Annotated in this window: 115 protein-coding genes (2 of these 115 only partly in view); 46 read left to right on the forward strand and 69 right to left on the reverse strand. The window is 67.7% G+C overall.

Annotated features, from left to right (window positions below; translation table 11 throughout):
* On the reverse strand, positions 1 to 632 hold the beginning of the coding sequence (locus tag ABIC63_RS03670; protein ID WP_354318708.1) for a DUF3100 domain-containing protein. The gene continues 712 nt to the left of window position 1, outside the view; the window shows 632 of its 1,344 coding nt (coding positions 1–632); its start codon is at positions 630 to 632; its stop codon lies beyond the left edge, outside the window.
* Here ABIC63_RS03670 and ABIC63_RS03675 point away from each other — a divergent pair.
* The 4 genes from ABIC63_RS03675 (at position 631) to ABIC63_RS03690 (ending at position 3,085) form a co-directional block, all read left to right on the forward strand.
* The gene (locus ABIC63_RS03675; RefSeq protein WP_354318709.1) at positions 631 to 804 is read left to right on the forward strand and encodes a hypothetical protein; all 174 of its coding nucleotides are present in this window, start codon (positions 631 to 633) and stop codon (positions 802 to 804) included. The genes ABIC63_RS03670 and ABIC63_RS03675 overlap by 2 nt on opposite strands.
* A gap of 5 nt (positions 805 to 809) precedes the next feature.
* Positions 810 to 1,745 (forward strand): LysR family transcriptional regulator, encoded by a 936-nt coding sequence (locus ABIC63_RS03680; protein ID WP_354318842.1) that lies wholly within the window; start codon positions 810 to 812, stop codon positions 1,743 to 1,745.
* Positions 1,746 to 1,844: 99 nt separating this feature from the next.
* Positions 1,845 to 2,606 carry an aldolase gene (locus tag ABIC63_RS03685; RefSeq protein WP_354318710.1) on the forward strand — a complete coding sequence of 254 codons (762 nt, stop codon included), beginning with the start codon at positions 1,845 to 1,847 and terminating at the stop codon, positions 2,604 to 2,606.
* Between the two features lie 149 nt (positions 2,607 to 2,755).
* Entirely contained in the window at positions 2,756 to 3,085 is a 330-nt protein-coding gene (locus ABIC63_RS03690; RefSeq protein ID WP_234192362.1) for a hypothetical protein, read from the forward strand.
* Positions 3,086 to 3,089: 4 nt separating this feature from the next.
* Here the strand turns inward: ABIC63_RS03690 and ABIC63_RS03695 are convergent, their stop codons facing one another.
* The 3 genes from ABIC63_RS03695 to ABIC63_RS03705 form a co-directional block, all read right to left on the reverse strand.
* Positions 3,090 to 4,523, reverse strand: coding sequence for an MATE family efflux transporter (locus tag ABIC63_RS03695; RefSeq protein ID WP_354318711.1), 1,434 nt, complete (start codon positions 4,521 to 4,523; stop codon positions 3,090 to 3,092).
* Positions 4,524 to 4,605: 82 nt separating this feature from the next.
* On the reverse strand, positions 4,606 to 5,853 hold the full coding sequence (locus ABIC63_RS03700) for an MFS transporter (protein WP_354318712.1): 1,248 nt from the start codon (positions 5,851 to 5,853) through the stop codon (positions 4,606 to 4,608).
* A complete protein-coding gene (locus ABIC63_RS03705) occupies positions 5,846 to 6,316 on the reverse strand; it encodes a MarR family winged helix-turn-helix transcriptional regulator (RefSeq protein ID WP_354318713.1) in 471 nt (156 codons plus the stop codon). The genes ABIC63_RS03700 and ABIC63_RS03705 overlap by 8 nt, the downstream gene beginning before the upstream one ends.
* 50 nt (positions 6,317 to 6,366) lie before the next feature.
* Here ABIC63_RS03705 and ABIC63_RS03710 point away from each other — a divergent pair, with 50 nt between their 5' ends.
* From ABIC63_RS03710 to ABIC63_RS03740, 7 genes are all read left to right on the forward strand, one after another.
* The gene (locus tag ABIC63_RS03710) at positions 6,367 to 6,912 is read left to right on the forward strand and encodes a PaaI family thioesterase (RefSeq protein WP_354318714.1); all 546 of its coding nucleotides are present in this window, start codon (positions 6,367 to 6,369) and stop codon (positions 6,910 to 6,912) included.
* Positions 6,913 to 7,074: 162 nt separating this feature from the next.
* On the forward strand, positions 7,075 to 8,127 hold the full coding sequence (locus ABIC63_RS03715; protein ID WP_294369725.1) for a Fe(3+) ABC transporter substrate-binding protein: 1,053 nt from the start codon (positions 7,075 to 7,077) through the stop codon (positions 8,125 to 8,127).
* A gap of 22 nt (positions 8,128 to 8,149) precedes the next feature.
* The gene (locus ABIC63_RS03720; RefSeq protein ID WP_354318843.1) at positions 8,150 to 9,823 is read left to right on the forward strand and encodes an ABC transporter permease; all 1,674 of its coding nucleotides are present in this window, start codon (positions 8,150 to 8,152) and stop codon (positions 9,821 to 9,823) included.
* Positions 9,820 to 10,515: an ABC transporter ATP-binding protein gene (locus tag ABIC63_RS03725; protein WP_354318715.1), complete on the forward strand. Its 696-nt coding sequence runs from the start codon at positions 9,820 to 9,822 to the stop codon at positions 10,513 to 10,515. The genes ABIC63_RS03720 and ABIC63_RS03725 overlap by 4 nt, the downstream gene beginning before the upstream one ends.
* A 94-nt stretch (positions 10,516 to 10,609) precedes the next feature.
* A complete protein-coding gene (gloA, locus tag ABIC63_RS03730) occupies positions 10,610 to 11,056 on the forward strand; it encodes a lactoylglutathione lyase (protein ID WP_354318716.1) in 447 nt (148 codons plus the stop codon).
* A gap of 358 nt (positions 11,057 to 11,414) precedes the next feature.
* A complete protein-coding gene (locus tag ABIC63_RS03735) occupies positions 11,415 to 12,515 on the forward strand; it encodes a hypothetical protein (protein WP_354318717.1) in 1,101 nt (366 codons plus the stop codon).
* Complete coding sequence (locus ABIC63_RS03740) at positions 12,515 to 13,111, forward strand: RES family NAD+ phosphorylase (RefSeq protein ID WP_354318718.1); 597 nt, start codon at positions 12,515 to 12,517, stop codon at positions 13,109 to 13,111. Before ABIC63_RS03735 ends, ABIC63_RS03740 begins: the two co-directional genes overlap by 1 nt.
* Before the next feature lie 208 nt (positions 13,112 to 13,319).
* Here the strand turns inward: ABIC63_RS03740 and ABIC63_RS03745 are convergent, their stop codons facing one another.
* Positions 13,320 to 15,122, reverse strand: a complete 1,803-nt coding sequence (locus ABIC63_RS03745) for a hypothetical protein (protein ID WP_354318719.1) — start codon at positions 15,120 to 15,122, stop codon at positions 13,320 to 13,322.
* 1,430 nt (positions 15,123 to 16,552) lie between these two features.
* Positions 16,553 to 16,948, reverse strand: a complete 396-nt coding sequence (locus ABIC63_RS03750) for a lysozyme (RefSeq protein WP_502935843.1) — start codon at positions 16,946 to 16,948, stop codon at positions 16,553 to 16,555.
* A gap of 204 nt (positions 16,949 to 17,152) precedes the next feature.
* On the opposite strand from ABIC63_RS03750, the gene ABIC63_RS03755 reads away from it, so the two are divergent.
* Complete coding sequence (locus ABIC63_RS03755) at positions 17,153 to 17,731, forward strand: papain-like cysteine protease family protein (RefSeq protein WP_354318721.1); 579 nt, start codon at positions 17,153 to 17,155, stop codon at positions 17,729 to 17,731.
* 1 nt (position 17,732) lies between these two features.
* On the opposite strand, the gene ABIC63_RS03760 is transcribed toward ABIC63_RS03755, so the two are convergent.
* Positions 17,733 to 17,933, reverse strand: a complete 201-nt coding sequence (locus tag ABIC63_RS03760) for a hypothetical protein (RefSeq protein WP_354318722.1) — start codon at positions 17,931 to 17,933, stop codon at positions 17,733 to 17,735.
* 212 nt (positions 17,934 to 18,145) lie between these two features.
* Here ABIC63_RS03760 and ABIC63_RS03765 point away from each other — a divergent pair, with 212 nt between their 5' ends.
* On the forward strand, positions 18,146 to 18,811 hold the full coding sequence (locus tag ABIC63_RS03765) for a hypothetical protein (protein WP_354318723.1): 666 nt from the start codon (positions 18,146 to 18,148) through the stop codon (positions 18,809 to 18,811).
* The gene (locus tag ABIC63_RS03770) at positions 18,792 to 19,010 is read left to right on the forward strand and encodes a helix-turn-helix domain-containing protein (protein ID WP_354318724.1); all 219 of its coding nucleotides are present in this window, start codon (positions 18,792 to 18,794) and stop codon (positions 19,008 to 19,010) included. Before ABIC63_RS03765 ends, ABIC63_RS03770 begins: the two co-directional genes overlap by 20 nt.
* Here the strand turns inward: ABIC63_RS03770 and ABIC63_RS03775 are convergent.
* The 22 genes from ABIC63_RS03775 to ABIC63_RS03880 all read right to left on the reverse strand — a co-directional run bounded on the left by ABIC63_RS03775 (position 18,997) and on the right by ABIC63_RS03880 (position 39,306).
* The gene (locus ABIC63_RS03775) at positions 18,997 to 19,266 is read right to left on the reverse strand and encodes a hypothetical protein (RefSeq protein ID WP_354318725.1); all 270 of its coding nucleotides are present in this window, start codon (positions 19,264 to 19,266) and stop codon (positions 18,997 to 18,999) included. The genes ABIC63_RS03770 and ABIC63_RS03775 overlap by 14 nt on opposite strands.
* Positions 19,263 to 19,619: a hypothetical protein gene (locus tag ABIC63_RS03780; protein WP_354318726.1), complete on the reverse strand. Its 357-nt coding sequence runs from the start codon at positions 19,617 to 19,619 to the stop codon at positions 19,263 to 19,265. Before ABIC63_RS03780 ends, ABIC63_RS03775 begins: the two co-directional genes overlap by 4 nt.
* A complete protein-coding gene (locus tag ABIC63_RS03785) occupies positions 19,616 to 20,224 on the reverse strand; it encodes a lysozyme (RefSeq protein WP_354318727.1) in 609 nt (202 codons plus the stop codon). The genes ABIC63_RS03780 and ABIC63_RS03785 overlap by 4 nt, the downstream gene beginning before the upstream one ends.
* A gap of 1 nt (position 20,225) precedes the next feature.
* Positions 20,226 to 20,507 carry a hypothetical protein gene (locus tag ABIC63_RS03790; RefSeq protein WP_354318728.1) on the reverse strand — a complete coding sequence of 94 codons (282 nt, stop codon included), beginning with the start codon at positions 20,505 to 20,507 and terminating at the stop codon, positions 20,226 to 20,228.
* On the reverse strand, positions 20,504 to 20,866 hold the full coding sequence (locus ABIC63_RS03795) for a hypothetical protein (RefSeq protein WP_354318729.1): 363 nt from the start codon (positions 20,864 to 20,866) through the stop codon (positions 20,504 to 20,506). The genes ABIC63_RS03790 and ABIC63_RS03795 overlap by 4 nt, the downstream gene beginning before the upstream one ends.
* 58 nt (positions 20,867 to 20,924) lie before the next feature.
* On the reverse strand, positions 20,925 to 21,839 hold the full coding sequence (locus tag ABIC63_RS03800; protein ID WP_354318731.1) for a hypothetical protein: 915 nt from the start codon (positions 21,837 to 21,839) through the stop codon (positions 20,925 to 20,927).
* Positions 21,836 to 24,148, reverse strand: a complete 2,313-nt coding sequence (locus ABIC63_RS03805) for a hypothetical protein (protein ID WP_354318733.1) — start codon at positions 24,146 to 24,148, stop codon at positions 21,836 to 21,838. Before ABIC63_RS03805 ends, ABIC63_RS03800 begins: the two co-directional genes overlap by 4 nt.
* Entirely contained in the window at positions 24,148 to 24,462 is a 315-nt protein-coding gene (locus ABIC63_RS03810) for a hypothetical protein (RefSeq protein ID WP_354318734.1), read from the reverse strand. The genes ABIC63_RS03805 and ABIC63_RS03810 overlap by 1 nt, the downstream gene beginning before the upstream one ends.
* A 5-nt stretch (positions 24,463 to 24,467) precedes the next feature.
* Positions 24,468 to 25,061, reverse strand: coding sequence for a hypothetical protein (locus tag ABIC63_RS03815; RefSeq protein ID WP_354318735.1), 594 nt, complete (start codon positions 25,059 to 25,061; stop codon positions 24,468 to 24,470).
* Positions 25,061 to 28,726, reverse strand: coding sequence for a phage tail tip fiber protein (locus tag ABIC63_RS03820; protein ID WP_354318736.1), 3,666 nt, complete (start codon positions 28,724 to 28,726; stop codon positions 25,061 to 25,063). Before ABIC63_RS03820 ends, ABIC63_RS03815 begins: the two co-directional genes overlap by 1 nt.
* On the reverse strand, positions 28,714 to 29,148 hold the full coding sequence (locus ABIC63_RS03825; RefSeq protein WP_354318737.1) for a DUF6950 family protein: 435 nt from the start codon (positions 29,146 to 29,148) through the stop codon (positions 28,714 to 28,716). Before ABIC63_RS03825 ends, ABIC63_RS03820 begins: the two co-directional genes overlap by 13 nt.
* The gene (locus tag ABIC63_RS03830; protein ID WP_354318738.1) at positions 29,148 to 29,765 is read right to left on the reverse strand and encodes a hypothetical protein; all 618 of its coding nucleotides are present in this window, start codon (positions 29,763 to 29,765) and stop codon (positions 29,148 to 29,150) included. The genes ABIC63_RS03825 and ABIC63_RS03830 overlap by 1 nt, the downstream gene beginning before the upstream one ends.
* Complete coding sequence (locus ABIC63_RS03835) at positions 29,762 to 30,394, reverse strand: hypothetical protein (protein ID WP_354318739.1); 633 nt, start codon at positions 30,392 to 30,394, stop codon at positions 29,762 to 29,764. The genes ABIC63_RS03830 and ABIC63_RS03835 overlap by 4 nt, the downstream gene beginning before the upstream one ends.
* Entirely contained in the window at positions 30,391 to 32,913 is a 2,523-nt protein-coding gene (locus ABIC63_RS03840) for a phage tail length tape measure family protein (RefSeq protein WP_354318740.1), read from the reverse strand. The genes ABIC63_RS03835 and ABIC63_RS03840 overlap by 4 nt, the downstream gene beginning before the upstream one ends.
* 159 nt (positions 32,914 to 33,072) lie before the next feature.
* On the reverse strand, positions 33,073 to 33,480 hold the full coding sequence (locus ABIC63_RS03845; RefSeq protein WP_354318741.1) for a hypothetical protein: 408 nt from the start codon (positions 33,478 to 33,480) through the stop codon (positions 33,073 to 33,075).
* Positions 33,481 to 33,484: 4 nt separating this feature from the next.
* Positions 33,485 to 34,138, reverse strand: a complete 654-nt coding sequence (locus ABIC63_RS03850; RefSeq protein WP_354318742.1) for a phage tail tube protein — start codon at positions 34,136 to 34,138, stop codon at positions 33,485 to 33,487.
* Between the two features lie 11 nt (positions 34,139 to 34,149).
* Complete coding sequence (locus tag ABIC63_RS03855; protein WP_354318743.1) at positions 34,150 to 34,593, reverse strand: hypothetical protein; 444 nt, start codon at positions 34,591 to 34,593, stop codon at positions 34,150 to 34,152.
* Between the two features lies 1 nt (position 34,594).
* Positions 34,595 to 34,903: a head-tail joining protein gene (locus ABIC63_RS03860; protein ID WP_354318744.1), complete on the reverse strand. Its 309-nt coding sequence runs from the start codon at positions 34,901 to 34,903 to the stop codon at positions 34,595 to 34,597.
* Positions 34,904 to 34,917: 14 nt separating this feature from the next.
* Positions 34,918 to 35,955, reverse strand: a complete 1,038-nt coding sequence (locus tag ABIC63_RS03865; RefSeq protein ID WP_354318745.1) for a major capsid protein — start codon at positions 35,953 to 35,955, stop codon at positions 34,918 to 34,920.
* Positions 35,956 to 35,995: 40 nt separating this feature from the next.
* Positions 35,996 to 36,361 carry a head decoration protein gene (locus tag ABIC63_RS03870; RefSeq protein WP_354318746.1) on the reverse strand — a complete coding sequence of 122 codons (366 nt, stop codon included), beginning with the start codon at positions 36,359 to 36,361 and terminating at the stop codon, positions 35,996 to 35,998.
* Between the two features lie 39 nt (positions 36,362 to 36,400).
* Positions 36,401 to 37,795: a S49 family peptidase gene (locus ABIC63_RS03875; protein ID WP_354318747.1), complete on the reverse strand. Its 1,395-nt coding sequence runs from the start codon at positions 37,793 to 37,795 to the stop codon at positions 36,401 to 36,403.
* Positions 37,792 to 39,306, reverse strand: a complete 1,515-nt coding sequence (locus tag ABIC63_RS03880) for a phage portal protein (protein ID WP_354318748.1) — start codon at positions 39,304 to 39,306, stop codon at positions 37,792 to 37,794. The genes ABIC63_RS03875 and ABIC63_RS03880 overlap by 4 nt, the downstream gene beginning before the upstream one ends.
* 540 nt (positions 39,307 to 39,846) lie before the next feature.
* Here ABIC63_RS03880 and ABIC63_RS03885 point away from each other — a divergent pair.
* Entirely contained in the window at positions 39,847 to 41,706 is a 1,860-nt protein-coding gene (locus ABIC63_RS03885) for an AAA family ATPase (protein ID WP_354318749.1), read from the forward strand.
* A gap of 28 nt (positions 41,707 to 41,734) precedes the next feature.
* Here ABIC63_RS03885 and ABIC63_RS03890 read toward each other — a convergent pair whose 3' ends face one another.
* The 6 genes from ABIC63_RS03890 to ABIC63_RS03915 form a co-directional block, all read right to left on the reverse strand.
* On the reverse strand, positions 41,735 to 42,043 hold the full coding sequence (locus ABIC63_RS03890) for a Mor transcription activator family protein (protein WP_354318750.1): 309 nt from the start codon (positions 42,041 to 42,043) through the stop codon (positions 41,735 to 41,737).
* On the reverse strand, positions 42,040 to 44,094 hold the full coding sequence (locus ABIC63_RS03895; RefSeq protein WP_354318751.1) for a phage terminase large subunit family protein: 2,055 nt from the start codon (positions 44,092 to 44,094) through the stop codon (positions 42,040 to 42,042). Before ABIC63_RS03895 ends, ABIC63_RS03890 begins: the two co-directional genes overlap by 4 nt.
* Positions 44,091 to 44,651, reverse strand: a complete 561-nt coding sequence (locus tag ABIC63_RS03900; protein WP_354318752.1) for a hypothetical protein — start codon at positions 44,649 to 44,651, stop codon at positions 44,091 to 44,093. Before ABIC63_RS03900 ends, ABIC63_RS03895 begins: the two co-directional genes overlap by 4 nt.
* Positions 44,652 to 44,844: 193 nt before the next feature.
* The gene (locus ABIC63_RS03905; RefSeq protein ID WP_354318753.1) at positions 44,845 to 45,681 is read right to left on the reverse strand and encodes a hypothetical protein; all 837 of its coding nucleotides are present in this window, start codon (positions 45,679 to 45,681) and stop codon (positions 44,845 to 44,847) included.
* Positions 45,671 to 46,576 carry a helix-turn-helix domain-containing protein gene (locus ABIC63_RS03910; protein ID WP_354318754.1) on the reverse strand — a complete coding sequence of 302 codons (906 nt, stop codon included), beginning with the start codon at positions 46,574 to 46,576 and terminating at the stop codon, positions 45,671 to 45,673. The genes ABIC63_RS03905 and ABIC63_RS03910 overlap by 11 nt, the downstream gene beginning before the upstream one ends.
* A gap of 70 nt (positions 46,577 to 46,646) precedes the next feature.
* Complete coding sequence (locus ABIC63_RS03915; protein WP_143476189.1) at positions 46,647 to 47,111, reverse strand: phage regulatory CII family protein; 465 nt, start codon at positions 47,109 to 47,111, stop codon at positions 46,647 to 46,649.
* 92 nt (positions 47,112 to 47,203) lie between these two features.
* On the opposite strand from ABIC63_RS03915, the gene ABIC63_RS03920 reads away from it, so the two are divergent.
* Positions 47,204 to 47,530 carry a hypothetical protein gene (locus ABIC63_RS03920; RefSeq protein ID WP_354318755.1) on the forward strand — a complete coding sequence of 109 codons (327 nt, stop codon included), beginning with the start codon at positions 47,204 to 47,206 and terminating at the stop codon, positions 47,528 to 47,530.
* Here ABIC63_RS03920 and ABIC63_RS03925 read toward each other — a convergent pair.
* Positions 47,524 to 48,435, reverse strand: a complete 912-nt coding sequence (locus ABIC63_RS03925) for a hypothetical protein (protein ID WP_354318756.1) — start codon at positions 48,433 to 48,435, stop codon at positions 47,524 to 47,526. The two genes, ABIC63_RS03920 and ABIC63_RS03925, sit on opposite strands and share 7 nt — an antisense overlap.
* 43 nt (positions 48,436 to 48,478) lie before the next feature.
* Entirely contained in the window at positions 48,479 to 48,799 is a 321-nt protein-coding gene (locus tag ABIC63_RS03930) for a transcriptional regulator (RefSeq protein WP_354318757.1), read from the reverse strand.
* Between the two features lie 118 nt (positions 48,800 to 48,917).
* Here ABIC63_RS03930 and ABIC63_RS03935 point away from each other — a divergent pair, with 118 nt between their 5' ends.
* The gene (locus ABIC63_RS03935) at positions 48,918 to 49,271 is read left to right on the forward strand and encodes a hypothetical protein (protein ID WP_354318758.1); all 354 of its coding nucleotides are present in this window, start codon (positions 48,918 to 48,920) and stop codon (positions 49,269 to 49,271) included.
* 73 nt (positions 49,272 to 49,344) lie between these two features.
* On the opposite strand, the gene ABIC63_RS03940 is transcribed toward ABIC63_RS03935, so the two are convergent.
* Complete coding sequence (locus tag ABIC63_RS03940; protein WP_354318759.1) at positions 49,345 to 50,121, reverse strand: hypothetical protein; 777 nt, start codon at positions 50,119 to 50,121, stop codon at positions 49,345 to 49,347.
* Between the two features lie 248 nt (positions 50,122 to 50,369).
* Here ABIC63_RS03940 and ABIC63_RS03945 point away from each other — a divergent pair, with 248 nt between their 5' ends.
* From ABIC63_RS03945 to ABIC63_RS03990, 10 genes are read left to right on the forward strand one after another with little or no spacing between them, the layout of a single operon-like run.
* A complete protein-coding gene (locus tag ABIC63_RS03945; RefSeq protein ID WP_354318760.1) occupies positions 50,370 to 50,900 on the forward strand; it encodes a hypothetical protein in 531 nt (176 codons plus the stop codon).
* Positions 50,897 to 51,352 (forward strand): hypothetical protein, encoded by a 456-nt coding sequence (locus tag ABIC63_RS03950; protein ID WP_354318761.1) that lies wholly within the window; start codon positions 50,897 to 50,899, stop codon positions 51,350 to 51,352. The genes ABIC63_RS03945 and ABIC63_RS03950 overlap by 4 nt, the downstream gene beginning before the upstream one ends.
* On the forward strand, positions 51,349 to 51,558 hold the full coding sequence (locus ABIC63_RS03955; protein ID WP_354318762.1) for a hypothetical protein: 210 nt from the start codon (positions 51,349 to 51,351) through the stop codon (positions 51,556 to 51,558). The genes ABIC63_RS03950 and ABIC63_RS03955 overlap by 4 nt, the downstream gene beginning before the upstream one ends.
* A 14-nt stretch (positions 51,559 to 51,572) precedes the next feature.
* Complete coding sequence (locus ABIC63_RS03960; protein WP_354318763.1) at positions 51,573 to 51,767, forward strand: hypothetical protein; 195 nt, start codon at positions 51,573 to 51,575, stop codon at positions 51,765 to 51,767.
* 6 nt (positions 51,768 to 51,773) lie between these two features.
* On the forward strand, positions 51,774 to 52,382 hold the full coding sequence (locus ABIC63_RS03965) for a hypothetical protein (protein ID WP_354318764.1): 609 nt from the start codon (positions 51,774 to 51,776) through the stop codon (positions 52,380 to 52,382).
* Positions 52,383 to 52,387: 5 nt separating this feature from the next.
* A complete protein-coding gene (locus ABIC63_RS03970) occupies positions 52,388 to 53,041 on the forward strand; it encodes an HD domain-containing protein (protein ID WP_354318765.1) in 654 nt (217 codons plus the stop codon).
* A complete protein-coding gene (locus ABIC63_RS03975; RefSeq protein ID WP_354318766.1) occupies positions 53,035 to 55,002 on the forward strand; it encodes a DNA cytosine methyltransferase in 1,968 nt (655 codons plus the stop codon). Before ABIC63_RS03970 ends, ABIC63_RS03975 begins: the two co-directional genes overlap by 7 nt.
* Before the next feature lie 56 nt (positions 55,003 to 55,058).
* Entirely contained in the window at positions 55,059 to 55,343 is a 285-nt protein-coding gene (locus ABIC63_RS03980; RefSeq protein ID WP_354318768.1) for a hypothetical protein, read from the forward strand.
* The gene (locus ABIC63_RS03985; RefSeq protein WP_354318770.1) at positions 55,340 to 56,209 is read left to right on the forward strand and encodes a hypothetical protein; all 870 of its coding nucleotides are present in this window, start codon (positions 55,340 to 55,342) and stop codon (positions 56,207 to 56,209) included. The genes ABIC63_RS03980 and ABIC63_RS03985 overlap by 4 nt, the downstream gene beginning before the upstream one ends.
* Positions 56,209 to 56,526 carry a helix-turn-helix domain-containing protein gene (locus ABIC63_RS03990; protein ID WP_354318771.1) on the forward strand — a complete coding sequence of 106 codons (318 nt, stop codon included), beginning with the start codon at positions 56,209 to 56,211 and terminating at the stop codon, positions 56,524 to 56,526. Before ABIC63_RS03985 ends, ABIC63_RS03990 begins: the two co-directional genes overlap by 1 nt.
* Here the strand turns inward: ABIC63_RS03990 and ABIC63_RS03995 are convergent.
* The 5 genes from ABIC63_RS03995 to ABIC63_RS04015 all read right to left on the reverse strand — a co-directional run bounded on the left by ABIC63_RS03995 (position 56,444) and on the right by ABIC63_RS04015 (position 61,714).
* On the reverse strand, positions 56,444 to 56,968 hold the full coding sequence (locus tag ABIC63_RS03995; RefSeq protein WP_354318772.1) for a tyrosine-type recombinase/integrase: 525 nt from the start codon (positions 56,966 to 56,968) through the stop codon (positions 56,444 to 56,446). The genes ABIC63_RS03990 and ABIC63_RS03995 overlap by 83 nt on opposite strands.
* Positions 56,969 to 57,400: 432 nt before the next feature.
* Positions 57,401 to 58,060: a Fic family protein gene (locus ABIC63_RS04000; protein ID WP_354318773.1), complete on the reverse strand. Its 660-nt coding sequence runs from the start codon at positions 58,058 to 58,060 to the stop codon at positions 57,401 to 57,403.
* A gap of 370 nt (positions 58,061 to 58,430) precedes the next feature.
* Complete coding sequence (locus ABIC63_RS04005) at positions 58,431 to 59,192, reverse strand: TIGR04255 family protein (protein WP_354318774.1); 762 nt, start codon at positions 59,190 to 59,192, stop codon at positions 58,431 to 58,433.
* Positions 59,193 to 59,269: 77 nt separating this feature from the next.
* A complete protein-coding gene (locus ABIC63_RS04010) occupies positions 59,270 to 60,520 on the reverse strand; it encodes a tyrosine-type recombinase/integrase (RefSeq protein WP_354318775.1) in 1,251 nt (416 codons plus the stop codon).
* Positions 60,521 to 60,760: 240 nt separating this feature from the next.
* Complete coding sequence (locus ABIC63_RS04015) at positions 60,761 to 61,714, reverse strand: LysR family transcriptional regulator (RefSeq protein ID WP_354318776.1); 954 nt, start codon at positions 61,712 to 61,714, stop codon at positions 60,761 to 60,763.
* A gap of 127 nt (positions 61,715 to 61,841) precedes the next feature.
* On the opposite strand from ABIC63_RS04015, the gene ABIC63_RS04020 reads away from it, so the two are divergent.
* From ABIC63_RS04020 to ABIC63_RS04035, 4 genes are read left to right on the forward strand one after another with little or no spacing between them, the layout of a single operon-like run.
* Positions 61,842 to 62,780 (forward strand): dihydrodipicolinate synthase family protein, encoded by a 939-nt coding sequence (locus ABIC63_RS04020; RefSeq protein WP_294369729.1) that lies wholly within the window; start codon positions 61,842 to 61,844, stop codon positions 62,778 to 62,780.
* Positions 62,781 to 62,828: 48 nt separating this feature from the next.
* Positions 62,829 to 63,794 (forward strand): Bug family tripartite tricarboxylate transporter substrate binding protein, encoded by a 966-nt coding sequence (locus tag ABIC63_RS04025; RefSeq protein ID WP_354318845.1) that lies wholly within the window; start codon positions 62,829 to 62,831, stop codon positions 63,792 to 63,794.
* Complete coding sequence (locus ABIC63_RS04030; protein ID WP_294369730.1) at positions 63,784 to 64,506, forward strand: SDR family NAD(P)-dependent oxidoreductase; 723 nt, start codon at positions 63,784 to 63,786, stop codon at positions 64,504 to 64,506. Before ABIC63_RS04025 ends, ABIC63_RS04030 begins: the two co-directional genes overlap by 11 nt.
* Before the next feature lie 45 nt (positions 64,507 to 64,551).
* Positions 64,552 to 65,718: a mandelate racemase/muconate lactonizing enzyme family protein gene (locus ABIC63_RS04035; protein ID WP_354318777.1), complete on the forward strand. Its 1,167-nt coding sequence runs from the start codon at positions 64,552 to 64,554 to the stop codon at positions 65,716 to 65,718.
* 23 nt (positions 65,719 to 65,741) lie between these two features.
* Here ABIC63_RS04035 and ABIC63_RS04040 read toward each other — a convergent pair whose 3' ends face one another.
* From ABIC63_RS04040 to ABIC63_RS04075, 8 genes are all read right to left on the reverse strand, one after another.
* Positions 65,742 to 66,857 carry an NADH:flavin oxidoreductase/NADH oxidase gene (locus ABIC63_RS04040; RefSeq protein ID WP_354318778.1) on the reverse strand — a complete coding sequence of 372 codons (1,116 nt, stop codon included), beginning with the start codon at positions 66,855 to 66,857 and terminating at the stop codon, positions 65,742 to 65,744.
* Positions 66,858 to 66,957: 100 nt separating this feature from the next.
* Positions 66,958 to 67,695, reverse strand: a complete 738-nt coding sequence (locus ABIC63_RS04045; RefSeq protein ID WP_354318779.1) for a haloacid dehalogenase type II — start codon at positions 67,693 to 67,695, stop codon at positions 66,958 to 66,960.
* 40 nt (positions 67,696 to 67,735) lie between these two features.
* A complete protein-coding gene (eda, locus tag ABIC63_RS04050; RefSeq protein WP_354318780.1) occupies positions 67,736 to 68,371 on the reverse strand; it encodes a bifunctional 4-hydroxy-2-oxoglutarate aldolase/2-dehydro-3-deoxy-phosphogluconate aldolase in 636 nt (211 codons plus the stop codon).
* Between the two features lie 59 nt (positions 68,372 to 68,430).
* On the reverse strand, positions 68,431 to 70,266 hold the full coding sequence (gene edd, locus ABIC63_RS04055; RefSeq protein WP_354318781.1) for a phosphogluconate dehydratase: 1,836 nt from the start codon (positions 70,264 to 70,266) through the stop codon (positions 68,431 to 68,433).
* Positions 70,267 to 70,378: 112 nt separating this feature from the next.
* Positions 70,379 to 71,389: a TRAP transporter substrate-binding protein gene (locus ABIC63_RS04060; protein WP_354318783.1), complete on the reverse strand. Its 1,011-nt coding sequence runs from the start codon at positions 71,387 to 71,389 to the stop codon at positions 70,379 to 70,381.
* A gap of 61 nt (positions 71,390 to 71,450) precedes the next feature.
* On the reverse strand, positions 71,451 to 72,731 hold the full coding sequence (locus ABIC63_RS04065) for a TRAP transporter large permease (RefSeq protein ID WP_354318785.1): 1,281 nt from the start codon (positions 72,729 to 72,731) through the stop codon (positions 71,451 to 71,453).
* A 28-nt stretch (positions 72,732 to 72,759) separates the two neighbouring features.
* Positions 72,760 to 73,287, reverse strand: coding sequence for a TRAP transporter small permease (locus tag ABIC63_RS04070; protein WP_354318786.1), 528 nt, complete (start codon positions 73,285 to 73,287; stop codon positions 72,760 to 72,762).
* On the reverse strand, positions 73,284 to 73,847 hold the full coding sequence (locus ABIC63_RS04075) for a gluconokinase (RefSeq protein ID WP_354318787.1): 564 nt from the start codon (positions 73,845 to 73,847) through the stop codon (positions 73,284 to 73,286). The genes ABIC63_RS04070 and ABIC63_RS04075 overlap by 4 nt, the downstream gene beginning before the upstream one ends.
* A gap of 192 nt (positions 73,848 to 74,039) precedes the next feature.
* On the opposite strand from ABIC63_RS04075, the gene gntR reads away from it, so the two are divergent.
* Together gntR and ABIC63_RS04085 are read left to right on the forward strand one after the other, a co-directional pair.
* On the forward strand, positions 74,040 to 75,065 hold the full coding sequence (gntR, locus tag ABIC63_RS04080) for an HTH-type transcriptional regulator GntR (RefSeq protein ID WP_354318788.1): 1,026 nt from the start codon (positions 74,040 to 74,042) through the stop codon (positions 75,063 to 75,065).
* A 128-nt stretch (positions 75,066 to 75,193) separates the two neighbouring features.
* Positions 75,194 to 75,601: a hypothetical protein gene (locus tag ABIC63_RS04085; RefSeq protein WP_354318789.1), complete on the forward strand. Its 408-nt coding sequence runs from the start codon at positions 75,194 to 75,196 to the stop codon at positions 75,599 to 75,601.
* An 82-nt stretch (positions 75,602 to 75,683) separates the two neighbouring features.
* Here ABIC63_RS04085 and ABIC63_RS04090 read toward each other — a convergent pair whose 3' ends face one another.
* Entirely contained in the window at positions 75,684 to 76,238 is a 555-nt protein-coding gene (locus ABIC63_RS04090; RefSeq protein WP_354318790.1) for an OmpA family protein, read from the reverse strand.
* A gap of 139 nt (positions 76,239 to 76,377) precedes the next feature.
* On the opposite strand from ABIC63_RS04090, the gene ABIC63_RS04095 reads away from it, so the two are divergent.
* Together ABIC63_RS04095 and ABIC63_RS04100 are read left to right on the forward strand one after the other, a co-directional pair.
* Positions 76,378 to 77,049: a gamma-glutamylcyclotransferase gene (locus ABIC63_RS04095; RefSeq protein WP_294369754.1), complete on the forward strand. Its 672-nt coding sequence runs from the start codon at positions 76,378 to 76,380 to the stop codon at positions 77,047 to 77,049.
* Complete coding sequence (locus tag ABIC63_RS04100) at positions 77,046 to 77,603, forward strand: superoxide dismutase family protein (RefSeq protein WP_294369756.1); 558 nt, start codon at positions 77,046 to 77,048, stop codon at positions 77,601 to 77,603. The genes ABIC63_RS04095 and ABIC63_RS04100 overlap by 4 nt, the downstream gene beginning before the upstream one ends.
* 7 nt (positions 77,604 to 77,610) lie before the next feature.
* Here the strand turns inward: ABIC63_RS04100 and ABIC63_RS04105 are convergent, their stop codons facing one another.
* Positions 77,611 to 78,903, reverse strand: coding sequence for an amino acid deaminase (locus ABIC63_RS04105; protein ID WP_354318791.1), 1,293 nt, complete (start codon positions 78,901 to 78,903; stop codon positions 77,611 to 77,613).
* Between the two features lie 218 nt (positions 78,904 to 79,121).
* Here ABIC63_RS04105 and ABIC63_RS04110 point away from each other — a divergent pair, with 218 nt between their 5' ends.
* Complete coding sequence (locus ABIC63_RS04110) at positions 79,122 to 80,015, forward strand: 2-dehydro-3-deoxygalactonokinase (protein ID WP_354318792.1); 894 nt, start codon at positions 79,122 to 79,124, stop codon at positions 80,013 to 80,015.
* A 165-nt stretch (positions 80,016 to 80,180) separates the two neighbouring features.
* Positions 80,181 to 80,825, forward strand: coding sequence for a 2-dehydro-3-deoxy-6-phosphogalactonate aldolase (locus ABIC63_RS04115; RefSeq protein WP_354318793.1), 645 nt, complete (start codon positions 80,181 to 80,183; stop codon positions 80,823 to 80,825).
* Here ABIC63_RS04115 and ABIC63_RS04120 read toward each other — a convergent pair whose 3' ends face one another.
* On the reverse strand, positions 80,826 to 81,389 hold the full coding sequence (locus ABIC63_RS04120; protein ID WP_354318794.1) for a nucleotidyltransferase family protein: 564 nt from the start codon (positions 81,387 to 81,389) through the stop codon (positions 80,826 to 80,828).
* Positions 81,386 to 82,297, reverse strand: coding sequence for a bestrophin family protein (locus ABIC63_RS04125; protein ID WP_294369767.1), 912 nt, complete (start codon positions 82,295 to 82,297; stop codon positions 81,386 to 81,388). Before ABIC63_RS04125 ends, ABIC63_RS04120 begins: the two co-directional genes overlap by 4 nt.
* A gap of 60 nt (positions 82,298 to 82,357) precedes the next feature.
* On the opposite strand from ABIC63_RS04125, the gene pdxH reads away from it, so the two are divergent.
* Positions 82,358 to 83,005, forward strand: a complete 648-nt coding sequence (gene pdxH / locus ABIC63_RS04130) for a pyridoxamine 5'-phosphate oxidase (RefSeq protein WP_354318795.1) — start codon at positions 82,358 to 82,360, stop codon at positions 83,003 to 83,005.
* Here pdxH and ABIC63_RS04135 read toward each other — a convergent pair.
* Positions 82,983 to 83,876 carry a DMT family transporter gene (locus ABIC63_RS04135; RefSeq protein ID WP_354318796.1) on the reverse strand — a complete coding sequence of 298 codons (894 nt, stop codon included), beginning with the start codon at positions 83,874 to 83,876 and terminating at the stop codon, positions 82,983 to 82,985. The two genes, pdxH and ABIC63_RS04135, sit on opposite strands and share 23 nt — an antisense overlap.
* Before the next feature lie 167 nt (positions 83,877 to 84,043).
* Between ABIC63_RS04135 and gcvA the strand changes: the two genes are divergently transcribed.
* Positions 84,044 to 84,973, forward strand: a complete 930-nt coding sequence (gene gcvA, locus ABIC63_RS04140; protein WP_354318797.1) for a transcriptional regulator GcvA — start codon at positions 84,044 to 84,046, stop codon at positions 84,971 to 84,973.
* 1 nt (position 84,974) lies between these two features.
* Here gcvA and ABIC63_RS04145 read toward each other — a convergent pair whose 3' ends face one another.
* Positions 84,975 to 86,327 (reverse strand): sensor histidine kinase, encoded by a 1,353-nt coding sequence (locus tag ABIC63_RS04145; RefSeq protein ID WP_354318798.1) that lies wholly within the window; start codon positions 86,325 to 86,327, stop codon positions 84,975 to 84,977.
* Entirely contained in the window at positions 86,324 to 86,986 is a 663-nt protein-coding gene (locus tag ABIC63_RS04150; protein WP_354318799.1) for a response regulator, read from the reverse strand. Before ABIC63_RS04150 ends, ABIC63_RS04145 begins: the two co-directional genes overlap by 4 nt.
* A gap of 91 nt (positions 86,987 to 87,077) precedes the next feature.
* On the opposite strand from ABIC63_RS04150, the gene ABIC63_RS04155 reads away from it, so the two are divergent.
* Positions 87,078 to 89,126, forward strand: coding sequence for a S9 family peptidase (locus ABIC63_RS04155; RefSeq protein ID WP_354318800.1), 2,049 nt, complete (start codon positions 87,078 to 87,080; stop codon positions 89,124 to 89,126).
* 25 nt (positions 89,127 to 89,151) lie between these two features.
* Positions 89,152 to 89,712 carry a hypothetical protein gene (locus tag ABIC63_RS04160; protein WP_354318801.1) on the forward strand — a complete coding sequence of 187 codons (561 nt, stop codon included), beginning with the start codon at positions 89,152 to 89,154 and terminating at the stop codon, positions 89,710 to 89,712.
* Between the two features lie 49 nt (positions 89,713 to 89,761).
* Here ABIC63_RS04160 and ABIC63_RS04165 read toward each other — a convergent pair whose 3' ends face one another.
* The 9 genes from ABIC63_RS04165 to msrA form a co-directional block, all read right to left on the reverse strand.
* The gene (locus ABIC63_RS04165) at positions 89,762 to 90,271 is read right to left on the reverse strand and encodes a DUF4019 domain-containing protein (protein ID WP_354318802.1); all 510 of its coding nucleotides are present in this window, start codon (positions 90,269 to 90,271) and stop codon (positions 89,762 to 89,764) included.
* Positions 90,272 to 90,288: 17 nt separating this feature from the next.
* Positions 90,289 to 92,847, reverse strand: a complete 2,559-nt coding sequence (locus ABIC63_RS04170; protein ID WP_354318803.1) for a YadA family autotransporter adhesin — start codon at positions 92,845 to 92,847, stop codon at positions 90,289 to 90,291.
* A 565-nt stretch (positions 92,848 to 93,412) separates the two neighbouring features.
* Positions 93,413 to 94,648 carry an OmpA family protein gene (locus ABIC63_RS04175; protein ID WP_476345029.1) on the reverse strand — a complete coding sequence of 412 codons (1,236 nt, stop codon included), beginning with the start codon at positions 94,646 to 94,648 and terminating at the stop codon, positions 93,413 to 93,415.
* Positions 94,645 to 94,995 (reverse strand): hypothetical protein, encoded by a 351-nt coding sequence (locus tag ABIC63_RS04180; protein WP_354318804.1) that lies wholly within the window; start codon positions 94,993 to 94,995, stop codon positions 94,645 to 94,647. The genes ABIC63_RS04175 and ABIC63_RS04180 overlap by 4 nt, the downstream gene beginning before the upstream one ends.
* 204 nt (positions 94,996 to 95,199) lie before the next feature.
* On the reverse strand, positions 95,200 to 97,296 hold the full coding sequence (locus ABIC63_RS04185) for a TonB-dependent receptor (RefSeq protein ID WP_354318805.1): 2,097 nt from the start codon (positions 97,294 to 97,296) through the stop codon (positions 95,200 to 95,202).
* 82 nt (positions 97,297 to 97,378) lie between these two features.
* Positions 97,379 to 97,792, reverse strand: a complete 414-nt coding sequence (locus tag ABIC63_RS04190) for a hypothetical protein (protein WP_354318806.1) — start codon at positions 97,790 to 97,792, stop codon at positions 97,379 to 97,381.
* 215 nt (positions 97,793 to 98,007) lie between these two features.
* The gene (locus ABIC63_RS04195; RefSeq protein ID WP_354318807.1) at positions 98,008 to 100,182 is read right to left on the reverse strand and encodes a TonB-dependent receptor; all 2,175 of its coding nucleotides are present in this window, start codon (positions 100,180 to 100,182) and stop codon (positions 98,008 to 98,010) included.
* A 79-nt stretch (positions 100,183 to 100,261) separates the two neighbouring features.
* Entirely contained in the window at positions 100,262 to 100,687 is a 426-nt protein-coding gene (locus tag ABIC63_RS04200; protein WP_354318808.1) for a hypothetical protein, read from the reverse strand.
* Between the two features lie 41 nt (positions 100,688 to 100,728).
* Complete coding sequence (msrA, locus tag ABIC63_RS04205; protein ID WP_294369795.1) at positions 100,729 to 101,289, reverse strand: peptide-methionine (S)-S-oxide reductase MsrA; 561 nt, start codon at positions 101,287 to 101,289, stop codon at positions 100,729 to 100,731.
* A 154-nt stretch (positions 101,290 to 101,443) separates the two neighbouring features.
* Here msrA and ABIC63_RS04210 point away from each other — a divergent pair, with 154 nt between their 5' ends.
* The 5 genes from ABIC63_RS04210 to alr all read left to right on the forward strand — a co-directional run bounded on the left by ABIC63_RS04210 (position 101,444) and on the right by alr (position 105,927).
* The gene (locus ABIC63_RS04210; RefSeq protein WP_354318809.1) at positions 101,444 to 102,103 is read left to right on the forward strand and encodes a TetR/AcrR family transcriptional regulator; all 660 of its coding nucleotides are present in this window, start codon (positions 101,444 to 101,446) and stop codon (positions 102,101 to 102,103) included.
* A 41-nt stretch (positions 102,104 to 102,144) separates the two neighbouring features.
* Positions 102,145 to 102,816, forward strand: a complete 672-nt coding sequence (locus ABIC63_RS04215; protein WP_354318810.1) for a protein-L-isoaspartate O-methyltransferase family protein — start codon at positions 102,145 to 102,147, stop codon at positions 102,814 to 102,816.
* Between the two features lie 111 nt (positions 102,817 to 102,927).
* Positions 102,928 to 103,269: a rhodanese-like domain-containing protein gene (locus ABIC63_RS04220; protein WP_354318811.1), complete on the forward strand. Its 342-nt coding sequence runs from the start codon at positions 102,928 to 102,930 to the stop codon at positions 103,267 to 103,269.
* A 13-nt stretch (positions 103,270 to 103,282) separates the two neighbouring features.
* Entirely contained in the window at positions 103,283 to 104,644 is a 1,362-nt protein-coding gene (locus tag ABIC63_RS04225) for a TolC family outer membrane protein (protein WP_354318812.1), read from the forward strand.
* Positions 104,645 to 104,784: 140 nt separating this feature from the next.
* Positions 104,785 to 105,927, forward strand: a complete 1,143-nt coding sequence (gene alr, locus ABIC63_RS04230; protein WP_354318813.1) for an alanine racemase — start codon at positions 104,785 to 104,787, stop codon at positions 105,925 to 105,927.
* 118 nt (positions 105,928 to 106,045) lie between these two features.
* Here the strand turns inward: alr and ABIC63_RS04235 are convergent, their stop codons facing one another.
* Entirely contained in the window at positions 106,046 to 107,692 is a 1,647-nt protein-coding gene (locus ABIC63_RS04235) for a 3-deoxy-D-manno-octulosonic acid transferase (protein ID WP_354318814.1), read from the reverse strand.
* Between the two features lie 2 nt (positions 107,693 to 107,694).
* Positions 107,695 to 108,841: the 3' portion of a phosphomannomutase/phosphoglucomutase gene (locus tag ABIC63_RS04240; RefSeq protein WP_354318815.1), read on the reverse strand. It continues 236 nt past the right edge of the window; only the last 1,147 of its 1,383 coding nucleotides appear in the window; its start codon lies beyond the right edge, outside the window; its stop codon occupies positions 107,695 to 107,697.

Here is a 108,841-nt window from a genome sequence, read left to right on the forward strand (position 1 = left end):
CCCATGGCCAGCGAGCGCGGATCGAAGATGTGCAGGCTGGCGATGAACCCCGCCAGCACCGCGATGAACACCGCGCCGAGCACGGTGCCGGTGACGTATTCGGCCAGCACACCGCGGCCCTCGGGCGAGGCCATGCCGTATTTCTCCCCGATGATGACCAGGTTGCCTTCGCGGCCCACCGAGAAGGTGGCGCCCACGGCTTCACGCTTGATGCCCAGCAGCAGCGCCAACGGCAATCCCAGCACGAGGGTGCCGAAGGCATGACCGAACTCCTGGAAGAGCAAGGCCCAGCCAGCCTGCCGCACCATCGGCAGCGCGGCACCCACGGTCAGGCCCAGCTTGACGACGAAGAGCAGCAGGCCCGCGTTGAGCAGTCCGCTCGCCAGCCCCTGCAGGCCGCGGTCCACACGCATCAGCCGGGGCAGTCGGGCCTGCGCGATGCCGAGTGCCGCGGCGATGAGCAGCGCCCACAGCATGGGCAGCAACACCACCTTGCCCGGTCCCAGCTTGAACTGTGCCGCACCGATCCACTCGGCCGCGGCCACGACGGCCAGGATGACGACCACCAGGCGCAGCTTGTCGCTCGCGGTGGATATGAAGACAGCGGCCGGCATGGCCGTGGAAGGTGGCATGGCTGGATTCATCGGCTTCGACGCCCTCGCCGGGGTCGGATATGGGTTGAAGAAAACACCGCTCCTCCAGCGGCGGCCGCCAGTCTCCGCACTTGCCGACGTTGCATCAATGACCGACGAATGGGATATTCGTTGCATGGAATGCAACACTTGGAAGGCGGTCGCCCGATGAATGCGATGGACGACCGCCTCGACGCCCGTCGCATGCGCTACTTCATGCAGGTGCTCGACAGCGGTTCGGTCCGCGGTGCGGCCGAGGTGCTGGGCATGGACCCGTCGGCCGTGAGCCGGGCCATCGGCGTGCTGGAGGAAGAGTGCGGCGCACGGTTGCTGGAACGCCGGGGCCGGGGGGTCGTGCCCACCGATGCGGGCGAGCTGCTGGCCACCTACGTGCGGCGCCAGCACACCCAGAAGCAGCAACTGCTGGCCCAGCTCGACGACATCCAGAAGGTGGAGCGGGGCCACATCGACATCGTGGCCGGCGAAGGCTTCGTCGACTGGCTCATGCGCCACAGCCTGCAGCGCTTCATGGCGGCGCATCCGGGCATCACGGTGGACCTGTCGGTGGGCAGCACCGACGCCGTCGTGCGAGAGATCGTGGAGGAGCGGGCCCACATCGGCATGCTCTTCCAGCCGCCGCGCGACGAGCGGCTGCGCTCGCACCATTCGCACCCGGAGCCGATCCTCACGCTGGTGCTGCAGACGCATCCGCTCGCGCAACTCGGCCGGCCGCTGCGGCTGGCGGACCTGCTGCCCTACCGCGGCGCCACGCTGCATCGCGACTTCGGCGTGCGTCAGCACATCGAGGCCACCGAGATCAGCGAAGGCGTGCGGCTGCCCACGCAGCTGAGCACCACCTCCTTCCATGCGCTGGGCCAGTTCGTGATGGCGGGCCTGGGTTACGCGCTGTCGGCTCGCCTGCCCATGCCCGCGGCGCCGGATGGCGGCCGCATGGTGGCCCTGCCGATGCGCAACGCCCTGCTGTCGCAGGGGCGGGTGCATGTGGTGTCGCGCCACGGGCGTGTGTTGCCGCCGGCGGCGGCCCTTCTGCTGCGGATGATCCTGGAGGATTTCCCGCCCGCGTCAGCGCGTGCCGCGCCAGCGGTTGGTTGAAGGCAGTGGCGCACCCCGCGGTTGCAACCGTCTGCGCGCCACAATGCCCGCGGGCCGCCCGGCCTGCCTTCCTGCCCCCTCCTGCACCAAGCTTTTCAGATGACCCTCGACGCCCACACCGACTTCCACAGCCCCGCCGTGCGCCAGCTGCGCGAGGACCTCGCCCTGGCCCTGCGCGCCGCGGCGCACCACGGCCTGGGCGAAGGCGTCTGCAACCACTTCAGCGTGATGCTGCCCGGCGAGCCGGCGCGCTACCTCATCAACCCGCGCGGCCTGCACTGGAGCGAGGTCGGCCCGGACGACATCGTGATGATCGACGTGCACGGCCAGGTGCTGGCCGGCCGGCATCGCGTCGAGCCCACGGCGTTGTTCATCCATGGCGCCATCCATCGGCTGACCGGCCACGCCGTGGTCATGCATGTGCACGCGCCCTACGCCACCGCCCTCACGCTCACGGCCGACCGCGCGCTGGACCCCACGCTGAGCCAGAACGCGATGCGCTACATGGACCGCATCGCCATCGACCCGCACTACAACGGTCTGGCGCTGGACGATGCCGAAGGCGAGCGCATCGCGCGCACCATGGCCGCCGACCAGGGCAAGGACGTCGCCTTCCTGGCCAACCACGGCGTCATCGTGGCGGGCGCCACGGTGGCCCATGCCTACGACGACCTCTATTACCTGGAGCGCGCCTGCCTGCACCAGGTGCTGGCGCAGAGCACCGGCCGGCCCCTGGCGCCGGTGGCACCCGGGATCGCTGCGCGCGTCGCGGCCCAGGTGCAGGGCGAAAGGGAGCAGTCCGACCTGTTCTTCGAGGCGCTGCGGCGCATGCTGCCGGCGCCCGCGACCGTCACACCCTGACACGGCTGTCGCATTCGGCAGGCCTTCGTTTCACGAGGGCAGCCAAATGCTCACAACTTCTTTCCACGCTTCTCGGGCCGCTTACATGGCATTGACAAGCGGCGGCGACCATTGCTTCACCAACAACCGACAGGAAGCAAGGAGTCGTGATGAACAAGTTGACCATGGCCTTCTCGGCAGGTGCGCTGGCGCTGGCCGGACTCGCCGTCCCGGCCCTCGCGCAAGCCAGCGGCCCGAGCATCCAGGCGCAGGTGTACCTGGGAGGCCCGCCGCCGGCCCCCGCCTACGTGCCGGTGCCCGCACCGGTGTACTACCCGCCGCCGCCGCGCCATTACTACGGCCCGCCGCCGCGGTATTACGGTCCGCCGCCGCACCACTACCACCGCCCCCCGCACCACCGTCGCGGCTGGGGTGATGCCGACCGGGACGGCGTGCCCAACCGCTACGACCGCCGGCCGCACAACCCCTATCGTTACTGACCGGTCAACGGTCTGACCGAAGCGCCATCCCACCCAGGGTGGCGTTTTCACGTCCGGGCCAGCGTGGCCAGCCTACCCGGCCGAACCAGGCGCCGCCAGCGATGCTCCAGGCGATAACCAGGCCGTAGACGACCAGGGCGGCCGCCTGCGCCGCGAACACCTGGGCCAGCGTGCCACCCAATGCGACCACGACCAGCCCGCCAACGCCCGCCACCAGCAGGCGCAGCAGGTTGCCCAGCACGGGCCACATCAACCGGCCCGCGCCCTGCGAGGCGAAATACAGCACCAGCCCGACCCCGAAGAAGCCGTAGAAGGGCCCCACGGCGCGCAGGTACGAGGTGCCCGCCTCCAGCATCGCCGCGTCTTGGCCGAACAGCCGCAGCCAGGCCAGCGGCCAGAGCGCAGCCGCCACGCCGATCACCGTCGTCATGCCGAAGGCCAGGGCGGCGCCGATGGCCGCCGCGCGCAGTGCACGCTCCGGGCGACCGGCGCCCATGCTCGTGCCCACCATCGCGACCAGCGGCGCGCCCAGGCCGAAGACCAGCGGCACCAGCAGGTACTCCAGTCGCGCACCGGTGCCATAGCCGGCGATGGCGCCCGCGCCCCAGTGGCCCGCCAGTCCGGTGGCGATGCCGATGCTGAGGTTGGTCGCTGCGGTCGATACCGCGCCCAGCAGGCCCACGCGCAGCACGCCGCGCATCAGGGGCCAGCTCCATTGCGCCTGCGACCATGCCGGTTGCAGCAGGCTGCGCCTCGAACGCAGGTACAGCGCCAGCGCCACCGTGCCGCCCAGGTAGTACAGCAGCAGCGCGATGGCCCCGCCCGCGATGCCCAGCGCCGGAATCGGGCCCCAGCCGGAAATGAGCATGGGCGACAGCGGCACGGCCACCACCACGCCCACGATGGTCACCAGCGCCGGCAGCGCCATGTTGCCGGTGCCGCGCACCACCGCCGCCAGCGAGTTGAACAGCCACACCAGCACGGCGCCGCCGAAGACCCAGTGCGAATAGGTCAGCGCCGCGGCCAGCACCGGGCCCTCCCCGCCCATGCGGGCATAGAGCCAGCCGCCCGCGAGCCACATGACCCCCATGCAGGCCAAGCCGAAGCCCAGCGCGATGGCCACCGCCTGCCACACCAGCCGATGCGCGTCGTCGCGCCGGCCCGCGCCCAGGGCGCGTGCAATGGCCGAAGCGATGCCGCCGCCCATCGCGCCGGCCGAGCTCATCTGCATCAGCATCACCAGCGGAAAGACCAGCGCCATGCCAGCCAGCGCATCGGTGCCGAGACGGCCGACGAAGTAGGTCTCCACCAGGCCGATGGCCGCCTGCGCGAACATCACGGCGATGTTGGGCACGGCCAGGCGCAGCAGCGTGGGCGTGATGGGCGCCTCCAGCAGCATGCGGGTGCGCGGGTCGAGCCGGGGAGTCGATGAGGTCATGGCGAGGTCCTGGATGCGGCAAGCGGCGGCGGCGCATTGCTGCGGCCGCCGTGACGCGGTGGGGTGCGAAGAAGACGGAGGCTCAGGCCGGCGCCATGGCGCGCGCGGGTGGCGACTCGCGGATCGGCAGGTTGACCAGCGCGGCGCCGGCCGCCAGCGCGATGTCGATCCACCACATGAGGTCGTAGCTGCCGGTGCGCTCGAACACCCAGCCGCCCATCCACGCACCCAGGAAGCCGCCGATCTGATGCGACAGCATCACGAGGCCGAAGAGCATGGCCATGTTGGCCGGCCCGAACATCTTGGCGACCAGTCCCGCTGTCGGCGGCACGGTGGAGAGAAAGCTCACGCCCATCACTGCCGCAAAGACCAGCATCACGGCCACGGTCTTGGGCGCCAGCAGGAAGACCAGCACCGCCACCGCCCGCGTCGCATACACCAGCGACAGCAGCGACTTCATGCGCCAGCGCCCCACGGCCCAGCCCATGGCCAGGCTGCCGACGATGTTGAACAGGCCGATCACCGCCAGCGACCAGCCGCCCACCGCCGGCGGCAGGCCGCAGGCCGCCACCACGCTGGGCAGATGCGTGGCCAGGAAGGCCACATGGAAGCCGCAGACCAGAAAGCCCGCGGCCAGGTAGCGGTAGCTGGGGGTGGCCAGCGCCTGGCCGATGGCCTCGCGCACCGTCAGGGCGCGAGGCCCACCGGCCGCCGCCTGCTGCGCCACCAGCGCGCGCGAATTGCCCCGAAGCACCCAGGCCGCCGGCAGGGCCAGCAGCACCAGCACGCCCAGCCACTGCATCGACGCGGCCCACCCCACCGCCGCCGTCAAACCGATGGCCACCGGCGCCAGCGCGAACTGGCCGAAGGAGCCGCCCGCATTCACCACGCCGGTCGCCAACCCGCGACGGGCCGGGGGCACCAGCCGCATGGTCGCGCCCATCATGACCGAGGGACCCGCCATGCCCGCCCCGCCCGCCGCCAGCACACCCACGGCCAGGATCAGCCCCAGCGTGCTCGTCATGTACGGCGTGATGAAGGTGCCGATGGCCACCAGCACCACGCCGAGCAAGACGGTGCGCGCGGTGCCGACGCGGTCGGCCAGGGCGCCGGCGAAGGGCTGCGTCAGGCCCCACCACAGCTGGCCGAAGGCGAAGGCCAGGCTGATGCTGCCCAGCCCCAGATGCGTGGCGGTGTTGAGCGAGGGCAGGTACAGGCCCATGGTCTGGCGCACGCCCATCGTCAGCGCGAAAGTGCCGGCGGCGGCCAGCAGCACCAGCCACAGGGCGGGCAGGCGCACCGCGCCGGCGGCCGGGGTGGAATCACTCATGCTCTTCTCCTTCGTCGGCATCGCCGTCCTCGTTGGCGCGCAGCAGGTCGATGGCCTCGTCGAGCAGCGCATGCAGGGCCAGCACCCGGTCCAGGCCCAGCAGATCGTTCAATCGTTCCTGCGCGGCGCGCCAGCGGCGCTGCGCCTCGGTCCGCTTCTCGCGGCCGGCGTCGGTGATGTGCAGCAGCCGGCTGCGCGCATCGGGCCCCTCGGCCTGCTCGATCCAGCCGGCGGCCAGCAGCGGCTGCAGGTTGCGCGTCAGCGTCGAGGCGGTGAGGCCCATGGCACGCGCCAGGTCGACCGGCCGCAGCGGCCCCAGCTTGAGCACATGCGACAGCAGCGAGTACTGCGTGGTCTTGAGGCCGACCTGCGCCAGCTCGGCGTCGTACAGGCGCGAAACGCGCCGCCCTAGCTGGCGCAGCTTGAAGTTGGTGCAGCCCTGCGGCTTGACGATGGTGCTCACGGCCTATGATTGTAGCTGCAACTATTGCATATGCAATCAAAGGAGATGCGATGAGCGACAGCACGAACGAACTGCAGCGCTGGCTGGACGACGAGGCCACGGTCCGCGCGCGGATGGATGCCGGTGCCGGCCCCGGCGTGGCAAGGCCCGAACAGGTGATGGGCCGCAGCGGGCTGGAGGTGATGCAGGCGATGCTGGCCGGCGAGCTGCCCTATGCCGAGATCGCCCGCACGCTGGACTTCGTGCTGATCGAGGCCGTGGCCGGCCGTGCCGTCTTCCAGGGCCAGCCGCAGGCGCGCCACCTGAACCCGCTGGGCACGGTGCATGGCGGCTGGTTCGCCACCCTGCTCGACTCCGCCCTGGGCTGCGCCGTGCACACCAGCCTGCCGGCCGGCCGCAGCTACACGACCGCGGAGCTGGGCATCAACATGGTCCGCGCGATCACGCCGCAGGTGCCGCGCGTGCGAGCCATCGGCCAGGTCATCCACTGCGGCCGGCAATTGGCCACGGCCGAGGCACGGCTGGTGGGCCCCGACGGCACGCTCTACGCGCATGCCACGACCACTTGCCTCGTGTTCGACCTGCGTCCGCGCTGAGCTCAGCGCCGGAGCAACCCGACGTTCCATCCAGGTTTGATGAAGACGCCGCAGGCCGGCGTTGATAATGCTTCTCAGCCCGCAAGCACAACAACGACGAGAAGCGCGGCGCCCGTCGGCTGACCGGTCGACCTGTTCAAAAAACCTGGAGTGGGAATCCCAATGAAAGCATCGATCGCGCCCCGTGGCGCCTGGGCGCGCCGCGCCTTGCTCGCCGGCCTCGTCGGCACCGCAGCCGTCGCTGCGCAGGCCCAGGGCGAAGTCACCGTCTACACCACCCGCGAGCCCGGGCTGATCCAGCCGCTGCTGGCCGCCTTCACGCAGCAGACGCAGATCCAGGTCAAGACCGTTTTCGTCAAGGACGGCCTGGTCGAGCGGGTCAAGGCCGAGGGCCAGCGCTCGCCGGCCGACGTGCTGATGACGGTGGACGTGGGCAACCTGCTCGACTTGGTCGAGGCCGGCACCACGCAGCCCGTGCAGTCGGCCGCGCTGAATGCCGCCATACCGGCCAATCTGCGCGGCAGCGACGGCCAGTGGTATGCCCTGTCGATGCGCGCCCGCGTGCTGTATGCGGACAAGGGCCTGAAGCTGCCCACCTTCCGCTACGAGGATCTGGCCGACGCCAAGTGGAAGGGCAAGGTCTGCATCCGCGCCGGCCAGCATCCCTACAACACGGCCCTGGTGGCGGCCATGATCGCCCACCACGGCGAGGCGAAGACCGAGCAGTGGCTCAGTGGCGTCAAGGCCAATCTGGCGCGCAAGCCCACCGGAGGCGATCGCGACGTGGCCCGCGACATCCTGGGCGGCATCTGCGACGTGGGCCTGGCCAACTCCTACTACGTGGGCCAGATGAAGGGCTCCAAGGAAGGCAGCGACGCCCGCAAGTGGGGTGACGGCATCCAGGTCGTGCGGCCGGTGTTCGGCGGCACGCAGCCGGGCGGCACGCACGTCAACATCAGTGGCGCCGCCGTGGCCAAGCATGCGCCGCAGAAGGCCAATGCGGTCAAGCTGCTGGAGTTCCTGGTCTCGGAGCCGGCGCAGGCCATGTACGCCCAGGCCAACTACGAGTACCCGGTCCGCAAGGGCGTGGCGCTCGACCCGATCATCGGCCAGACCATCGGCGAGCTGAAGGTCGACCCGCTGCCGCTGACCGAGATCGCCAAGCACCGCAAGCAGGCCAGCCTGCTGGTGGACAAGGTTGGCTTCGACAAGTAAGCCGCTGCACTTCGTGCCGTTCATGCGCCGCCCCGCGGGCCTGCGTCCCGTCGGGCGGCTTTGGCATGCGGCCACGGTCGCCATCGCGCTGGGCGTGCTGGCGCCGGTGCTCAGCCTCGTCTGGCTGGCCCTGGGCGCCGACCTGACGCACTGGACGCACCTGGCCGCCCATGTGCTGCCCGAGGCCGCGCTCAACACCGCCCTGCTGCTGGCGGGCGTGGGTGCACTCACGCTGATCGTGGGTACCGGCTGCGCCTGGCTGGTGGCCACCACGGATTTCCCGGGCCATCGCTGGCTGCAGTGGGCGCTGCTGCTGCCGCTGGCCATGCCGACCTACATCGTGGCCTTCGCCTACCTCGACCTGCTGCATCCGCTCGGGCCGGTGCAGGGCGCCATCCGCTGGGCTCTTGGCTACGACAGCCCGCGGCAGTTCCGCCTGCCCGACCTGCGCTCCATGGGCGGCGCCATCTTCGTGCTGGGCATGGTGCTGTACCCCTACGTCTACATGACGGCGCGGGCCATGTTCGTGACCCAGCCCGCGCACCTGATGGAGGCCGCGCGACTGCTGGGCGAAGGCCGCTGGGGCGCCTTCCGGCGCGTGGCGCTGCCGCTGGCCCGCCCGGCCCTGGCGGTGGGCCTGAGCCTGGCGCTGCTGGAGACGCTCAACGACATCGGCGCCTCGGAATTCCTGGGCGTCAACACGCTCACTGTGGCGGTCTACACCACCTGGATCACCCGCTCCGACCTGGCCGGCGCCGCACAGATCGCCTGCGCCATGCTGGCGATGGTGGTCGCGCTGGTGCTGCTGGAGCGCCACGGCCGCCGGCACCAGCGCTTCGGCTCCGCGCAGCGCATGCGCGCGGTGACGCCGCGGCGCCTGCAGGGGCCGGCCGCCCTGGGCGCCACGCTGGCCGCGCTGCTGCCGGTGCTGATCGGCTTCGCGGCACCGGCCGCCTACCTGGTGTGGGAAACCATCAAGCGCCTGCGGCTGGGCGGCGGCGTCTCGCCGGCGCTCATCGGCAGCCTGGGCAACACGCTGGCGGTCGCGCTGGGCGTGACGGTGCTGGCCGTGGCCGCCGGCCTGGTGGTGGCCTGGGCCACGCGCCAGCCGCCCGGCGCCATGACGCCGCGCCGCTGGCCGGCCCGCGCCGCCAGCCTGGGCTATGCGTTGCCCGGCACCGTGCTGGCCATCGGCCTGCTCACGCCGGCACTGGCGGCCGATGCCGGCATCGCCACCCTGTTCGGCCTGCCCGGCCTGCCGTTGATGGGTCTGGGCGTGGTGCTGGTGGTGGCCTGCACGATCCGCTTCCTGGCCATGCCGGTGGGCGGCATCGAGGCTGGGCTGTCGCGCATTCCCGCCGCGCTCGAACAGGCCTCGCGCCTGCTGGGCGAAAGCCCGCTGGGCACGTTGCGCCGCGTGCACCTGCCACTGCTGCGCCCTGCCCTGTCGGCCGGCGCGTTGCTGGTCTTCGTGGACGCCATGAAGGAACTGCCCGCCACGCTGCTGCTGCGCCCCGCCGACTTCGACACCCTGGCCACCTGGCTCTATGCCGAGGCCGCCCGCGGCACCTACGAGGAAGGCGCCATCGCCGCCTTGCTGATCGTGCTGGCCGGCCTGCTGCCCGTGGCACTGCTGGCCCGCACGCCCGTCAGCGGCACGGCGGTGCAGGCCGACGACATCACGCCCCATCCATGACGACCGCTGCCGCCCTGCACATCGACCACCTCCACCTCGGCTACGACACGCCGCGGGGCCTGCACACCGTGGTGGACGGCTTCTCTCTGACGCTCGAGGGTGGCCACATCGGCTGCCTGCTCGGTCCCTCGGGCTGCGGCAAGACCACCGTGCTGCGCGCCGTGGCCGGCTTCGAGCCGGTGCGCGGTGGGCACATCCGGCTGGGCGACCAGCTGCTGTCGGCACCCGGCGTGCATCTGGCGCCGGAGCGGCGACAGGTGGGCATGGTGTTCCAGGAATACGCGCTCTTTCCGCACCTCACGGCCGCACAGAACGTGGCCTTCGGCCTGCGCCGGCAACCGCGGCCCGCGCAGGAGGCGCGCGTGCGCGAGCTGCTGGGTGTGGTGGGACTGGCTGAGGCTGCCAGCCGCTATCCGCATGAACTGTCCGGCGGCCAGCAGCAGCGCATCGCCCTGGCCCGCGCGCTGGCGCCTGCGCCCGCGCTGCTGCTGATGGACGAACCCTTCTCCAACCTCGACGGCGCCACCCGCCAGCACCTGACGGTGCAGGTGCGCGACATCCTGCGCGCCGCGGGGCAGACCGCCATCCTCGTCACGCACCACGAGGCCGAGGCCCACACCATGGCCGACCGCATCGGCGTGATGCACAACGGCCGGTTGGCGCAGTGGCGGGAGATGGCGCGGCCCGTCTGAGCGCCGGCGGTGACGGCGGGCTTTTGCAGCGAGCCGCGACGGGGAACCGGTCACACCGGAGAATCCGGGCTTTCGTTCTCTCACCCACGACACCATGCGACTGCTGCACACCATGCTGCGCGTTGGCAACCTCCAGCGCTCCATCGACTTCTACACCCAGGTGCTCGGCATGAACCTGCTGCGCACCAGCGACAACCCCGAATACAAGTACAGCCTGGCCTTCCTGGGCTTCGGCAACGGCAACCCCGAGCAGGCCGAGATCGAGCTGACCTACAACTGGGGCACCGACAGCTACGAGATGGGCACCGCCTACGGCCACATCGCCCTGGGCGTGCCGGACGCCTACGCGGCCTGCGACAAGATCAAGCTGGCCGGCGGCAACGTGACGCGCGAACCGGGGCCGGTGAAGGGCGGCACGACGGTCATCGCGTTCGTGACGGACCCGGATGGGTACAAGATCGAATTAATCCAAAGAAAATCAGATACTTACGCACGCGACCACCACTCTGGCACCAAAGGCGATCCACTCCGTACAGTCTGAGCAAGCCCACTCTGTCATAGCTGATGAGTCCGGGCGCCCGCCTCTTTCTGATCGGAGGTTCAATGCCAGTATCTGCACACCTTGGCGACGCAACGTCCGGCACCCCGGCCGGCATGTTGCGCCACCCGGAGGGCGCGTCCTGGGCCAACTTAAGCGCATGCATCGGCGATGCCCATGCGCCCGCACTAGGTGCGGTAGAGCCAGCCTGACTGCAGTGCGGGGGCCTGCCCAAGGATAAAGATGCGGCTTGCTAGCGGTCTCCCTCCAAGGATTCCGACGCAGCTCACCCCGCAGCACGAGGTTGCATGACCAGTCCCTCACTCGTTGACCCAAATGACAGACGCGCTAGTATCCAGTCATGACCAAAGATGTCTCCCAGCCGGGTTTGCCGCACGAGCACAAACGCACGTTGGGCGCTAAAGACAACGAGGAACACCAGGATAATCAGACGCACCACGACCTAGTCGAAAAGGCTCGCCTTAACTTTAGGCTTTTGACTCAACTGTATGCGAAGATTCGTTTGCTAAGGGGGAGTCTAAAAAGTGGCCCCGTTCTTCTCAATGCTGAGAGCATGAAGAAATTCAGTATCGATCTTAGCCATAATAAATTCCCACAGTGGCAAGATCTAAGTACGCACTCAGATTTATACGATGCCTTTGTCGAGGTAAGAAATGACTTACTCGTGCAGGCTATCCACCACGGGAGCGAAATTGGCGCAGCGCAGAGCCTTTTGAAGGGGCAGGCGCACCTCAGTTTAAACCATCCAGCTTACGCTTTCAACCCTGCGAGTATCTGGTACGGGGAAAACCATAAAGAAGAATATCAGCACAAGGATTTTTATGGTCCTCTGAAAGCCCTCGGAAGTCATATCGCAGATCAAGCCTCGTACAAGCATCAGTACCTACTCAGGCAACACGAAATCGGCTATGAGGATTTCGCGTTTCCCGATATCGCGGACGAATTCAGCAATGCTTTAGAAGCAAAACTGCGCCATCTCACATCTGGCGCCTTCGCTCCTCGCGAGGCAGTCGATATTAGACCAAACGTTTCTCCTCATTCAGGTCGCGAGTATCTGAGGGCCGTCGAAGCTGGTAATCGCGTGCGTGCAGCGCAGTTGCAATTGCCGACAATGTTTTCGCTGGCCGAAGTCTCACAACGCATGAATAAGGAAGTTAATGAAATTTGGGCGGAAATATGGAAAGGCGAAGTTCTTGCGCTTTCCAACGAGCTTGGAGAACTCAAAATCCCCCTATGGCAATTTGAGTCTGGCTTAAGAGATCCCGTCCGAAGGGTGCTGAAAGCCATCCGCGGCGCAGACCCTTGGTCAGCCTATTTTTTCTTTGTGAACTCACATCCCTACTTCGGTAAAGCCCCTCTTGCGGCACTTGCAGATGGTGCGATTGACGCAGTGCTACTATTGGCAGCGGAGCACGTTGAGGACTTAGCCGCTAATCGCTAGTGGGGAAAATAACAAACAAGACGGATCTGAAATTTGCAGACCGTTCCGAGGGAATACAACTGCGCATCTGTGGGTCTGCTTATTCCCACTTGGAGCCCGGCTTTCGCGCCGCGGGTAGCGGTCGCTTTGATGATCCACAACGGCGATACGAGACTTTGTATGTTGCGCCCACTTTTTCCGCATGCTACGAGGAAGCGTTGGTCCGCGACGGCTATGACGACGCCGTAAACCGCTATCATGTTTTTAGGGCACGACATGAAGCGGCAAGTTTGAGCGTATTGTTGGTTGACTTTTCACAGCTCCGTATTGTTGATTTCACAGGCCAGAACCTGCGAGACATGGGCCTCAACTTGGGAGATGTAATGGCCGAATATCCCTTGACTCAGGAACTGTCGAGCTCTTTATACAACCACCCAGCACAGCCTCACGGAATCAAATATCCGTCTCGGATGAGCACAGATGCCATTTGTTTTGTACTTTTTGATCGGGCAAAGAATCATGTTCGATGTATGCCCGGCCTGGCTCCTGCTCCTCTGACCAGCCTAGGGGAAGCGTTCGATTCTTTCTGTCACGGTCGGTCAATTGCCCTAATTTGATAATTTGCAAGCGCAAATTATATTGCAGGCATCTCTGCCCCCATAGGCATCACCCAAGGTCCCATTTAGCCCACACGCTGGCCGAGACCCTGGAGCAGGTGGGCATCCTCACCGGTATTGAGATGTCGCCGGCGACCACCGCTGGGTACACGGCGGACCCCAAATGGAAAAGGCTCGCGCTTCGATCGCCGAGTATGTCATGGATGCGCTACGCCCCTGTCCAAACTTCGTTCTGAAAATCTCGGAGCGTGTCTAGGTCTTCGCAAAGAAACGCACAGTTGTGAACATCAAATCTATCTATAGATACAAGCGTGCTCATAAATTTCTCATGCCTTAGCTTCACCAGTTCAAATACGTCATCGAGACTCTCTGCCCTATATTCCCCGCACGACAATCGCATTACATCGAAAATTATCTGATCGAAATAGTCGTGTGCATTTTCGACCAGCGCACGAATATAGCTTGGTCTTTTGCCGGAATGAACAAGCATGTTCCGAGTTCTATAAATTCGCCGAATCTGCCATTCCACTTTTTTAAGGTGCGCGCTTAGCGTGGCTTGAACTTTTGCGGGCGACGCAAGTATTTCGCTAAGCTGAAATGCGCGGTATCGCAACAGGTGAAAGTCTTTGAGTTCGGTGTACAGTTCTGCGCGCAAAGGCTCGTTATCTCGTATTGCCAGGAGAGCTAGTACCCTATAAACCGTATTGCTGCCTTCCACGCCAGGAACCCGATTTAATAGCCGCTTTACATACCATTTTCTCCAGATGATCAGATCATGAGTGAATCTCTGAAGTAATCGTTGGATGTATGCCTGCATCAAGAATGGCGTCGTTTGATTTAGCACATTTCCGATTTTTGATGTGCTTACAGTGGACGGAATTAGGGTTTCCAACGATGTCCATAATGTAACAAGCTGATTGTCCAGCACATCATTCGACACGCATATTCCGTGTAGATCTGCCACGCGATCAAATCTGACTTTGCTCGCCCCCCTAATCGCAAAATTTCGTATTAGCCGGTTTAATTCTTTGGACGCTTTGTCCGTCCCGAAATCATAGGGCTTTTCCATCGCGCCGTTGTTTAAAGCGGCGGCTACGGGTTGGGGTAAACAGCATTGCTTTACCAATGCCGTACTCCGCCAAGTAATCTTGTTTTGGTGATGAAAGAGCGTATAGAGATCGCTTAACCTATCGAGAGAACCCGCAGCCTTTTCTTGCGCAGAAAACACGTCCAACGCCCTAACAGAGGAAACCGCAACGTAACATTCGTCTCTTCCGCGGGCAAACTCTGGCGTCTCCGCTTGCAGCCTAGCAATATCATCGGGAAGTTCATCTAATACTGTCACACCAAATGCGCGAGATGATTCCCTAACCGTTAGGATTAGATCACTTGCAACGAAATATACATCACAGTCATGTGAATAAGGATAGATAGACTGCAAAAATTCATCAATCTGATCCGCGCTTTTTATAGGAACCCCAAATTGAGAAAAAAAATAAGAGTTTATCTGTGCCTGCAGATGCTTTTTGCTCATACCCATATTTATTAGGGTAGTAACAATAGTGCGGGCCGTTGCATCGATATCCTTTTTCCTAACAGCTCTAACGCATTCGGAAAGTTTGTCGAAGCACTTTGTAAGATAGCGAAATGGCTCCAGTGTTTTGCTTAGAGCGCTCAGTCGCCTCTTTAAATCTGTGAGCTTAACCTCATCGGCTGTATTGACGTAGCGTTCTATAGGTAGATCAAGCAATGATTTAGCTATTGGATCATTTTGAACGCTCCATATTAGCTCCTCCAGTACATGCTTCAAGTTTGCCGCGTCAATCAGCTCATTTTCAACATTCTCCACCACTGCTAGAGCCTCTTGGCACAGATAGGGAGCGTTAAGCGAGAGCGGCTTGTGGGTGTCGAGCGTAAAATCCCACACAAGCTCGTCTAATCTTTGAGCGCAAAAAATAAGCCCGTCAAGGGTGGGATCAATCGTCCAACGCGAAAGATTTTTAAATTTCATATCCGTCTCTTTTCAATTAATTGCCCCCTGTATGGCACTGTATCTCTGCAGCCGATTCTTCATCTTTTCACTTCGCTGATCAACCGGAGGCCGCTGGCGCAAGCATAGCTGGTTTGGTACACAGTGTGAAACGAACGACTCCTCCAACCATCGCCCAGCGGTGCCCGAGCAGTTCATGCACTCGGTCATGCGACTGATGTCTATGCACGCACGTGGGTCAAACGACAGTGCAACCTCCTTTACGTCCGCAGCTTACATGAGGGGGCTACACCTTTGGCTTGGAAAATTCCTATACAGGCTTCCTACGACGTTGATTGCCACTGCAGTTGCTGTTCTCACGGTCTACCATTACGATTACGTAACCTGTGAAGAACTTATACGATGTATGCTGAGTCTTTCAGCAGCACTGTAAAGCTGTCTCCCAAAGCGTCCTTTGCGTAAGGGCTGCGCTGCTGTCGATCTAGTCATACCCTGACTGAGAAATTGTTAAGTAACGGAAGGTCAAAAATAATTAGGCAGATTCTTATATAAAACGGACGAATTGCTCAGCAGCGCTACACGTTATATCGCTCATGTGCATGCCATTGCTTCTCTTGGCATTGGCGTATTTTGGTTTCAGTATATGTCGAGTGCTTTAATCTAATACTGGCACCGACAACAACTATTTATGTCTGCGCTCGCTAAGACACCGATTCCACGTCAAACGATGCGCGTAGATAATCTCGGCGTAAAATAGTATCGCGCGAGTGAGGGACGCGGGGTTTGAGCATGGCGCTGCTCCGGTCTCTTAAACTCGGTTGAGCAATTCCGTCACAATGAACCGCTCTTCGACAAGGAGCGACACATTTTTCCTTTTAGCTGCAGTGGCCGCTCGCTAACGCGCGCAATGCTAGGCTCCAAGCTAAATTAGAGCATCTGGAAGATTGCTGGGTTTTGCTCCGTGGCTAGTGGCAGTTATCTAGATCGATGAGCGTCGATTGGCTCGGTGCACCCCTCAAGGGCAGCGATCAGTTCGCGTTCAAACCCTTTCTTAGAAGTAACTCGTCATGAGCGCTTGCAACCCAACGGTCAACATCAACGGCTTGGCGAAGGGCGTCGGTAGGCATAGATGGTCGCTCGGGAACGCGCACGCGGCACTCCACCGGGACGGGCAGTTTGACTCGGCCGAAGAGCTCCGCCGCAGAGGCCAACACTAAGACCGCCAGCGCACCCAGCGACGCGCCTCTGATCATGGCGCGACCCTACCCTTCACCCAAGCTTCAACGCGCGCCTGAGCGCTGGCGCAGGCGTGGCCTCGCACGGCCGGCGGTATCGAAAGGATGATCTGCGCCAACGCCTCCCTGCCGCGCCGAAGCTCGGCCGCACTGGCCTGCGCGGTCCTGGCCCGCCTCTCCCGTGCGTCGGCGAGGTCCCGCAGGTCCTGCGCTGCGTCACTGCAGGCCGACGCATCGGCTCGCGCCGAGTCGCGTTCTCCCGCCGTACGTGTAATCGCGCCCCGCCCGCGCAGCCAGGCCGCGCGAGGCCCGCATTCGCCGGCCGCGATCGCCGCGCCCACATCCCCGCCGGAGAAACACCAGACGCGTGGCGTGGCGACGCCGCTGCAGGCCCTTGAGGACCTGGCCGCCCGCCCTCACCCAGTTCGGCAGCTCGTCTGCGGCGCCGGCAAAGTCGCCAGCGTTGAGCTTGCGCAGGAGTGTGCTGGCCCGGCCGTCTGCCAGCCACAGGATGCCGTCGCGCCCTTTGCCGCCCGGGCCGGTGTTGTAGACCCTGGACACGGTCGCATCCCGCTGGCACTGCGAGAGCGGCACCGTCACGGCCTCGCGCATCCCACCACTACGAGCAACGAGATCCAGTAACCTTCAACCCCAGGATTCCTGCAGAATCATTGGCATAGCGGATGGGGGCAGGTCAAGCTCGAAGACTTTCATCTTTGGGTGTCGAGGCCACGAAGCAGCGGCGTATCGGATTGCCTGGGTTGCAAGATACCGCAGTGGCGATCATGATCGATTCGCCATCGAGGGAGGCACCCAATGAAGCGACGAGACATACTGTTGTCGGTTCCACTAGTTTCGCTGGCAGGCACGTTGCCGGTGCTGGCTGAGCCTGTGGGCGTGCCTTCCATGTTCATGACCAAGGCGATACAGAAGACTCCCGTCTGGTGCTGGGCGGCAGTGCTGGAAATGCTGCTCAAGCACCACGGCGTGCCATGGGAGCAAGAAGACATCGTTGCGGCGATCAAAGGGCAACTCGTCGTGGAAACCGCGTCTTCAGGAGAGATTTCCGCCTTTCTCAACGGGCTCAAGCTCAACGCCAACGGCACGATCTGGAGGGCGAAATGCTTGGCGGGGTCGGGGGCGCCGAAAGTTCAGTACGTCAATTACGAACTGAAGAACAACCGGCCATTCATTCTCCAGATCCAGCTCAGCCCGCAGATGCGGCACGTCGTTCTCGTGACGTCGGTCAACATGATCGATGAGGGGAACGGCACGACCAGGCTAGCCCATGTTTCCTACGTGGACCCCTTGGATGGCCAAGTCCACGTCTTCACCGGAAAGCAGTTTTATGACCGCGCCCTCAGCTACTGGTTCGTAAAGATCAACGAGGCATAGCCTACCCCAACAAGACCAGCTGCGGCGTCGGTTGGACCACCTCTTTCACTGCAGTGGCCATTTGGCGCTTCAGGTCCTGAATGCGGCTGGCTATCTCTCGCTTGATGGTGAGGAGCTCAGCTGCCAGCTCCATAGCCAACGTTCCCACCTCCACACCAGCCTGAATGTTGCTGTATTGAACGGCGTCTGCGGCTTTCGACAAGGCCAACCTTGTAGGTATGCGCGAGCTGGGCGACGTGGGGGAAGCGTACTTCTCGGTTCAGCTCGACACATGGCGAGCGGCAGCGGCACGAGTGCCCGCACCGAGCATGGTTGATCGGGTTCGAGGGCCTTCGTTGAACTAGGCGATTTTAGCCTATACAATTGAGCCCATGCCAGCCGATTCCCGGCGCGGCGAACCCCACCGGAGCCTCCATGCACCCGACGCAACTGATCCTCACCGCTGACGAAGTCCGCACTCTCGCAACCCAGCCGGAGCGCCTCGTCGGCCTCGGTGTCTACTTCCAAGGCTTCTACGGCAGCGCCTCTGATGCCGGCGCCATCAGCAGCGCCGAGGCCGTCGCCGGCGACGTCTCGTTTGTCGTACACCTCGAAGACGGCCGCGTGATCCGGGACAACCGCCTGTCCCGCGCCTTCGGCGGCCTGCGCGCGACGTTTCTCATCAATGGCAAGATGCACGGCCGCCCCTACCTCGACGAGCTGGTCGCCATCGCGACCACTCGCGACATTCTGGCCAGCGCAGCGAAGACGGCCGAGGTCGCCACCTACGCCGCACGCATGCAGGCCGCTGCGGACCAGTTCGTCGGGGTGCGCTTCGGCGTCTTCGCCGTCACGAAGGGCAAGCTCAAGGCCCGCGTCCGTTACAGCCTGGACAATCGCGCAGACGGCCGCGCGTGCGTCACGATCTATGACCGCGACTACGGCGACGATCTGCGCGCCATCATCCCCACCGGCTACGAGAACGACACCGATTCGATGGTCGACTACTTCGACCGCGGGCGCGTGGTGCTGTTCGAAGGCCATCCCCTCTACGAAGCCGCGCGCGAGCGCGCAATCTCCAATGCTGCCCGACGCAAATAAGCACAACCCGGACCCCGCCTACATTCGCACCCTGATCGAGCAGGCGGGGTTCTCGCAGCGGGGAGCGGCCCGCCAAATCGGAGTGAGCGAGCGCATGATGCGCTCCTACTGTGCGCCGCTCGACGTGTCCACCCACTCGGCCGCGCCGTACACCGTGCAGTTCGCGCTCGAATGCCTCGCTGCCGTCAAGGCCCCGTGATCGGCGCGATGCACTCTCTGAGCACCGCGCGCATCTCGTCCTCATATCCCTCACGCAAGAGCAGTTCGGCCTGAGCCGCGCCGATCCAGCGATCCACATCCACGCCCAGGCGCAGCAATTCCGTGGGCATGGCAGGCCGCTCCGGCTCATTCGCGCGGCATTCGACCGGCACGGGCACATTGATCCGCACCGGTGGGCCGACAACACATCCCGCCAGCAGGGCCGTAGACAGGCCCAGGAATGCCGTTCGCTTCATGGCTCGGCCCTCCCACGCATCCAGCTGTCGACGCGCGCCTGTGCGCTCGCGCAGACGTCGCCCGGCACCGCGGGAGGCGTCGACAGGATGAGCTGCGCCATGGCCTCTTGCTGCCGGCGCCGCTCCGCCGCGGTGGCCTGCGCCGCCTTCGCGCGCCGGCCGCGCTCGTCGGCCAGCTCACGAAGGTCGGCGACCCCGTCGCTGCAGGCCGACGCATCGGCCCGCGCAGAGTCACGCTCTCCCATCGTGCGCGTTGCAGCGTCCCGCGCGTGCAGCCAGGCCGCGCCGAGGGCTCCATTCGCCGCCACGCTTACCGCCAAGGCCAAGCCCAGCGCCTGGGGCCCCGTCATCATGGAAAGGCCCTCTCGCCGGCCGCAATCGCGTCCTGCACGGCCCAGCCGAGGAACACCAGGCGCGTCGCATGGCGGCGCCGCTGCAGGCCCTTGAGCACCTGGCCACCAGCCCTCACCCACTTCGGCAGCTCATCGGCCGCGCCCGCGTAGTCGCCGGCATTGAGCTTGCGGAGGAACGTGCTGGGCCGGCCGTCTGCCAGCCACAGGATGCCATCGCGCCCACGGCCGCCGGGCCCGGTGTTGTAGACAGTAGAGACGATGGCATCCCATTGGCACTGCGAGAGCTGCACCCTGACAGCCTCGCGCACAGGCGGCTCGAAGTCACGCACCAAGCGGCGCGCATAGCGGCCGTCTGCCTCCGCCTGCGTAATCACCAAGCCCGGCCGCACGTTGAGGGTGTCGCCCCACCCAATCGTCCACGGTGCGCCGCTCAGCCGCGCGAACGGCGTTGGCACCGCCGACATGTTGTACGGATCGAAGCGAGCGCGGCGCAGCGCGGCAAAGAGCGGCGAGGCGGAATCGGGGTACGCCAGCAGCCGGCAAGCCTCATAGTGGTGATTCAGGGCGTGACATGCGTCGCCCGAGCGCATTTCAGACAGCACCATCTCACCCCTCCTTCACGCGCGTTCGCACGATGAGCACGGCAAAGCCGCCGATGACAAAGACGTCCTGCAGGTCGGGCGCGCGCAGCGGCAGGAGCAGGGTTGCGACTGCTCCGGCGCCGCCGATGGTGAGCAAGCCCCAAGCGAGCATCTTGAGCAGCTCGACGGCGCGGGCCCGTGCGCTGCGCGGCCACTGCCGCCACCCTCGGCAGCGCTCCAGCTTGTTGAGGCCCTCGGCAACAACGATGAGGCCGCATACGGCATAGACCCAGAGCATGAGCTTCATGGTTGCGCCTCCACACGATCAGCAACCCGCTTGATGGCCCGCTTGAGCACCTCGCGCGCGCCGCCACCAATGGCAAAGGCGATGCCAAGCATGACGGGCTCGGGGGCGTTGGTGGCCCACAGCACCGCGGGTGCCATGTAACCCGCCGCAAGGCTGCTGGCAAAGGCAACACCCATCCGCCGCAGTGACGTGCGCACCAGGTGCACGATGGTGTCGCCCGTGGTGGGCACCGTGTCCAGGATTGCAATCGCGACCACGGCCCCGGCGAAGCCGGCCACCAGGAAGTCCGGCCGCAGTCCGAGCGGGACCCCGAAAGCGGTGAGTACCGGCACCGTCGCCGTCGCAGCAGCGAACGTCATCGCTGCCGTAGTTGTAGGTTCTGCCATCAGAGGTCTCAGTGCGCAGCAGCTGCGCTGATCAGGTGGGAGCCGGCACCCAGGCGAGTGATGCCGGGTCGGTGTAGGTATCGCCGTTGAACTTCCCGCCACTACCGAAGGCGGCCTGCCACAGCGCGTAGTCGATGGCATCGACGTCGGCATACGCCCGGCCGCTGGCGGTGAGGTCCTCCACATAGGCGCGATACAAGATGCGACTGGGCGCCTTGTCGAAGTTCAAGCCGCCCCACGGTCCCCCTGTTCCGACGAATGCGAGCGGGTTCACATCCGTGGCGGTCGCCAGTCCTGTGCCCACCTGGCCGTTGACGCCCACATTGGCGATCCGGTTCGAGCCCACCGGCGCAACCGTTTCTGTCGTCGCCGGCACGGCCCGCGATCCAAGGTGCGAGGCAGCGCCGGCCGAGGGCCGGGGAATGCCAGATTCGGTGTGGAAGAGATAGTTGCTCGTGGCACCGGTCTGGCCGGTCGCCCAAGCCACCGCCTGGCTACTTCCCTGCAAGCCCGGCCGCGTCGTCTTCCACCACACGCTGAAGAAGAACTTTCGCGTCGCCCGATTGGCGAAGATGTGGTTCCGAATGGCGGCGGGCAACAGGATCTGCCAGTTCAGATTGCCCGAGGCCGCTTGCGTGCCAGACTGCGTGATGATGCCGTGTACGCCCCCCTTCCCCGTCCTTTCGACCACGAACTTGTTCGCGAGGGCCACGGAGGACACGAAGCCGTGCGTGTCGATTTCGGGCACGGCCAGCAAAGCCGCGGCTTTGTTCGACAGGGCATTGGGGATCGTCGCGCCATTGCCTAGCGCTGTGAACGCGCCTTGGGCGAGGGTCGGATCGAACAGGAAAAGCGACCCATCGGACTCGATCTTGTCGCGCTCGATGATCTTGGGCGCGGTTGTGTCGGTGAGAGTCAGGCCGTCGAGACGGATGATCTTGCTCATTGCATGTACCCCAGTTCGAGGATTCGTTGGAAAACTTGTTGGGCAACCACGGCGTAGCCCGCGGCGTTCAGATGCACGCCGTCGACGCGCAGCGAGCTGGGCACGGTGCCCGCCGCCATATCGGCGGTGTCCTGGCTCGTGGGCGCAAGGCCGGCGTCGGCCAAGCCGTAGGCGACGAGGTAAGGCCGGATGGCGATGTGACGGCGGCCGAAGGTGGCCGCCCATTCGGCGTCATCGGGATCGGCCGCGGACGTGCCGCCGGGCTTGCTGATCCAGATCGTGCGGATCTTGAGCGCGCTCAGATGCCGCTCGATGGCGAGCGCGTCCTGAATTGCGCGGGCGTTGCTGGGCCCGTTCTGGCCGATCCAGCCGCACACGATGTCGCCGCGCCTGGCCTCGGAGAAGTCGGTCCGATAAGGGGCCGGCCGATTGCAGGTCACCACGGCACCTGCGGTGTTGCGCGTAAAGACGTAGTAGTTCGCCGGATCCCAGATGATGTTTGGACCATTCGGCTGCACCAGCTGCATCAGTCCGGGCACTCCGGCGAGCGACCCCACGAAGCTGCTCCCCGGCGTGCCGGTCCCCTGCAACAGAGGCACCGGGGTTTGACCGTTGATCTTCTGGAGATCGACCCGCACCGGCTCGGCCGCTGCAGGAATGGCGCCGCCCTGAGGCAGCAGCAGGAAGGGATTGGCGCCGGTGCGCGCCGCGATGGTCACTGAGGACTCCCCTCCGACCCCACCGTTGCGCACCGCGACGTTGAAGCCCGCGGTCGTCAGTAGCGCTTGAAGAACGCCCGGGTAATTGGTCCCGCCTCCACCAGCGCCCGCTGTCAGCGAGTCCCCCCAACAGATGATGTTGGGCCCACTCACAATGGGGCGCTCGACATTGGACCAGGTGGGGCGATAGGCCCTGGCCGGCGCGTTGAGTTCAACGCCTCCAATGCCCACCGCGATGAGCTGCAGCGCACGCGCCGTGGGCCTGCCCGCCATGTCGCATTCGAGCCAGGTCCGGCGGTTCGCACCGTCGACCAGTGCAATGCCGATGTCGTTGAGCGCTTCGTCGGCGCCGAGGGCCGACAGCTTGTCGGCGAGATCCAGCGCCGTCATTCGGGCGCGCGTAAGTCCCGCGCCAATGAGATCCAGGGCGCGGGCTGTGGGCCCGCCCCGCATGTCCGCCTCCAGCCAGAGTCGCCGCTTGGCGCTGTCGACCATTGCAAAGCCGATGTCGTTGAGCGCCGGGTCGATCTCTTCGGGCTTCGTGAAGCCTTCCAGGCCAAGGCCAGGGACCCGGCTCGGCGTCAGGCCCGCACCGATGAGGTCGAGGACACGACCGGTCGGCTTGCCGTCCATGCCGGCCTCGATCCATAGGCGGCGGCCATCCGCATCCGTCACCGCGAAGGCCAGGCCTGTCAGCGCTGGATCGTTGTCGCGCAGCGTCTTCGACAGATCGGCGACGTTGACTTTGCCGGCAAGACCGGTGCCGTCGATCCGCTTCCACGCGCCGGCCGTGGTGGCGAAGGCGGTATATCGGCCCGCGTTCGGGACGACGGCCGACGTGGACGGATCGACGTGCGTGCCGAGGTCACTGTCGAGCACTTCGGCACCCTGGCCGACCGCCGTAGGCGTCAAGGCGGCGAGACCTTCCTCGCCGGCCCAGGTTGCCCGGGTACGGGACGACGATTGGGCACTTGCCGCAGCGGTCGTGGCAAGCTGGGCCTTGGCTGCCGCGACCTCAACAAGGCTTTGCGTCTGGCCCTTGAGTTCCTCCGCCGCTGCCGCCGACAGCGCGGCCTGCTCCTGTGCATCAAGGGCGGCCTGCTTGAGCGCGATCAGCTCGGGCGTGGTGACCATCTCTCCCGCATAGGCCCACGCAGTGCCGTTCCACACGTACAGCTTCGAGCCGGCAACGATGTAGCCATCGCCAGCCGTGTTCCCCTCAGTCGGCAAGTCGGAAACGTCGTCTTCGGCGCCCTTGAGCACCAGCCCCCGCCCCTGCAGGTCTCCAGCCTGCCAGGCCTGCCAGAGATCGCCGAACTCGCCGAGGATCTGCTGCATGGCCTGCAGGGCCTCGGGCACGTAGCCCTGCGTCGGCACAAGTGCATAGCTCAGGCCCGCGCCGCCGGCGCCGGTGTAGGCCGTCGCGAGCTGCAGCTCGCCGTCACTGACGATGCGCTTGACCTCCAGCACCGCGCCGGGCACGGACAGGATGTCGCCCGGCAGCGCATTGCGCACCCACGCCGTGCCGGCGCCCAGGACCACGTCCGAGCCCGCGACGAGCGTGATGGTGCCCGTGCGATACCAGCCCATCAGGCCACCTCACGCACCGGCGTGGCGCCGGTCAGGATGTTGGCGTCCGAGGCCGAGGCGATGACTTGCTCATAGACCCATTGGTCGACGGCGCCGCTGGGCACGCCCGGGAGCTTGACCTGAATGAGCGTGACGTGCTTTTTGCCCGCGTCCTTCGAGGCGCGGGACTGATACGAGTAGAGGGTCGCGGCCGTGGATTGGAGCGGGTACACGATCTGGCAGATGGCCAGCACGTGGAAGCTCGGCTGCGCGTCCGTGCGCGGGTCGACGACCTCCTTTTCGAGGCCGATGATGGGTGCGGTGTTGTCGTCCATGGTCATCACGTGGTGGGAGATTCGGGGGGCCACACGACGGCGAGCACGGCCGCGGGCGTGGTGGCTGCGTGGATGGCGTCGCGCAACGCTTGACGGGTGCCGACGAGGTACTGACTGGCGGCACGGAAGGCCAAGACCGCTTCCAGCGTCTTGGCGCGCATGTCCTCGGGCGCAATGCCGCGCGCGGTGGCGATGCCGTCGAGGTACGGCGTGGGCGCGGACGCGTCGGCCTGCCAGGCGAGAGCCTCGCGCTCCTGCGTGGGCCAGGTCTGCCGCTCGAAGTCGGGATAGCCCGCGGTGAGCGCAGAGGCCCGTCGGCGCGCCTCAGCATTGACGGCCGCCAGTTGCTCCGCCCGGATGTCGTCCAGCGTCCGCGGATCAACCCAGCTGTGCGACGGCCAGTCGAAGACACATGCAGGCGATGGCGGCTCGCCCATGTCGACCCACACGTCGGCGGCGATGTCGCGCCAGTGGCGATCACTGGGCGGCAGGACCCCGACGACCTGGCAGCCTTCCGGGGGCGCCGGTACTTCGAGCCCTTCGCCATGCATCAGCACGCGGCCCAGGCCATCAACGATGGAGAACGCGACAAGGGCCATCAGGCGCCCCGCTTCCCGATGAAGACGGCCAGGCGCGTCGTCTCGCCGCCCACCGCCCAGATCGTGTGCGAGCCAGCGGTGCACGTCACGACGCTGGTCATGACGCTGCCAGGGAAGCGGTACTGCGTCGCCCCAGACATGCCCATGTCCACCCATTGCGAGTCCGAGTAGACCGTCGTGGGCGAGACGCCCGTCAGCGTCCGGGTCTCGGCGCCGGGCCCGGATGAGCTCCATGTCGACTGCTGCCCGAACTCGGCCACGCAGAACGCTTCCCACACCTGCCCGCCTGGCACAGTGAAGCTCACCGCCGCGGAGCCCGTGCCCGTCGAGAACGCCGGTGCCACGATGGCGCCGCCGGCTACTTTGAGGGTGTCGATGTCCGCATTGCGGATCATGGCCATGTCGATGAACGTGCGGCCGTCCTGCACCTTGAACGGCGCTTCTGCGGAGTTCGAGCCGAGATCGTTGATGACCCGGAACAGGTTCGCGAGGATGACCACCTCCGACTGCACATCGATGCCGCCATTCGTGCTGGAGACGCTGCTCTTGAGGCCAGCGATCACGCGCCGGCCGAGCGGCGTGGAGATCTCCGTCTTGAGCATCAGCTGCGCGGCGACGTTGCCGTCCAGGCTGGCGAGCGCGAGCTGCTGCTCGCTCACCGTGGCCGATAGGCCACCCAGCGGCCCCGTGGACGCGTTGAGATAGGAGTCGTACGAGGCGAACGCCGAATTGAGCGTGGCCTCCAACTCCACATCCGACACGTAGGTCGACTCAATGTCATCGACGCGGGCACGCATGGTGAGGATGTCGCTCGCGAGGGCAGCGTCGGCCGTGGCCCGCACGGTCGACTCTTCGAGAATGTCCGCCTGCGCATCAGCCAGGCCGGCCGACAGCAGCGTGATCTCCTGCGCCATGGCCTCATCAGCCGAGACGAGGACCTCGATCTGGTGCGCATACAGCGCATAGTTGTGGTCGACCTTGGCCTCAAGGATCGTGGTCAGGCGCCGCAGCGACCGGCCCATTTCGCTCACGCTGACCTCGGCGCGGAGGATGCCCTTCATGTCGGCCGCGGCGGACTGGTCGCGGAACTGCTGCAAGCGGGCATCCACGCGGCCCAGGTATTCAGCGATGTCGGGCACGTCATCGAAGTCGGGCAGCGTCATGGCCTCCGTCGTGCCCCAGCCGCCGGCATTGCCCGCCAGGTCGACGGCGCGCACCCAGTAGCGGTGCAGGCCTGCCTCTTCCTCGACGCGCGTGAAGACACGCGATGTCGTCCGGCCGATCTCCACGGCGCCCAGCAGGGTGTCGCCCTTGCGGATCTGGTATTCGCGCAGCGGCTGCGTGGTGCGGCAGTCGCTCCAGCTGATCGACACCGACCGGCCCTGCGTGGAGTCGCTCACGTCGGGGGTCAGCGGCAGGAGCACATTGATCGATGCGCTGGACGGCTGCGAGCCCTGGCCGCTGCGGCTGTAGTGCACCGCCCACACCGTCTGCAGGCCCGAGGGGAACCATCCGATGTTCGCGCCGGTGGCATGGCCGTCGAAGCGCACATCGCCGCCGGCGGCCTCGGCCGTGTCGCCGCGGCCGATGCGGGTGCGGTCCCATTCGATCAGGTCCACGCCCGCTGGCGGGCTCCAGCGCGCATAGATCCCGTCACCCTCGACCGACAGCGTGAGGTCGCCCACCTCGGCCGGCGGCTCGGCGCCGTTCAACAGATGACCGGCATAGGCCCAGGCCGAGGCATTGAACGCCGTCTGAAAGCGCAGCCGCACCGTGTACTCGTTGCCCACGTCCAGGCCGAGCAGGAACGTCTCCACCGCATCGCCCGGCAGGTCGACCGTCTTCCAGGGCGCGACGTCCGGCGGATCGGGCTGGTTCGGGTCCGTGGCACCCTCGCGCCACTGCGCGCGGGTCAGGCCGCCATTCAGGACGAAGCTGGTCGTCGCGCGGTTCCAGCTGACGCGCGCCCGTGCGATGACGCTGCCGCCCTGCACTGCGAGCTGATCCGGGCCGCTCTCGACCTGCAGGTTCTGCGGTGCCGGCGGGACCTCATAGGGATTCGGCAGGTTGCTGTTCGGCGCCGCATCGGCCAGGACCTCGTCCGCCGTGTCGTAGTAGGCCGGGACATCCTCCAGCAGTTCCAGCGTGAGCGGGGCCTCGCGCGTGTAACTCCAGTCCGTCACGATGAACGGCTTGTTCTCGATGCCGTAGAAGGCGCTCGAATACAGCACGCGGTCGCCAGGCTGCAGGTGCCAAGCGAGCATCTTGGGGCGGATCTTGAGCACCAGCCCACCGCGACTGCGCTCGACCAGCACGCGGGCCAGCTGATGGCAGCGCACGTGCGAGCCCGTGAACGCCAGCGCCATGTCCGTCGATTTCTCGTGCGGGTCCAGGCCCAGGAACACCGCGTTCTGGTAGGCCGTGAAGTCCTCGCTGACGCCGTTGCGCTCGGCGTTGACGTAGGTCCCGCGCGCGGTGTTGTAGACCCGCTCCCCGGGGTTGCACGTCTGCACGACGCTGGTCGGGGCGAGCATGTCGGTGTCGCCCAGCACCAGCACCGGCGTACTCCAGGCGCCCGCCTGCATGCGCCAGACACCGGCCGTCTGCAGCGTGAAGCCGGCCATGCTGTCTTCGAGTTGCTGCCGCGTGGAATCCCGGTCCTGATCGCTGCGGAACATCCCATCGCACACATAGCGCGCACGGGACCATCCGTAGTTCTCGCCGTCGTCGTCGGCCTCTGAGCCGTAGACCTCATGGTCACAGGCGTTCGCCGCCGCGATCCAGGCGCCCGCCTCGATCTGGTCGGCGCTCGCGCCGTAACCCTCGCGCGACATGAGGAAATCCGCCAGGCACAGGGCCGGGTTGCGCGTGTAGCCGCGCGTGGCGGTGCGCGGGTCATAGATGGTGTTCTTGCCACGCACCTTGGCCGTGATCGACGGCGGCCCACCCTGGAAGCGCTCCATCACCTTGTTCACGGTGACCACCGCATAGGTGTAGCCCGAGAGGCGGTGCTCGGCCGTCCACATGCCCGGCGCGCCACCGATCGCTGCGTTGCACTGGTCGATCAGCCATTGATCCGCGACGTCCACGCCGCCGGGCGACAGGTGAATCCCCACGTGCACCATGGGCCCGTTGTCGAAGTCGAGATAGCCGCTGGGCTTGCGGCTCAGAGCCTCGTTCGTGGTCCAGCCATCCGGGCCGGCCTGGACGGGATCGTCCTCAATGTAGATCTCGTCGATGCCCTCGCAGGGGTGAGCTGCAAAGATGACGACCAAGTGCGTGAGCTGCGCACCCGCGCCCGTGGTGACCATTGCCGCGATGCTTCCGCCGATCCGGCCGGGCGAGCCGTAGACCACCGCATTGGGGGAGTCGCTCTGCAGCAGGGTGATACGGCGGTCGGCGAGGTTCGCGATGTCCTGCGCGAGCTTGCGCGCGGCGTCCTGGCGGGCCCGGCGCTTCGCCGCATTCGTGCTGTGGACCGAGCTGGCGACACTGAGCACGGTGAGGCCGGCCGTGATGACGGTTCCCCACGTCATCGTTCCCACCGCGGCCGTTCCGAGCCAGGTGTAGACGGCGCTGATGACGCCGGAGACCACCTCCGCGCGGGCAGGTGCCGCCGCCAGCGCCAGGCACAGGAAGACTAGGCCGCGGATCAGATGCGCCATGCCGCCTCCGCTGCCGTGATCGGCAGGAATTCCAGCCGGTCCGTCCCGGGCGCGACCACGTGGGCGCCTGTGCAGACGCCGAAGCTGTAGCCCGACACCCGGCCGACGCGCCCGCCGCTGCGGGCGAGGACGACGTCGCCCCGTCGCGCGGACAGCCCGGCCACCGAGGGCCCGAGAAGAAATTCGCCGGCAGCGATGAAGCAGTCTCGCGCGGGTGCGCCGGCTCCGGCCTGGCGCACGAAGCGCAGCGCTCGGAGCAGGCTTGCGCCCTGGAGCGGGCCGCCGTCGCCGCGCAGCGACCCGAGGGCATCCTCGCCCGTCACTTCGCGCACCCAGTCTGCCGCCACATGGGCGCAGTCATGCCGGAAATAGGCGAACGGCACGGCGCGCCGCGCGTCGATGAAGGCATCGAGGTCCGCCATCACCGGTACCCCAACATCCCGCGGATGTTCATATAGGCCAGATAGGCGACCGAGGCCCACACCGAGGGGTTGCCCACCAGGCCCTGCAGGTACTCGAAGCCGCGTTCGCCGGGAAACCGCGCCGTGTGCTGGACATGGTTCATGCGCAGGGCCGAGGGGTTGCTGCGCACGTCGTAGCTGACCGTGCGACAAGTCACACCAATGACGCCCTCTCGCTCCTTGCGCTCGACATGCATCTGATCCATCACGCCCGCGAAGCGCAGGACCGGCGCGCCGCTGATCTGCATGGTGTACGGGTCCACCATGGCGATCCAGATGCGAACGGGCCGGTCGCGGTACTCGTGGGGATCGCTCAGCGCGAAGGCCCGCATGTCCAGCGGCACGGGCGACAGCGACAGGGTGAGCTTCTCGGCGGCCCCGTCGTCGCCCTCGTGCATCTCGCCGATCTGGCCGAGCGAACCGACACCGGACCATGTGCTGCCCATGACCTCCACGTCCAGCGGCCAGTTGGTGAGCCTCAGCGTGCCCGTGGTCGCCCGCAGCTCCACGAGGGCCAGCTCGCCATAGACGCCGGCACCGGCCAGGGCAGCAAAACTTGCGTCAATGCCGACCGTCATTCCCAGCTCTCCATGAGGTCCAGGCTGTAGCCGCCCTGGAAGTCGCCGGGCGTGTCCTTCCAGCGTGTCTCGTTGCTGGTGCGCCGCATCAGGCAGGTGGGGCGATCCCACACCACCACGGCGCCGGCAGGCAAGGACACGCGCAGGGCCGGCTCGAACTGCAGCGTCACGGCCCCGCCCTGGACGACGGCATCGGCCTGCACGTGCAGCAGCTGGCGGGCCGCGCCGGTCGACTCCTGATGGACTCCGATCCAGTCGCCCAGCAGCACGGTGCGGCCGTTCTGGCCTGCAGCCGTCAGCGCGACCGAGGTCGCGCCGGCCGGCGTTGCGGCCGCCACGGTCCACACGCCCCGCGCGGTGCCGCGTGGCTCCGGGCTGCGCACGTCCCAGACGGCGATGCGGCCGACGCGCCCCCGCATGGCATGCAGCAGGGCACGCCACCGGGCCATGACCTCGGGGTCTTCCTCGCGCTCGTTGCTGACGATGGCGCAGGTGCGCCGCTGGGGCCCGAGCACGGCAACCTGCGTGCTGCCGGTATCTGCGTTGGTGTTGCCCAGGTCGAAGGACATCAGGCCCCACTCCATGCTGACGATGTTGATGTCGCTCGGCAGTTCGACAATGACGCTCATGCGGGAATCGCTCCCGTACGCTTGAGCTGCTCCGCGAACTGGCGCAGGGCCTCGCCCACGATCTGCTGCGTGGTCTGCACGATGGACGCGCGGTCCGAGCGCGAATCGATGTGGTTCGTGAGGACCGGCGCGAAGACCATCCCGCCTGCTCCCGCTGCATCGGGGTCCGCTGCGCGGTTGTAGCGGGCGGGGGTGATCTTTTCGCCCTTGTGGACCACCGCGAGCATGTCCTGCGGCACGTAGTTCGTGCCCGTGTCCATGCGCGGGGCGTTCAGAAGCGCGCTCACGTCGAAGCCCTTCGAGGCACCGAGGCCGGCCACGGCGCCATCGAGCGTGGCCTGCGTGGCCGCGCTGTAGCCGGCGCTGCCGCTGACCAGGCCCAGCACGCCGCCGATGGCCTTGAGCGCCGTCCCGAAGGTGCCCGAGCCCGAACCACCCTCCACAAGGTCGCCGAACATGGCCCGGGACAGCTTCGCCGCGGCGGCCTCGGCCGCCATGCGCAGCAGCAGCTGGAGCCACGCCTTGCCGATGTTGTCGAACTGGCCGGTGACCGCGTCATAGAGGCCGGCGCCGATCTGGTCCTGGATGTTGCCGGCGGCGCGCTTGGCGAAATCGTCGGCCTCGCTGCCGAGGCTCTTGAGGGCTTTTTCGCCCTCCTGATAGGCACCCCAGGCGCCCGCGACGGCGCGCGTGTACGTCTCCTGATCCAGGGCGCCCGAGGCCAGCAGGTCATTGAGCCTCTCGACCTCAGCGCTGTAGGTCTCCAGGGGCGTGCGGACCTGCTCCATGATCCGGCGGCCCTCGTCGAGCTGCTTCTGCCAGGCGGCTTCGCGCTCGGTGCGCTCCTTCTCTTCGCGCTTCGTGCGGTCCTTGCGTTCCTCGGCCGCATCAAGCTCGGCCGCGGCGCGGAGCATCTGCTGCTTGGCGCCCTCGGTGACGGTGCCGCCGTCGTTGCGGATGCGCTGGATCTCGGCGAGCGTCTGCTCGACTTGGCTCAGCTGCTGGGCTTTCTCAACCTGCTTCGTGAGCGTTTCGAGATAGCGCTTCGCGGCGGCCTCGGGGTCCTTCGTCTTCTCGGTCTTGCCGGCCTTGGCCCCGCCGCCCGTGCCGGGCCCCTTGATGGCCGGCGCCTCGGCCATCGACGCGATGGGGGCAACCTCGTCCGCGAAGCCCTTGAGGGCACCGGACGCCTTCGCGGCGCGGGCCTGCGCCTCGGCGATGCGCGGGCGCAGCTTGTCGAGGTTGCGCTGGTTCTGCGCAACGTTCTCGCCGCGGGAAATCGCCGTCTGGTAGCGCTCGGCCATTTCCACCAGGCGCGACACGTGCGCGGCGGCGCCGTCCGCCTCGGCCTTCATCTTGCCGAAGTCGTCGGTACCCAGGACCAGGGCAATGCGGCTCTTGGCGTTCGCGAAGGTGATGAGGTTGGCCGCGCCGCGAATCGCCGCCGTCGAAGCCGCGGTGAGCCAGCCCGTGAGGGTCTGAAATGCCGCCTTCGTCTCGTCCGATTCGAGGGTCTTATTGAGGCCCTCGACGGTGTCCTTGAGCTGCTTCATGGACCCGGTGTCGCCGGTCATGAGGCTGTCGATGTTGTTGCGCAGCGCGGCAATCGCCCCGCCGAAGGTGTCGCGCGCGGCCTTGGCGGCGCCGCCGTAGCTCGATTCCAGCGCCTGCAGGATGATCCCCTGCGCCTCGGCCGTCTTGCCCGTGGCCTCCAGCTGCTTGACCAGCTCTTTCTGGTCGTCGGTGAAGCGGAAGCCCTGCTTCGACAGAGCGGTTAGGCCCTGGCTCGGGACATCGAGCGCCTTGCCGATGGTCTCGGCGGACTGGTTGAGGTCCATCCCGAGCCGGGCCGACATGTCGATGACGGCCTGCATCGCGCGGGGCACCTGCTCGCCGACCACGCCCGTGTAACTCAGGAGGCGCGTCTGCGCCTTGTTGATGTCGCCGTCACTGAAAACGCTGTTTTTCTGCAGCTCGGACGCCATGTCGTTGAGCTGATCGAGCGACCAGCCGGCGGCCTCGCCGGTGGAGCGCAGGACGGCGGCCAGCTGGGCCTGCTCCTGCTCGGCATCACGGGTTTCGTTCAGGAACTTCGTCATGACGGTGGAGACGGACAGGCCCGCCAGCGCGCCCGCGAACACGGCCTGCAGCGAGCCGATGCCGGAAATGACACTGTCGACGTCGCGATTGAGGGACTCGAATACGCCCTTGGTCGCGTTCTTGGCCGTCAGCAGGATCGAGATTTCAGCGGTCATCGCGCCGCCCTTCCCTTGCCCGCCCCCGCTGCTAAAGCCGCGGTCACCTTCGCCTGCCGGCCTGGCTGGCCCGCGCGAGAGCGAGCACGTCCCGCCCCTTCGTGACGCGGCGCACTGGGCCCGTGGCCATGCCGCTGCTGGACAAACCAGGCACCGGCGAATCCGCCCAGGGATCGGGCGCCATGAAGTCCGACGCGAGCCACGGCCGACGCACGCCCTTGCGGATGGACGGCCCCTGATAGACCGCTGCCAGCAGCTGGGCATGCCGCAGCTGCGCCACGCGGGGATGCAGCTGCTCCGCTTTCATGATGACTCGCCAATGCTCGAACTCCTGTGCACTCAGATTGCGGCCCAACAGGCCGGCCAGCGTGCACCCCAGCAGCTGCGCGAGCGTGTAGGCGTCGCGCAGTGCGGGGTGCTCCCTCAGTTTTTTTCCGCGTCCTCCGCCGAGCCATTGAGCCGGCGCGCGATGTTGAAGAGATGGAGCGCCTCGTCCCGGTGCCGCACGCCGAAGACGTTCCATTCGGCGTAGGTCTTGAGCGGCTGGCCGTCCGCATCCAACACCTGGCGGGCGAGCGTGCGCACGGTCTTTTCAACCGCTGCCCGAACGGCCGCGGCTTGCTCGTCCTCGCCCGCGCGGGGCTTCTCGCGCGAGGCCATGACGTCGTCGGCCAGAACCTCGGTGAAGAGCGCGCCGCGGACGATGACGGTGCCGAGCGTGGCGGAGGCGACCTCTTCGGCCGGCACGCCCTCGGGCACGCCTGCGAAGGCCGGAGCGGAGGTGCTCGCCGCTGCGGCGGCTACTGCGACCGCGTTGGAAGACTTGCGCATCGCGTCAGTCCTCCACGCCGGCCACGGTCGCCAGCGGACCGCGCACGTTGATCTTGATCGGCGTCGTCACCGGCTGGCCCGAGGCGCCGCCCGGGGCCATCGAGGCACTCGGCATGCCCGCGAACAGCAGCGTGGTGCCATCGGCCCAGGTAAAGCGCACGGCACAGGTCGCGCGGGTGCGGGCCGCCGCCTTGAGGGCAACGAGCGCCGGGTCCGTGGGCACCCACAGCGAGCCGAACGAATACACGATGGGCGACGGCTTGCCGGGCACCGAGTGATCCGGGCGCGGGTGGATGGTCGCGATGTTCACGTCCGGCGCCTCGCCGCCGCTGGGCGTGATCTCCTGCAGCGTCTCGGCCTCGGCGCCGAAGGTGATGAGCTGCACCGTCGAGCCTTCGGCGATGGCACCGCGAAAGCCCGTCGAATCGACGCCCTGCAGCGTGAAGCCGTCGGCGGTCGGATCGGCCACCAGGCCCACGGCATAGTCCAGCGCGCCGATGCCTCGCGTCCGCACGAACACCGGGGCGTCCGCCTCGAAGCCATGGCCGGCGCATTGAATGAGGGTGGCGGCGCCCTTGGTGACGCCGGTGATGGCCTTGGCGCCGCCGAGCGCGGTCTGCACCGCGACGCTGACGTCCGCCCAGATTTGCACGTCCATGTGCGCTCCGATCAGGATGGTTGGTCCGGCGCCTCGCGCCGGAGAAGGAAGTAGGTGACGGTCCACAACTGCTCACGTGCGGCCATGGGCGTTTCGCCACCGTCGAAGGGCATGTGGCGACTGGCGAGCAGCCGCATGCGGTTGGCCTTGACGGCCTTGAACTGGGGCGAGCCGAGGACCCGCTCCAGTTGCAGGCCCAGGGCCCGGGCCTTGGCAGGTGCGTCGGCGTCGTCGGCAACCACGGCGCGCAGCAACAAGCGGAGGCGCCGTTGCTCGGCCCGGCCGGCGACCGGCGGGTCCACCTCTTCGCCCTGCTCGTGCTCGCGAATGAGGATGGCCGGCAGCTGGCTCGTGCCGAGGGCACGGACCCGGTCCAGAAAGACGTTCTCGCCGGCATCGGTGACGCCGACCAAGCCCGCGCGCACCGCTTCGAGGATCTGTTGCTGGGCGTGCATGTCAGCGGCCTTCGCTCAAGCGCACCGTGACCCAGCCCGAGGCATCAGGCGTGAGCCCACCGGCCACGTACCACGTCACGCCGTCGATCACGAGGGCCGAGTCCATCGCCAGCGTCGGCGCCTTTGCGAGGTCAAACGACGCGGTGGGCCCGGTCGCCTCGACCATGCCGTCGAAGACAGCCTGCGTGCGCTCGAAGACGACGCCGAAGGGCTCGCCGCCGTCGACCTGGGCGACCGCGTTCGCGAGCAGGGCCGCGGCGCCGGCATTCACCAGGCGCTCGATGCCCGCGAAGGGAGCAACGATGTTCACGATGCCGTGCCCGCTCAGGTCCGCTTCGCGCGCAGCAGCATGCCCGGGCGCGTGCACATGAACAGGGGATAGCTGTAGATCTCCGGCCGCACCCAGGCTTGCCGTTCCTTGTCCTCGACCACGATGGCGTAAACGTCTTGGCCGGGCGTGTTTACGAAGGGCAGGAATTCAGCGGGCGAGAACGCCTGCACGAAGGCGCCCGGCGCGTTGACGGGGAAGAACTTGCACTTGTCGGTGCCGATGGCCACGGTGGCGTTGTCATCGGTGCCCCGGTAGTTGATCCAGGTGATGTCGCCATAGGTGAACGAGCTGAACACCCGGCCCACGGCGCCGCGCAGGTCGGCAGCCTCCTGCTGGTTCAGGTAGGTACTGCGGACCTCGGCGTGGCTGGTGAGCTGGTCGAAGAACGCATCGCCGCACAGGCCCACCACGGACGTCTGCGGGTTCCATGCGCCTTGGGCGGCGCGCTGCATGCTGCGCACCACCTGATTGCACTTCGTGCGCACGGCGCCGGACTGCGGGTTGGCGGCGTCGAGGTCGAAATCGATCTCGCCTGGCTGCTGAATGCCGAAGGCGTCGAACCAGTTCCAGAGCACGGAGCCATCGGCATCGACCACCACACCTTGAATCGCGCCCAGGCGCATGTTCTCGTGCGTGAGGTCGACGGCGGCGCGCAGGCCCGTCTCGCCGCTCATGATCTCGGCCACCTCGTTCTGCACCATCTGCAGCTCGCTGTCCGTGCCGAAGGCGCGGATGCCGTCGATCTCGTGCGCGTAGAGCGTGTGGCCGCGGGCAATGCGCACGGTGCGGAAGTCGCGAAGGTTGCGTTTCTCGCGCTCGCCTTCGCTGATGGGGGCGCCACGCTCACTGGTCTGGATCAGCGACAGCACGCCACCCTTGTCCTCGACCGACACCGTGGGGGTGCGCACGCGCTTCGTGGTGAACAGGTTCAGCGAGCCGAGGAAGTTGGGTTTATAGGGAGCGCGCTGCACCGCGGCCGACATCTCGACCATGTGGAATGCGCGCTGACGGAAGACGTCCATGTGGGCCATCTGGGGTTCCTTGTGTGACTGGGTGGGGAGCTGCGGCGGATCAGCGCGCGACGATGCCGAGGGCGGCGAGCTGGGCCAGGGCGGCGGCCTTCTGCGGTGCAGTGATGCCACCCGGCCAGGCCAGGGCGGCGCCGTGGACCTCGGTGTCGCGGCTGTTGACGACGCCGGGGCGGTCGCCTGCGGTGGCGTCGACGGCGTCGAACAGCACGGCGGCAGCGGTCTCGCTGCCGTCATTGGCGGCCGGGTCCAGCACGGTGAACTTGCCCGAGGCGGTGACCTTGCTCAGCACGGCGCCGGCCGGGTAGACGACGCCGGCCACGAGGCTGACGGTGTCGCGCGAGCGAGTGCCGTTGGCCTCGCTCACGAGGTGCTCGGCCGCGTGGCGGCCTTCGACGAAAACGGTCATGGGGAATGACTCCAGAAAGGGAAAGAAGACCGGGCCGGATCAGCGGCCGGCCGGGCTGATGCCGAAGGCGCGGTCCCAGGTGGCGGAGACGGCGCCGGGCTGCTCGGCCTGCAGCGCGGCGCCTTCGACACCGCTGACAGCGGGATTGCCGATGGCGGCCATGGCACGGGCGAACTCGCCGCCGCCTGCAGCCGCGGCAGCCGCGGCCGGAGTTGCCGCAGGCACCGCAGCCGAGGCCGGACCGGCAGCGCCCAGGATCGCGGTCGACTGGTCGGCGCTCAGGCCCGTCGCGATGCACTGCAGCGCGAGCGGCATGTGCGCTGCGGCCGAGGCATGGCCCAGGATGGCCGTGACGCGCGCGCGCTCGCCCTGGGCGCCCTCGGCCCGGGCGCGCTCGACGTCTGCAGCGGCGGCCGAACTGGCCGAGCCCGCCGGCGGGTTGGTGGAATGGGCGGACGGGGCGCCGCCCTGCTCTTGGGAATTGCCGCTCATGGAGACTCCTGTGGTGAGGGCGGTTGCGACGCGGGCACCAGGCCCGGCGGGATAGGACCGCCCACGAAGGGCAGCCAATTCGGTGATGAGCTGATCGGCGGTAGCGACCCGGTCCGCGAGGCGCGCGCGCACGGCGGCGGCGCCGCGGAACACGGCCGCGCGGGTGTCTCGCACCTGCTCGGCCTCGATGCCGCGGTGCTTGGCCACGGCGTCGACAAACATCGTGTAGAGCCCTTCGATGTCGGCCTGCAGCGCCGCGCGCACTTCCTTGGGCAGCGGCTCATAGGGGTTACCGTCGACCTTGTGGTCGCCCGCAAAGATGTGCGTCACGGCCACGCCGTCGTTCTGCAGCGCGCGGGAGAAGTCGACGTGGCGCATGACGACACCGATGGAGCCGGCGTAGGCCGTGGACGTGATCGCGATTTCGTCGGCAGCGCTGGCGGCCAGGTAGGCGGCGCTGGCGGCCAGGTTGTCGGCGATGGCGCGCATGGGCTTGCGACCGCGCATGTCCTGCATGCGCTCGGCCAGCTCGAAGGCGCCGGCCACTTCGCCGCCCGGCGAGTCGAAGGCCAGCAGCACGGCATGCACATCCGCATTGCCCATGGCGTCTTCGAGATCGGCCGCGATCTGGTTGTAGCCCAGCAGGAAGGAGCTATCCGCCATGACGAACTGCGAGCGGTGCACGAGGGCGCCCTGCACGCCCAGAACGGCCACGCCATCCGTGACCATGTAGCCCCGTTCTGTGCGGGCGCCCTTGCGGGTGCTGAACATGGCGGGCGCTGCGGCCTCGGCAACCGCGCCGCCCGCCGCAGCAGCCACGGGCGCCAGCGGCGCGCCGAGCAGCCGCTGCCCCAGGCCCGACACGATGGCGTCCAGCTTCTGCGGGTGGATGAGCAACGGCGTGTTGAACACGCGCGAAGCGAGATGGGGGTAGTGGTTCATTGGGGCAGGCCCTCCGCCTCGGCGTCCTCGGGCGGTGCGTCTTCCTCGTCGGCCGGATCGGCAGGCAGAGCGACCGGTGCGCTGGGCTCGGGAATGCCGCGCACGGCGCGCATGCGCCGCTCCAGCGCGAGCTGGTCCATGATTTCTTCGTAGTCCCAGCCCTGTTCCGCACACTCCTGCTCCAGCGTGGAGATGCCGGCGGCCATGCGGATCTGCGCCGCGTTGGCTTCCTTCACTGGGTCCACCCAGCCACGGCCGCCAAAAATGAAACGGCAGCGCGAATAGGCGTAGCGCTTGGCGTAGAAGTCAGGCGCTTCGACCAGGCCGGAATTGATGGCCTCTTCGAGCCACAGCTCATAGATGGGCCGCAGCCAGTAGTCCATGAGCCAGCGGCGCCGGCCGTGGAAGTAGCGCCAGGCTTCCAGCAGCGCGGCGCGGGCGCTGCTGTAGTTGGTCTTGCTGAAATCCTTCAGCAGCAACTCATAGGGGAGATTCAGGCCCGCGGCGATGTGACGCAGCACGGCCAGCATGAACGCCTCAAAGGCGGCATTGGGTCGGCCTGGCGTGAAGCTGGATACCTTGGCGCCTACGGGCAGCGGGATGATGGCCGCGCCCTGCATGCGACGGAGGTTGCGCGCCTGCTTGACCGACTCGCCCCAGGCCGCGCGCGGGTCCTGCCCGAAGAGCGCACCCGCCGATTCCTCGTCAAGGTTCGATTCGAGGAAGGCCGCCACCAGCGAATTGGCGACGCTCGCCTCCAGCTCGTTGCTGGAGTATTTGCCGGCCATGTGGAATTCGCGCATGACCGCCGCAACGATGGGCTTGCCGCGGGATTGGCCCGTGCGCTCCTTGTCGTGCAGGTGGAGCACGCGGCGGCGGCCCCACGCGGTGAATGCGGGGATGCGCTCCCATTCGTCGGCGCCGGAGGCCCAGGCACCCATGGCATCGCCCGGATGACTGCGGCGCACGTTGTAGAAGGTCGGCGCGCCGTACTGGTCGAACTCGATCCCGCCTCGAATGTGCGGCATTGCCGCCATGGCCGGGGGCGTGGCGAGCCGGTCAGACTCCACCATCATGATCCGGGTCGCCCACGAGCTGCCCGGGCGCGGCAGCCACAGCGGCAGGCCCAGCCCGTCGCCGTTGACCATGCTGCCGCTCAGCGCCTGCAGCGTGAGCCCGAGCAGGTTGAGCGAGCGGCCGGCGTCGCATTCCGTCGTCTCAGCCCAGGACCGGAAATGGGCCTCGGTGTTGTTGCCCCAGTCGCGGGCCTTCTCGCGGGACCAGCCGAGCAGCCGGTAATCCGGCGTGGACGCAAGGCGCAACACGGCGCCCACGATGTTGTCGCGCAGCGTCTGGATGCCGCCGGCCATGAGGCCGTTGTTTCGCGTGAGGTCGCGCGAACGGGCAGTGAGAAGGTCCAGGTCCGGCAGGAGGTCGGCATCCGCACTGCCGCCGCCCGGGTGCCAATCGAACATGGCGTGGTCATGGCCGGCCGCGTGGTGGGCGGCCATGCTGGGGTCAGGCGATGCCCCGGACACAGGCACAGCGAGGGACGCGCTTCGAGTGAAGCGCTTTGCGCGGTGGCCCATCCTCAGACGATGTAGATGGGGCCGCGAAGCGGCACGCCTGCCCGCCGAGTCAACTCGGCATCCATATCCGCCAGTTCGCGCCGCAGTTCCTCAATGCGCTGCTGATACTGGACGCCACGCCCGTTAACTGTCGCAGAGGTGGGGCTTGTTAGGCGCTCGTGAAGGGAGGAGAACAGCTTTGCACGCAGCTCTTGCAGTTCTTGGTCCGTAGAGTGGCGATATAAGCCCATCCGTCAATGAGACCGTATGGACGTTGACAAGTCACGGCGGCAATGTCACAAACCACTGACACTGCAGGATGACTAGTCACTACTTACTCTGGAACTCAGTGGAAGACGGAGACGCAGGAATGAAGATAGAGGCGTAAAAGTAAATGAAGCACAGCCTCCGCATGCGTCAATTCATATTCAATTTCGCTCCCTGTAGCTATCCTTTTAAAATCATCATAATTGAAAGCTTGAAATGAGAATTGAATCATTCTATCAATTTGCGTCAATCGCCAGCTTTGAGGCCCTGGATATCCCTGATCTCACGTTGATCCATGGTCCTAATGGCGCGGGGAAAACTCATTTTTTACTGGGATTACACGAAGGGGCCCTGCGAGCATTAGAAGGCGACAAAATCCTATCAGTCTCCTATGCAAGTGATTTCAAGGATTTTAATCCACTGCAATATCAGAGGCCTCAAGCCGAACGCTGGCACCACGAGCAATATGACGGTCTAAAAAGATTTCTTCAAGAAAGTGTTTCAATTACCAATTTCATCAAACGAGAAACGACAGAACTTCAGCGACAGGCATTTGGGCCTCAAGGCAGATTAGAGTTAGTTGACTTAGCTCTAAAAAAGAAAATCGAGACCAACAAGGCTGCGCTACAAGCATACAATAATGAATTAATTGAAGAACTATCACGCGTTTTACCCGAGCTAAGTCGAATTGCTTCGAATGCAGCGGAATCCTCAGGGTTAGCAGTGCATGAGCTAAGCCTTGGAGACTTCGCGAATCCGGAATCATCTTTTACATCCGAATTCATACGACCAACGCTAGGACGGATTTTCTACTCTTATATTGATCAATTGCGTGCATATGTCCATTCGAATGTCAGAAAAAATCCTGACTACAAAATGACGGCACCTGAGGCGGCATTTACAGAGCGGTTCGGTCAAGCGCCATGGGAGGCCTACAACGAGGGCTTGGCCAAGCTTGGCATTGAATTTAAATTCAATGTTCAATTAGACGAATCCTTGGAGAATCCACAAATTTACCTTAATAAGGGAAGCAGCAGCAATATCTCTTTCGACAGTGTTTCGGCAGGAGAAAGAGTTCTTCTGAGTTTTGCGTTGGCGACCATGACCAAGGCACAGGGAACCATGCGAGTAGTACGCCCTGACGTCTTATTACTGGATGAACCCGACGCTCATTTACATCCTGCACTAGTAAAGGATTTTTTCGCACTCATCATCGAGCCCCTTATTGCCGAGGGGACGAAAATAATAATTACGACGCACTCTCCTACCACAGTAGCATTGGCTCCTGAAAACTCGATATTTAGAAAGATTCCAAACTCTGGCCTAGAGCGAACGACTAAACAAGAGGCGATCGATTCATTGCTGGAAGGCGTTCCTCATCTCGCTCTCGACTATTCAGGACGTCGGCAAGTATTTACCGAAAGTACATTGGATGCAAGGGTTTATCAGCGGCTGTACGAACTCAATAGAAGTCGATTGCTGACAGAAAGATCATTAACATTCATTGGGGTGGGAGCGGAAGTAAATGGCGGTAAAGACCGGGTCAAATCCATCGTCAAAACTCTTCGCTCCAGTGGAAACGGAACAATCTATGGCCTTATTGATTGGGACTGCGTGGAGCCGGGGGATTCTTACATTTCGGTGTCGGGACAAAGCATCTTCTACGGCATCGAAAATATTATTTTAAACCCATTCTACATAGCTGCCGCGCTTCTAAGGGCGAAAAGCGTCGACTACTTCCCCGGACACAAATTTTCTCTGCTCCCGAGTATTGATGGCCAAGCTATCCAATCACTCGCCGACATCATCATTGATAGACTAGAATTTGACAGGAATTGTGGAAACACTTTTTTGCACTTTGTCGAAGGCGGTGGAGTTTCTATTCCAAATTCATTGTTATTGATGGATGCCCACGCCTATGAAAAAATGGTAGTGAAAATTTTTCCAGCATTAACACGTCTTCCGACTACTTCTGATAAGTGCTTGAAATGGATGATAGCCGATCAAGTGTTGTCTGAGTTCCCTAAATTTTGCCCAGAAATAATAAATTCGAGTTTTGAATATTTGTTGCGCTGAAGTCATGAATAATTTCATAAACTCACTGCTAATTCTTTCTATTTTCGAAAGAGACGACTCTTCGAATAGTCCTTTCTGATGTGGAGTAATCCCGAGCCAGTTGACGCAAGTTTTTTCCGTTAAATCTACTCCTTATTTCTGTATCTCTCGTTGCTCGTTCTACCCTTGTTATCCGTGGAATGTAGACCTGAACGCCTCCCAATCGCTCCACCAGTCTCCGCATAAGCGTCTCGCTCGCTCTGCCGCACCATTCTGCCCCATACAAAATTGCCACCGCTCGCGCCTCATTCTCTATTATTGAAAGCGGATCTTCAGGCGCAGATGTCGAGTTTTTCATAATTGAATTACATTAAAAATTAAGTCTTCTGAGCTGGCATCTTTCGAACTGTCAGGAGGAATCTTTTTCTCTTTGACATCACTTCGTGGGCCAGGGTGAGAATCTTTTTGAAACTCCCCTCCGAAAAGATCGTTTGCCGGCTGGGTAGTCGCCTCAATCTTGGACCAGCGTTCTTCGTTCCACTTGTCAACCCCTAACCCAAGTGCGGCATGCAGCGCGTAGTTGCGGTTATCGAGTTGCTCATTACGCGGGCGACGCTTTATCCAGCGGTAAGCATCCCGACCATTGATCCTCGCTAGGACACGCTGCTCCGCGGTGAGCTGCTCGAAGAACTCGCGTGGCACCTCGTTGGAGAAGTGCACATAGCCTGGGCCAGGCCTATCAATGGCGAGCTGGCCGAGCAGCAGGTCCTTGGCAGCGTCAGTACCTACCCGCCACAGCTTGATGCCCCGGGCGACCTTCCGCCCTCGCCAGTTCACCTCCTGCAGGCTGCTGGGCCCGAGGATGTTGATTGCTTCCTTCCCGTCGCCCTTGATGGCGCGCAGCTGCGGCAGCACGTGTTGTGCCTTGCTGACCCAGTTGTAGACCGCCTGCGTCTGGTCCGAGCTGTCGATGCTGATGGCACTGAGGCCCAGGCTGCCGCCGTGCCAATCCTGTCGGTAGCGGCGCTGCAGCTGCGCGGTGACGGCGGCCCATTCCTCGTCCACCGCCGGATTGCCCTCGATCACCACGACGTCGATCACCCAGGACTCCAGGCCGCGGCCCCAGCCCCACACCGTGATTTCCCACCGGTTGCGCTGGACGTCCACGCCTGCCGTGAGCACCAGGCAGCCCACTGGCACTGTCTGCAGCTTGTAGGGCTCGGCGCGGGCCTGCAGCACGTGCTCATCGGTGCGTTCGCCAGCCAGCTCCCACGTCTCGCCCAGCGTCTCGTTCACGAAGAGCTGCATGGGGCCCGCGTCGCCCTTCTCAAGCGCCTTCAACCCGTTCTCGAATTCCTCCACGATGTGGGACCACGCGCGCTGCGGGCTGTACGCCGTCCAGACGTGGACGGCCAGGGAACGCGGCGGGCGGCAGGGCGTGCCGGCACTGTCGCGCCAGGTACGGTCGGTCCCATAGCGCTTCCCAGTGCGCTCGCACACCCACTCGCCCTGCTGCGGCATGCCGCCGCGAAGATAGTCGGCCTGCGTGATGGATCCATGGCAATGCGGGCAGACGTGGTGCACCGTCTGCGGGTGGCCGCGGTCCCACTTGAAGCCATAGCGCTTGTCCTTGCCGCCCCACATCAGCGGGTGATCCGCGCCGCAGTGCGGGCACTCGATGTGGAAGCGCACGAAGCCCTCGGCCTCATTGGCGGCGTCCTCGATGTGGCAGAGGCCCTTGAGCAGCGGCGTGGAGCCGCACACGAGCTTCGGATAAGGAGCCCCTTCCAGCCGCCCGCGCGCCAGACCGCGCGGCGGGCCGGCCTTTTCGATGCTGCGATCAAACTTGCTGATCTCATCGAGGATGGACACCGCCACCGTGATCCGACGAAACGCGCGCGCGGCCTTGCCGCCGAGCAAGTGCAGGACGCTGTCCCGAAAGCTCTTGAGCTTGATCGTCTCGTCGTTGGGGCCCTTGCCGCGCTTGCGGGCCTTGTTAACCGCGGCCACGCCCGTCTGCGGATCTAGGAGCGGGTCAATCTCGCTCTTGACGTAGCTGTCCCGGTCGTCGTCGGTGGGCTGCCACAGGGCCTGTTTGCGGCGGCGGTGCGCAATGTTGTAGCAAACGAAGGCGGTAACCATCTTCGTGTAGCCAACCCGCTTGGCCTTCATGACGTCCAGCTCTTCGATGCGGTCATCGCTCATGAAGTCGAGGATGCCGACCTGAAAGGCCCAGGCCACCCAGGCGCCTTTCGTGTGGCTGCTCTCGCCGGCCAGCTTGAATTCGTCCTGCGCCCAGTCGCCCAGGCGCTGGGGCGGATCGGCGCGCAGGCTGTCGAGGCCCAGGCGCACGGCGGCCTTGATGGCCTCGGCCGTCTCGGGATGCAGGGTCGGGGGATTCATCGTCATACGCCCTCCCCTTCCAGCTCGCCCGCGGGGTCGTTGGCGGCCTCGTCGGCGTCCTCGGCCAGCATGGCGTCGACCTCTTCGGCAATGAGGCGCTCGGTGCCGCGGATCCATTCATTGCGCGCGTGGGCGACCACCTGCAGCACGGCGACCTTCGCCTCGTCCGGCAGGTCGGGCACCGCCTTGCGCAGCGTGCCCTCTAGCTGGTCGAAGCGGTCGACCACGGCGCTGGCAGCGCGCGCGAGCACATCGGCCAGCAGGCCAACGGCGGCGAACTCACGGCGAGCCACTTGGTTCTTGATTGCCTGGCCGATGCGCTGCTCCCGCGCGAGGGCAGCGCGCTCCTGCACGAGGTCGAGGCCGCCGGCCTCGGCGCCCGCGCGGCCGGCCGCCTGATCCCGCAGGCGCTCGCAGTAGCCGAGCAGCCAGGCCGACGCCGTGTCCCCGCGGGCGATAACGCCCTCGCTCACGAGCTGGCTCACGCGCGCCTCGCTGACGCCGATGAGCTGGGCGAATTCAGCCTGGGAGATAGGCTGGTCCAACAGTGGGATGACCTTCACTTAACCCCCTTAGCAAGCTCGGTGAACAGTCCGAGGCCGCGGTGCGAATTACCCGCACTGGTGACCCCCCAGGAGGGACCCGTGCCGGACCGGTCCGCGTGGCGGACTGGTTTTGCAGCCTCGTCGGCCCCGGCCATGGAACAACGCGCGGTGTTCCACGCGAAACGTGATCGATGCATGTCGGTGTCTTTCATCAAACACCCGCCGCTTGACGGATGCGATAGCGCATGCGCCGGGCCAGCACATCACTGGCCTGCGCCTTCGATGCGATGTCGTCCATGCTGATGCGCGGCCGGTAGCCGGCCAGGCGCACGAACAACAGCACGGGTGCCACATCGCTGTCATGGGTGCCACGCGCGGCCCACACGCCCGGCGCCAGGTGGCGGCCTCGCCCACCCCGCAGCCGGCCATAGGCCACGAAGTAGCGAACGCCGAGCGTGGTCTGGTAGACCTTGCGATTGGCGATGGAGCCGATGCCCTGCTGATTGCGCAGCTGGGCCTTTCGGCGGCCGGTCATGTTGGCCCGGTAGCCCTGCTCACCGCTGGCCTGCAGGTAGCTGATGAGCTGCGAGAGAAAGGCGCCGCGCAGGTTGCCGCGGCCGTCGTCGCTGCCGGGATAGGGACGCTCGGGGATGGCCGTCTGCATGCCCGCGGGCAGGATGCCGGCGCGGCGCAGTGCCACCTCGCTGCGTTTATCTGCCCGGCGCCCGCCGAACTCCTGCGCCTGGAGCACGTGCTGCGGATCAACGCCGATCTTGCCCCCCGGCGTCCACACGCCCCGCGCATCGAGCGTGGGGATGATGCGGGCCGTGAGGTTCTCGGGCGTGGCCTGCAGCACCTTGGGCGAGCGGGCAATGAACGGTGTCGGCCGGTCGAAGGCGCTGGTGAGCGTGGCGACCATCACGCCCCGCACCTTGAAGGCCGTATCGTTGATGGCGGCCGCCTGCGCTGCGGCGAACTGCGGCCCGGTGAGCCGCTCGGCCAGGTGCCGGACCTTCTCGTCCACTGTCACGGACGCATCAATGCGCATGGTTGCCTCCCTTTGCATCGCGAGCCCGGCGCACGGCTGAGGCGTAGACCGGGAAGGCCCGGCCGCGCCCGGCCTGGAAAGCGCCCTCGTCCCAGCGGCCCAGGCCCAGCGCCTCGCCCATGGCTTCGATGCCGCTGCGCGTGGCGTCCCAGGCCGCGCCTGATGCCGTTCCCGCCGCGGCTGCCACCGCTGCAGGCACCGGCGCCTCGTCCGTCCACCGGCGCCCGTGCAGCCAGGACGACAGCATGGGGATCAGGTGATCGCGGCCCTCGCTGCGCAGCCGCTGCCACTCGGCGCCGCTGGCCTGCGCTTCTGCGGCGGCCAGGATCGTCCGGCGCAAGGCTGCGCCAGGTGCCAGGGCCAGCCAGGCCCGCCGCGCCCGCTCCAGCGCCTTGCGGCGCGGGTACATCGCGACGAGGACCTCGAAGTCGGCTGCAGACGCTGCGGCTTCGTCATCTGCCGTGCCGGTCTTCGTGGAATCGCGATAGGACGTGTGCGCGCCCTCCGCGACAGCGGGGGGCAAGGGGGGTTTTGATTCCTTGATGGTTCTATGACGATTAGTGTCCGCGTGGCGGACCGGTACCGGTCCGCGTGGCGGACGGGTCCGGTCCGTGTGGCGGACCGGTACGCCTGGCGGACCGGTTCGCGTGGCGGACTGGTTTGGCGCATGCAATGACGGCTCGCCCGCTGCATTTGCAGCGAATTTTTCGGGTTCAACCCAGTACGTCGTCTTGCGCCCGTTGGTCCGGTTGGCACGCACGATGCCCACCGACTCCAACCACCCAATCGCTTCGATCACAGCTGTCCTGCCGTAGCAGGTGCGTTCGCACAGCCGCTCGATGCTGGGCCAGCAGAAGCCCTCATCGTTCGCCATGTCGGCCAGTGCGATGAGCACGGCCTTTGGCGGCGGTCGCATGGTCAGGGGCCAGCACAGGCCCATGATTCGTGTACTCACGTGGCAGCGCTCACAGTTCTGCAGGGGGAGGCGCAGGGCGCATCCGGCCGCGCAGCATCGCCAGCGCATGGCCCACGGTCGCGATCAGTTCCTGGGCCATCGCCTCCGCACGCCGGATTTCGTTGCGCGTCACCCTGCCCTCGCCCACCAGCACCGCATCGGCCACGGCACGCGCGAAATCGGCCTCGGCCATCTGCAGGCGCATGACCGCCTCGACCGGGTCGCCGCCGATCTGGTCGGGCGTCGCTCGGGTGCACACGAAGCCCAGCGCCGCCGCCATGGCGTGTAGGACGTGGGCCTGGCCGGTGAACAGCTGGGCATCGACCAGTTCGCGCGGACGCAGGAAGTGCGTCGTGTTGTTGGGGTTGGCCTTGTGGGTCAGCGTGCCCACGGGCATGCCGAGGCGCGGCGCCAGGGACTCGACGCCGCCCGGGCCGCCATGGACGACGTGATAGACCGCGTCGTCAATCGACATCGGGCCGCCCGTGTCGGGCGAGCCCCGTCCGTCGACATGGCTTGCACCGCTCGACATCGTGAAACTCATGTGCACAGAAAGGACTCCCCCAGATGAGCACAGACACACCGCAGCACGACAGCAACGCGCCCACGGTTGAAGATCGGCTAGAAGCCTTGGAATTTGTGGTGGGCCAGCTCGCGCTGTCCGTCGAAGTGGAGTGCGCCGCCTTGCGGGCACACCTGGGCGCGCCTGTCGCCCGCAGCGCTGACGCGACGGACGAAAACGGGGACGCCGAGCCCTTCACGGTGGACGGGCTGCGTAAGTGGCTGGAGTTCTGCGTGCAGCGGATGGAGGCGCACCAGAGCGCGTCGGCTGCGCTACGCGCCGCCATCTCGCGGGCGGCCCGCGGCATCGCCGGACTGGGGGTAGCTCAGTGATGACTGCCTCCCGGGGCATCCGGGCCATCGGTTCGCAGCGCCGCCAGCTCTGCCCTGGCCGCCGCCAGTTGCGCGGTCAACCGCATCAGCCAGAAGCCACGCCTATCCAATGCGATGTTCAGGCCCCCATCGTCGGTGTCAGCCAGGAGGACGCCTTCCTTCGACCAATACTGCGTGACTCGGCGGAAGGGATCGTCTGCCGTGCCCGCGCCCACTTCGGCCTGCACCTCGATGACTTCGACAAGCCGAACGCTCAGAGGAGTGGAGAAATGAACGACCGGAGCTATGCCAGCGAACTCGTCGCGCTTGACGAGATTGAGAGTCTCATCACCAGCGGCGGGCCCTATGCCGACCCGCCTCGCCTCGCCCGCATCCGGTTTCTGGCTGCCAAGCTTGCCATCGTCCCGGGCTGCAACCTCATGGCCAACCGCCTCGGCAGTTGCGCCGCCGAATACTTCAGCGCACGGAGGCACAGAGCACATGCCAACGGGCCCGACGCCCTTGTCCACGAACTGAGGTACAGCCTCGTCGGTGGGTTGAGGCGCGCAATCACGTCGCTGGCAAGGGCAGACGGCGATGGAAGCCATGGGCAGCGATAGCACCTGCTCGACGGCCTGCGAAGGCACGAGCTCCTCAAGCCGCGCCCGCGTGGCTGCAAGCTCTCGCGTCAGCCGCAGCAACTCAGGCCCGGCATCGCTGGTGTACATGTCAATGGAGCCCGTGTCGCTTTCGACAAGCAGGCGCCCGTCTCTCGACCAGAGCTGCCAAAAGTGGCGCACGGGATCGCTGGGATCGTCGCAGCGGCCACGATCAACGCTTGCCGACAGAACTCCCATGATTCGCCCTCCAGGGCGTACCACCCGGCGATCCGTATCGCCCCCCTCACGCCGCTGGCCCTCGTTCATGACCCCATCCGTCACCGCAAATCGGGGCACCATGCACGATGGATCAACCATGGGTCGCTCCCGACGCTGCGCCGTCGAAGAGGCCGCGCGTTGGCATGACCCGCGACGCGCCTTTGTCGTGGCTACGCTTTGCGACGAGCCCACGCCGTTGAAGCATCCGAAAGTAGTCGACCTTGTCAGGACGCTGGATCTCGCATGGGACTTCGCCCCCAGTGAACGCCTCGATGTAGGGGCAGTGGTCCAGGGGTATCTGTTTCTCGCCACTGGCCATCTTCGAGACCATGGACGAGGGCACCCGGAGGTGCATCGCCAGGGCCTTCGTTCGCCCCCGTGTCTCCGAGAGCCAGTCATGCAGGGTCTTCATACCCGCAATATTAACCCTGGGATATTAAAAATCAATAACCATAGGTCAGTTTTGCGTATTACCCCTTGGTTATCCAATCTTGGACATGCAAACGGTCCATGAGACGCGGCGGCAGCGCTTGAAGATGCTCATCGCTGAGCGCGGGTCCATCGCCGCGTTGAACGCAGCCTTGGGGTGGGAAGCCACGAACGCACGCCTCTCCCAGATTCAAAACGGCAGCATCCGCAGCGGCCGAGGCACGAAATACGAGATGGGGGACCAGACGGCGCGGGACATCGAAGAACGACTGTCTCTTCCAACGGGTTGGATGGACACGCCGCCGGAGTTGGACGCGGTCGACGACCCTTCGTTGAGGCAGTTCATAGCCCTTGCAGCCAAGCTCACGCCAGCCGACAGAGCGAAGGCCGCGCGGCTACTTAGTGCGCTTGTTGAACCCCCCGACCACGGGCCAGCCAACGGCACTACAGGCTAGCAACGACTCAGACTATCGCTCCCGACACGAGCAGAAGCGACCACCCAAAGACGCGCCGCAAAAGCGGCGTTGACTACGGCCGGCAGCCTGGCGTCTGCGCGGAGCCGCAGGGAGGCCTGGTGTCGACTGGCTTGGGAAATGGTGCTGGGGGGGTTGCGGTGCCGGGTACGTACGTCGACGATGCCGCTCCATCCCCCGCCCTCGCTGGCACTGGCATGGGCTGAGGGGGCTCAGCCATTGCTGCAGCCGCCGCTGGCAGTTCGAGCAAGGTTGCTATGCGCTCGCCCGCCCGCTCGGCGACGTCCTTTGCCGCACGGCGAGTAGCGTCTTCGACTACTTCCAAGGCTTTCTCGCACAGCCCGCCTGCGGGGCCGTCCGAACTGCGTTGCGAGTTCACCGTGAAACTACGGCGTCGGCCGCCGACATTGGCAAGTACAGACACGCCAATCTCGACCGTGCCGGTACATACGCCCTCAACTGCACCGATCTGACAGCTCAGCCGGGGATTGAATTCTTCAAGACGGAAGGCGACGTTGTTGGGACCGGTTGCCGCCTTCGCAAGCACCGTGTCCTCAAACAACTCTCGACTTGCCGCCTGAAGCGCAGACCGGACCGCGGCACTGCCATCGAAGTTGTACGTGTGCGCGCTGCAGACTTGCGATGTGGTCTTGAAGCCTGTACGGCGTGCGTTAGCAATGGACTCGTCGATCACCACGGGCCAAGTGCCCCTCGCCTTCTCGCCGCTGATCGTCGTCACGTTCACGCCCGACACCGCGACGCTGTTCCGGCTGTACGTTTGTGCGCAGCCGCCCACCGCGAGCGCAACTGCAAGAAGGCCGACAAACCTCATCTCCAACTCCTCGGATGTGACGGACCCCACATGGCCCGTTAGTTTTGTTAACAAATGTGCATCGTAGCGGTGCGCTGTTCGCATCACTTATGCCGTTTTGCCTACTTACCTAGCTCAGCTCCTGGCGTCGCCCACGTTCTACACAGGACACACATGAGCACCGCCTCCTGGTCTGATAAATATCCATGGGATATTGACATTAATATCCATGGGATAAATACTTGCCTCGTCACTTCGACGGAGGCCACATGGCACATGCCAACCCCGCACCGGCGGTCACCGGTTGCACAGCACCTGCGCGCGAGCCCCGCGCCGAAATCTGGATGCGCCAGCGTGGCGCGCGCCGCCAAGCGTTCTACCGGTGCCCCAGTCACCCCCAAGGCCCGGACTCTTGGGCTTCGCTGCCCGTCCCCGCGGCGGACAAGGCGCTGCGCGTCGGCGTGCTCGACATGGGCGCCGGCTTTCGGGTGCCCGTCATCACGTCCGCCCAGGCTGAGGCCGAAGCGCGCCGAGAGCAGATGGACCGCCGCGAGTTCGACAACATCCATCGCGGGCTGAATGCAGAACGCTCCATGCCGGAGCTGCCCTACTGCATCCCTGAGTCGTGGAGCGCGGGCGGGAGCTACTGGCTCGCCTATCCGCGCGCCCCGCTGGCCGCCGAGCTGTACGACGTCATGAACCCGGGCGCGTCGATCAGCAGCGGCTATCTCGCGACGGTCGATGACTTCGGGTTTCTCGTGCCCGTATCCGGCGCACGCGCACTGGGGGCGCCGCTGTGAAGGTCGTCACCGCCGATGGCCGATGGTTTGCCCTGCAGGCCGAAACCGCATCCGATACAGCGTTCATGGACGCAATCGACATGTCCGCTCACAGCGTGCACGTGGTGCGCCTGTTGCGCACGGACGGCCGCAACACCGTGGCCGTCCTATCAGCGGACCGTCGCGATCCGCGCGCCCTAGTCGCCGAGGCGAGTCGCGAGACGGCTCGCACCCTCGGACAGCTGATGCGCTTGCTCCTTCGTCAACCGGCACTCGACGGGCATATCAGCACCGATCCCCCCAATCCAGAGCCGCAGGAACAGCTCGCCGCCCGTCTCGAACAGCTCCAACTCATGTTGGACGCCGGACGTGATCCGGTCGGGGAGGAGGAAGCCATGCTCAAGGAAGTGAAGTGCACCCATCGCTGCACTCTAGCCAGCGACTGCAACTGCGCCAATGGGGAAAGCGCATGACCGCATCCGAACGCAAAGCCCGCGCCCTGCGACTGCTGACGGATTGGGCCCTCGCCTCGCTCATCGTCACGTTCATCCTGGCCGCGACGATCGGCACGGACGACGCACACGAGGCAGCGCCCTCGCCTGCCGTCGCCGACGCCATCGAAGGCGCCCGCCTGGCCGCGCGTGAGCGCGACCTGCCCGAGCACTGGCCTCCGCGCTGATACGTCGCATCGCCATGGATCACACGCCCACCGCCCTTGCCGAGGGCCAGGATCTGCGCGAGCGCGCCCAGCTGGTGCAGCTCATCACGCAGGCGCAGGCCGCGCTCGGCGACGACTACCGACCCAACAAAGGGATTGGCCCTGTGCTGTGTCTCTTCGCCTGCGTGGTGCTGCTGGCCCTGCTGCTGGGCTGGCTGCTACTGCACTGATCGACCATGAAGACGTCCGGCATGTTCTTCCTGCGTCGGCCACCCTTCCGGGTGCAGCTGGCATCGCCGCGCGACGGCCACGACCACGGCTGGCAGCTGCTTCTCGGCGAGCGTCATTCGCAGCGCGGCATCCAGATGCTCAGCGCCATGTGGATCGGCTCGGCGGCCGAGGCGTTCATGCAGGCCCATCCCGAGCTGAGGGCCGGTGACTGCCTGAATCTGCAGCTCGACCGGCTGCACGCCAACCGGGACGAGATCGTCGGCTTCGTGGAGCGCGGCGAGCTGGCCCCGCCGCGCTGGCCTGCTCTGGCGCATGGCGACGGCGCCGATGCCCTTCCCCTGCCGCCGCGGGCTGTGTCCTGCGGTGCGCCTCCCCTTTCCCCTTCTCCCTCGCCCATGACCCATTCCATCGTGGCTCTGTCCACTGTGAAGCTGCACGCGCAGGCGGCAGCGCGGGCCCGCCGTCCTGCTGAGGACGCATGCCCCTACCCCTTCGAGAGCGCCGCAGCTGGCAGCTTCAAAGCCTATTACGAGGCCGAGCTGCAGCGCATGCGCGACGAGCTGGCACAGAGCCAGGCGCAGGACGCCGCGCAGGCCGAGGGGCAGCCGTCATGACGTGGATGCTGACTCCCACCGGCGGCGAGTACCACCTGCTCGGTGCAGCGGCCATGACGGATGCCGGCCAGCCCGTCGACATCGAGGCCGTCGCGCATCAGCTGTCGCTCATCAATCGGTTCCACGGCGCAACGTCCCGCCCCTACAGCGTGGCCGAGCACTCGCTGCTGTGCTGCGACATCGCCGAGCGCCTCGGCCGCTCGGTGCATGTGCAGCTGGGCGCGCTGTGGCACGACGCGCACGAGTGCGTGACGCAGGACCTGAGCAGCCCGGCGAAGCGCGCCGTCAACGCCATGGCCTGCGCCGCGGGCGGCACCAACGCGTGGACGTACTTCGAGGCCACGCATGCGAAGCGCTTCCGGCGCGCGCTCGGCCTGGAAACGGTCTTCGTTGGCGCGCGCGCTGTGCTCAAGACCATCGACCTCATCGCCCTGGCCACCGAGCGGCGCGACCTGACGGCCTGGCACCCGGACCGCTGCCAGCCCTGGGCCGTGCTGCACGACGCTGACCCGGCCGAGCGGATCGAGCCCATCACCTGGCTGCGCCTGGACTCGCCCGAGCGCGCTGCGATGACCTGGCAGGACTGGCGGCAGGCATTCCTCGACCGCTTCAAGGCCCTGCAGCACGCCCAGCGCGTGGCGCGGGAGCGCGCATGCTGACGCCGCAATTCCTGCTGCCGCTGGCGGCAAAGCTGGTCATCGACCTGTTCGCCGGCGGCGGCGGCGCATCGACCGGCATCGAGCAGGCCATCGGCCGCCCGGTGGATGTGGCGATCAACCACGATGCCGAGGCCATCGGCATGCACGAGATCAACCACCCGCAGACGCGCCATTACCGCGCCGACATTCGCGAGGTCGACCCGCTGGCCGTGACGCGCGGCCAGGCTGTGGGCCTGTTGCACGCATCGCCGGACTGCACCCACCATTCCCAGGCGCTCGGCGGCCAGCCGCGCAAATCCGAGATCCGTTCGCTGGCCTGGCAGGTGCTGCGCTGGGCCGGCAAGGCGCGGCCGGACGTCATCACGCTGGAGAACGTCGAGCAGATGCTGCTGTGGTCCCCGCTGGTCGCCAAGCGCGATCCGGCGACCGGGCGCGTGCTGACCCTGGATCGCGTGCGCGATGCCGTCTCGGGCAAGCTGGTGCATCGCGTGGCCGAGCCGGGCGAGCGGGTGCCTCGGCGCAATCAGTTCCTTGTGCCTGATCCCACCCGTAAGGGTCGCAACTGGGAGCACTTCGTCGGGGCGCTGCGCGCGCTGGGCTACAAGGTGGAATGGCGCGTGATCTGCAATGCGGACCTGGGCGCGCACAGCACCCGCACGCGGCTGTACATGGTCGCCCGCTGCGATGGGCTGCCCATCGTGTGGCCCGCGCAGACGCACGCCAAGCGGCCTCGCGCCGGACTGCAGCCGCATCGCCCGGCGGCCGACTGCATCGACTGGAGCATTGCGGGCACGAGCATCTTTGGCCGCAAGAAGCCATTGGCCGAGGCCACCATGCGGCGCATCGCCCATGGCATGCGCAAATACGTGCTGGACACGCCGGAGCCGTTCATCGTGGCCGGCATGTCGCCCGCGCTCGTGCCGGTCACCCACACCCGGGATACCGCCTTCGACATCGGTAAGCCGTTGCGCACGATCACGACGGCCAAGGGTGGCGAAACCGCCCTCGCTGCGGCGCACCTGCTGCCGCTGACGCATCAGGGCAGCCACCGCAACCACGATCCGCGCGAGCCCCTGCCCACCGTCACGGCCGCCCGCCGCGGCGAGATTGCCGTGACGGCGGCGCACCTCGTGCAAATGGGCTACGGGGAGCGCCCGGGACAGGAGCCGCGTTCACTTGATCCGCGTAAGCCCCTTGGCACCATCGTTGCCGGCGGCCAGAAGTTCGCCACCGCAGCGGCATGCCTCGTGCAGGCGGGCCACGGCGAAGGCAGCGGCAAGACTAAGCGCCGCAGCGCCGGAGCCAACGACCTGCGCGAAGCGCTCGGCACGGTGACGGCCAGCAGCGTTAGCCACGGCCTCACGGCCGCGTTCATGGTGCAGGCGAACGGCGGATTCAATGCCAGCCCCGCGCGTGACATGCGCGATGGCGTCTCCACCGTCACCACATCGGGCAGTCAGCAGCAGCTCACGGCGGCGCACATGGTCACGCTGCGACGCAACTGCAACGGCCGGGCCATGAATGAACCCGCATCGACCATCACGGCCGGCGCCGAACATCACGCCCTCGTGCAGTACGAGCTGAGCAAGGAGCACGAGGCCGGCGCGCTGCGCTGCGCCGCCTTCCTCATGCGCTACCACGCCAGCGGCGGCCAATGGGCCGACCTGCGCGAGCCGATGACCACCATCACCACGCATGACCGCCTCGCGCTGGTGACCGTCTGGCTGCAGGGTGAGCCCTGGGTGATCGTGGACATCACGCTGCGCATGCTGGTGCCGCGCGAGCTCTACAACGCGCAGGACTTCCCGCCGTCGTATGTCATCGACCGCACCGCCGGCGGCAGGCCGCTGACGAAGACGGCACAGGTGCGCATGGCCGGCAACAGCGTGAGCCCGTTGCCCATGCGCCTGCTGGTGGCGGCGAACTATCGCGAATTCGCGGTGGAAAGGCTGGCTGCATGACCTCGCCCCGCCCACGTCCCTCTCCCTCCTCCTCTTTCTCTTCCCTTGGAACCCGCATGAAGACCACGACCCTCCCCGCGGGCCGCGATCCCCGCTGGCCTGCTGGCCGGCCTGCATCGCCGCTATCCGCTTTCTGCCAGGTCGCCGCCCTGAGCGGCAGCACCATCGGCGCCGCCCTGCAGGTGCATGCCGCCAAGCGAGCGACGAGCACACGCTCGGTGGAACGCGCCCGCGGCGAAGGACGCGACCGCAGCACCCTGCAGGGCCTCAACAAGGCGGGCCGCCACGGCGGCGCCTACACCAGAGCCAAGGCCAGCCCAGCAAAAGGAGGAAAGGCATGATGACCACCGACCGCACCACTGCAGCAGCTGCGGCAGGCGATCCGTTCTCGGCCTTCGAGCGCACGCCCGCGCTGCTCGCCGCCTGCCAGGCACTGCAGCCCACGCAGCTGCCGAACGACAGCGACCGCATGTTTGCCGCCTTCTCGGCAACCTACGACGCCGATCCGGCCGATCCCTCGATGGCCGACGACCTGGCGAAGTTCTGTGATGGATGGCAAGCCGCGCAGGCGGCCGGCGAGCTGCCCACCTGCGACGGCATGCCCCTGCGCATGCTCGACCGTGCCGGCGCGGTGTCGGTGGCACGCATGCGCGAGGCTTTCGAGAAGAGCATGCGAGATACCCCGGTACTGCAGCAGCACACGAAGCTCGGCGCTGCGACCGACGGCGATGCGTTCTCGCACTACGTGGACCCGCGCACGGATGTGCTGTGGCTGGGCTTCGCGCTGGGTATGCGAGCTGCGGCCCGCCTGGCTGCCGAAGATGCGCAGAAGCCAGGCAGCACGTTGAACGTCCTGGCCAGCGTGCTGCACGACCACATCACCGGCAACCAAGCCGCATGGATCGAATGGCAGCACGGAGCGGGCGCCGAGGCCGCCATGAAGTGGATTCAGAACGGCCTGGCCGGCCCTGGAAACATTCCTGACGAGGGCGCGCCGTACGGGCTCGAGGCGCAGGCATGGTTTGATGCCAACCAGTCCAATCCGCTCCCGAAGTGCTTCTGCGGCCGTCCCTCCAACATCGGATGGAAGGGGCAAGGGTTCTGCTGCAAGGCTCACTACAACCAGGCTCGCAGCGAGCAGCACGCCGCATGCGAGGCCCAAACCGCCGAGCCTCCGGCATCCACAAAGCCACGAGCGGAGACGTGATGGATAGCGCAGCCCTGGAAACCATTGGGCCCGAAGATGCCGCGCCGATCCTGCGGTGCACTGCGGAACAGGTCGAGCTTCTGGCACGGACAGGCGAAATTCCCGGTGTGAAGTTTGGACGTAGCTGGGTCTTCGTGCGCGCCGACCTGATCGACTGGATACGCGAGCGCGGTCGCGAAGAAGCCCAGGTACGCCGAGAGCGAAAGCAGCCGGCCCCGGCGCCTGGCTATCGCCTCACCAGGCAGCGTCGCTCAGCGCCGCCGGTGTTGCCTCAGCCGGCCCCTGCCATAGCCGCTGCGCTAAGTCCTCGGCTCTGAAGCTCGCATACCGTTGGGCCATCATCGAACCCGGGGCCCACCCCATGATGCGGTTGAGCTCTTCCAGGCGGAACAACGGGGCTCCGCCAGGCCCCTTCAATTCGAGCCACTGGCACGTCGCCTCGTGTCTCAAATCGTGCTCGCGAAGCCCTTCGATGTCCATGTACTCGAAGGCAATGCGGAAGCGGAACGACAGGCTCTGACTGACTGTCTTGATGCCTCTGACGCCTTCTTCGTCCATGAATGGAAAGAGCCAGGCCGCTGGCAACATGGAGCGTGTCGCGAGATAGGCGTGGAGCGCCTCATGAACCTCGGGGCGCATCGGCACGTCCCGAAACTTCACGGCCCCGCGCGACTGCTTTGACGACTGCACACGGATTACCTTCGCGTCCAGGTCCACTTGATGACGACGCAACGTGAAGATGGACCTACCGAACGACATGGTGCGGCTCCGCCTCCAGCAGCGGCTAAGCCCCTGCGCGGTCAAGGTTGCATAGGCGAAGCACCAACCGCACGAGCCACCTGACTCGGCTAGCGCGTCTCTCGTCCAGATCGAGCAAGTGCAGTGGGCCGCCACGAAGCTGCTCGCATGATCCATCAGTTCTGGAGCCGGCAGCGCAAGCGGAGGCCGGCATGTCTGCTATCCCACGGTCGGGCAGGCTCAACTCTGGGTGATGGCTTGTCCGATCCCCGGCGCTAAGTCGGGACGGAAACGGCCATTTTCTGTGTCCGCCGACCACGCGGAGCGGTTCGAAGAACATGGCCTACGCGAAGCGGAGGTGCGGCGTGCCAACTAACAAATTCAACTCTCCGATTAAATCCTGTCGTGGTCACCGCCTAATTACTTCGCAAATTATCCTTGGGTCAATTCAATCTAATTTTTTGTAAAACCTGATTCTTGCAATGCGAGCATGTGGAAGGCATCGATAAGCGGCTGCTTGTTGCCCTTCCTAAAAAGGAAAATAGCCTCATCAGTTGGCCAAGCATTTCGGGTTGGCACATTCCATATAACACAGCGAAGGCCGGCCATGCGAAACAAGCACCAGACCAGAAGCCGGCTCATGTGGCCATTGCCGTTCGCGTAAGGATGTATGGCAAGAAACTCAGCAAAAAAAGTGGCGGTCATCCTAGACCAAGCCTGCAACTTGTTCTCTATCGTCAAATTTTGATTCTGAGCGAACTCAATTCTCAGCTTTCCAATCTCTGAGATCAGGCTGCGATGGAGGTCAACCATTGCCCGAGCCACTTCGGCAGCTCTCTTGCCCTGCTTGGCAGGATCAGGTGGGTCACCCTTCTTACCGAAACTAACTTCATAAGCTATCAAATAGAAAAAATTCGAGCCTCGATAGTTTCCGGCGTAGCCAGAGTTTCTACTGTGCACGACCTCTTCAAAAAGAAACCGATGCCACGTTCGTGTACTAGATAAATATGAAAATTTCGCCAGATCGTCGCCGTCAGCATCTGCCAAAATCTTGGCGCAACGTAGCGCGACCGATGCTGCCTTTGGATGGCTTTCGTATTTCCAGCCCGACACCGGATTTCTCAACTATTAGAAGAGATTAGGATAAGCTTCGCAAACTTGAGATATCAAAGCCCGCGATTCGTCAGGAACATTAAACATCTCTCCGCTGCGCAAATCCTTCCAAAAATCACGTAACTCATTGTCAAGACTACGGAATTCTTGCGTATGTCGTCCAACTTCGAAAAATTCAGTGTTTAATGATGTTGTCGCTGGCAAAATGTAGAACTCTGTATTCGCACTTCTTCTTAAGGACTTCACATCCGTCGGGAGCTGCACTGCTCCGCTCACCATCCCGAACGCAGCGCCTGCAGCCGATAATAGTCCAGCCACGAGCGTAGCATTTACGCTCCTTGCGGCTCCCATGTTTGCGTAAATTGTCTCGTTAATCATAATGAGGCCCTAACACTTCCAGCGCTTCGGGACGAATACACCCAAAAAAGATTTTTTTGGATTCGTCGTGTATAAATTCTAGACGGCTTTCGAAACCCTCTCTGAATTGTGCGACCGTATCAAAATTTTCCACGAACTGAATAATGTCGGTAGAAACCATTGTTCCTACTTTGCCCGAATCAGGAGCGTTCATAACCATTGGACTGCCAAATTCTCTGATCACTGTCAGTCCGTCATCGCCCTTCAAATCCGTACGAAGAACTACGTTATGCCCAAGGATAGATGCATCATTAATTTCGAGTTTCCAATTAAGTTTTTGCATTCCTTCTGGAAACAAATCGTCAGGCAAAAAATCAATATATTTTAATGAGTATCTCTCGACAACCTCAACGTAGCCGATACCAATAACGTGATCTAGCAGCCGATTTATAAGATCTTTAAAAAAAGACCACCCACGATATGGCAATTTGCAAGCAATTCCTATCAACCGATCTCCAACAAAGGCAGTATGGGCCTCCCAATCTAACCGCACCGCAGGTTGATACCCCAATTCCGCATCCGCCTGCCGGAGCGCCGTAGGCAACTGCCCAGCGGGAAGGCGACTTGAAGCAGTAGGAGGCCCAAAAAGAGTCAATAGCGTCCCGGGCAGCAAGTCAACCACTTGAGCACTAGTCTGAAACCGCAACTCAAAGATCGCATCCCCGATTACGGGAGTGTCAAGGCGTTTCGGCAGTCTGGATGGATTGCTGGTCATGTTACATAATCAAATTCATTACATAGTAGCATGAGTCTGTGCAAATTTTATGTGTAACCTAGTTCACATTTACTAGATCATTTGGATGAACTGGATACCCACGGCCCGAGGTTCGACTCGAAACCATTTGCCCATAGGCGCAGCGCCAAGTCCTCTGCCCTAAAGCTTGCATAACGCTGAGCCATAACTGATCCGGGCGCCCACCCCATGATGCGGTTGAGCTCTTCCAGGCGGAACAACGGGGCTCCGCTTGGCCCCTTCAATTCGAGCCATTGGCACGTTGCCTCGTGTCTCAAATCGTGCTCGCGGAGCCCTTCGATGTCCATGTACTCGAAGGCAATGCGGAAGCGGAACGACAGGCGCTGACTGACAGTCTTGACGCCTCTGACGCCCTCTTCTTCCATGAATGGAAAGAGCCAGGCCGCTGGCAACATGGAGCGTGTCGCGAGGTAGGTCCGGAGTGCCCCATGGACCTCCGGGCGCATGGGCACGTCACGGAACTTCACAGCCCCGCGCCACTGCTTTGACGACTGCACACGGATCACCTTCGCGTCCAGGTCCACCTGATGACGACGCAGCGTGAAAGCCTCCTGTAGCCGGATGCCGCTGTGAACGATGACCAGATACAGCGTAAGCAGAGCGTTGCCGCCCTTGAGCTGGAGGCCACGCGGACGGTCGGGACGTTCATAGCCCGACAGCACCTGCAGGATCTTCTCGTGCTCGCCAGGTTGCAACCGCCGGTCACGCACGTTGTTGACCTTCGGCTCTTTGGCAGCAGCACGCACGATCTTGGCATCGACGTCCGAATACGTCGCGTAGCCACGGGGCAAGAGCCGACATGGATTCGCGAACTGGACGTCCGGATGGTGCCGAAGGTACTCATCAATGGCGCGACTCAGCGCCTGCACGCGATGCTTGATCGACTGGGGGCTGAGGTTCTTCTCGACCTTCAGCCAGCGGAGGTATGAGGACAACCAGCTGTAGGTAGCCTCACTCAGCTTCAGCGTGCCGACCTCGCGATTGACAGTGCTGAGCGTCAGCAGTTGCGATGGTGCCGCGAGACCGCTGTCCGACCATTCACCCAGCACTCGTGCCATGCGTACTTCGAGCCTCGCGGGAGGCCTCGTCAGCTCGGCCGGTAGCGGCAGCTCCGCAAGCTTCATCAGCTTCCACTGCTGCGCGTATGCCAGAGCCTCGGCCTCAGTGTCGAACTGGAAGTACTTCCGCCCGTTGGGCAGGGATGTATGACGCAGCCCGATCTCCCACTTACCTGATGCCTTTTGCCGTGCTTTCGCCATCGCGCAGTCCTGTTCGATGAGATGGATCATCGCACGGACTGACCGGCATTCCAGCCGCCATTTCGTGGCGGCTGACGCTCTTTTCCACCCGCCTCGACTTGCCATTGGCGTTCTAAGTCTTTGATCTACCTAGCGCACTCTAGAAGGCCTTAGTCGCCAGTCCGCTACAAGATCGAACTGATCCAACGCAAGGACGACGCCAGCACCGGCCAGGGCCTGCGCTGACCGCTGTGCGGTGCGGCGCACTGTCGCATCGCATTGCCCGCCGACTCACTGGCCGGCTGCTTCGCCCGGCAGGCTCACCAGCCGCCACAGCGACTCCGCCAGCTCCGACATCGCCGCGGGCTGGCGGTACAGCCGGATGTCCACCGGCACCCGCCATTCGCCATCGCCTGCATCTACCAACGCGCCGCTGCGCAGCTCGTCCTGCACCAAGCTGGCCGGCAACCAGGCCACGCCCTTGCCTTCGCGCACCATGGCCTTGAGCAGGATGGCGTGGTGGGCCGTGAAGACGATGGAGGCGCGGGGTTCAACGGCGGCTTGCGCCTCGTCGCCAAACCACTCGCGCAGTTGGGCACGCAGGATGCGCCCGAGGCCCGAAGCCTCGCTGTAGGCCAGCACGGGCAGCGGGCCACCCGCAACCAAGTCGTGCAGCGGCCGTCCCTGCGCATCCGGGGCCGACAGCGGCAGCAGCACATCGCCATCCAGCCGCAGCCACGGATGCTGCGCCTCGTCCAGCCGGCCCGCCACCTCGGCATGGCCATGGCACAGCACGAACTGCACGCGCCGCTGAAGCGCCAGGTCCTCGCAGGCCAGGGAGCTGTCCGACAGCGTTTGCACCGGGCCGATGCGCAGCCGCCCTTCCAGTCCGGCCAGCCAGGCCGGGAACCAGGTCAACGACAGCACATGCGTGGCCGCGAAGCGCAGGCTGGCTGCGGCCGACTCGTGGGCGGCGCGGGCCTTCTGGCGTGCAGCCTCCAGTCCAGCCAGCACGCCGCGCAGCAACGGTAGGAACCGCTGCCCCGCCGCCGTGAGCGCCACCGGATGGGCGCTGCGGTCGCACAGCTCCACGCCCACCCATTCCTCCAGCGACCGGATGTGGCGGCTGAAGGCGGGCTGCGCGATGTGCCGCACCTCGGCCGCGCGCGAGAAGCTGCCGGTGTCGGCCAGCGCGACGAAGTCTTCCAGCCAGTCGAGGTCGAGGGGGCGGTTGCCCGGGCCCATGGGCGTCTCCTGCGGGGCCGCACGGCCCGCGATAGTTGTATGCGATTCGAGTATTGGACGGTCCGGGGGCCGGCGCGGAATCATCCGCTCCGCTTCCTTCACCCATCGCACCGCACGGAGACCTGCAATGCCGTCCATCGAAAATTATCGGGGGATCATCCCCGCCATCGCCTGCCCCTTCACCCCCGACCATCGCATCGACGAGCCGGCCCTGCGCCAGCTTGCCAGCTGGCTCGCCGGCCATGAGGGCGTGGTGGCCGTGATGACCAACGGCCACACGGGCGAGGTGTTCTCGCTCACCCCCGCCGAGCGGGCAGAAGTCACGCGAATCGTGGCCGACGAGCTGCGCGGCCGGCTGCCGGTGATCTCGTCCATCGTCTGCGAAGGCCTGGCCGAGGCGGCAGAACACGCACGCGCCGCCCAGGCCGCCGGCGCCGCGGCGCTGGACGTGATGCCGCCCCACCACTGGCTGCGCTTCGGCTTCACGCCGGGTCATGCGCTGCAGTACTTCGAGGCCATCCACCGCGCCGCGCCCGAGCTGGACCTGGTCTGCCACGTCTACCCCGCCTGGACGCGCGCCTCGTACAGCTCGCAGCTGCTGGCCGAGCTGGCCCGCCTGCCGTACCTGCAGGCCTTCAAGGTCGGCCAGCGGGACATGAACAAGTACGCCCGGGACATCCAGGCCATCCGCGAGGCCAACCCGGCCAAGGCGATCCTGACCTGCCACGACGAATACCTGCTGGCCTCGATGGTGCAGGGCGTGGACGGCGCGCTGGTGGGCTTCGCCACCTTCATCCCGCAGCTCATCATCGACCTGTGGGCCGCGGTGAAGGCCGGCGACCTGAAGAAGGCGATGGCCATCCAGGCCGTGATCACGCCGCTGAAGGACGCCGTCTACGGCGGCGGCGAGCCCACGGGCGAGGCCCATGCGCGCATGAAGGGCGGCATGTACCTGGCCGGCGTGCTGGAGCGCGCCACCGCGCGCCCGCCCACCGAGGCGCCCAATCCGCAGGAGATGGACGCCCTGCGCGCCGCCTGCCGCCAGGCCGGCCTGCTGCGCCGCTGAGCCGTCCGCACGGCTCCTCGGAACAACGACACCGGAGACAACACCATGCTGCAACGCAGACGCTTCTTGCACGGCGCCCTGGGCGCCGCCACGCTGGCCGCCGCCGCGCCCGTGATGGCGCAGGGCTGGCCCAACCGGGTGGTGCGGGTGATCATTCCCTTCCCGCCCGGCGGCACGCTCGACACGGTCGGCCGCATGCTGGCCCAGAAGCTGGGCGAGCAGATGGGCCAGACCTTCCTGGTCGAGAACCGTCCGGGCGGCAATGGCGCCATCGGCGCCGAGGTGGTGGCCAAGGCGGGCAACGACGGCTACACGCTGCTGTTCAACGCCTCGACCTTCACCACGGCGCCGATGACCATGAAGTCGGTGCGCTACGACGTGGTGCGCGACTTCGCGCCGGTGGCGCTGGTGGCCAAGGCGCCGCTGTCGGTGGCGGTCAACAAGAACCTGCCGATCACCGACGTGCGCTCGCTGATGGCCTACGCCAAGTCCAACCCCGGCAAGATGACCTTCGCGGTCGGCTCCATCGGCTCGGCCGGCCACCTGGCCACGGAGCTGTTGCGCCGCGCCGGCAATCTGGACTACCTGATCGTGCCCTACAAGGGCACGGCGCCCGCCTTCCAGGACCTGATCGGCGGGCAGATCGACGGCTTCATCGACCCGATCCTCGGCTCGCTGCAGTACCACAAGAGCGGCATGCTGCGCGTGGTGGCCGTCACCTCGGCCCAGCGCGCGGCCAGCCTGCCCGACGTGCCCACGGTGGCCGAGACACTGCCGGGCTACGAGTTCTACAGCTGGTACGGCCTGTGGGCACCCGCGGGCACGCCGGCCGAGATCACGCGGCGCCTCAATGCCGAGACCAACAAGGCCCTGGCGGGCGAGATGAAGACGCTGCTGGGGTCGCAGGGCCTGCTGCTCACGCCCGGCACGGCGGAGGAATTCGCCGCCTTCCAGCAGGCCGACATGGAGCGCTCGCGCAAGATCATCACGGAGGGCAACATCCGTGTCGATTGAGGGCAGCACCGCAGTGCCGCAGCCCCAGCCGCATGCCGTCGTCAGCGGCAGCAGCAGCGGCATCGGGCGTGCCATCGCCATGGCGCTGCTCGATGCCGGCTGGCAGGTCAGCGGGCTCGACGCCGCGCCCGCCTCGATCGTGCATGCCGCCTTCACGGGCCACGCCATCGACCTGCGCGACGGCGCCGCCATCGCCCGTCTGTGCGCCACGCTGCCGCCGGCCCAGGCCCTGGTGCATGCGGCCGGCGTGCTGCGCGTCGGCCCGCTGGGCCAGCTCGATGCCGAGGCCGGCGAGCTGATGTGGCGCCTGCATGTGGACGCCGCCAGCCGCCTGGCCGACGCGCTGGTGCCCGGCATGGCCGAGCGCCGCCAGGGCCGGGTCGTCTTCATCGGCAGCCGGGTAGCGCAGGGTATGCCGGGCCGCAGCCAGTACGCGGCCACCAAGGCGGCGCTGGTCGCGCTGGCCCGCAGTTGGGGCGCCGAGGTTGCGGCGCAGGGCGTGACGGTCAACGTCATCTCGCCCGCCGCCACGGCCACCGGCATGCTTCAGGACCCGGCCCGCGCCGGCAGTGCGCCGCGGCTCCCGCCCATCGGCCGGCTGATCGAGCCGGCGGAAATCGCCGCCCTCGCCACCTTCCTGCTCTCGCCCCAGGCGGCGGCCATCACCGGGCAGGACATCGCCATCTGCGGCGGCTCGTCGCTGCCCCGCTGAACCCGCTCTTTTCTTTTTCTTCGACCTATCACCCACGCGCTCGCCATGAAGATCGTCAACATCCTCGAATCCACGCGGCCCATCAAATCCAACATCCGCAACGCCTACATCGACTTCTCGAAGATGACCCTGAGCTTGGTGGCCGTGGTCACCGACGTGATCCGCGACGGGCGACCGGTGATCGGCTACGGCTTCAATTCCAACGGCCGCTACGGCCAGGGCGCGCTGATGCGCGAGCGCTTCATCCCGCGCGTGCTGGAGGCCGACCCGGCCAACCTGCGCGACGAGACGGGCGACAACCTCGACCCGCACCGCATCTGGGCCTGCATGATGAGCAACGAGAAGCCCGGCGGCCACGGCGAGCGCTCGGTGGCGGTCGGCACCATCGACATGGCGGTGTGGGACGCCGTGGCCAAGATCGAGGGCAAGCCGCTCTTCCAGCTGCTGGCCGAGCGCTACGGCAACGGCCAAGCCAACCCGCGCGTCTTCGTCTACGCGGCGGGCGGCTACTACCACCCGGGCAAGGGGCTGGATGGCCTGCGGCAGGAAATGGAGGGCTACCTGGCCCGCGGCTACTCGGTGGTCAAAATGAAGATCGGCGGCGCGCCGCTGGCCGAGGACTGCGAGCGCATCGAGGCCGTGCTCAAGATGCTGGCACCCGGCCAGCAGCTGGCCGTGGACGCCAACGGCCGCTTCGACCTGCCCACGGCACTCGACTACGGCCGCGCCCTGTCGCAGTACCCGCTCTTCTGGTACGAAGAGGCCGGCGACCCGCTGGACTACCAGCTGCAGGCCCGCCTGGGCGAGGCCTATGCCGGCCCGCTGGCCACGGGCGAGAACCTGTTCTCGATGCAGGACGCGCGCAACCTGATCCGCCATGGCGGCATGCGGCCCGACCGCGACTGGCTGCAGTTCGACTGCGCGCTGAGCTATGGCCTGGTCGAGTACCTGCGCACGCTCGACATGCTCAAGGACCACGGCTGGTCACCCAGCCGCTGCATTCCGCACGGCGGGCACCAGATGTCGCTGGCCATCGCGGCCGGCCTGGGCCTGGGCGGCAACGAAAGCTATCCCGACCTGTTCCAGCCCTACGGCGGCTTTCCCGATGGCGTGAAGGTGGACAACGGCCATGTGCACCTGCCGCCGCTGCCGGGCATCGGCTTCGAGGGCAAGGCCGACCTGATCGCGGAGATGCACGCGCTGGCGCGCTGATGGGCCAGCCACCGGCGGCCGCTTCAGCGCTGCGCGATGCGCGCGCCGGTGAACAGGTCCTTGAACTCGCGCGGCTGCGAACGCCAGTACTGCCGCGGCGCGTTCACCTGGGCGCCGAGTTCGGCCGCGGCATGCCAGGGCCAACGCGGCTCGTACAGCATGGCCCGCGCCAGCGCCACCGCGTCGGCCTGGCCCTCGGCAATGGCGGTTTCGGCCTGGCGCGCCTCGGTGATCAGGCCCACACCCAGAGTTGGCAAGCCGACGCGCGCCTTGACCTCGCGGGCAAAGCCGAGCTGGTAGCCCGGGCCCACCGGAATCTTCTGCTGGGGCGACACGCCACCACTGGAGACGTGGATCGCGCTGCAGCCGCACGCCTTGAGCGCCTCGGCGAAGGCCACCGTGCTGGGCAGATCCCAGCCGCCATCGACCCAGTCGGTGGCGGAGACACGCACCCACACCGGCACCTCGGCCGGCACGGCGGCGCGCACGGCCTCGAACACCTCCAGCGGGAAGCGCATGCGCTTCTCCAGGGTGCCGCCGTAGCCGTCGCTGCGCGCATTGGCCAGCGGCGACAGGAACTGGTGCAGCAGATAGCCATGGGCCGCATGCAGCTCGATGCCCTGCAGGCCGACGCGCACGGCGCGCTTCGCGGCAGCGACGAAATCGTCACGGACCTTGGCCAGACCCGCATCGTCGAGCGCCGCAGGCGGCACTTCCCCATCGCCATGCGGCAATGCGCTGGGCGCCACGGCCAGCCAGCCGCCGGGTTCATCGGGACGCAGCTGGCTGCCGCCGTCCCAGGGCGCGCGGCTGGAGGCCTTGCGTCCGGCGTGGGCCAGTTGCACGGCGATCGGCATGTCGGAGTGCCCGCGTATCGCGCGGAGCATGTCGGCCATCGCCGCTTCGGACGCCTCGTCGTAGAGGCCCAGATCGGCCGGGCTGATGCGGCCCTCGGGCGAGACGGCGGTCGCCTCCAGGATCAGCATTCCGGCGCCGGACAGGGCCAGGTGCCCGTAGTGGATGCAGTGCCAGTCGGCCGCCCGGCCCTCCTCGGCGGAGTACTGGCACATGGGCGCAATGACGATGCGGTTGGGCAGTGTCAGTGCGCCCAGGCGCAGGGGTTCGAACAGGGGACTCATCCGGAAGGCTCCTCGGTGCGCAACAAAGCATCGGAGCCTAGCGGAGCACCGCGCCAACCGCCGCCGTGGGGCCAATGGCGCGCGGCGTTCGCGCGGGCGCTCAGCAGCCCAGCAGGTCCGCCAGGTGCCCGATGTCCCGCGTGTGCAGGTCGTTGCCCGGCTGAGGCGAAACGTCCTTGGGACGCGACGGGCCGAACTCCGCGGGGCGCTCGATGTACGCGGTCGCCAGGCCGCAGTGACGCGCGGCCGCCAGGTCGTTGTGGTGGGCAGCGGCCAGCATCACGCGGTTGGGCGGCAGGTCGAACACGCCGGCCACGCCCAGGTAGGTGCGCGGATCGGGCTTGTAGGCCTTGAACACCTCGGCCGAGAGCACGCAGTCCCAGGGCAGGCCCGCGCGCTTGGCCATGTTGGTGAGCAGGCCGATGTTGCCGTTGGACAGCGGGCAGATGGTGTAGCGACGCTTGAGCCGCGTGAGCCCCGCCACCGCATCGGGCCAGGCAGGCAACCGGTGCCAGGCGCGGTTGAGTTCGCGCTTGGCAGCGCGGTCCAGCCGCTCGGAGCCGATGGAGAAGTCGGCCAGCACGGTCTCCAGGATGCTCAGGTGCAGCTCGTCGAGCAGGGTGAAGCCGCCCTCGCCTTCGGCCAGCCGTTCCATCACGGCCTTCATGGCGGGCTGGTAGCCGGCGCGCCAGGCCAGGGCGAAGGCGCTGCCGTCGGTACCGGGCAGCAGCCGCTCGACCTCGGCGGCGATGCCGCTGTGCCAGTCCACGACGGTGCCGAAGACGTCGAAGGCGATGACCTCGATGGAGGCGGGATCGAAAACGTTGGATGCAGTCATGACCAGCGACTCTAGCGCCCCGTGGCGCCAGCGTCCTGCATCAGCGGGACAGGGCCTTGGCCTCGCGGGCCAGGGTCTCGATGCGGGCCCAGTCCTTCTGCGCGATGGCATCGGCCGGCACGATCCACGAGCCGCCCACGCAGGCCACATTGGCGAGCGCCAGGAACTCCGCTGCATTGCCCGCATGGATGCCGCCGGTGGGGCAGAACTTCACCTCGCCGAAAGGGCCCTGCCAGGCCTTGAGCATGGGCGCACCGCCCGCCTGCAGCGCCGGGAAGAACTTGAGCTGCTGGTAGCCGTCTTCCTGCGCCATCATGATCTCGCTGCCGGTGGCCACGCCCGGCAGCAGCGGCAGGCCGAGATCGTGGCAGGCCTTGCCCACGGCGCGGGTGTAGCCCGGGCTGACGCCGAAGCGGGCACCGGCCAGCGCAGCCGCCTGCGCGTCGGCGGCGCTGCGGATGGTGCCGGCGCCGGCCACGGCCTCGGGCACTTCCTTGGCGATGCGCTCGATGCATTCCAGCGCCACCGGCGTGCGAAGGGTGACTTCGAGCATGCGGATGCCGCCGGCCGCCAGCGCGCGGGCCAGGGGCACGGCATCCTGCGGGTCCTGCAACACGATGACGGGAATGACGGGTGCGTCGTGCATCACGTCGAGGGCGGTGAGGGTCTGGTTCATGGCAGTGGGCCTTGGCAAGGCGTAAAGAAGGGTCGCAAAACAGAGAGCCGGTGCCGGGCTTACAGCCAGGTGCAGGCGCCCTCTTCCGCGGCAGTGGCGTTGCGGCGCATGCCGGCGAAGAGTTCGCGCCCCAGACCGCGGCCGTCGGCGGCGCGCTGCTCGGCCGACATCACGGCGGGCTCGCGCTGGGCCCATTCGTCGTCGGGCACCAGCACGGCCAGCGTGCCGGCCACGGCGTCCAGGCGGATCAGGTCGCCATCGCGCACCTTGGCCAGCGGGCCACCGGCAGCGGCCTCCGGCGAAACATGGATGGCAGCCGGCACCTTGCCCGACGCGCCGCTCATGCGGCCGTCGGTGACCAGCGCCACCTTGAAACCCTTGCCCTGCAGCACCGACAGCGGCGGCGTGAGCTTGTGCAGCTCGGGCATGCCGTTGGCCTGCGGGCCCTGCCAGCGCACCACGCAGACCACGTCGCGCTCCAGCTCGCCGGCCGCGAAGGCCTTCTGCAGCGCGGCCTGCGAGTCGAAGACCTGCGCCGGCGCCTCGATCACATGGCGGTCGTCGGGCACCGAGGACACCTTGATCACGCTGCGGCCCAGGTTGCCGGTGAGCAGCTTGAGCCCGCCGGTGGCGCTGAAGGGATTGTTGGCCGGCCGGGCCACGTCCACGTCCTTCGACGGCCAGGCGGGCACCCAGCGCAGGCCGCCGTCGTCGGCGCCCTGCGGAATCTGCGCGTACTCGGCCAGGCCGCCGGGGCGCACGGTACGCACGTCGGCATGCATCAGGCCGGCCTCCATCAGCTCGTGGATCACGAAGCCGGGACCGCCCGCCTGCTGGAAGCCGTTCACATCGGCCGTGCCGTTGGGGTACACGCGGGTCAGCAGCGGCACCACGTCGGACAGCTGCGAGAAGTCGTTCCAGTCGATCAGGATGCCGGCCGCGCGCGCCACCGCCACCCAATGGATCAGGTGGTTGGTCGAGCCGCCGGTGGCCAGCAGCGCCACCATGGCATTGACGATGCAGCGCTCGTCCACCAGCTCGCCGATGGGCGGCACCGCGTAGCCGTCGGCAGCCGTCTTGCCGAGCACGGTGCGCACGGCCTCGCGCGTGAGGTGCTCGCGCAGGCCGTCGTGCGGCTGGATGAAGGCGGTGCCCGGCACATGCAGGCCCATGGCCTCCATCAGCATCTGGTTGCTGTTGGCCGTGCCGTAGAAGGTGCAGGTGCCCTGGTCGTGGTAGGCGGCCATCTCGGCCTCCATCAGGCCTTCGCGGCCCACCAGGCCTTGCGCGGCCTGCTCGCGCACCTTGGCCTTGGCGCTGTTCGACAGGCCCGAGGGCATGGGGCCGGCGGGCACGAACACGGTCGGCAGGTGACCGAAGTGCAGCGCGCCGATCAGGAGGCCCGGCACGATCTTGTCGCAGATGCCCAGCATCAGCGCGGCATCGAACATGTCGTGCGTCAGCGCCACGGCGGTGCCCATGGCGATGGTGTCGCGGCTGAACAGCGACAGCTCCATGCCCGGCGTGCCCTGCGTGACGCCGTCGCACATGGCCGGCACGCCGCCGGCCACCTGGGCCGTGGCGCCCAGCTTGCGGGCCTCGTCCTTGAGGACTTCGGGGTACGTACGGAAAGGCGCGTGGGCCGACAGCATGTCGTTGTAGGCCGTCACGATGCCGATGTTGGGCGCGCGCTCCGCCACGATGCGCAGCTTGTCGTTGGCGGGCACGCCGGCCACGGCGTGGGCCACGTTGGCGCAGCCCATGCGGTCGGAGCCGCGCTGGCGGCCGCCGATCTCGGCAATCTGCTGCAGGTAGGCCGTACGCAGCGCGCGGCTTTTTTCGCGGATGCGTTCGGTGACGGCGTGGAGCGTGGGGTGCAGGGAGGTGCGGGGCATGGCGGGCGCGTGGGGCTGGGGAAACTACGGAGTCAATCGTACGTCGCAACCGACCCGGCACGCGCGTCGGATTGCAACGCCCGCCCCGCGCGCCGGGCCGATGCGGCGCGCCTTACTTGCCGCCGCGGGCCTTGGCGACCGCCGCGTTGACCGAATCCCAGGTTTCCTGGCCCACCGACTTGGCGATGCCGGCGTGCACCGACGTGAGCTTCTCGCGCATGCGGTTGGCCTCGGCAAGCGGCAGCTCGTTGACCTGCATGCCCTTGGTCTTGAGCTCGGCCAGGGCCTGGGCAGCCTCTTCGCGCGTGTCCTTGCGCTCGAAGTCGCGGCTCTTGACGGCGGCGTCCTGCAGCACCTTCTTCTCGGCGGGGCTGAGGGTGTCCCACCACTTCTTGCTCACGGTGACGATCCAGGGGCTGTAGACGTGGTTGGTGACCGTCAGGTACTTCTGCACTTCATAGAACTTGCTCGAGAGCACCGTGTTGTACGGGTTCTCCTGGCCGTCGACGGCGCGCGTCTCCAGCGCGGTGAACAGCTCCGAGAAGGGCAGCGGCACCGCATTGGCGCCCAGCGTCTTGAAGCTGTCGAGGAACACGTTGTTCTGCATCACGCGCAGCTTGACGTCGTTCAGGTCCTCCAGCTTGGTGACCGGCCGCTTGCTGTTGGTGAGGTTGCGGAAGCCGTTCTCCCAGTACACCAGGCCGACCATGCCCTTGGGCTCCAGCTTCGCCTTGACGGCCTCGCCGGTGGGGCCGTCGAGCACCGTGTCGGCCTCCTTGGCGGTGGAGAACAGGAAGGGCGTGTCCCACACGGCCATCTCGGGCACCAGGCCGACCAGGGTGGCGGTGGAGCCGACCATCATCTCCTGCGCACCGCCGATCAGGGCCTGCTGCATCTGGGTGTCGGAGCCGAGCGAGGCATTGCCGATGCCGCGGATCTTCATCTTGCCGCCGCTGGCCTTCTCGACCTCCTGGGCGAAGAAGCGCACGGCGCGGCCCTGGTTGGAGTTGTCGACCAGGCCGTAGCCGAAGCGCACGATGCGCGGCTTGAAGTCCTGGGCGTGGGCGGCCCCGGTGGCCACGAGGGTGGCGACGAGGCCGGCGAGAGCGAAACGCATGCGCATGGTTGTCTTCCTTGGATTGGGATGAGGGAACGAAGAGCGGGTGAGCGGTGGGCGGCGCGGATCAGTGCATCCACGCCAGCGGCGCCGTGATGAGCTTCGGAAAGATCACCATCAGCACCAGCAGCAGCACGTACATCAGCAGGAAGGGCGTGGTGCCGCGGATGACGGTCTCCATCCGCAGCCGGCCCACGCCGGCCACCACGTTCTGCACCGTGCCCACGGGCGGGGTGATCAGGCCGATGCAGCCCACGTAGATGAACATGAAGCCGAAGTACACCGGGTCGATGCCGGCCTTGACGGCCAGCGGCGCACAGACCGGACCGAAGATCAGGATGGTGGGCGTCAGGTCCATCGCCGTGCCCACCGCCAGCAGGAAGACCATCATCAGCGCCATGAAGACCACCGGGTTGCCCATGACGCCGGCAAAGCTGTCGGCCAGCATGTTGGGCAGATCCGCCAGCGTGATCATGTAGGCCGTGACGGTGGCCGCGCCGCACAGGAACATCACCACGGCGGTGGTCTTGCCCGCGGCGAGGAACACGTCGTACAGGCGCGCCAGCGTCAGCTCGCGGTAGATGAAGGTCGACACCAGCAGCGCATAGACCGCCGCCACGACGGCCGCTTCGGTGGGCGTGAAGATGCCGCCCTTCAGGCCGCCGAGGATGATGACCGGCATCATCATGGCCCAGAAGCTGTGGCCCAGCGCCTTCACGCGCGCACCCCACGGCACGCGCGGCAGCGCCGCCAGCTGGTGCTTGCGCGCGATGAAGGCCCAGGCCGCGATCAGGAAGATGCCCATCAGCAGACCCGGCACCACGCCCGACAGGAAGAGCTTGCTGATCGAAGTGTTGGTCGTCACCCCGTAGATCACGAAGGGCATCGACGGCGGGATGATGGGCGCGATGATGCCGCCCGAGGCCAGCAGGCCCGCGCTGTAGCTGGAGGGGTACTGCTGCTCGCGCATCATCGGCAGCAGGATGGTGGCCAGCGCCGCGGTGTCGGCGATGGCCGAGCCGCTCATCGAAGCCAGCAGCACCGCCGCGCCGATGGCCACGAAGCCCAGGCCACCGCGGATATGGCCGACGAAGGCGCGGGCCAGGTCGATGATGCGGCGCGAGAGGCCGCCCGCGTTCATCAGCTCGCCCGCCAGGATGAAGAAGGGCACGGCCAGCAGCGGGAAGTTGTCGAAGCCGGCCTGCAGGTTCTGCGCCAGCAGCTGCGAGTCGAAGAAGTCCAGGTGCCACATCAACGCCACGCCGGTGAGCACCAGCGCCTGCGCGATGGGCATGCCGATGGCCATGCCGCCGATGAGCACGGCCAGGAAGATGAAGGTGACGATCATGTTCTGCTCGGAAGGTGGGGCCGGGGCGTCATTCGAGGATGGCTTCGTCGTCCGCGCCTTCCAGCGGCTTGCCGCGGCGCAGTTCGACGGCCAGGGCCACCAGCAGCCCCAGGCCGAGCACCAGCGTGGCCGCCGCGCCCAGCGCCAGCGGATAGCCCAGCACGGTGCTGAAGCTGTTCATGCCGGCCTTGACCTGCTCCCAGGAACCGATCACCAGCAGCACCAGGCACAGCCCGATCAGCAGGCGGCTCACCCAGAACAGCAGCCGCGCGGGCACCCCCGAGAGGCGCGAGGTCAGCATGTCGAAGCCCAGGTGCTTGGCCTCGAAGGCCGCCACGATGGCGCCGACGGCCACCAGCCACACGAACAGCAGGCGCGAGATCTCCTCGTACGACACGATGCTGGTCGAGAAGACGTAGCGCAGCACCACGTTGACGAACACCGCCACGACCATGCCGGCCAGGGCCAGCACCATGAAATGCTCGGCCAGGCGCTTGAGCAGGGGCGCGCGGGCGGAGCGCGAAGGCGCGGGGGAAGAAGAGGAAGAGGTCGTCATGCGATGTCTCCAGCGTGTCGGTTGGCGGCCTGCGGCGCGGCGGGCCGGGCCCAGGCGGCGATCTCGGCGACCAGATCGGCCAACGGCCGCGTGGCGTCGAGCGTGAGCACGCCGGCCTCGCCCGTGGGCGACTCCAGCGTGGCGAACTGGTTGGCCACCAGCGCAGGCGAGAAGAAATGGCCGGGCCGGGACTTCACCCGCTCCAGCGCCTGGTCGAAATCGAGCGACAGGAAGGCGAAGCCCAGGCGCGGATTGGCGGCGCGCAGCCGGTCGCGGTACTTGCGCCGCAAGGCCGAGCAGGTGAGCACCACGCCGCCCGGTGCAGCCTGCGGCGTCAACAGCGCGGCCAGCCGATCCAGCCAACCGGCGCGGTCGGCATCGTCCAGGGGGATGCCCGCGCTCATCTTGGCGATGCTCTCGGGCGCGTGGTAGGTATCGCCTTCGCACAGCGGCCAGCCCAGCGCGTCCGCGCAGCCCTGGCCCACGCTCGATTTGCCGCAGCCGGAGACGCCCATCACCACGATGGCGGACGGCCGGAACGATGAGATAGCGCTATCCATTCGAATCCAAAAAAAGCTGCGCAGCATAAAACCACGCAGCCGACGAAAGAGGGAGAACAAACTCCCCCCCCCCCCACATGAAGAGCCGGTCGATCAGCCCGGGGGAGTGCACCGCACAAACCCTGCTGGTCGAACCGACTGGATAGCGCTATCTTATTGAACAATGATTTCTCGCCCGCCTAGGACAAACCCTTGACCGACGCCATCCGCCGCTCCCGCCGCTCCAGCGGCCGCCTCACCCTCGAAGACGTCGCCCGCGCCGCCGGCGTGAGTCCGATCACCGTCTCCCGGGCGCTGCGGGGCGAGCGCAGCGTGGATCCGGTGCTGGTCGAGCGCGTGCGCGAGGCAGCCGCCCGCCTGGGCTACGTGCCCGACCCCGCCGCCCGCGCCCTGGCCTCGCAGCGCAGCACGCATGTGGCGGTGCTCATCCCGCTGCTCACCAACACCCTGTTCGTCGATCTGCTGGAGGCCGTGCAGCGCACGCTGCGCGCCCAGGGCTTCCAGACGCTGATCGGCGTGACCCACTACGACCCGCGCGAGGAAGAGCAGTTGCTGCGCGAGCAGCTGATGCACCGCCCCGCCGGGCTCATCGTCACCGGCTTCGAGCGCAGCGAGGAGACCCGCGCCCTGATCCAGGCCAGCCGCGTGCCCTGCGTGCATGTGATGGAGACCAGCCGCGCCCCGGGCGTGCACTGCGTGGGCTTCTCGCAGCAGGACGCCGGCCAGGCGCTGACGGAACACCTGCTGGCGCGCGGCGCCCGCCGCATCGCGTACGCCGCCGCCCAGCTCGACGCCCGTGTGATGCAGCGTGCCGAGGGCTACCGCCGCGCCCTGCAGGCCGCCGGCTGCTACGACCCGGCGCTCGAATTCCTACGGCCCGAGCCCTCCTCCTTCGCCCTGGGCGCACAGATGTTCGGCCGCATCGTGGCCGAGGCGAAGCCCGACGCCATCTTCTTCTGCAACGACGACCTGGCCCAGGGCGCCCTGATGGCCGCGCCGCGGCTGGGTATCTCGGTACCGCGGGACGTGGCCGTGGCCGGCTTCAACGACCTGCCCGGCAGCGATCAGCTGCTGCCCAGCCTGACGAGCGTGCGCACGCCCCGGCGCGAGATCGGACAGGCAGCGGCCGGCATGCTCCTGCAGCTGATGCGCGGGGCGCCGGTCGAACAGAGCTGCATCGAGCTGGCGTGGGAGGTGGTGGGGCGGGAAAGCGCCTGACCACGGCGCGCCGCGCGCGTCGGGCGTCAAGGCCCGTGCCTTGGAGCCAAGTCCGCGCCGCCGGGGAACATTCGACCGTCCCGGCACCTCATCCTTCTCTCTCTTTCAACATCGACGACACCAACACCATGGCCGCCGGCACCCTCTTCACCGTTCTTGCCAACATCCCCTGGGGCCAGGTCGTCGAGAACGCACCCAAGGTCGCGGAGGGCGCGGCGAAGCTGTGGGGCTCCGTCACCCGGCGGCGCCAGAGCGCGGAGCAGGCGGCAGCCACCGAGGCCGAGGCGCCGCCGGCCCGGCCGCTGACCGAGGCGGAGCAGCTTCGCCAGCAGGTCCAGCGCCTGGAAGGCGCCGTCCGGGACATCGAGGCGCAGATGCAGGCCTCTACCGAACTCATCAAGTCCCTGGCCGAGCAGAACACCCAGCTCATCGCCCGCATCGAGATGAACCGCGTGCGGCTGCAGCGGCTGAAGTGGCTCACGGTGGGCCTCGCCGCAGGGCTGGCGGCGACCGTCATCCATCTGATCGCGCGCTGATCGCGGACAGCGGCCCCGGGTTCTGGCGCGCACAAAAAAGCCCGGCATCGCCGGGCTCGGTCGGGCGTGGACAGACGCAGCGTCAGTCGACCAGCTTGACCTCGACGCGACGCGCCCCCGCGTCGTCGCCCTGACCTGCGGCTGCGACGGCCGGCTTCTCCAGCGTGACCTTGTCCTCGGCCACGCCCAGCCCCACCAGCACGTCGCGCACGGTGATGGCGCGCTGCTTGGCCAGCTCTTCGTTCTTGGCCGGGTCGCCCGTGGTGTCGTGGTAGCCCGAGATGACCGCCTTGCGGCCGTTCTGCACGCCCTGCAGCACCAGGGCCAGCGCCTCGGCGGCGCCCGGGGCGATGTCGGCGCTGCCGGTGGCGAAGTAGAACTTCACCACGCCGCCTTCCACGCGCACGCTGGCGCCCTCGGGCACCACGGCCACCACCGTCTCGGTGATGACGGCCACGCCCGTGGCCGGGGCCGCCGGTGCCGTGCTGGCGGTGCCGGCCGCATCGGCACTGGCGCTTCCAGGCATGCCGTAGTGGTAGACCGCGGCGCCGATCGTCGTGGCGACGATCAGGGCGATGAGCACGAACACCAGGCCAAGGGCAAAGCGTTGCTGGGAGTCGTCGTCGGGGGTGGACATGAGGCTGCGTCTCTCGGGATGTTGAAGGGTGGCCATGGAGGATGCCTTGGCAATAATGGGCCGCGTGAAGCCCGTTTCAGAAGCCGAAATTCTAGGTGCCACATCCCTGCCGCCCCTTGTCGGCGCGCATCCTCCGCCCGTGCGCGACCCCGGCCCGTTGCTCGAACGCACGATCGCCGAGTGGGGCGGCCACGACGACCTGTGGCTCTTCGGCTATGGCTCGCTGATCTGGAACCCCGGCTTCGACCACAGCGAGGCCCGGCCCGCCCAGGTGCGCGGCTGGCACCGGGCCCTGAAGATGTGGAGCCGCGTCAACCGCGGCAGCATCGACAAGCCCGGCCTGGTCTTCGGCCTGCTCAGCGGCGGCAGTTGCCGCGGCATGGTGTTCCGCATTCCGCAGACCATCGCCCTGGAGACGCTGGGCCGCCTCTGGCTGCGCGAGATGCCCACCGGCGTCTACGACCCACGCTGGCTGCACTGCCGCACCGCGCAAGGGCCCGTGCGGGCCTTGGCCTTCACGCTGTCACGCAAGTCGCCCAACTTCACCGGCACGCTCAGCGAAGAGCGCTACCGGGAGATCTTCGCCACCGCCGTGGGCCGCTACGGCAGCTCGCTCGACTATGCGCGACAGACGCTCGAAGCCCTGCAGCGCCATGGCATCCGCGACTCTGCGCTGGCCCGTCTGTTGCGTCTGGCGACCCATTCACCGGCAGAAATGGCGACCTCCGCCGACAGCCAGGCACGCGCCGCATCGTTACACCTGAGCCCGTCCGATTCCCCTTCCTCACCCTCCAAAGGAACAATGCCATGACCCTCCGCTCCGCCCTGCCCTCTGCCCGCGTGCTGGCCGCCTGCACCCTCGCCGGCTCCAGCCTGCTGCTCGCCGCCTGCGCCGGCATGGGCATGGGCGCCTCGCGCGCCACGGCCACCCTGGCACCGACCGGCGCCGTGACGCCCAACCCGACCATGGGGCAGGTCACGCTCACCGCCCTGGACCACGGCGTGCGCGTGGCCGGCGAGGTGCGCGGACTGGCACCCGGCTCGGAGCACGGCTTCCACATCCACGAGAAGGGCTCGTGCGCCGACAACGGCAATGCCTCGGGTGGCCACTTCAACCCGGCCGGCGGCACGCACGGCAAGTTCGGCGCGCCCGGCAGCCATGCCGGCGAGCTGCCCAGCCTGGTGGCCGATTCCAACGGCGTGGCCCGCTTCAGCGTGGACATCCACGCCATCTCGCTGACCGACGGTGCCGCCAACAACGTGGTCGGCCGCGCCATCGTCGTCCACAAGGACCGCGACGACTACACGACGCAGCCGGCCGGCAATTCCGGCCCGCGCATCGCCTGCGGCGTGATCACTCGCTGAGGCAGCCTCAGAAGGCGGTGGTGATGGCGTCGACGACGTTGTAGGCCTCGTCCACCACCGGCATCCAGCGCCACTTGTCGAAGGTGGTGCAGGGATGCGAGATGCCGAGACCGACGCGCTCGCCCACCACCGGGGCGAGCGCGTCGTCGCTTTCGTCCCAGCGCAGGTAGGCGTGCTGGTCGTTGAGGGCGGTGATCTTCCAGCTGGCCGGTACGCCCGTGGGTGCCTGCGCACCGCGGACGGCCCGCGCGAAGGGAATGGGCATGGTGATGTCGAAGGAGACATCGCGCCGGCCAGCCGTGAGGATGGCCAGCCGCGGCTCCGGGCACGATTGCACGGCCGCCCAGACCTCCATGGCGGGGCGCAGCCCGTCCTCCGCGCAATCGCAGCCGATGCGCGCATTCACCTGGCCCACCATGCGCGTGTAGAAGCCGTGGTCGTGCGTCACGTAGCAGCCCGAGCGCAGCAGGCCGCGCACCGGCCGCCCGAGTGCCGGGCGAAGGCGGCCAGCCACCAGGTCGAAGACCGCCGAGCCGCCGGCCGAACACAGCACCTCGTCGGTGTCGAACAGGTCCTCGTCGGCGCACAGGCGGGCGACGGCCTGCACGCGGTCCATCAGGGCCGTGGCCAGCGCCGCGTCGGCGGCGGAGTCGCCCGTCGCCCACAGGCCTTCGTAGCACTCGATGCCCACGAGGCGCACGGCCGGGCTGGCACCCAGCGCGCGGGCCAGGGCGATGGCCTCCTCCTGCGTGCGGCAGCCGGTGCGGCCGCCGTCCAGGCCGATCTCCAGCATCACCTCGAAGGGCCGGGCATCGGCCTGCGCCCGTGCCCATGCCTCGATCAGCGCCAGCTGCGCGGTCGAGTCGACGAGGAAAACGACGCGCAGGCCCTCGTCCGCGGCCAGCATCTGCTGGATGCCGGCCAGATCCTCGTCCTGCATCACCTGGTTGGCGATGAGGCAGCGGCGCACGCCGGCCGCCACGCCGATGGCCAGTTGCACGACGTTGGCGAAGGTGATGCCCCAGGCACCGGCATCGATCTGCCGCGCGAACAGCTGCGGCGACATGGTGGTCTTGCCATGCGGCGCCAGGTCGATGCCCTGGCTGCGCACATAGCGCTGCATCCAGGCCAGGTTGTGCGCCAGCGCCTCGCGACGGATCACGGCCAGGGGCAGCGGCAGGTCGCCCGCCAGCACGTTCCAGCCGGCGGCGCCGACGGCGCTGCGGGCGCGCGGCGCCTGGGTGCGGGGATAGCCCTTGAAGGAGGCATCGAGAAGAGGATCGAGCAGTTCGGCAGTCATGATGGAAGAAGAGCCGCGCCCCGGACGCGGCGGCAGGAATGCCGGCGCGGGCCGATGCGGCAGCCCTCCATTCTTGCCGGCCCCGCACGGCGCCGCCTGACCGGCCGCCGGGGCGCAGGGGCGCAGGGGCGCAGGGGCGCAGGGGCATGCGAGACTGCGCGGCCGTGGCGGCGCACTGCCCGCCACGCTTGGCCGTCCGTGGCGCAAAGGAAGGACCCATGAGCTTCGTCGCCCTCGACTGGGGCACCACCTCGCTGCGCGGCGCGCTGATCGCCGAGGACGGCCGTGTGCTGGAAGATCGCAGCGCCCCGCGCGGCATCCTGCACCTGAACGGCGCCAGCTTCGCCGAGGTGTTCGAGGCCTTCACCCTCGACTGGATGGCCGTGCCCGGCCGCCGCTGCCTGATCGCCGGCATGGCCGGCAGCCGCCAGGGCTGGGTGGAGGCGCCCTACTGCGCCTGCCCCTGCGGCGCCGGGGACATCGCGCAACAGGTCGTGCCGGTGGTGCCCGGCCGCATCGACATGGTGCCGGGCCTGGTGGACCACCAGTCCGGCGTGCCGGACGTGATGCGCGGCGAGGAGACGCAGATCCTGGGCGCCATGCGGCTCACCGGCCTGCGCGAGGGCCTCTTCGTGCTGCCGGGCACGCACAACAAGTGGGCCCGGGTGGCCGATGGCCGGGTGACGGGCTTCCGCACCTTCATGACGGGCGAGTTCTATGCGCTGCTGTCGCAGCAGTCGATCCTGGCGCGCACGCTGCAGGCCGACGCGCCCCTGGTGCGGCAGGCCTTCCTCGACGGCGTGGACCGCGCGCGCCGGGCTGACTCGCCAGGCCTGCTGCACCTGGCCTTCGGCATGCGGGCGCTGTCGCTCTTCGACCGCCTGAGCCCTGCGGCGGCGGCCAGCTACCTCTCGGGCCTGCTGATCGGCGACGAACTGCGGGCCCAGCCACTGCAACCCGGCGTGCCGGTGGTGCTGGTGGGCAGCCCGACGCTGACCGAACGCTATGCCCTGGCGCTGGACAGCGTGGGCGTGCCGGCCCGGCTGCTCGACGCCCAGGCCACCTGGGCCGGTGCGCATGCCTTGTGGCGCGCACGGCAGGCCGCTGGCTGACATGCGCCGCGAACGCACCGCCCCACTTCCAATGCGGACCCGTGAACCTCTGCCCGTTCGGACTGAGCCCGTCGAAGCCTGGGCGCAAGCCCTTCGACAGGCTCAGGGCGAACGGGCTGGCTGACTGGCGTCGCGGGCTTTCTTTCCCTTCCGACCTCCATCTCCATGACCGACCTGCTCCCCGCCTTCCAGCGCGCGCTCGCGCAACTGCCGCTCGTCGCCATCCTGCGCGGCCTCACGCCCGCCGAGGCGCCGGCCATCGGCCAGGCCCTGGTCGCATCCGGCTTCGGCCTGCTGGAGGTGCCGCTCAATTCGCCCGAGCCGCTGCAGAGCATCCGTCTGCTGCGCGAACAGTGCCCCGGTGCGCTGGTGGGCGCAGGCACGGTGCTGACGCCGCAGCAGGTGCACGAGGTGCACGCGGCGGGCGGCCAGTTGATCGTGTCGCCCTGCTTCGATGCCGCGGTGGTGCGCGAGAGCGTCGCGCTGGGCATGGTCGCCCTGCCCGGCGTGCTCACGCCCACCGAGGCCTTCGGTGCACTGGCAGCGGGCGCCCATGCGCTCAAGCTCTTTCCGGCGGAGATGGCCTCGCCCGCCGCGGTGAAGGCGCTGAAGGCGGTGCTGCCGCGCGGCACGCCGCTGCTGCCGGTGGGCGGCATCACGCCCGAGGGCATGGCCGCGTGGCATGCCGCGGGGGCGGACGGCTTCGGTATCGGCTCGGCGCTCTATAAGCCGGGCAAGGCGGCGGCGGCGGTGGGCGAGACGGCCCACGCCTTCGTGGCCGCCTGGCGCGCCTGCGCCGCCAAGGCCTGATCAGCCGCCGCGCGAACGCAGGAGCGACTCGGCGCGCGCCAGGTCGTCCAGCGTGTCGATGTCGGTCACCACGCCGGCATCGTCCACCGCCAGTTCGCGCACCGCGCCCCCCGCCCGCAGGGCCTTGAGCACGGGCGCGGCGCCCTGCTCGCCCGCCAGCGCCATCAGGGCCGGCCCGCTGGCCGCGCCGAAGCCGACCGGATGGCCGCGCTCGCCCTGGAACACCGGCTGCGCCGCGCCGCGGTCGTCCAGCGCCTCGGCCACCGCACGCAGCGTGGCCGGCAGCACCAGCGGCAGATCCGCCGGCAGCACCAGCCAGCCCGGCGCATCGGCTGTCGCACGCACGGCGGCGGCAATGGAGTCGCCCATGCCCGGATGGCCCTTGTCCTCCACATGCCAGGGCAGCCCGCTCGCGCGGACGGCATCCAGCGTGCGGTCGATGACGCGGCGGCCGGCCAGCAGCGCCTGCAGCTTGTGCCCCGCGCCGCCCGAAGCGCGGAAGCGTTCGCCCCGGCCGGAGGCCAGCACCAGCACGACGGGCAGGCGTTCGGGATTCATGGTCATGTCAAGACGTGATCGCGGGGTTGCGGCTGCGGCGGCCAGTCGGCGTCGCCGATGGATTCGCGCACCGAGGTCTCGATGCTCCAGCAGATGGCGTCGAGCGCCAGGTCGTTGGGCGCCTCGCCGAAGGGCTCCTCGATCTCCGAGCCCAGCGCCTCCAGCGCGAAGAAGGTGTAGGCGACCAGCACCACGATCACGGGCGTCATGGGCCCGATGGCGTCCACCAGCCCGAAGGGCAGCAGCAGGCAGTACAGGTAGATGGTGCGGTGGATGATGACGCTGTAGGTGAAGGGGATCGGCGTGTTGGCCAGGCGCTCGCAGCCGCCGATGGCGGCGCCGATGCGGTCCAGCGGGCCTTCCAGCGCCGGCACGATGGCGGCCTCGGCGCGGCCCTGGGCGCGCAGGTCGCGCAGCCATTCGCCCGCCATCATCAGCAGCATCGCCGGCCGGTAGCGTGCCGCCATCACGCGCTGGGCCTCGGCGGCCGGCAGCAGGCGCACCAAATCGGCGGCAGGGTCGGTGCCGCGCAACTGGTGGCGCAGCGCATGCACCAGCGCGATGAGGCGCAGCGCCAGCACCCGCGCCTCGCCGCCGCCCTCGGCCAGGGTCAGCGCCTGGCGCACCGCCGCCCGGCAGTCGATGAGCAGCGCGCCCCACAGCATGCGCGCCTCCCACCAGCGGCCATAACTCGTGCTGTTGCGAAAGCCCAGGAAGATCGCCAGCGTCAGCCCGATCAGCGAGAAGGGCACGAAGTTCATCGGCACCTTCCAGCGCAGCACCTGGCCGTGCAGCAGCGTCACGACCACGGCCAGCGCCAGGGTCAGGGTCAGCTGCGGCAGGATCTGCGAAAGGATGGAGCCGCGCCAGACGAAGAGCAGGCGCAGCCAGTGCGGGCGGGGGCGGACGATCATGGGCGGCCGATGTTAGGCCTCGTCAAGGCGCGGCCTTCCACAGCACGGACAATGCCCGCCATGAGCGATCTGAAGACCTCCCTGGCCGACCTGCGCAAGAGCTACGAGCGGGCCGAACTCGACGAGACCCACAGCGCCGCCGACCCGCTGCTGCAGTTCGAGCGCTGGCTCGGCGAAGCCATCGCCGGCCAGGTGCCCGAGCCCAATGCCATGACGCTGGCCACCGTCGGCAGCGACCTGCGGCCCTCCACGCGCATCGTGCTGATCAAGGGCTACGACGCGCGGGGCATCGTCTGGTTCACCAACTACGACAGCCGCAAGGGCCAGGAGCTGGCGGGCAACCCCTTCGCCGCGCTGCAGTTCCACTGGGTCGAGCTGGAGCGCGTCGTGCGCATCGAGGGCCGGGTGGAGAAGGTGAGCGACGCGGAAAGCGACGCGTACTTCGCCAGCCGTCCGCTGGACTCGCGCATCGGCGCCTGGGCCAGCCCGCAGAGCCAGCCCATCGACGGCCGCGGCGTGCTGGTGGCGAATGCGGCGAGGTACAGCGCCAAGTTCCTGCTCAACCCGCCCCGCCCGCCGCATTGGGGCGGCTACCGGCTGGTGCCCGAGCGCTGGGAGTTCTGGCAGGGCCGCCGGAGCCGGCTGCACGACCGGCTCTGCTACCAGCAGGAAGGCCAGGGCTGGGTCAAGACGCGCTTGGCGCCGTAGGGCCGACAGCACCACGCCCGACTCGGGCACGCCGGCTGCGCGCGCCGGTGAGGGCCAGCGCCGCCAGCAGGATGAGCGCCCCGCCGGCCGCGGCACCGGCCGACAGCCGCTCGCCCAGGAAGGCCACGCCCAGCCCCACGGTCACGACCGGCTCCAGCGTGGAGAGCACGGCCGCCTGCGTGGGCCCGACACGGCGCAGGCCGGCCACGAAGGCCGCGATGGCCACCACCGTGCCGAAGAGGGCCAGCGCCAGCATCGCGCCCCAGCCGGTGGCCCCTTGCGGCCAGCGGATGCCCTGCCACATCGCCAGCCCCAGGTAGCAGGCGGCCGCCGTGCCCAGCACCACTGTCGAGGCGGCCAGGCTGTCCGCCGGCGGCTGGGCCCGGCTGCCGAGCAGGATGTAGGCCGAATAGCACAACGCCGAGGCCAGCGCCAGCAGCAGGCCGGTGGCCGTGCCCGCGATGGCGCCGCCCAGCACCAGGCACAGGCCTGCGGAAGCCAGGCCCAGGCACAGCGCCTCGGCCGCCCCGAAGCGGTCCAGTCCCAGCGCCGCCGCGGCCAGCGCCACCAGGATCGGATAGACGTACAGCAGCAGCGCGACCGTGGCCGAGGACGCATGGTGCAGCGCGCTGAAATAGGTCCAGGCCATCAACGCATAGGCCAGCCCCATGAGCATCGCATTGGCCAGGGCGCGCCCGGCCGGAAAGCGCGCGCCACGCGCCCACGCCAGCCCTCCCAGCAACACCGCCGCCAGCGCGAAGCGCAGCATCAGCAGGCTGTGGGTGTCCATGCCCTGGGCATAGAGCACCTTGGCGAAGAGGGCCATGGCACCGAAGCCCAGGGCGGAAAGAAGAACGAGCAGTGCGCCCATGACGGTCCTGAAGTGTGGAAGGGTGCGGCGCTGCCGCACCTTGGAACGGCCGACGGCGGATGACTCAGCCAGAATGAGCCTTTGCCCCCGCGTTGCCACTGTAGGGCGGCCCGGAGGTTCACGGCAAACCAAAGCATTGGCGGCTGAGCCGCAACCGGATTGAGGCTATGACCCGCATGCTTCCTCCCCTTCCTGCCGTACGCGCCTTCGAGGCGGCGGCGCGCCACGGCAGCTTCGTGCGTGCCGGCGACGAGCTCTGCGTCTCGCCCGGTGCCGTCGGCCACCAGGTGCGCCTGCTGGAGGACTGGCTCGGACGCCCGCTCTTCGTGCGCCGGCCGCGGGCCGTCGAGCTGAACGAGGCCGGACGCCGCTACCTGCAGGGCGTCGGTGCCGTGCTGGACGAGTTGGAGCGCGCCTCCGCCGCCCTGCGCCACGCGGCGGACGACCACGCGCTGACCGTCACCGCCCTGCCCTCCTTCGTCACGCGCTGGCTCATGCCGCGGCTGGGCGGCTTCCGGGCGCAGCATCCGCAGGTGGACCTGCGGGTGCTGGCGTCCATCCCGCCGGTGGACTTCGCCCGCGACCAGGTCGACCTGGCGTTGCGGCTGGGCCGCGGGCCCTATCCCGGGCTGGTGGCCGAGCCGCTGCTGCCCGAGACCTACATCGCCGTCGGCCATCCATCGCTGGCAGCCTCCCTGGCCGCGCCGGGGGATGTACTTGCCGCCACGCTGCTGCACGACGACCCCGAGCCCCGCATCCCCGAGCAGGTGGACTGGCCGCGCTGGTGCGTCGCCCAGCAGTTGCGTGTTCCGGCGCGGCGTCTGCGCCAGGGGCTGCGCTTCTCCCATACCTACCTGACGCTGGAAGCCGCCGCGGCCGGCGAAGGCGCCGCGCTGGCCTCGGACGTGCTGGCCGCCGACGCCCTGGCCCAGGGCCGGCTGGCGCTGCTGCCGGGCCAGCCCGTGCCCGGCCCCTATGCCTACCACCTGGTGCACCCGCAGGATGTGCTGGACCGGCCCGCAGCGCGCGCCTTCTGCGACTGGTTGCGGCAGGAGGCTGCGCAGTTCCGCGAGGCGGCGGCGGCGCTGACGGCGTGAATCAGGGCAGGCGCAGATGAAAGCCCGCGCCTCGCCCTTCCAGCCCCGGGCCCAGGCGCACCTCGCCGCCCAGCCGCGCGGCTGCCTGCCGCACGATGGCCAGCCCCAGCCCGGCACCGCGGGTGAGCGGATCCGCACCACGGTGGAAGCGCTCGAACACCTGCGCGGCCGCCTCGGGCGCGATGCCCGGCCCATCGTCCTCCACCGACAGGCACAGCGGATGCGCCGAGCCGGCCAGCGAGACAACGATGCGCGTGCCCGGCGGCGTGTGGCCGATGGCGTTGGCCAGCAGGTTCTGCACGATGGACAGCAAGGCCCCGGGCTCGACGGCAACCGTCAGCCGGTCGGGTGCGGCGAGGCTGAGGTCCATGTCGCGCGCCATGGCCGCAGGCGCCATGTCCGCCATCACCTGGCGCAACCACTGCGCCACGTCGATCACCGGTGGCGCGGCCGAGGGCGCATCGTCCAGCCGCGCCAGATCCAGCAGTTGTTGCGTCAGGTGCGAGGCGCGGGCAATGGCCGACTCCAGCTGCTGTTGCGCCTCGCGCCGCTGGCCGACATCGGCGGCGCCGACCAGCGCATGGGCCTGCGTCGCGATCACGGCCATGGGCGTGCGCAGCTCGTGGGCCGCGTCCTGGACGAAGGCCCGCTCACGGTCGATGCGGGCCTTGAGCTGGGCCAGCAACCCGTCCAGCGCTTGGGCCAAGGGCTGCAACTCGGCGTGCCGCGCCTGGAAACCCAGCGGCGCCAGGTCGGCCGGCGATCGGCGCTTCAAGCGTTCCGTGAGTTGGCGCAACGGCCGCAGGCCCAGCGCCACGGCCAGCCAGGCGGGCACCAGCACCAGCGGAAGCGCGATCAGCAGATAGGGCAGCACGGCCCGCGTGTTGTTCGGCACGACGAGTGCCAGCGTGCGCTCCGGCTCGGCGGCATAGACACGCCAGCGGCCGGCATCGGCACGGTAGATCCAGTAGGGCACGCCATCCATGTCCATCGTGCGCACGCGACCGGGCGGCACGGCGAGCGCCCGGTCGCGCAGCAAAGGCGCGCTGAACAGCAGCCGCCCTTGCCCGTCCTCCAGCCGGAAGACCAGCGTGCCGGTCGGATTCCCGCCCAGACGCAGCCGGCCGTAGATGGTCTGCATGGCCCGCACCGTCGCCACCGCCTGGGCCTCGTCGTCGATGGCGGCCAGCGCCTCGCCCAGGCCGCCGCCCAGGCGGCTCAGCGGCTGGCTCACCGCGATCGATTGCCGGAAGCTCAGCCACATGTAGGCCTGCAGCACCGCGAGCACCAGCACGAAGGACAGCAGCACCACGAGGAAGAGGCGCCGCGACAGCGACCGTCGCCAGATCGTCATGGCGTGACAAGCAGGTAGCCCACGCCGCGCACGGTGCGGATGCGGTCGGCGCCGATCTTGCGGCGCAGGTTGGAGACATGGACCTCGACGGTGGCGAAGTCCAGCGCCTCGCCCAGCGGCTCCATGCGCTGGGCCAGCAGGCCCTTGGGCAGCACGGTACCGGGCTCGCGCGCCAGCTCGAGCAGCAGGCGGAACTCCCGCGGCGACAGCTCCAGCGCTTGGCCGTCCAGCCGGGCCGCATGGCCGCGCGGCTCCAGCGTCAGGCCGCCACCCAGCGTCCAGTGCTCGCTGGCCTGCCGGGCCGAGCGGCGCAGCACGGCGCGGATGCGCGAGATCAGCTCAGCCGTGGCGAAGGGCTTGACCACGAAGTCGTCGGCTCCGGCGTCGAGGCCGGCGGTGCGGTCCTCCACCGCCGAGCGCGCGGTGATGACGATCACCGGCAGCTGCTGCCCGCTGCGCCGCCAGCGCATGAGCAGCGACTGGCCGTCGCCGTCGGGCAGGCTCAGGTCCAGCAGCACGCAGGCGAACTGGGCCGCGTCCAGCACCGCGGGCGCATCGGCGGCGCGGCGCAGCCATTCGCTGCTCAGGCCCTCGACCTTGAGCGCCGCCTGCAGGGCGCGGCCGAGGTCCAGGTCGTCTTCGATCAACAGGAGGTGCACGGCAGGGATTGTGGCGGGCGCTTTCTTTGGCGAAGCCAAAGGTGCGGCCGCCACAATGCCGCGGCCAGAGGGATCTCAGGAGGAGTGTTCGATGACGTCTCGTACCCTGCGCCGCCTTGTGGCGCTCGCCGCACTGGGCCTGCTGCTGACCGTGGCGGGCTGCGCCACCGCACCCAGCCACCCGGCCGTCCAGGCCGCCGCCCGCGAGGGCCGGCTGCCGCCGCTGGTGCCGATGCGGCGCTTCGTGGCCGACCTCGACTTTGCGGACGGCCACATCGTCTCGCCGGACGGACGGCGGCTGCTATGGCGCCAAGTCGTGGGCACCGACATCGGCCTGGCCGTGCGTCCGGCTCTGCCCGAAGACGGCGCTGGCGCGCCGCGGCGCATCGCGACCGGCACACTCGCGCGCCCGGGTGCCTCCGGTGCCACCTATGCCTGGCTGCCCGACAGCCGCCATATCGCCTACCAGAAGGACTTCCGCGGCGACGAGAACACGCAGTTCTTCGTGGTGGACGCCGACAACCCCGAGGCCTCGCCCTGGCCCGTGACGCCCTGGCCGGGCGTGCGCTCCACCTTCGTGGCACGCGGGGCACCCGGCACTGCGCGCTTCTTCTTTGCGAGCAACCGGCGAGAGCGCAGCAGCATGGACCTGTACGAGGCGGATGCCGTCACGCGCACCATTCGGGAAGTGGCCCGTAGCGAGGCGGACGGCCGCGTGATCGGCTGGCTGATCGGCACCGACCACCAGCTTGCCGCGCGCTGGCGCCAGCTCGGCCCCGCGGACGGCGCGGACGTGGCGGTCGAGCTGCGCCAGCCCGACGGCGGCTGGCGCCGGCTGCGCACGGTGCCGGCCTTCTCCTTCTTCTCGATCCACCGCATCGACCCCGCCGCCGGCAGGCTCTGGGCCATGACCAACATGGGCCGCGACAAGGTGGCGCTGGTCGAGGTCGACCTGGCCACCGACCGCGAGACCGTGCTTGCCGAGCATGCCGAGGTCGACCTCGACGGTGCGTGGTTCCCGCCAGCGGCGGGCGGGCCGTATGCCGTCTCCCTCCTGCCCGGCCTGCCGCAAATGAACTACCTGGACGCTGGCATCGGCGCCGAAGTGGCCCGCGCCGCCGACGAGGCCCTGGCCCGGGACTGGATCGATGCGCCGCCCGTGATCACCCGGCCCACCAGCACGGCCCAGGACAACGAGCGCATGGTGCTGCGCGCCACCACGCAGACCGAGGCGGTGGAGATGCTGCTCGACCGCGCGACCGGCCGCCTCGAGCGGCTGACGCCGCCGCGCCGGCCCGAGCCCGGCCTGTTCTCGCCCATGACGCCGTTTGCCTTCACCGCCTCCGATGGCCTCAGGATCCATGGCTACGTCACGCGCCCGAGTGGCGTGCAGGGGCCGGCGCCGACCGTCGTCGCGATCCACGGCGGCCCGTGGGTCCGCGACACCTGGCAGCTGGCCGGCTACACCTTCGCCCAGATGCTGGCCAATCGCGGCTATGCGGTGGTCCAGGTCAACTACCGCGGCTCGGCCGGCTACGGCAAGGCGTTCATCGAGGCGGGCAACGGCGAATACAACGGCCGGATGCAGCAGGACATCGCCGAGGGCACGCAATGGGCCATCGACCAGGGCATCGCGGACCCGAAGCGGCTGGCCGTGCTGGGCGCCAGCTTCGGTGGCTTCTCGGTGCTGGCCCAGCTGATCCAGAAGCGGCAGGACTGGCGCTGCGGCGTCGACATGGTCGGTGTGGCCAACTGGCCGCGGGTGATCGAGAACTGGCCGCCCTTCTGGCGCAACCGCCACTACTTCGCGCGCACCTTCGGCGACGTCAACGACCCGACGCAGCGCGCACGCATGCTGGCCAACTCGCCCATCAGCCGGATCGACCGCATCGACGTGCCGCTGCTGGTGGTGCACGGCGACAACGACGTGCGCGTGCTGCGGCAGGATTCCGACGAGGTGGTCGCCGCGCTGCGGGCGCTGGGCCGGCCGGTGACGCACCGGCGCTTCGCCAACGAGGGCCATCAGGTGCGCCACTGGCGCAACCGCCTGGCCATGTGGCGTGCCACCGAGGACATGCTGGCCGGCTGCCTGGGCGGGCGCAGCGCAGGCCTCGACCTGTTCGAGCTGATGCCGCGATGAGTCCGCGGCTCGCACAATGGCTTCCATGGATCTGATGAACCGCTACCTGCCGCGCCATCACTTCGCACAGACGCACAGCCTTCACGTTCCCGCGGCACCGGCCCATGTGTTGGCCGTCGTGGGTCGCGCCGACGTGGTCGACGACCCGGTGGCACGCCGCCTGATCGCACTGCGGGAATGGCCGAACCGGCTGGCCGGCCGGCTCGGCTTCGCCGCCGCGCTCCAGGGCCGGCCGGCCTTCGGCCTAGCCAACTTCACCGACCTGGGCCAGGACGGCGACCGCGAGAGGGCTTTCGGCCTCGCAGGTCGCTTCTGGCAATCCGACTATGGCCTCATCGACGTGCCTGATGCGCCGTCCTTCCTTGCCCTGGAAGCATCCGGCATCGCCAAGCTGGTGATGAACTTCTGCGCCGGGCCCGAGGGACGGGGTACGCGGCTGACGACCTGTACCCGTGTCTGGTGCTGCGACGAGGCCGCCCGACGCCGCTTTCTGCCCTACTGGTTGCTGATCCGGCCGGCGAGCGGGCTGATCCGGCAGCGCCTTCTGCGTCGTGCACGCGACGCAGTCCTGCGCGAAGCCACCTGACCCCGCCAGGGCGCCGCGGCCAGGCCGCGTGCGCCGACAAGCCGGAGCCTCAGTGCCGCGCCGCCGCCGGAGCGCCGTGGATCACGTAGCCCGTCACCTTCCACGCCCCATCGGGCTCCAGGCGGTAGGACACCAGCTCTTCGATGGCCGTGCCGGCCGAGTCCCTGGAGGTGAGCACCACGCTCAGGTAGCGCCCGCTCGGCGCGCCGGAGGACTTGTTCATGTCGATGACGGCCATGTTGACGAACTGCCGCGGGCCGATCTTGCGGTAGACCGCACGGCGGGCCTTGATGTCCCGCACGAAGCGATCCCGGGCGATCTGCTTCTTGATCGCGGGTGAGGCGTTGTCCCAGATGACCTCGACGCGGCCGGTGTCCACCAGCTGCGCGATGCGCAGGGAGCGCGCGACGATGGCCGCGCGGTCGACCTTCGGCTGCGGCGCCTGGGCCATCGCGGCCCCGGGCGCCAGGCACAACATCAGCAGGGCCAGCAGTCCGTACAGCAGGGTTTGCCAGGCGGCCGTCGGAAAAGAAGGATGGGGTCGGTCGCGCAGAACCATCGGCGTCGGCATCCCGCTCACTCGAAGGCCCCGGACAGGCCCACGCGGATGCCCACGCTGCCCTGCGTGTCGGCCGACACGCCGCCATTGACGCTCCAGCGGCCGTCGCCCGAGGTGCTGCGCAGCGACATGCCGAAGGCCGACTGCCCGCCGTAGTAGCCCATGCCGGCGCCATAGGTGACCTTGCCGGCCAGGTACGGCGCAGTCTCCATCGACATGGCCGCGGCGGTGCCCGCCGATGCCTTGCGGGCCACCTGGTCGATGTTCTGCTTCAGCGACCCGGCGACGGCGTCGGTGTACGCATTGGCGCTGGCCACGCCGGCCTGCAGCTGGTTGAGGTTGACGGCGTCCGTCCCCTTGACGCCCGGCGCCACGTTGGAGATGACGGTGCCCTGCGGCGCCTGCCCGTTGCCGAGCACCACCGACGAATAGTCGGTGCTGCCGTCGGCGCGGGTGGCGTAGGCGACGCTGGACTGCTGAACCGAGCGCAGCTGGCGAACGTTGACGGCATCGGTGTCGGCGGTGCCGCCGGCCACGTTGGTGATCTGCCGTTCGGCGCCCGCGCTGCCCACCGACACCGCGCCCGCCGTCGAGGCGACGCGCACGCCGCTGAAGGCCTCGCTCGCGCCGTTCATGCCGGCGCGGTCGGCCACTGCGCCCGCGCCCAGGGCCACGCCGCCGGTCGCGCTGGCCACCGCCGCGCCGCCGATGGCCACCGACTGGCCAGCCCCCGAGGTGGCGCCGGCGCCCAGGGCCACGCTGCTCGCGCCAGCCGACGCGGCATTCACGCCGATGGCGGTGGAAAGCAGGCCCGTCGCGCCGTCGTTGTTGTAGTTGCCACCGGGCGTGCCGCCATCGTTCACGCCCACGTAGTGCGTGCGGCTGGCCTCGGTCGCGGCGAGCCGGGCCACCAGGGCGCCGATCGCATCGTTGGTGGCATAGAGCTGGCTGCCGTTGACGGCATCGGTGCTGTCGGCACTCAGGCGACCGGCCGCGACGTTCTGGATCTGTCGCTCGGCGCCGACCTGGCCCACGCTGACGACACCGGCCGCGGTGCCGCCCGCAAAGCTGTACTGCGTGCCATCGAGCACGGTCCCGGCCGTGGAGGTGGCGGCCCGGGTGGTGCTGCCATTGCCCAGCGCGACGCTGTTGGCCTCGGTCGCCTTGGCGCCGGCACCGAGGGCCGTCGACTGGTCGCCGGAGGCCTGCGCGCCGCTGCCCGCGGCCAGCGCGTCGGCGCCGGTGGCCGTGGGCGCCGCATATTGCGTGGCCGAGCCGCTGACCCAGCGCTCGGTGTTCACCCCCTGCACCGCGGCCTGCAGCTGGCCGAGGTTGACGGCATCGGAGGCCTTGACGCCGTTGCCCACGTTGGCGATGGCCGCGCCACCGGCATCGATGCCGCTGGCGGTCACGCTCGGCCCGCCCACGATCACCAGGCCCTGCGGCCCGAGGTTGACCGCGCTGCCCATCTGCAGGCCGGTGGCGCTCAGCACGTTGGTGCCCACCGTCACGCTGTCGAAGTTCACGTCCCGGGCGGTGGAGACGCGCAGGCCGTTGGCCGTGCGCTCGACAGAGATGTTGGAGCCCTGGCTCACGTCCACCGTGTCACCGGCGGAGACCTTGCGGTCGTCGGCCGAATTGACGCTCAGCCGCCAGCCGGCGTCGGTGCTGGCCTTGACCGAGTCGATGGCCTGCTGCGCCGCATAGAGCTGGCTGCCGTTGACCGCGTCGGTGCTGGCGGCGCTGACGCTGCCCGGTGCCAGGTGGATCAGCTGGCGCTCGGCGCCCGCAGCGCCGATGCTCGCCACCCCGCTCGCGGTGCCGGCATAGGCATAGTTGACGCCGCCCACCGTGCCGCCGGCGACCTGGGCGGCGGCACGGTCCTGGCTGTTGCGCCCCAGCACCACGCTGCCGGCCTGAGTGGCCATGGCATTGCTGCCGATGGCCACGGCATAGGCCCCGGTGGCCTGCGCGCGATTGCCCGCGGCGATGGCGCCGTCGGCACCGGCATTGCTGTCGCTGCCCAGCGCGATGGCGCCGGCATTGCCCATCGCGGCGGCCCGGGTGCCGATGGCCAGGCCGGCCGCGCCCCCCACGTTGGCCGACTGCCCCAGGGCGATGCCACTGGCCGCATTGGCCTGCGCCATGGAGCCCAGAGCCACGGACCCATCCGCCGTGGCGCGCGAACTCTCGCCCGCGGCCAGGCTGCGCGCGCCGGCAGCGACCGACTGGTCACCCAGGGCCGACGCGCGCGCACCGGAGGCATTGGCATAGCCACCCACCGCCACCGTGCCGGCAGCAGCAAAGCTGTTGGAGCCCACGGCCACGGCCGAGGCGGAGGCGCCGCCGCCGTTGGCACGGGCGTTCTCGCCGAAGGCCAGGTCGCCCCGGCCATTGGGACCCGTGCTGGCGCCGGCCCCCACCGCCACCGAGGCCTCGCCCGCCGAGGTGGCCTGGGCACCGACGGCCACCGCGTTCAGCGGCACCGCCTGCGCCTGCGCGCCGATGGCGACGCTGCCGATCGCCGTGGCGACGGGGCCGTCGGCGCAGGCACCCGCCGACGTCGTCAGATTCACTGAAATTCCGGTGCTCGAACCGGAATTCTGGGCGCCCTGGCAATTGGCCGCGGTTGCCGCCGTAGCGCTGGCCGAGAAAAGAAAATAAAGGGCCGAAGCACCGGCGATCCGATGAAAAACCGGTCGACGCCACAAATGAAATGGAAGGGGCGCGGACAGGGGGTGTGTGACGCCTGCAAGCGGTTCCTGCGTTGTCATTTCAATGTGTCTCCGCAAAAGACTGCCTTTGCAAAATGGCCAGGACTCGCCTCATGCTAGCGAGCGCCCGGCTGGAGACGAACGTCCAGATGCCCCGTTTTTGTTAACTAACTTACACATGCGGAGCATCGTCCGCGATCATTGCAAGTGTTGCAGGGGCCCGGGGCGGGCGAATTGGACGGATCCCGATCAATTCACCCGGACAGACCCGCGCGCTTAAATCGCAATACGCGCCCGATTCAACCCCAACCAAATGGAGGATTGATTCCGAGCGCCGCGGGCGCTATTGCAGTCATTGCCGCCGCGGGCTCTGCCGTGGCTGAAAGAACGTGAACCCCCCGGGGCGCCCTGAGGAAATCCCGCAGCCTCAAGCGGAGGCGGCGCAATCCTCGACCTTGAATTCCACGCGCCGGTCCAGCGCGTCGCTGGCATCGTCGGCACCGGTGCCGACGATGTTCTCGCGGAAGCCCATGCCGGCCTCCTTGAGGCGCTTGGCAAGGCTGGGTGCCTCGGCGGCCAGGCGCATGCGCACCACGGTCGCGCGCTGCAGCGACAGCCGCTCGTTGACCGATTCCGAGCCGGTACGGCTGGTGTGGCCCGTCACGAGCAGGCAGTTGTTGCTCATCTGCGCCGCCTGGCGGGCGATCTGGCGCAGCCACATCGGATAGACGCCGCTGATGCGCGAATCGCTCAGGAACTCCGTGGAGCCGGGCCGGAAGAGGAACTTCACGCTCAGCTTGCTGGCCTCCAGGCCCAGCTTGGCCAACTGGCCGAAGCTGCGCTCGGCGTCCGCAGTGCGGCCCAGCTGCATCTGCGTGAGGTACAGGCCGTTGTAGACACGCAGTTGCTGGCCGTCGGGCCGCTGGGCGGCGGCCTCGTAGCGCGTCAGCGCCTCCTGCCAGCGGCCGGCCGCGTAGGCGTCGATGGCCTCCTGCAGCACGGCGGTGGTGGGCAGGCGCTGCAGGTACAGCGCATCCGCCTGCTGGCCGGCCGGCGTCTGGCTGGTGCGGATGTAGCCGTCGACGGCACGGTCGCGGGTGCTGACGGGGCTGTCGCGGTAGAAGGCGGTGGGCCGGGTGTCCAGCTTCTCGTCGGCGATGCGCGCCACGGTCTGCGCGACCACGGTGCCGCTCTTGAGCTCGGTCAGCGCGAGGGCCAGCTGCCAGCGGCCGGCCGAGGCATCGGCCTGGCGGGTCAGCGTGCCGCTGAGCACGTACTGCGCCTGCTCCACGGCTTGGCTGTCGACCTGGTTGACGGTGAACTGGCTGAAGCGCTCCTGCATGCGCTGCACGATGCGCTGCTGGGCGGCCTGCGTCACTTCGGTCTGCTGGCCGGTGGTGCCGTCGAGCAACGGGTCGATGACGATGCGGCTCTTCTGCAGCCGCGATTCGACGCGGGCCAGGAAGGCCGGCATCTTCTGCGTCTGCACCATCAGGTCGTCCACCGCCTGCTGCACGGCGCGGTCGAAGGGCATGACCTCGGTGGAAGGCGCGGCCTTGTTGGCACACGCGGCGAGCAGCGTGCCCGCAGCCGCGATCAGCAGCAGCGCCCACAGGCGCATCCAGGCACGGAGAACAACAGCGGCAACGGCAGACGGATTCAACATTCGCTCCTCAGGTAGGCCATGTCCTGCGCCGACAGCGGTTCTCCCACCGCGGCGCGCATGTTGATGTCGATGCACCGGCGCGAGGCCGGCGGGCGTGGTGGCGGCGGGGGCGCCGCCGCTTCGGTGGACACGGGCGCGGTGGCCGGCGCGGGCCGGCTGCGCGCGGCCGGACGGGGCGCGGGCGGCGCGGCCTCGGCAGGGGCAGGCGTCGGCGCCGTCCGCGGCAGGGCCAGGCAGGGCGTCGGGCACGGCGGCGGCGCATCGGCCGCGACCACGGGCACGGCAGGTGCCAGCCATCCGCCCACGCCCAGCATCCACGCCCCTGCGAGCGCCGTCCCGCGCATTCGCGCTCAACCCACGCGCACGCAGACGCCGGACGGCGCGGCAGGGCCCGCTGTCCGGCCGTCCAGGCGAGCCGTGTGGAACATCATCCCGAAGAATGTAGAGGAACTATGTCACGGCGAACGCTTGCCGAATGGCCGGTCCGCCGAATGGCATAGGCGCGGGGCCGGGTGGTGGACCGCCCTGCCCCGCGCCTCGGCGGCCGATCAGAAATCGACGCGCAGGCCCACCTTCACGCTGCGGCCGGGCAGCGGCGCGCGGGGGTAGACGGTGGTGGTCAGGATCGAGGTGGCGCTGTAGGCCAGTTCGTTGCCCAGGTTGTCCACTCGTGCGTACCACAGCAGGCTGGCGCGCTGCACCTTCATGCGGTAGCCGAGGGAAGCGTTCCACAAGGTGTAGCTGTCCGTGGCGCGGTCGGTGGCCGGCACGCGCTTCTGCGCGGCATAGTGGTCGAAGCCGACGCGCGCGCTCCAGGGCCCGCTGGTCCAGGCCAGCGTGGCGCCGACGCGCACCGGGGCGATGCGCGGCAGCGGCTCGCCGGTGTCGGTGTTGGTGGCACGCACGGCATCGGCGCGCCATTCCAGGTCGAGGTTGCCACCGGCCTGCGGACGCAGGCCATCGTTGCCCAGCAGGCGCAGGCTGCCGCTGGCCTCGATGCCGGTGAATCGCGCCCGCACGCCGCGGTAGACGTATTCGGCCAGCAGTTCCTCGTCGAGCGCTGCGGCCAAAGCCTCTTCCGAGCCGCCAGCGAAGGACTCGCCCTCGTCGTTGCGCAGGTTGCCGGTGGCCGTCAGGCCGATGTAGTTGCGGAACTTCGACCAGTAGGCGTTGACGCGCGCGTTGTGGGGCCCGGACTTCCACTGCGCGCCGATGTCGGCGCCCAGCGAGCGCTCCTTCTGCAGATTGGTATCGCCCACCTCCCAGGCTGCGGTGGCCACGTGGGGGCCGTTGGCGAACAGCTCATAGTCCTTGGGCGCGCGCTCGGTGTAGGCCAGGTTGCCCGTGATCTGCCACTGCGGCGCCACGTTGTAGAGCAGGCCGAAGGAGGCGCTGTGTGGGTTGAAGCTGCGCTCGCCCAGCGCGAAGCGGGTGATGGAGAGGTCGTCCGGATAGCCCTGCGACGACACCTTCACCCGCTCGGTGCGCGCACCGAAGCTGAGCTTGCCCCAGGACAGCGGCAGTTCCTCGTACAGGAAGAGCGCATCGCTGCGCGTGCGGCTGTGCGGCGCGAAGGCCTCATCGCCGTCGGCGGCGAAGCGCGTGCGCTCGCTCTGCAGGCCGATCAGGCCCTCGAAGCCCGCGATGGGACGGTGGCGCGCCTCGATGCGCAGGTCGTTGCCCTTGTTCTTGAAGGTGGTGCCCGGTGAGCCGCCTTCGTACTCGGTGTGCCTGTAGTCGGTGTGGCTGGCCTTGGCATGGATGCTGGTGAAGAAACCGCCGGGGCGCCATTCGCCCTCGATGGCCTGGCGTTGCTGGCGCATGCCGATGGTGACGTCGTCCTCGGCCACGGTGCCGTAGTTGCTGCGGTAGTCGCTGACCGAGGCGCCGATCCAGCCGGCACCGCCGAAGAACAGCGTGCCGCCGACGGCACCGCCACGGCTCTCGGAGGCCGAATTGCAGATGCGCTTCTGCAGCACGTTGACGCCGCCCTTGCCGCACTCCAGCCAGGTGGGTGCATTCACGTCGTCGGCATGGCGGCGGAAGGCATCGACATGCAGCGCGAAGCGGTCGTTGCCGCCTTCGAGCACCACGGCGCCGCTGCCCTCCTTGCTGCCGCTGGCGTAGCTGGCATCGGCGCGGCCGCCGAAACCGTTGATCGGCTCCGTGGGGATGCGGTTGTCGATCACGTTGACCACGCCGCCCACGGCGCTGCCGCCATAGAGCAGTGCGCCGGGGCCGCGCAGCACTTCGATGCGGTCGGTGACGAGGGCGTCGGTGGGCACCGCATGGTCGTAGCTCAGCGCCGAGGCATCGAGCGAGGCCCCGCCGTTGGAGAGGATGCGGATGCGGTCGCCGTCCTGCCCGCGGATCGTCGGCCGGCTGGCGTTGGGCCCGAAGTAGGTGCTGGAGACGCCCGGCAGGCCCTGCAGCGTCTCGCCCAGTGTGGACTGCGAGCGGTACAGCAGCGCGCTGCCCGACAGTGCCTCGACCGGCGCGATGGATTCGGCGGCGCCGAGCGGATTGCCCGTGACGGTGATGGTGTTCAGGGTGGCACCTTCGGTCGCGGACTGGGCATGGGCCAGCGTGGACAGGGCGAAGAGGACGGCCGCGCCGATGGCGTGACGATGAAATTGGGGAGTCATGAGGAAGCTCGTTGAATTCGAAAAGACGTGCCGCCACGGCCCGCACAGGGCGGTCGCGGCAGCGTCGAGGAAGCACGGGAATTCAGCGAGCGCCGGGCGGACCGCGCGCATCGAAGTGCACGGTCCATCGGTAGATGGCGCGGACCTGGAGGCAGGCGAAGGTGGCCGCGGGCAGCGCCACCGGCAGCAGCACCAGCGGCACGCCCGGCAGGCCGGCGCCGTGCGAGAGCACGTCGTACAGCCGGCATTCGGCATCGGTCTTGTCCGCAAACAGCGCATGCAGCCAGGGATGGCGCGGCGCCTGGAGGGTGGCGCCGTCAGTCGGTACAGCGGGCGCGACGGATGCTGCGGATGTCGTGGCAGTCGTTCGCCAGGCGACATGCGGATGCTTGCCCGGCGCATGCAGGGTGCCGTGCACCAGGCCGAGCGTCGTCATCACCCACACTGCGACGAGCAGTGCGAGCGCGACGATGCGTGATGGCCCGGAGCGATTCATCCGCAGAAGCTCCTTCAGATCAGCTTTCCATGGCGCTGCGTGGCACCCGCGCCGCCTGACATCGGCGCGGCGGCAAGGATCGAACGGCCGCGGAGCAGGCCATGCCAGGGCACCCGAGGAACTGGCTTCGCCAGGCCTCGGGGTGCGCCCCCCTCCAAGCCGAAGGCGCCAGGGAGGGGGGAGCCGCGAAGCGGCATGGGGGGTGCTTTTTCACCTTAGAAATGCGTGGTCATGCTCACGTACAGGCTGCGGCGGGTGCCGTACTGCGGCGCGCCCACGCCGACGCCCGTGCCGTCGCGCAGCAGGTACTTCTCGTCGAACAGGTTCAGCACCGCGATGCGGCCCACCACGTCGCCGCCGTCGCCGTACTTCCAGGTGTGGGAGTAGGCGGCATTGACCACGGTGTAGTGCGGCAGCGCGGCGCTGTTGGGCGCGCCGCCGTCGGGCGTGCGCCGCAGGCCGCTGCCGTAGATCACGTCGCCGCTGACCTGGTCGTCGCCGAAGCGGTAGCTGGCGCCGGCCGAGGCCGTGTAGGTCTGGTCATGGTCCAGGTACACGTAGTGGTTGGCGATGTAGCTCAGCTCGTCCGCGCCGAAGAGCGACTGGCTGGACACGATGTTCTTGCCCATCGCCTTCTGGTGGGCCAGGTTGGCGTAGGCGGCCCAGTGGTCGTCGCTGTAGCGCGCCGACAGTTCCAGCCCGCGCGCGAAGCCCTGCGCATAGTTGAAGGGCGACAGGATCAACGCCTGGCCGAACTGGCCTTCGTCGAGCAGGTTGTCGATGTGCTTGTAGTACGCATCGGCCGACAGCGACAGGTGATCGCCCACCTTCTGGTCCACGCCGATGTCGAAGTAGCGCGAGCGCTCGGCCTTCACCGCGTCGGAGTTGGCCACCTCGGGCTGGTTGGTGGTTCCGGTGTAGAGGTTGATGCTCTGCTGAGAGGCCAGCTCCTGCGGCGGCGGGGTGAAGTAGCGCGCGAAGCCGGCATGCAGCGCGGTGCTGTCCGTGGCTGCATAGGCCAGGTTCAGCCGCGGGCTCCACTGGTGCTCCTTGGTGTACGCGTTCACGCTGTCGTAGCGCAGGCCGTAGTTGAAGGTGAGCTTCGGGTCGATGCGCCACTCGTCCTGCAGGTACAGGCTGGCCAGCTCGCCCGTCTTGCCCGAGTTGTCGTTGATGAGCACCGGCATGTCGCCCACCTGCGCGCCCGAATCGTCAACGGGGAACACGTTCACCGCATTGAGGCTGCGCGTGCTGGCCCGCGTGTACAGCCCGCCGAAGCGCAGCGTGTGGGCGTCGCCCAGCTTGTACGAGGCATCGGCCTGCAGGCCGTTGGACGAGTTGGTGCGCTCGGTGTCCGAGGCGACGCCGTTGTAGATCAAGTCGCCCACCGGGTCGGGACGGTAGTGGAGGCTCGAATACTGGTGGAAGGCCGAAAGCTGGAAGTCCAGCGCGCCCAGCGACTTCTGGTACGACAGCGCAACGAAGCGCGTGCTCTCGTTCTGGCGCTCGCGCACCTGCGACGAAGGCAGGCCGTTGTAGCCCGAGCCCAGGTCGCTGAAGCCGGCCAGCGAGAAGGCCGGCGTCTGGTTCGGATTGGTCGGGATCTGGAACTTGCCGTCGTAGGTGCCGAACATCAGGCCCAGCCGCGTGTCGTCGTCCAGGTAGTACGAGAAGTTGCCGAAGGTCTTGCCCTGGCGGGTGCGGTCGTTCTGGGCATTGAGCGTGGGCTGCGGGTTCTCGATGCCCTGGCTGTTGCCCACGCCACTGGCCGAAAGGTAGTAGCTCAGGTTGCCCTGGGTGCCGTACACCGAGCCGCTGCCTTCCAGCGTGTTGTGGCTGCCGAGGGTGAAGCCCAGCGAGCCGCCGGGCTTGCCGAAGCCCTGCTTGGTCTGGATGTCGACCACGCCGGCCGTGCGCAGCCCGTACTGGGCCGGCAGCGCGCCGGTCAGGTAGGTGATCGAGTCGATGTAGCGCGTATCCAGCGTCTGGCCGAAGCCGGAGATGCCTTCGGGCAGCTGCACGCCGTTGATGCGGTACTGCACGTTGCCGTGGTCGTCACGCACATGCAGCGAACCGGAGGCCTTGGAATCCTTGGCCACGCCGGGCAGGGTGAGCAGCACGTCGTCCAGCGGCGTGGCGTCGCCCTTGCCCAGCGCGCCGATGGCGCTCTGGTCGATGCGGTAGACGGTGGCGCCGGTCTCGGGCGACAGCTCCATGCGCGCCTTCTTCAGGCGCTCGGAGGTGACCTCGACGGTGGACAGCGTCTGGGGCTGGGCGGCGATGGCAGACGGCGTGTTTCCGGCAGCGGGGGCGTCCTGCGCAAAGGCAGGCACGCACAGGAGCGTGAGAACGGCAATGCCGATGGCACTGCGAGGGAATTTCTGGGGCATGAGAGGTCACTGGCGAATCGATGAACAGGCCGCTGCCGCCCACGCAGATGCGGGCGGCAGAAGCCAGGGCTCGGGGGATTCAGCGAGTGACGGGCGGACCGCGCGCGTCGAAGAGCGCCACCCAGCGCCGAAGCGCCTCGCCCTGCATGAAGGCGAACACCGCCGCAGGCGGCAGGTTGGGCAGCACAGGGAGCACGAGGGTGGGCATGGCCGCATCGTGCTGGAGCTGGTCCAGGATCAGGCAGAGCGCGCTGCCGTCGTCATGGTCGTCGAACAGCGCCGCCAGGCCGTGGTGCGCGGCATGCACCAGGGGGTGTACGCCTTGGGCAGCCAGCGAAGGACCATGACCCCCACCGTGGGTCTCTGCCTGAATCGCGTGCCCCCCGCCCGCATGCATGTGCAGCGTGCGGTGCATGAGCCCCAGCGCCGACGCGAACACCAGCACCCACGCCAGCGCGATGGCCAGCGCAGGCGAGGCGGTCGGGCGAAGGAAGCGGGGCGGCATGCGGGCGCGAGGTTCTTTCTTACGTGCAGGGATGGTGGGCCTCAGCCCTTCTTCACCCGCTCGGCAAAGGTCTTGCGGAACTTCTCGACCTTGGGCGCCACGACGAAGGCGCAGTAGCCCTGGTTGGGATGCTTGACGAAATAGTCCTGGTGGTAGTCCTCGGCCGGCCAGTAGCGCTGCAGCGGCGCGATCTCGGTCACGATGGGCACGCCGCCATAGGCCTGGTGGCTCGCCAGTTCGGCCACCACCTCGCGCACGGTGGCCAGTTGCGCCTCGTCGGTGGTGTAGATGGCGCTGCGGTACTGCGGCCCGACATCGTTGCCCTGGCGGTCGGGCGTGGTCGGGTCGTGCACGACGAAGAAGATGTGGAGGATCTCGCGCAGGTCGATGACGGCCGGGTCGAACTGCACCTTGATCACCTCGGCATGGCCGGTGGTGCCGCTGCAGACCTGCTCGTAGGTGGGATGGTCCACATGCCCGTTGGCGTAGCCCGATTCCACGTCCAGCACGCCTTCCACGCGGTCGAAGACGGCCTCGGTGCACCAGAAGCAACCGCCCCCGAGGACGATGGTCTGCGGCGATGCGGATGGGGTCTCGGACATGGCGCTTCTCCTGGGCAAACCGGCGATTGTGCCGCCTCGCCTTGACGCCCACGGAATCGGTGGCCAATAATTAATAACCAACCGGTCATTAATTTCGCTTGTCTCCCCGCCCATGGGTTCCTCTCCCTCCCTGCACTGCCGACTGCGTGACGCCATGACCGGCGCCAAGCGCGCGCGCCGCAAGGAGGCCCGGCCGGGCGAACTGCTGCAGGCGGCGCTCGACCTGTTCGTCGAGAAGGGCTTTGCCGCCACCCGATCGGAAGACGTCGCCGCCCGCGCGGGCGTCTCCAAGGGCACGCTGTTCCTGTACTTCGGCTCCAAGGAGGAGCTGTTCAAGGCGGTCGTCACCGAGAACCTGGCCGGCCGCTTCACCGAGTGGAACCAGGAGTTCGAGACCTTCGAAGGCAGCAGCCCCGACATGCTGCGCTACGCGCTGAACACCTGGTGGCAACGCGTGGGCAGCACGCAGGTGTCGGGCATCAGCAAGCTGATGATGAGCGAGGGCCGCAACTTCCCCGAGCTGTCGGCCTTCTACCACCAGAGCGTGGTGGCGCCGGGCAATGCGCTGGTGCGCCGGATCCTGGAGCGCGGGATCGCCCGCGGCGAATTCCGCGCCATGGACCTGGACCACGCCGTCCATGGCGTGGTGGCGCCGCTGCTCTTCATGATCCTGTGGAAGCACGCGCCCGAGGTGTGTGGCGGCACGGCCGCGCTGGACCCGGCGCGCTATCTGGCCGCACAGGCCGACCTGCTGCTGCACGGCATGTGCACCCGGCAGGGGCTGGCCGCGGACGGCGGCGCGGCAGGCTCCTAGAATCCCGGGCTTTGTCCGTTCTGCGTCGCCCCGCCCCCACCATGACCGCCTCCCTCGTCACCGATCCCCTGCGCTTCAACATGATCGAGCAGCAGATCCGCCCCTGGAACGTGCTCGACCTCGAGATCCTGGAACTGCTGACCGAAGTGCGCCGCGAAGACTACGTGCCCGCCGCCCACCGCGGCATGGCCTTCTTCGACATGGACATCCCGCTCGGTGACGGCCCCGGCCAGGTCATGCTCTCGCCCAAGATGGAGGCGCGGCTGCTGCAGGACCTGCATGTCAGGAAGACCGACTCCGTGCTCGAGATCGGCACCGGCTCCGGCTACATGGCTGCCCTGCTCGGCGCCCGCGCCGCCCGCGTGCTGACGCTGGAGATCGACCCCACGCTGGCCGCCACGGCCGCCCAGACCCTGCAGCGCAACGGCGTCGGCAACGTCGAGGTGCGCCATGCCGACGGCGCCAATCCCCTGCCCAGCGGCCCGACCTTCGACGTGATCCTGCTCAGCGGCTCGGTCGCCCGCATCCCGCAGAACCTGCTGGGCTCGCTGAACATCGGCGGCCGGCTGGCGGCCATCGTCGGCGACGAGCCGGTGATGCGCGCCCATTTCGTCACCCGCACGGCCGAAGGCAAGTGGGACACCCAGGAGCCCTGGGACACCATCGCCCCGCGCCTGCTGAACTTCCCGGAGCCCTCGCGCTTCAACTTCTGACCGGCACCGACCGCGCCTCGACCGCCATCCGTTCGCGCTGAGCCTGTCGAAGCGCCGGACCGGGACGTCGAAGGGGCGCCAGGGACGGTCTCCTGCCCACCCAGCGCCACCATGATCGACCAAGTCCCTCCCGCCCACCTGCAAGCCTGGTTCGACCAGACGCCCGACGCGCCGGCCGTGGTGCTCGACGTGCGCGAACCCTGGGAGCTGCAGACCGCCAGCGTGAAGCCCGAGGCTGGCTTCACCGTGGTGGCCGTGCCCATGAACGAGATCCCTGCCCGGATGGCCGAGCTGGACCCGGCCCAGCGCATCGCCTGCCTGTGCCACCACGGCGCCCGCAGCCAGCGGGTGGCCGCCTTCCTGGCCCACAACGGCTACGAGCAGGTCGCCAACATCAGCGGCGGCATCGACGCCTGGTCGCAGCAGCGCGACCCTTCCGTTCCCCGCTACTGAGCGGCGCACGCTCATGCGCCCGCTCGTTCTTCGCGCGGTGGCCCTGGCGGCCGCCACGCTGGCCCTGCATGGGCCGGCCGCCGCCCAGAACCTGGGCAGCCTCTACGACGCTGCCCGTGGCTACGACGCCAGCTACCAGGCCGCCCGCGCCCAGGCCGAGGCGACCACGGCCCGCGGCGAGCAGGCCCGGGCCGGTATCCTGCCGCAGGTGGGCTTTGCCGCCAGCGCCTCGCGCACCGACTCCGACATCCGCACGCCTGCCGGCACCGGGCCGCGTGACTTCTCTACGACCCAGGTCGGGGTGCAGGCCACGCAGCCGATCTACCGCCCCGCCAACTGGGCCAGCTACCAGCAGGGCCAGCGCCAGGCCGCGCTGGCCCTGGCCCAACTGCAGTTGGCCGAGCAGGACCTGATCGTGCGCGTGGGCCAGGCTTATTTCGACCTGCTGGCGGCCGAGGACAGCGTGCGGCTCATCCGCGCCCAGAAAGCCGCCGTGGCGGAACAGCGCGCCACGGCGCAGCGCAATTTCGATGTCGGCAACGCCACCGTCACCGACCAGCGCGAGGCGCAGGCCCGCTACGACCTGGTCGTCGCACAGGAGATCGCGGCCGAAAACGACCGCCAGGTGCGTCAGGTGGCCCTGGACCAGTTGGTCGGCCGCAGCGGCGCCACACCGTGGGCACCAGCCGGCGCCGCGTTGCCCGTACCGCCCCAGCCTGCCGATCTGGCCACCTGGGTCGCGCTGGCCGAGGACGCCCATCCCGCCATCGCCCAGGCACGCATCGGCGTGGACGTGGCGGCCCTGGAGACCGAGAAGGCCAACGCCGGCCATCTGCCCACCATCGATGCCACGCTGAGCTACGGGGTCAATCGCAATCCGGAAGGCACGCTGACGACGACGACGCCGACCACCGTCCATGCCACCCAGGCCGGCGTGCAGCTGAACCTGCCTTTGTTCGCGGGCTTCGCGGTGCAGAACCGCATCCGCGAGACGCTCGCCCTGGAAGACCAGGCCCGCGCCCAGCTCGACGGTGCCCGCCGCAACGTGGCGCAGGCCACGCGCACGGCCTGGCTGGGCCTGGCCTCGGGGCGCAGCCGCGTTGCCGCCCTCGAAGCCGCCGAGGCCTCCAGCCGCAGCGCGCTCGAAGCGACGCAACTGGGCTACCAGGTGGGCGTGCGCGTCAGCCTGGACGTGCTCAACGCCCAGGCCCAGCTCTACCAGACGCAGCGCGACCTGGCCGCCGCCCGCTATGCCGTGCTGCTGGGCGAGCTGCGCCTGCGGCAGGCGGCCGGCACCCTGGACGCCGAGGCGCTGCGCCCCATCGACGCACTGTTGTCGCCGGCCCCGATGGCTGCGGTCAGCCCTTCCCGCTGAGTCCGCACGCCCGGCGGCGCGCACCATGGCGGCCGTCAATCCTGCGGCCGATCACCGCAAAAACCGTGAAGGCTGCGGCGGGCTGCTGCCTATAGTCCCGTTCTTCCCCGCCCAGCACCGTGATCACGGTGATCGTGCCGATGAACGCTTCTGTCGCCCCTTCCCGTCTTGCCCCTGGCGCGCCCGAGATGGCCGCCCTGCCCGTCTCCGATCGCCCATCGCGCGCGGTCATCGACCTCGACGCGCTTCGCCACAACTACCGCCTCGCGCGCCAGCGCCACGGCGGCCGGGCCTTTGCCACCGTCAAGGCCGACGCCTATGGCCACGGCGCCGTCCCCTGCGCGCAGGCGCTGGCGTCCGAGGCAGACGGCTTCGCGGTCGCCTTCCTGGCCGAGGCCCATCCACTGCGCGCCGCGGGCCTCACACAGCCGATCCTGATCCTGGAGGGCTGCTTCTCCGCGGCCGAACTGGTCGCCGCGCATGCGCAGGACTGCTGGGTGGTGGTGCACCACGAAGCGCAGCTGCGCGCCGTCGAGGCGCATCCGGAACTCGTTGGGCTGAATGTGTGGCTGAAGGTGGACAGCGGTATGCACCGCGCCGGCTTTGCGCCGCCCGAGGTGCGCGAGGCGCACCGCCGTCTCGCCGCCTGCCCGCAGGTTGGCGCGATCACGCTGATGACGCACTTTGCCCGCGCGGACGAGCCCGACAGCCCCGCCACCGCCGCGCAGATCGCCTGCTTCGAGGCCGCGACGGCCGGCCTGCCCGGCGAACGCAGTCTTGCCAATTCCGCCGGCGTGCTCGCCTGGCCGGCGGCCCGCGGCGACTGGGCACGACCCGGCATCCTGCTGTACGGCGCCGATCCGCTGCCCGTGCCCGATCCGGCGCTGCGCGCGGTGATGACGCTGGAGAGCGAGGTCTTCGCCGTGCGCGAGCTTCAGCCCGGCGACGCGCTGGGCTACGGCGCCCGCTTCGTGGCCGACGCGCCCTGCCGCGTGGGGCTGGTGGCGATCGGCTATGCGGACGGCTACCCTCGCGTGGTGCCCACGGGCACGCCGGTCCTCGTCGGCGAGCACGCGAGCCGCATCGTGGGCCGCGTGTCGATGGACATGCTGACGGTCGACCTGACGAATCTGCCGGGCGAAGGCATCGGCAGCCGGGTGGAGCTGTGGGGACCACGCGTGCCGATCAATACCGTGGCCGCCGCGGCCGGGACGATCAGCTACGAACTGCTGTGCCATGTGCGGCGCGTGCCGCGGGTGTACGTGGGCGGCGCGGCAGGCTGAACGCTGCGCCGACCGAACCAGAGCCGGCTGAACGATCGCCCAACCCAACGCTGAGAGGCTGCAGAGTCACAGGCTGCGCATGGCGCCCTCTTCCCTTGCGGGAGAGGGCCCGCTCCGATCAGCCCCTGCGCTCTTCGGGCAAGATGAGCGGTGCCTCGGGGTCGAACACCGGCTCGGCGCGCTCGCCCGGGGCATGGCCCGTCGGCGGTACGGTCTTCGAGGCCGATGCGACCACTGTTCCCGGCTCCGCCATCGGTTCCGTCATCGGCTCCGGCGCCAGCGACGACGATGCCTGCAGTTGCGGCTCCGTCCGCGCAGCCAACGACGGGTCGGCAGACGCGGCCGTCGTGTCGGACCCGGCAGCCATAGCAACCGGCTCCGGATCGGGCACCGATTGCCCCAGCGCCAGGATGGCCGCCGCCGTGCGCTCGGCCGCGCCGCGGTGGCCGCCGGCAAAGCCCAGCGCCGCCTGCGACATCGCGGCGCAGCGGCCCTTGTCCGCCACCAGCGACAGCGCGTGCACCACGGCCTTCATCATGTCGTCCACGCGCAATGCACCGCCGGCGGCAATGGCCAGTTCGGCCGCCTCGGCAAAGTTGAAGGTGGACGGGCCCATCACGATGGGGCAGGCACAGGCCGCCGCCTCGATCAGGTTCTGTCCGCCCAGGGGCGCGAAGCTGCCGCCCAGGAGCGCGGCTTCTGAGAGGCCGTAGTACAGCGCCATCTCGCCCAGCGAATCGCCCAGCCAGATCTCCTCGCCCTCGGGCGCGCCCTCCGCGGTGGACCGGCGCACGCAGGCGAAGCCGCGCTGCGCGATCAGCTCGGCCACCGCGTCGAAGCGCTGTGGATGGCGCGGCACGATCAGCCACTGCACGTCGCAGGCGCGCAGGCGCGGCAGATGGCGGGCGCGCTCGCCGCGCGGGCGGCCCGGATTGCCGTCCGCGGCGGCCGCGGGACCGAAGTCGTCACTCGACGGCGCGGTGGTCCAGAAGTGGCGCAGTGCATCGAGCAGCATCGCCTCCTCGCCATCACGCGAGCTGGCGAACACCACCACCGGCTTGGGCAGGCGCGCACGCAGGGCCTGCGCATGCACCAGTTGCCGCGCATCGGGCTGCGCATCGAACTTGAGGTTGCCGAACACGCCGCCCAGCTTGGCGCCCAGCGACACGAGGCGGTGCGCATCGGCCTCGCTCTGGGCCCAGACGGCCGCCAGCGAGGCATAGGCCGGCCGCGCCAGCGAGGACCAGCGCTCGGCCTTGGCCAGCGACTTCTCGGACAGGCGTGCGTTGGCCAGCGTGAGCGGAATGCCCCGCTGTGCGCAGGCCGCTGTGAGCTCGGGCCAGACCTCGGTTTCCATCAGCACGCCGATGCGTGGACGGAAGCGGTCGAGGAATGCGGCCACGGCCTTCGGCGTGTCCCAGGGCTGCCAGACCTGCACATCGCCGTCCTGCAACAGCTTGGCGCCCTCCTCCCGGCCCGTGGCGGTGCCATGGGTCAGCAGGATGGGCACGCCGGGAAGCTGCCGGCGCAGTTCGGCGATCAGGATGCCGGCGGCGCGCGTCTCGCCGAGCGAGACGGCATGCACCCAGCAGGCGTCGCGGATCTGCAGCGCGGGGTCGTACACGCCAAAGCGCTCCGCCACCGCATGGGCATAGCCCGGCTCGGCCTTGGCGCGCTTGCGCAGCTTGCGTTTGAGAAGGGGCTGCGCGAGGCGGGTGAACCACCCGTAGAGGCGCAGCGCGGGAGAACGGGAAACGCGCGGCACGCTCAGTGCGCCGCCTCCGCGAAGCTCGCGTCGGGCTTGACCGACTTGAGCAGCGCCGTCATGGTGGCTTCGATGCGGTGCAGGGCTTCCTGCGTCTGGCCTTCGAAGCGCAGCACCAGCACCGGCGTGGTGTTGGAGGCGCGCACCAGCCCGAAGCCGTCGGCCCAGTCGACGCGGATGCCGTCGATGGTCGAGACCTTGGCGTCGGCGTCGAACTTCGCCTTGGCCTTCATCTCCTCGACCAGCTTGTGCGGCTCGCCCTCGTTGCACTTCACGTTGAGCTCGGGCGTGGAGAAGCTGGTGGGCAGCGCGTTGAGCACCTCGCTGGCGTTCGGATGAGCCGACAGGATCTCCAGCAGGCGGCAGCCGGCATAGGTGCCGTCGTCGAAGCCGAACCAGCGTTCCTTGAAGAAGATGTGGCCGCTCATCTCGCCGCCCAGGGGCGAGTCGAGCTCCTTCATCTTGGCCTTGATGAGCGAATGCCCGGTCTTGTAGATCAGCGGCTGGCCGCCCGCGGCCTCGATGGCCGGCGCCAGGCGCTGCGTGCACTTGACGTCATAGACGATGGTGCCGCCCGGCACGCGCGAGAGCACGTCCTTGGCGAACAGCATCATCTGGCGGTCGGGGAAGATGTTGTTGCCGTCCTTGGTGACGATGCCCAGGCGGTCGCCGTCGCCATCGAAGGCCAGGCCCAGTTCGGCATCGGTGGTCTGCAGGGCCTTGATCAGGTCCTTGAGGTTGTCGGGCTTGCTGGGGTCGGGATGGTGGTTGGGGAAGTTGCCGTCCACCTCGCTGAACAGTTCGATCACCTCGCAGCCGATGGCACGGTAGATGGCAGGGGCGGACGCGCCAGCAATGCCGTTGCCGGAGTCGACCACGATCTTGAGGGGGCGCTGCAGCCTGATGTCGCCAGTGATGCGCTCGACATAGGCGGGCAGCACGTCGACCTGGCGGACGCTGCCGCCCTCGGCCAGTTGGGCGCTGCCGTCTTCCATGACCTTGCGCAGGCCCTGTATCTCGTCGCCGTAGATGGCGCGGCCGGCCAGCACCATCTTGAAGCCGTTGTAGTCCTTGGGATTGTGGCTGCCGGTGACCTGGATGCCCGAGGTGCACAGCGTGTTGGCCGCGAAGTACAGCATGGGCGTCGTC

Origin of the sequence: Pseudacidovorax sp. 1753, from assembly GCF_040544975.1 — a bacterium.
In the GTDB taxonomy this organism is placed as follows: domain Bacteria; phylum Pseudomonadota; class Gammaproteobacteria; order Burkholderiales; family Burkholderiaceae_C; genus Xenophilus.

What these genes read in the sequence shown, in the direction of transcription:
- ABIC63_RS03675 (WP_354318709.1), top strand. Translation starts at nt 631, where the DNA reads ATGGCTGGATTCATCGGCTTCGACGCCCTCGCCGGGGTCGGATATGGG.
- ABIC63_RS03680 (WP_354318842.1), top strand. Translation starts at nt 810, where the DNA reads ATGGACGACCGCCTCGACGCCCGTCGCATGCGCTACTTCATGCAGGTG.
- ABIC63_RS03685 (WP_354318710.1), top strand. Translation starts at nt 1,845, where the DNA reads ATGACCCTCGACGCCCACACCGACTTCCACAGCCCCGCCGTGCGCCAG.
- ABIC63_RS03690 (WP_234192362.1), top strand. Translation starts at nt 2,756, where the DNA reads ATGAACAAGTTGACCATGGCCTTCTCGGCAGGTGCGCTGGCGCTGGCC.
- ABIC63_RS03695 (WP_354318711.1), bottom strand. Translation starts at nt 4,523, where the DNA reads ATGACCTCATCGACTCCCCGGCTCGACCCGCGCACCCGCATGCTGCTG.
- ABIC63_RS03700 (WP_354318712.1), bottom strand. Translation starts at nt 5,853, where the DNA reads ATGAGTGATTCCACCCCGGCCGCCGGCGCGGTGCGCCTGCCCGCCCTG.
- ABIC63_RS03710 (WP_354318714.1), top strand. Translation starts at nt 6,367, where the DNA reads ATGAGCGACAGCACGAACGAACTGCAGCGCTGGCTGGACGACGAGGCC.
- ABIC63_RS03715 (WP_294369725.1), top strand. Translation starts at nt 7,075, where the DNA reads ATGAAAGCATCGATCGCGCCCCGTGGCGCCTGGGCGCGCCGCGCCTTG.
- ABIC63_RS03720 (WP_354318843.1), top strand. Translation starts at nt 8,150, where the DNA reads ATGCGCCGCCCCGCGGGCCTGCGTCCCGTCGGGCGGCTTTGGCATGCG.
- ABIC63_RS03725 (WP_354318715.1), top strand. Translation starts at nt 9,820, where the DNA reads ATGACGACCGCTGCCGCCCTGCACATCGACCACCTCCACCTCGGCTAC.
- gloA (WP_354318716.1), top strand. Translation starts at nt 10,610, where the DNA reads ATGCGACTGCTGCACACCATGCTGCGCGTTGGCAACCTCCAGCGCTCC.
- ABIC63_RS03735 (WP_354318717.1), top strand. Translation starts at nt 11,415, where the DNA reads ATGACCAAAGATGTCTCCCAGCCGGGTTTGCCGCACGAGCACAAACGC.
- ABIC63_RS03745 (WP_354318719.1), bottom strand. Translation starts at nt 15,122, where the DNA reads ATGAAATTTAAAAATCTTTCGCGTTGGACGATTGATCCCACCCTTGAC.
- ABIC63_RS03750 (WP_502935843.1), bottom strand. Translation starts at nt 16,948, where the DNA reads ATGCGCGAGGCCGTGACGGTGCCGCTCTCGCAGTGCCAGCGGGATGCG.
- ABIC63_RS03755 (WP_354318721.1), top strand. Translation starts at nt 17,153, where the DNA reads ATGAAGCGACGAGACATACTGTTGTCGGTTCCACTAGTTTCGCTGGCA.
- ABIC63_RS03765 (WP_354318723.1), top strand. Translation starts at nt 18,146, where the DNA reads ATGCACCCGACGCAACTGATCCTCACCGCTGACGAAGTCCGCACTCTC.
- ABIC63_RS03770 (WP_354318724.1), top strand. Translation starts at nt 18,792, where the DNA reads ATGCTGCCCGACGCAAATAAGCACAACCCGGACCCCGCCTACATTCGC.
- ABIC63_RS03775 (WP_354318725.1), bottom strand. Translation starts at nt 19,266, where the DNA reads ATGAAGCGAACGGCATTCCTGGGCCTGTCTACGGCCCTGCTGGCGGGA.
- ABIC63_RS03780 (WP_354318726.1), bottom strand. Translation starts at nt 19,619, where the DNA reads ATGATGACGGGGCCCCAGGCGCTGGGCTTGGCCTTGGCGGTAAGCGTG.
- ABIC63_RS03785 (WP_354318727.1), bottom strand. Translation starts at nt 20,224, where the DNA reads ATGGTGCTGTCTGAAATGCGCTCGGGCGACGCATGTCACGCCCTGAAT.
- ABIC63_RS03790 (WP_354318728.1), bottom strand. Translation starts at nt 20,507, where the DNA reads ATGAAGCTCATGCTCTGGGTCTATGCCGTATGCGGCCTCATCGTTGTT.
- ABIC63_RS03795 (WP_354318729.1), bottom strand. Translation starts at nt 20,866, where the DNA reads ATGACGTTCGCTGCTGCGACGGCGACGGTGCCGGTACTCACCGCTTTC.
- ABIC63_RS03800 (WP_354318731.1), bottom strand. Translation starts at nt 21,839, where the DNA reads ATGAGCAAGATCATCCGTCTCGACGGCCTGACTCTCACCGACACAACC.
- ABIC63_RS03805 (WP_354318733.1), bottom strand. Translation starts at nt 24,148, where the DNA reads ATGGGCTGGTATCGCACGGGCACCATCACGCTCGTCGCGGGCTCGGAC.
- ABIC63_RS03810 (WP_354318734.1), bottom strand. Translation starts at nt 24,462, where the DNA reads ATGGACGACAACACCGCACCCATCATCGGCCTCGAAAAGGAGGTCGTC.
- ABIC63_RS03815 (WP_354318735.1), bottom strand. Translation starts at nt 25,061, where the DNA reads ATGGCCCTTGTCGCGTTCTCCATCGTTGATGGCCTGGGCCGCGTGCTG.
- ABIC63_RS03820 (WP_354318736.1), bottom strand. Translation starts at nt 28,726, where the DNA reads ATGGCGCATCTGATCCGCGGCCTAGTCTTCCTGTGCCTGGCGCTGGCG.
- ABIC63_RS03825 (WP_354318737.1), bottom strand. Translation starts at nt 29,148, where the DNA reads ATGGCGGACCTCGATGCCTTCATCGACGCGCGGCGCGCCGTGCCGTTC.
- ABIC63_RS03830 (WP_354318738.1), bottom strand. Translation starts at nt 29,765, where the DNA reads ATGACGGTCGGCATTGACGCAAGTTTTGCTGCCCTGGCCGGTGCCGGC.
- ABIC63_RS03835 (WP_354318739.1), bottom strand. Translation starts at nt 30,394, where the DNA reads ATGAGCGTCATTGTCGAACTGCCGAGCGACATCAACATCGTCAGCATG.
- ABIC63_RS03840 (WP_354318740.1), bottom strand. Translation starts at nt 32,913, where the DNA reads ATGCCCAGCTGCTGGCAGCGGTCTATCAGGGGCCGTCCATCCGCAAGG.
- ABIC63_RS03845 (WP_354318741.1), bottom strand. Translation starts at nt 33,480, where the DNA reads ATGCGCAAGTCTTCCAACGCGGTCGCAGTAGCCGCCGCAGCGGCGAGC.
- ABIC63_RS03850 (WP_354318742.1), bottom strand. Translation starts at nt 34,138, where the DNA reads ATGGACGTGCAAATCTGGGCGGACGTCAGCGTCGCGGTGCAGACCGCG.
- ABIC63_RS03855 (WP_354318743.1), bottom strand. Translation starts at nt 34,593, where the DNA reads ATGCACGCCCAGCAACAGATCCTCGAAGCGGTGCGCGCGGGCTTGGTC.
- ABIC63_RS03865 (WP_354318745.1), bottom strand. Translation starts at nt 35,955, where the DNA reads ATGGCCCACATGGACGTCTTCCGTCAGCGCGCATTCCACATGGTCGAG.
- ABIC63_RS03870 (WP_354318746.1), bottom strand. Translation starts at nt 36,361, where the DNA reads ATGACCGTTTTCGTCGAAGGCCGCCACGCGGCCGAGCACCTCGTGAGC.
- ABIC63_RS03875 (WP_354318747.1), bottom strand. Translation starts at nt 37,795, where the DNA reads ATGAACCACTACCCCCATCTCGCTTCGCGCGTGTTCAACACGCCGTTG.
- ABIC63_RS03880 (WP_354318748.1), bottom strand. Translation starts at nt 39,306, where the DNA reads ATGGCCGCCCACCACGCGGCCGGCCATGACCACGCCATGTTCGATTGG.
- ABIC63_RS03885 (WP_354318749.1), top strand. Translation starts at nt 39,847, where the DNA reads ATGAGAATTGAATCATTCTATCAATTTGCGTCAATCGCCAGCTTTGAG.
- ABIC63_RS03890 (WP_354318750.1), bottom strand. Translation starts at nt 42,043, where the DNA reads ATGAAAAACTCGACATCTGCGCCTGAAGATCCGCTTTCAATAATAGAG.
- ABIC63_RS03895 (WP_354318751.1), bottom strand. Translation starts at nt 44,094, where the DNA reads ATGACGATGAATCCCCCGACCCTGCATCCCGAGACGGCCGAGGCCATC.
- ABIC63_RS03905 (WP_354318753.1), bottom strand. Translation starts at nt 45,681, where the DNA reads ATGCGCATTGATGCGTCCGTGACAGTGGACGAGAAGGTCCGGCACCTG.
- ABIC63_RS03915 (WP_143476189.1), bottom strand. Translation starts at nt 47,111, where the DNA reads ATGTCGATTGACGACGCGGTCTATCACGTCGTCCATGGCGGCCCGGGC.
- ABIC63_RS03920 (WP_354318755.1), top strand. Translation starts at nt 47,204, where the DNA reads ATGAGCACAGACACACCGCAGCACGACAGCAACGCGCCCACGGTTGAA.
- ABIC63_RS03925 (WP_354318756.1), bottom strand. Translation starts at nt 48,435, where the DNA reads ATGAACGAGGGCCAGCGGCGTGAGGGGGGCGATACGGATCGCCGGGTG.
- ABIC63_RS03930 (WP_354318757.1), bottom strand. Translation starts at nt 48,799, where the DNA reads ATGAAGACCCTGCATGACTGGCTCTCGGAGACACGGGGGCGAACGAAG.
- ABIC63_RS03940 (WP_354318759.1), bottom strand. Translation starts at nt 50,121, where the DNA reads ATGAGGTTTGTCGGCCTTCTTGCAGTTGCGCTCGCGGTGGGCGGCTGC.
- ABIC63_RS03945 (WP_354318760.1), top strand. Translation starts at nt 50,370, where the DNA reads ATGGCACATGCCAACCCCGCACCGGCGGTCACCGGTTGCACAGCACCT.
- ABIC63_RS03955 (WP_354318762.1), top strand. Translation starts at nt 51,349, where the DNA reads ATGACCGCATCCGAACGCAAAGCCCGCGCCCTGCGACTGCTGACGGAT.
- ABIC63_RS03960 (WP_354318763.1), top strand. Translation starts at nt 51,573, where the DNA reads ATGGATCACACGCCCACCGCCCTTGCCGAGGGCCAGGATCTGCGCGAG.
- ABIC63_RS03965 (WP_354318764.1), top strand. Translation starts at nt 51,774, where the DNA reads ATGAAGACGTCCGGCATGTTCTTCCTGCGTCGGCCACCCTTCCGGGTG.
- ABIC63_RS03970 (WP_354318765.1), top strand. Translation starts at nt 52,388, where the DNA reads ATGCTGACTCCCACCGGCGGCGAGTACCACCTGCTCGGTGCAGCGGCC.
- ABIC63_RS03975 (WP_354318766.1), top strand. Translation starts at nt 53,035, where the DNA reads ATGCTGACGCCGCAATTCCTGCTGCCGCTGGCGGCAAAGCTGGTCATC.
- ABIC63_RS03980 (WP_354318768.1), top strand. Translation starts at nt 55,059, where the DNA reads ATGAAGACCACGACCCTCCCCGCGGGCCGCGATCCCCGCTGGCCTGCT.
- ABIC63_RS03985 (WP_354318770.1), top strand. Translation starts at nt 55,340, where the DNA reads ATGATGACCACCGACCGCACCACTGCAGCAGCTGCGGCAGGCGATCCG.
- ABIC63_RS03990 (WP_354318771.1), top strand. Translation starts at nt 56,209, where the DNA reads ATGGATAGCGCAGCCCTGGAAACCATTGGGCCCGAAGATGCCGCGCCG.
- ABIC63_RS03995 (WP_354318772.1), bottom strand. Translation starts at nt 56,968, where the DNA reads ATGTCGTTCGGTAGGTCCATCTTCACGTTGCGTCGTCATCAAGTGGAC.
- ABIC63_RS04005 (WP_354318774.1), bottom strand. Translation starts at nt 59,192, where the DNA reads ATGACCAGCAATCCATCCAGACTGCCGAAACGCCTTGACACTCCCGTA.
- ABIC63_RS04010 (WP_354318775.1), bottom strand. Translation starts at nt 60,520, where the DNA reads ATGATCCATCTCATCGAACAGGACTGCGCGATGGCGAAAGCACGGCAA.
- ABIC63_RS04015 (WP_354318776.1), bottom strand. Translation starts at nt 61,714, where the DNA reads ATGGGCCCGGGCAACCGCCCCCTCGACCTCGACTGGCTGGAAGACTTC.
- ABIC63_RS04020 (WP_294369729.1), top strand. Translation starts at nt 61,842, where the DNA reads ATGCCGTCCATCGAAAATTATCGGGGGATCATCCCCGCCATCGCCTGC.
- ABIC63_RS04035 (WP_354318777.1), top strand. Translation starts at nt 64,552, where the DNA reads ATGAAGATCGTCAACATCCTCGAATCCACGCGGCCCATCAAATCCAAC.
- ABIC63_RS04040 (WP_354318778.1), bottom strand. Translation starts at nt 66,857, where the DNA reads ATGAGTCCCCTGTTCGAACCCCTGCGCCTGGGCGCACTGACACTGCCC.
- ABIC63_RS04045 (WP_354318779.1), bottom strand. Translation starts at nt 67,695, where the DNA reads ATGACTGCATCCAACGTTTTCGATCCCGCCTCCATCGAGGTCATCGCC.
- eda (WP_354318780.1), bottom strand. Translation starts at nt 68,371, where the DNA reads ATGAACCAGACCCTCACCGCCCTCGACGTGATGCACGACGCACCCGTC.
- edd (WP_354318781.1), bottom strand. Translation starts at nt 70,266, where the DNA reads ATGCCCCGCACCTCCCTGCACCCCACGCTCCACGCCGTCACCGAACGC.
- ABIC63_RS04060 (WP_354318783.1), bottom strand. Translation starts at nt 71,389, where the DNA reads ATGCGCATGCGTTTCGCTCTCGCCGGCCTCGTCGCCACCCTCGTGGCC.
- ABIC63_RS04065 (WP_354318785.1), bottom strand. Translation starts at nt 72,731, where the DNA reads ATGATCGTCACCTTCATCTTCCTGGCCGTGCTCATCGGCGGCATGGCC.
- ABIC63_RS04070 (WP_354318786.1), bottom strand. Translation starts at nt 73,287, where the DNA reads ATGACGACCTCTTCCTCTTCTTCCCCCGCGCCTTCGCGCTCCGCCCGC.
- ABIC63_RS04075 (WP_354318787.1), bottom strand. Translation starts at nt 73,847, where the DNA reads ATGGATAGCGCTATCTCATCGTTCCGGCCGTCCGCCATCGTGGTGATG.
- ABIC63_RS04085 (WP_354318789.1), top strand. Translation starts at nt 75,194, where the DNA reads ATGGCCGCCGGCACCCTCTTCACCGTTCTTGCCAACATCCCCTGGGGC.
- ABIC63_RS04090 (WP_354318790.1), bottom strand. Translation starts at nt 76,238, where the DNA reads ATGTCCACCCCCGACGACGACTCCCAGCAACGCTTTGCCCTTGGCCTG.
- ABIC63_RS04100 (WP_294369756.1), top strand. Translation starts at nt 77,046, where the DNA reads ATGACCCTCCGCTCCGCCCTGCCCTCTGCCCGCGTGCTGGCCGCCTGC.
- ABIC63_RS04105 (WP_354318791.1), bottom strand. Translation starts at nt 78,903, where the DNA reads ATGACTGCCGAACTGCTCGATCCTCTTCTCGATGCCTCCTTCAAGGGC.
- ABIC63_RS04110 (WP_354318792.1), top strand. Translation starts at nt 79,122, where the DNA reads ATGAGCTTCGTCGCCCTCGACTGGGGCACCACCTCGCTGCGCGGCGCG.
- ABIC63_RS04115 (WP_354318793.1), top strand. Translation starts at nt 80,181, where the DNA reads ATGACCGACCTGCTCCCCGCCTTCCAGCGCGCGCTCGCGCAACTGCCG.
- ABIC63_RS04120 (WP_354318794.1), bottom strand. Translation starts at nt 81,389, where the DNA reads ATGACCATGAATCCCGAACGCCTGCCCGTCGTGCTGGTGCTGGCCTCC.
- ABIC63_RS04125 (WP_294369767.1), bottom strand. Translation starts at nt 82,297, where the DNA reads ATGATCGTCCGCCCCCGCCCGCACTGGCTGCGCCTGCTCTTCGTCTGG.
- pdxH (WP_354318795.1), top strand. Translation starts at nt 82,358, where the DNA reads ATGAGCGATCTGAAGACCTCCCTGGCCGACCTGCGCAAGAGCTACGAG.
- ABIC63_RS04135 (WP_354318796.1), bottom strand. Translation starts at nt 83,876, where the DNA reads ATGGGCGCACTGCTCGTTCTTCTTTCCGCCCTGGGCTTCGGTGCCATG.
- gcvA (WP_354318797.1), top strand. Translation starts at nt 84,044, where the DNA reads ATGACCCGCATGCTTCCTCCCCTTCCTGCCGTACGCGCCTTCGAGGCG.
- ABIC63_RS04145 (WP_354318798.1), bottom strand. Translation starts at nt 86,327, where the DNA reads ATGACGATCTGGCGACGGTCGCTGTCGCGGCGCCTCTTCCTCGTGGTG.
- ABIC63_RS04155 (WP_354318800.1), top strand. Translation starts at nt 87,078, where the DNA reads ATGACGTCTCGTACCCTGCGCCGCCTTGTGGCGCTCGCCGCACTGGGC.
- ABIC63_RS04160 (WP_354318801.1), top strand. Translation starts at nt 89,152, where the DNA reads ATGGATCTGATGAACCGCTACCTGCCGCGCCATCACTTCGCACAGACG.
- ABIC63_RS04165 (WP_354318802.1), bottom strand. Translation starts at nt 90,271, where the DNA reads ATGGTTCTGCGCGACCGACCCCATCCTTCTTTTCCGACGGCCGCCTGG.
- ABIC63_RS04180 (WP_354318804.1), bottom strand. Translation starts at nt 94,995, where the DNA reads ATGCGCGGGACGGCGCTCGCAGGGGCGTGGATGCTGGGCGTGGGCGGA.
- ABIC63_RS04185 (WP_354318805.1), bottom strand. Translation starts at nt 97,296, where the DNA reads ATGACTCCCCAATTTCATCGTCACGCCATCGGCGCGGCCGTCCTCTTC.
- ABIC63_RS04190 (WP_354318806.1), bottom strand. Translation starts at nt 97,792, where the DNA reads ATGAATCGCTCCGGGCCATCACGCATCGTCGCGCTCGCACTGCTCGTC.
- ABIC63_RS04195 (WP_354318807.1), bottom strand. Translation starts at nt 100,182, where the DNA reads ATGCCCCAGAAATTCCCTCGCAGTGCCATCGGCATTGCCGTTCTCACG.
- ABIC63_RS04200 (WP_354318808.1), bottom strand. Translation starts at nt 100,687, where the DNA reads ATGCCGCCCCGCTTCCTTCGCCCGACCGCCTCGCCTGCGCTGGCCATC.
- msrA (WP_294369795.1), bottom strand. Translation starts at nt 101,289, where the DNA reads ATGTCCGAGACCCCATCCGCATCGCCGCAGACCATCGTCCTCGGGGGC.
- ABIC63_RS04210 (WP_354318809.1), top strand. Translation starts at nt 101,444, where the DNA reads ATGACCGGCGCCAAGCGCGCGCGCCGCAAGGAGGCCCGGCCGGGCGAA.
- ABIC63_RS04215 (WP_354318810.1), top strand. Translation starts at nt 102,145, where the DNA reads ATGACCGCCTCCCTCGTCACCGATCCCCTGCGCTTCAACATGATCGAG.
- ABIC63_RS04220 (WP_354318811.1), top strand. Translation starts at nt 102,928, where the DNA reads ATGATCGACCAAGTCCCTCCCGCCCACCTGCAAGCCTGGTTCGACCAG.
- ABIC63_RS04225 (WP_354318812.1), top strand. Translation starts at nt 103,283, where the DNA reads ATGCGCCCGCTCGTTCTTCGCGCGGTGGCCCTGGCGGCCGCCACGCTG.
- alr (WP_354318813.1), top strand. Translation starts at nt 104,785, where the DNA reads ATGAACGCTTCTGTCGCCCCTTCCCGTCTTGCCCCTGGCGCGCCCGAG.